The sequence below is a fragment of the Nonomuraea sp. NPDC049129 genome, from assembly GCF_040648495.1.
Taxonomy (GTDB): Bacteria; Actinomycetota; Actinomycetes; order Streptosporangiales; family Streptosporangiaceae; genus Nonomuraea.
Window position 1 is genome coordinate 112,038 of sequence record NZ_JBEZDU010000018.1, and the last position, 113,362, is coordinate 225,399.

Genomic DNA, 113,362 nt, shown 5'->3' on the forward strand with positions numbered 1-113,362 from the left:
CGCCAACCGGCCGAGACCAGCGTCCGGTACGGAAAGCCCGGCGGGATCGCCTACCACCACGTCGCCGACACCTACATCGCCTTGTTCACTCGATTTATCCCCTGTGGGGTGTGGGAGGCGGTCTACATCATCGACGGGCTGTTGCAGAACGCCTCGGAGGTCAAGCCGACCACGATCCATGCCGATACCCAAGGCCAGAGCTTCCCGGTCTTTACTCTGGCGCACCTGCTCGGGTTTGAGCTGATGCCGCGCATCCGCAACTGGAAGGACCTGACCTTCTACCGGCCCGGCCGCGCCACCCGGTACCGGCACATCGACGCGTTGTTCGGCGAGCCGGGCAAGAACGTCATCGATTGGACGCTGATGACCCATTTCCGGGACCTGCTGCGGGTGGCGGTCTCCATCCGGGAGAACGCCATCTCCTCAACGCTGCTGCTGCGCCGGCTGCGCTCCGGCTCGCGCAAGAACGCCCACTACGCCGCCTTCCGCGAGGTGGGGCGGGTGATCAGGACGGTGCAGTTGTTGCGGTACTTGTCGGACGCCCCGTTGCGCCGGCGGGTGACCGCGGCGACCAACAAGGTGGAGGCCTACAACGGCTTCGCCGAGTGGCTGCATTTCGGCCAGCGCGGGGTGATTGCCGACAACGACCCCATTGAGCAGGAGAAGGCGATGAAGTTCAACTCGCTGCTCACTAATTACGTGATCTTCCACAACACGCTCGACATCGCCGACGTGGTGCGGCAGTTGCAGGCCGAGGGGTGGAAGGTCGAGCCCGAGGACCTGGCCGAGGTCTCGCCCTATCTGACCGAGCACATCATGCGGTTCGGCGAGTACTCCACGCATGAGCTCGCCATCACCCCGGAGGCGTACGAGCCCCGCCTGGACATTGACTTCACCAGGTTGCATGACGTGGCTCAACCCGTCGGGCGCCAGGCCGCGCACAGCCCTGGTTGATCCCACGGCCTCCACGATCGCCTCCACAAGTGCGGTGCCAGGGCGCGGCAGGTGGAGGCGATCGGCAACGGGCGGGGTTCGGACGTTCAGCCGAGGTCGGCCGGGTGGATGGCGCCCGCGATGGCTCGATACCCGGCGTCGTTGAGGTGGAGGTGATCGCCTGAGTCGTAGGCGGGGTTGAGCCGGTCGCGGTCGGCGGGTGAGGCGGTGACGCGGTCGAGATCCACCACCGCGTCGAACGGGGCAGAGGTGCGGATCCAGGCGTTGATGGCCTCGCGCTTGGCCTCACTGCGGGCGGTGTAGTAGGCCGATCCCTTGACCGGCATCACCGTCGCGCCGATCACGCGCAGGTGCTTAACGTGGGCCAGCTGGATCAGTTCGCGAAGTCCCGCGATGACCTGGCCGGCGGAGACGTCGGGGTAGGGGGCGAAGATCGGGGAGGGAGGCGCCGCCGCCAGTTCGCCGATGCCGATGTCGTTGATGCCGGCCAGGATGATGACGGTGCGCGCGCCTGGCTGGCCGAGGACGTCTCGGCGAAAGCGGGCGGTGGCCTTGTCGCCGAACCATGCCGAGTCGACGGTAACGCGGTTGCCGGCGATGCCTTGGTTCAGCACGGCGCGGGGCGTGCCGGCGGCGGCCAGGCGTTCGGCAAGTTCATCGGGGTAGCGGTTGTTGGCGTCGGTGCTGCTGCCGGCTCCGTCGGTGAGGGAGTCGCCGAAGGTGACCACGCCGCCGCGACGCGCCGTGGGGATCATGTCCACGCCGGTGAGGTAGTACCAGGACTGCGAGGTGTCGGTGAAGGCGGCGGCGCCGACGTCGGCGGCGTGATCGCCGGCGGCCCGGTAGGTGGTGGCGAGGGCTTGGGCGTGATATGTGGCCGGGCCGGTCGGCTGGGCCGCGAAGAACGTGATGGTGACCGAGTCCAGGGCGGCCAGGTGCAGTGGCGCCGGGTCGGTGACGAGGTCGGTCCCGGCCGGGACGGTGAAGGTGCGCTTGCCGCGGACGGTCAGGTGACGCAGCGATCCCGGCTCGATGGCGGCTCCGCGGTCGGTGCGGGCGATGGTGGCTTGGTCGACGGTGAGCGGGGTGGTGCCGTAGCGGTTGGACAGCCGGATCCGGGCGGCTTTACCGCCGGCGCTGATCCGGACGATCTGGCGCACTGTCTGTCGGGTGAAGCCCTGCTGTGACCAGTTGGGGGCGAAGCTGGTGTTGGGGCGCTGTGGCGCGGCGGTCCAGGTCGCGCTCCAGCCGGGTCCGGTGGCGGCTGAGGGCTGCCGGGCGGTGTCCGGAAAGGCGGCAGCGGCGCCGGTCAGCAGGGCGCAGACGGTGATGGCCGTGACGGTCAACAGCCGTCGGGTGGCGGAGGACATGGTTCTTCCCGGGTGGTGGGGTCAGCTGTTGGTGGCGTCGAAGAAGGCGTACAGGTGGCGGATGCGCCCGTCGGCGAAGACGGCGACGTCGGAGCCGGTCGCGGCGGTGGTGCCGGCTTCGGGATTGCCGAACCGCCAGAAGAAACGGGCCTGACGATGGTGCACGTCGACCGGGGCACTCAGGCCGAAGCGGAAACCAGGCGGGATCCGCTGCTGCAGGTCGACGAACGCCGAATCCAGCGCATCGTGTCCTTCAACGGCGATCTCCGGGTCGGTGTAGGTGCAGTCGGGGGTGAGGATCTCCTCGATGGTGGCGCGCCGGGAGGCGGCGTCGGTGTCGTTGATGGCCTCGATGAACCGGTGGATGAGCTCGGCGTAGTTCATGGGTTTCTCCTGGTCAGTGCCGGACGGTCACGACGATCTTGCCGACCTGGGTGTTGGACTCCATGTAGCGGTGGGCCTCGACGATGTCGGTCAGGTCGAAGGTGCGGTCGATGACCGGGGCGAGCGCTCCGGCGCGCAGGCCATCGGTGATGAAGGTCTCGGCCCGGAGGACCCGCTCCTCATCGGCGAACAGGTGGAAGATGGCGTAGCCGTAGACGTTGATCGGCCACCACATCGGCAGAGGGGTGGGCCGCCCGTCCAGGGAGCCGTAGACGATCAGCATGCCGTCGGGGGCCACGGCCTGCGCCAGGTCGGGCAGGTCGGGCCCGGCGACGCCGTCGAAGATCAGCCGCGCGCCGCGCTCGCCGGTGAGGGCGTGCACCTGCTTGACCACGTTGCCGTCGTCGGCGGCGATCACGTGCTTGGCGCCTGCGGCCAGAAGCCGGTCGGTTTTGGCGCCGGTCCTGGTCACCGCGATGGGCGTGGCGCCCAGGTGGGCGACGATCTGGACGGCGGCCAGGCCGACGCTGCTGGAGGCGGCCGTGACGACCACATCATCGCCGGGCTGCAGTCTGCCGACCTCGACCAGTGCGCCGTAGGAGGTGAACGCGGGCACCCAGATGGCCGCGCCGGTCACCGCGTCCATGTGTTCCGGACGGCGGATCAGCCGCTCGGCCGCCACGATGGCCCGGTCGGCGTAGATGCCGTGGACGGACATTCCCTCGTCGTTCGGCTTGGCCACGATGCTGACCGCTTCTCCGGCGGCGTAGCCGGTCACGCCGGGTCCGACGGCCTCCACCACGCCGGCGGCCTCGGTTCCCAGACGCGAGCCGGGCAGCACCGCGTCGTAGTAGTAGCGGCCGGTGCGCAGGAACACCTCGCCCCGGTTGAGTCCGAAGGCGTCGATGCGCACCCGCACTTGGCCGGGGCCGGGTTCACCGATTTCCACGTCGGCGAGGTAGAGCACCTCGGGACCGCCGAGCTCGTCGAACAGGACTGTCCTGGCTTTCATCACGAACTCTTCTCTCAGTTACACGTCTCCTGTCGCCGTTCAAAGTCAGAACGGCGTTCAAACTTGGTGCGCCGTACTCTAACGTAGCGGTGTAAGCTGTCAAGCGTGCAAGAGCAGACAGTGGGCCGGCGGGCACGGTTGCGGGCGCAGACCACCGCGGAGATCAAAGCCATCGCGCTCAAGCACCTCAGCGAGGGCGGCCCCGACGCGGTCTCGCTTCGGGCGATCGGCCGCGAGATGGGGATGAGCGGCAGCGCCATCTACAGCTACTTCGACACCCGCGACGCGTTGATCACCACGCTGATCAACGACATCTACACCTCGCTGCTGGACCAGGTGGAAACTGCACGCGACGCCGTCGCCCCCGACGACATCGCCGGCCGGATCCTGGCCTGGGGGCAGGCCCTACGCGTCTGGTCGCTGGCCAACCCCGAAGGCTTCCGGCTCATCTACGGCGATCCGGTCGCCGGCTACCACGCGCCGACCGGAGGACCGGCCCCCGAGGCCGCCAAACGTGCCTGCTTGGGACTCACCGAACTGGCCGCCGCCGCCTGGCCGTACGCGAAAGCCACCCAGGCATCCACCGACCACCAGTGGTCGGACTTCTCACCCGGCCTGGCCGACACCATCCGCGAACACTTCCCCGACCTGCCCCCGGCTGCCGTTGCCCTCGCCCTGCGCATGTGGGGCCGCATGCACGGCCTGATCTCCCTGGAGGTCTACGGCCATCTCGGCACGCAGACCGGCGACCCCGCCAAGCTCTACCACGCCGAACTGCTCGACCTGCTCAGATCCCTAGGGCTCGACGTGGAGCATGCGCGCCGCGCGAGGACGCCGCACTCCTCGGCCTGAACCTTTGGACGATGTGCCGCACAACGAGATGTAGCACGCCACAGATAACACTCTATTATCTGTGGCACCGCTGATCACGACCTGCGGTAACGAAAGCGGCTGCTGCGTGAAGCGGCCCTGTTATCTGCGGCAAGGAGGACGCCGTGCCCGCCGTGACGCCGCTGCCAGCCGCCCAGCGCCTGACGGTCCGCGCCGCGGCCGACGCCTTCCTCGACACCGTGCCCAACCCCAACACCGTGCGCGCTTACGCCGCCGACGTCGGCAAGATCGCGCAACGGCTCGGCGAGCACCGCCCCCTCGCGGCGGTGGCCGACGACGAGATCGGCGAGGCCCTGGAAGCGCTGTGGGGCGGTGCGGCCGTCAACACGTGGAACGCCCGCCGCGCCGCCGTACTGTCCTGGCTGGCCTGGTGCCGCGAGCACGGCCACACCGCACCAGCCGTACCCGCCTGGGCCAAGCGGCTGACCGCACCCGACAGCCAGACCCCCGCCCGCTCCAAGACCGCGATCGACCGGCTGATCATCCGCCGCGACGTCGGCGTCCGGGAGAAAACCCTCTACAGGCTCCTGTATGAGACGGCCGCCCGGGCCGAGGAAATCCTCACCCTCAACATCGAGGACCTGGACCTGACGGCCCGCCAGGCACGGGTCAAGGCCAAGGGCGCCCACGCCAAGACCCGCCGCCGCGGTCAGGCCCGCGAGGACTTCGTGCTGGAGACCGTCTACTGGGACGCCGGCGCCGCTCGGCTGCTCCCTCGCCTGCTCAAAGGCCGCACCCGCGGCCCGGTCTTCGTCACCCACCGCCGCCCCGGCCCCGGCAAGGTTGTCAGCCCCCGCGACGTCTGTCCCGATACCAGCCTGGCTCGCCTGTCCTACGGCCAGGCCCGCGCCCTGCTGGACGAGCACACCGCGCTGAACGGCCCCGGCACGGGGTGGGACCTGCACGAATTCCGCCACTCGGCGCTGACCCACCTGGGCGAGGCGGGCACCAGCCTGCTGATGCTGATGGCCAAATCCCGGCACAAGAAACCGGAGAACCTGCGGCGCTACTTCAAGCCCTCACCGGACGCCATCGCCGAGATCACCAGCCTGCTCGCCCCTCGGACCAGCGGCTGACCCGCTCGACTTGCTCAAGCAAGATCGCGATTGTGGGTTTTGGGCTTACCTTGGCTACACCCCAAATAAACACGCAGAAGGCTGAACGACCTGATCAAGCCGGTAACGACGTCAGGTCGTCGCCGTCACTTCTTGGCGTGGCTGCTCCAGGCCCGTCCGGGTTGCTCTTCGGTGGGGAGCCCGGCGGCGGCGAGGATGCGATCGAGGAGGAAGTGGGTCTTCACCGCGTCAGCCCCAGACGTCAAGGGCTCACCGCGGTCCCGTACACGGTCCAGGAAGTGGTGAACCGCTCCGGCGAAGCCGAACGTCTGCGTTGCCGTCGCCCAGCCGAAGGCCTCGGGCGACATCTCGCGCACGGTCGTCCCGTCGGGTCGGCTGATCGAGATCCGGTCGGGCGCGGTGACGTTCGCGCTCGCCCCGTCTCCGTAGGCGTCGAGCTTCTCGCTCCAGCCGCCAGCGTCGCGGGCCCCCACGAGTACGCCGGAGTGACCGTTGTCGAACCGGACGAGCGCGGCCACGCCGTCCTCCTGCCAGCGATCCTCACCGGCCGCGTGCGCGCTGACGTCGACGGGCTCGCCCCCGCAGTACCAGCGCAGCAGGTCGACCATGTGGATCGCGTTCTCGAAGGTGGCGCGGTACTCGGAGCCTGCCCGGTTCTTCTGGGCGACGCAGAAGCTCGCGCCGCTCTCCCCGAAAGCCGCGCGACCGGCCTCGTACACCGGAGCGAAGCGGCGGTTGAACCCGACCATGAGCACCCGTTCTCGTACGGCGGCCAGCTCGGCGAGGGACTGCACGTCGGACGCGCTCGTCGCCAGCGGCTTCTCGCAGAAGACGTCGACGCCGGCCTCCAGCGCGAGTCGCGTCGCGTGGACGTGCTCCGACCGGGGCGTGAGGACGAACAACGCGTCCAGTTCCTCCGCCTCGAGCAACGCCTCGACCGTCGGATAGGCACGGCGGAAGCCCCAGCGCCGCATCAGGGGCTGCGGGTCATCCTTGCGGGTGACCAGGCCCCGCAGCTCCACGTCGTCGCGAGTGACGAGGGTCGGGAGCTGAGCGATGCTCGCGATGTTGCCAGCGCCCGCCACACCGATGCGCAGCACGTCTCCACTCGTCACGCGGGCACCACCGTGGCGAGCATCTTGCGGAGCGCGAGCGCGGAGTCCTTGAAGCCGATCGCGGGGTCGGGCAGGTCCTGAGGATGCCACCGGTACTCGTACTCGAGTGAGAGCACGTCGTCGTAACCGCGGCGCACGAGCTCCTCGAGGATGTCGGGCCACGGCACGACGCCCGTACCGACGACCCGGGACCTGACAGCGCGTTCCTCAGCCTTGACCCGGGCGGTGTCCGAGGCCCGGAAGGGCGCCTCCGGGTCTTTGAAGACCAGGTCCTTCACGTGCACGTGGCCGACGAGCTCGCCCTGGACGGCAAAGGCCTCCTGCCAGGTCTCGTCATGGGTGAAGGTCAGGTTGGCCTGGTCGTACAGGACGCGGACGGAGGGGAAGCCGACTTCGCTGACGAGACGGGCGGTATCGGCCGCGGTCTGCGCCATGGTGCCGAAGTGGTTCTCGACGCAGAGCACGACGCCCGCGTCCGCGGCCTCGGGCGCGAGAACGGTCAGCGCGCTCCGCAGCTGCTCCCAGTGCCGGGCGTAATCGGTGTCCCCCGGGTGCCAGGCGCCGGCGTACACCCGGACGCGGGTCGCACCGACGGTGTGCGCGGCCTGGAGGCATGCGCGGAATTCGTCGATCCCCTGCTGCCAGCTCGCCGCGTCGACGCTGTTGATGGAGGTCGTGTACGGGGTGAGCGCGACGATCGGGACACCTTCGGCGTCGGCGATCGCGGCGGCCTGCTGCGCAGACCGCGGGTCCGACGGGCTGATGGCCGCCGGGTAGTCGTCCTGGTAGATGACTTCGGCGGCGTCGAGACCTGCCGTGCCGAAGAGGCGCAGCGCATCGGCGAGGTCACGGCCCGGGGTTCCCAGCGTGTGTCCGGCGATGATCATGAGAGAGGGGTGCTCCTTCTTGGCGGGCGGTTCCAGTCCGCCGGGCCGACGAGGTTCGGGGGGTTCTGTACTCGGGACCGGTCCACGAGCTCCATCAGCAGGCCCCAGGGGGTGACGAAGTACGTCCACCGGTTGCCGGCCACGAGGGGGCTGTCGGGACCGACTTCCTTGCGGCCGCCGAGGACCCGAACGTTCGGGATCGTGCCGAGGTGCGCGATCGCCGCGTCGACGTCGTCGACGACGAAGCACAGGTGATGACCGCCCCGGTCACTGTGTCGAGGGTGCTGGGTCCGCTGGTCCACGGACTGCCACTCGAACAGCTCGACGTTCAGGTTCGGCGGGAGCCGCAGCATTGCGAGCTCGAGGACAGCGTCCGACGGGACGTCGAAGTGCGCCGGCATGAACGACGGGTCGGGACCGCGCTGGGAGCGGTAGAGTTCCTCCGCCCCGAGGACCTCGACGAAGAAGCGCACCGCCTCGTCCAGGTCGGGGACCGTGTACGCAGCATGGTCCACGTGACGGAGCCCGGGCAGCAGCCGGCCAGTCACCGGACCGGCCTGGTCGAGGAGCGGACGAGTAGCTGCGGCTGGAGCACCACGTGCTCGACCGGGCCGCCGTTCGCCGCCTGCTCGGCGAGACGGATCGCGATGCGGCCCATCTCGGCGATGGGTTGCTGCACTGAGGTCAGCGGCGGGTTGCTGCGGGCGCCGAGCGCCAGACCGTCGAAGCCCACCACCGAGACGTCGCCGGGGACCGACATCCCCCGCGAGCCGAGCGAGCTGATGAGTCCGAAGGCGACCAGGTCGTTGCCCGCGATGACAGCCGTCGGCCGCTCACGCAGGCTCACGAGCTCTTCTGCGGCACGTTCGCCGGCGCCGACGCCGATCCCGCTGCTGTCGAGCTCGATCGGCGTCATCCCGTGCTTCTCCGCCAGCGTCCGGTAAGCCTGGCGTCGATCTGCGGCGGTGTGCGTCCCCGCGATCCCCGAGACGTAGGCGATGGAGGTGTGCCCGAGCTCGAACAAGTGGTCCAACGCGAGCGCGATCCCTGTCGCGCTGTCGATGGTCACCGTGGATGCCTGGTCGCCGGACTCGACCCGGTCGATGACGACCAGCCGCTTTCCGAAGCCCCGGGACTCGAACTCGGCGGGAAAGACCCGGGTGTAGGGCGCGATCACCGCGAAAGGCGCGTACATCGCCTGCATGGCGTCGAGGTACCGGGCCGTGGCGTCCGCGTCATTCTCCGTCACGCACAGCACCAGCTGGTAGCCACGCTCCCCCGCGGCGGCCGTCATGGCCTTCGCGAGCTCGGCGAAGTACGGGTTGGTAATGTCGGGGACGACCAGAGGCACGAGGGTGCTGACCTTGGTGCGGAGCGCCTGGGCGAGCGGGCTCATCCTGTAGCCCATGGAGGCCGCCACCTGGCGGACGTGGTCCAGGGTCTCCCGCTTGACGGCCTCGGGGCGGGAGAACGCCCGCGAGACCGTCGACCTGTGGACCCCGGCTGCCGCCGCTACCTCATCGATGCTGGGTGTGGACACCGGTTCTCTCCTGTCGGCTGTGCGCGTATGCGTCCCAGATGACGGCCATCGTGGTCTCGAGATCGCTGATCCGCGGGAGCTCCACGAAATCACGTCTCAGCTGCTCGGCCACCTGGTCGACGAACAATCCGTACAACGGGTCGCTGTCCACGTCGATGAGTGCGGTCTCCGTGACGCCGTCGACGGAGGTGAACGACGCGTTCCCGTCAGACCAGATGGTCGCGGTCCCCGCGGCGCCGATCCGCATGAAGGAGCAGTGCCGCTTGAGCGGCGACCCGGGGAACGCATATCCCACCTCGATGGTGGCGATCCGTCCGTCGGCCGTGGTCAGCGTCATCGAGGCGTAGTCCTCGACGCTGCGGCGGTGCAGCTTCGACGACAAGGCTGCCGTCACCGCTACTTCCTCCGCACCGGCCGAGCGGAGGAAGAGATCCACGAAGTGCGGGGCGAGGTTGACCATGCACCCGCCGCCGGCGCGCTCGACGTCGACCATCCACGGACTGCCGTTGACGAGGTAGCGGTCGGGCGGGCCTGCGATGAACTGCACGCTCTCGTACACCGAGCGGCCGGCTCTCGCCAGCCAGCGGTCGGTCGGGCCTCCCCGCTGCACGAGAGGCACTGCAATCGGTATCCCGGCAGCGTCCGCGGCCGCCCGGACGTCGACCAGCTCCTGCAACGACACCCCGGCCGGCTTCTCCACGACGAGCGGGATGCGCCGAGCGACGAGAGCGAGGCAGACCTCGCGCATCACGTCGTGCGGGACGAAGACGTACGCCAGCTCGGCGTCCCCGTGGGCCGCAAGCACTTCCTCCCAGGACTGGTAGAGAGGCGCGTCCCAGAGACGCGCAAGGTGCTCCGTACGCGACGTGTCGGGGTCGCTGACCCCCACGACGTCGTGCTGCTCGGCGACCCGGTCTGCGCACAGGTGCACATGCCAGTGCGACGCGCCGAGGATGATCGTCTTGGCTTTTTTCATGTCTGCGGACCACTGCGGCCGAGTATCCCCTCGGCGAGCTCGCCGGCCCGCAGGGCCTGGCGGCGCCCGACCAACGCACGATCACCGGGGCCATCGACGACACCAAGAGCCCGGTCATCAGCGTCTCCGTGCGACGGCCGGAGCAGCGCGTCGCACCGTACGCTGCAGACATGCAGAGCGCTGGGGTCAGCGGTCATGAACTCCCCACTGAGATCGGTTGCTGAGATCGGTTGCAGAAAAGTTAGTGGAGGACCACCCAGGTGTCAACCACGGATCGATCCAACGCGGCGTGTCAGCTCTCGGACCAACTCTGGACCAGCTGACCCGCATCGGCCGGCGTTCAGCAGCAAATGTGGTCAGTCCTGCAGGACGCTGAGAATGCGGGCGAGGCTGTCACGGTCGCCTCGATACAGCACTTCCTTGCCGTCGCGGCGGGAGGCGACTGCGCTGGTGGGCGGCCTGTTCCCGGCACCGCGCCTTCCCGTCCCGGAGTAAGGGGGCCCACGCCGTGCTGGAGGAGTATTACCAGTTGCCCGACACCGCCGACCAAAGCCCCGACGAGATGGAGAAGCGCCTGCCGCCAAGGGCCTGCACTTCCACACCGAACCGGGCGGCGACGTGCACCGCATCGTCCACGATCCCGCCTGACCACGGACCCTCGATCAGGTCGGCGGCCTCGCTTGCCCGACAGGCCGGGCCGTCGGCCGGTTCGGCGCAGGATGGAGATCCGCCCGCCCGCCGAACCCAGGATCCCGCCTTCCCGGCCTTACGCGCCGCCCTCCAGATGTACCTGATAAAGGAATCACGTACATGAGCGATCATGACGGCGCGGCGACCAGCAGAACCCCTCGACCGGGCCGTGCGCGACTCCGGCACGTTATCCGGTACATCACGCCGGGCGGCGCACGGCGGTCAGCGTGAGCGCCGCACCGAAGATCGCCGCGCTGCGCGGTGGAGACGTCAGCCTCACCGCGGCCGCCGACGCCTTCCTCGCCACGGCGCGCACGGCCAACCCCAACACCCACCGCGCTTACGCCTCGGCCATCGACCGCGTCATCACCCGGCTCGGCCGCGACCGGCCGCTGACCGAAGTCGCCGACGCCGAGATCGGCACCGCGCTCACCGAGCTGTGGGGCAAGTCCGCGCCGGCGACCTGGAACCGCAACCGCGCCGCCATCACCTCCTGGCTGACCTGGTGCCAGACCAAGAAGCACTGGGCCGCCCCCTCGGTCCCGGCCGAGGCTGAGCACCGCAAGGAATCCGCCGACGAGACCCGCGCCGTGGCCAAGACCACCCTCCACCGGCTGCTCTCGCGCCGCAACATCCCCCTTCGCGAGCGGACGCTGTGGCGGATGCTCTACGAAACCGCGGCCAGAGCCGCGGAGATCCTGGCTCTGAACGTCGAGGACCTCGATCTGGAGCACCGCCGCGCGCCCGTCCGCTCCAAGGGCGGCGCCATCGAATGGGTCTACTGGGACAGCGGCACCGCCCACCTGCTCCGGCTCCCCGACGGCAGCACCCGCACGCACGGTCCCCTGTTCCTGTCCGAACGCCGCCCCGTCCCGGCCCGCCGCCCTGCGGCCGCCGACATCTGCCCGCACACCGGCCGCGCCCGCCTCGGCTACGACCGCGCCCGCGTCCTGCTGGAGAAGTACGCCGGGCTCGACCTGCACCAGCTGCGCCACAGCGCCGCCACCCACCTCGGCGACGCCGAAGTCCCGCTGCAGCTCATCATGGGCAAGACCCGCCACAAGAACCCCCGCACCGCCATGCGCTACGTCAAACCCGGTGCTGAGGCCATCGCCAAGGTCACCGAGGTCCTGGCACCCCGCCGCCGTACCCACTGACCAGCAGTTTCGTCAGCGCGGAATGGGCCACTGTCCCTTTCTCCCGTACTTGGTCTGCGCCCGAAAGGCCAAACCTCGCGCGTAGGAAAGTCAGACGACCTCAAGGTTGGCCATCATGCCCATGTCCTCGTGTTCGGCGTTGTGGCAGTGAAAGAGGTAACGGCCGCGGTAGCCGTCGAAACGGGTGATGATCTCCACCGATTCGCCCGGCCGAAGTGAGACGGTGTCCTTGAGTCCCGCGTCGTGCGGCAACGGCGGCCGGCCGCCGCGCGAGAGCACCCGGAAGCCGACCAGGTGCAGGTGGACGGGGTGATGGACGTCGGCGACCAGCCGCCACACCTCGACCTCGCCGAGACCGACGGTGACATCGGAGCGGGCGGGGTCGAACGGCAGCCCGCCGATCAGCCAGCCGTGGTCGCCGCCCATTCGCCCGGTGCGGAAGGAGAACTCGCGCGTCCTGACGGCCTGCGAGCGGTGCCAGTCCGGCAGGTCCGTGGAAAGGATGCCGGGGATGCGGCTGTCGTCGGTGGCCTTGCGCGCGACGCGGAAGGCCATCACGTCGCGGGTACGCCCGGTGCCCAGCCGGTTGACGATTCTCACCCGGCTGCCGACCGGCAGGCCCGTGAAGTCGATGATCACGTCGTAGCGTTCGGCGGGCGCGATCGGCAGGAACCGGTGGGTGACCGGCGCCGCGAGCAGTCCCTGGTCGGCGCCGATCTGGACGAGGTCGAGCGGGCGCCCGTCGTCGCTGACCGCTTCGAGCTCGTAGTGGCGGGCGTTGGAGGCGTTGAGGACGCGCAGCCGGTAGCGGGCCGCGTCGACCTCGTGCACGGGCCAGGGCGCGCCGTTGACCAGGATCACGTCACCGAGGACCCCGGCGAGATACGGCTCCTGTACTCCCGGCCGCCCGCGCAGGGCGGGGTAGGCGAGGCCGCCGTCGGCGGCGAACGCCCGGTCGGCGATCATGAGGGGCAGTTCGCGCCGCCCCGAGGGCAGGCCGAGGGCGTCCTCGGCGTCGTCGCGGACGATCTGCAGCCCGGCCAGGCCGCGCCAGATCGCGGGGGCGGTGAAGTCCATCCGGTGGTCGTGGTACCACAGCAGCGTGGGTCGCTGATCCAGCGGGAAGGTGTAGTCGCGCGTCAGCTCGGTCACTGCCGCCCGCGGATCGCGGCCGTGCCCCATGTGCGAGGCTGCCTGCGGCCGGCCGTTGGGCAGGACGAGGTCGGTCGGGTACCCGTCGGAAGCCGCAGGGGTCCGTCCGCCGTGCAGGTGTACGACGGTCGGCACAGGTAGCTCGTTGTGGTGCGTCACGGTGATCGGCCGGCCGCGGCGCGCCTCGATCGTCGGCCCGGGGAAGGTGCCCTCGTACGTCCATAGCGGTGTCCTGACCCCGGGCAGGATCTCCGCGCTCGCTTCACGCTGGGTGATCTCGTACCGGTCGGCTCCGCCCGAGGTGTCGACCGGCGCCAGCACGGCGGGAATCGGCAGCGGCACGTGGAACGGCGGCGGCAGCGGTACGGCACTGCGCAACTCGGCACCGGTGATCGACGGCCGGCGGGCCAGCGCGGCCGACGCCGACAGCCCGGTGGCCGCCATCAGCCCGAGCGCCCCGCCGATGCCCAGAACCCGGCGCCGGGTCACACCCTCACGCATGGTGGACCTCCCGCCGCGGCGCTTTGTCGTCACGTACGTAACCGCCGCCCAGCCAGACGGCGATGAACAGTACGACGAGCGCGGCGACGGTCATCACACCCAACGGGATGTGCAACCACAGCGCGCCGTCCAACCCGGCGAAGTACTGCACGGTCTCGGCCGCCACCACCGCCATCGTGGCCAGGAACGGCCAGACCCGGCGCAGCCGAATCCACACCACGATCGCCACGGCCACCTGTAGGTAGCCGATGGAGGTGACCACGTCGGCGCCGACCGCGTGCCAGCGCAGACTGTCGAAGTCACCGGTCAGGTACGCCCCGGCGAACACCGGCTGGCCGACGACCGCCACCACATGCGCGCTGACGACGGCCCGCAGTGTCCACCCCGTCGGTGTCGTCCGACGCGCGGGCATGGTGAGCATGGGATGTCCCCCTTTCGTTGTTCGGCATCGACGCTATGGCTCGTGGGTTATCTTGTCTAAGATCAATATCGCTATGCTGTTATGTATTGAGGGGCATGATGGAGCTGAACACGCTCAGGCAGTTCCTGGTGGTGGCACGGCTCGAACACCTCAGCCGCGCGGCCGACGAGCTGCGCGTCGCCCAGCCATCGCTGAGCCGTACCATCGCCCGCTTGGAGAGCGAACTGGGCACACCGCTGTTCGATCGCAGCGGCCGGCTCCGGCTGAACGACACGGGCAAGCTCTTCCGCGACTACGTCGAACGCTCTCTCGGCGAGCTCGACGCGGGCCGGCGAGCCGTCGCCGAGGCCACCAGCGAGGGCGTGGGCACGGTGCGGCTGGCGTCGGAGACGTTCCTCACCCTCACTGGGCCGCTGGCGGCCTACAAGCGAGCTCATCCCACCATCGAGGTCGAACTCCGCTGGGCGGCGGCCGAGGACATGGCCCGCCACCTGCGGGCCCAAGAGGTCGATCTGTGTGTCGCCTCGCAGCCGATTCACGCCGAGGGCTTGGAGGCGGTTCAGCTGCTCGATGAGGAGGTGTGGGTGGCCACGTCACTCGACCATCCCTTGGCGGCCCGTACCTCGGTGAGCATCGACGAACTCGCCGACCAGCCCTTCGTCGCCGCCCGCAAGGGGCACTGGCAGCGCCGGCTCCTCGACCGGCTCTTCGCCGCCAGAGGCCGCACACCGAAGGTCGTCTGTGAGGTCGACGAGCCCAGTGCCATCGCCGACCTGATCGGGGCGGGGCTCGGCATCGGCCTCGTCCCCTCCTTCGCCCGGCACACCTCGGTCCGCGTTCCCCTCGCCGCGATCACCGTCGACAGCCCTGACTGCCGTCGCGCGATCACGCTGTACTGGGGCGCCGACAGCCACCTGTCGACCGCCGCCCGCCTGATGCGCACCACGATCACCAGCTGGAACTGGGTCACCGGCGAACCGCGGGGCGGCCACCCCACGCGCGAGATACCAGGCCCCGGATAGCGCGGCATCCGGGCCTTGCCGCGTCACCCGCGCGGCGCCTGCCACCGGGTGTCTAGCAGGCGATCAAGCAGCCTACGGGGGGCTGATGACGGTGAGCATGGCGGAGCAGGCAACGGGTCAGGCCGTCGCCTGCTCCCGCCTCCACTGCTGATCGGCCCAGGCCGGATCCAGCGGAGTGTGGGCGATGTGGTTGGTGTAGTTCGACAGCGTCTTCATGCCGACGCCGAGCACGACGTCCAGCACGTGGCGGCGGGTGTGCCCGGCGGCCAGGAACGTCTCGATCTCGGCCTCGGCCACCCAGCCCCGCTGCGCCACGACCGCTTGGGTGAGGCGGCGCACCGCCTCCAACGCCTGGTCAGCGATCGGCTGGCCGGCGCGCAGGGCCTGAACCACCTCGGCAGGCACCCGGGCACGCAGCGCGAGCGTGGAGTGGGCGGCCACGCAGTACTCGCAGCCGTTCTCCACGCTGGCGGTGATCAGCACCACCTGCTTGGCCGCCAGGGATAGTGACGACTTGCCGAACTGCTCGGCCAGCGCGTTGTAGCCGGCCAGCAGTTCCGGCGACTCGGCCATCACCCCGTTCAGCGTGGTCACAAACCCCATCCGCTTCTTGGCCGCCTCCAACATGGGACGGGCGGCCTCGGGGGCGTCGGTTTCGTCATAGGTGCGAAAACCGTTCATCATCTCTCCTCGGTAGTGGTGAAACCGTCAATTACGGCGTGCACGCCCGCCAGCAGGACGGCCGGCTCGGCGCCGGCTCGCGAACGCAGGTTGACCGCGTAGGCCTGCAGAGTCAGCGCTTCGGCGGCCGCCTCCACATTCAGGTCGGCCCGGAGTTGGCCGTCGGCGCGCGCGGTCTCCAGCGCGGCGCGCATCGCCGCCCGGAGTGCGTCGTGGTGGCGATCCAGAACCTCGCGGATGTCCGGCAGGCCACCGCTCGCCGTGGCGTGGCTGTTGGTGACCAGGCACCCCCAGCGGGCGTGCTCCCCCGCACACCGCGCCGCTACCAGCCGCTCGAAGAACGTGACGATGGCCGGCACGCCCCGGGTGTCGGCGGCCAGAGCCTCGAACACCGGCCGCGACTGCCGCTCCAGATAGCGGTCCAGCGCGGCGGCCTGCAGCTGCGCTTTGCCGCCGAAGGTCGCATACAGGCTGGAGCGGCTGAGCCCGGTCGCCTGGACGACATCGGCGATGCCGGTGCTGTCGGTCCCACGTTGCCAGAACAGATTCACCACCTGGTCCAGAGTCGCGTCGGGATCGAAGTGTTTGATGTCGGGCATCTGACCACCTCCTATCTTGGAACGACTATTCCAAGATAGGAGGTGGTGGCGTCCCGGCGCAACTTATGACCTCCGAGATTGCGCAATCTGGGTCGCTGAGGTCGACATCCACCCCACGCTCCGCGTCGAACCGCGGTGGTCGGAGGTCAGCCGGCCCGCACCACTTGCAGGGCGTTGTTTCCGCCCCCCGCACGGCCTCAGAACCGGTAGCGGAGAATGCGGGCCCCTTGCCGCGACAAGGCCGTGCTGCGGGCGGTGAGACGGGTCAGCGCGCGTAGGGGTTGCGGGAACCGGGCTATTTCCGGTGCGCGGGTGAGGATCTGCTCCTCGATCAGTTCGAGGCCGGCGTCCCAGGACTCTGGTTCGTGTTGGTCGTCGAAGCCCTGGGCGGCTTTGATGCCGAGCGCCTTGATGGTCGGGTGGTACTTCATGGCCCAGGCGGCGAAGCGGGTGTAGCCGTTGAGCGCGAGCTCGCCTGAAGGGAAATGGCCGGCCAGCGCGCGGGTCATCGCCTGGAAGGAGTCGCCGGGCATGAAGGGCAGCAGCCCTTCGGCGACGATCATCGCCGGCCGGTCACCGGGGATGGCTGTGAGCCAGTCGGAGCTGGTGAGGTCGGCTCCGACCAGGTGGGAACGGCCGGGCAGACATTCGGCCCGCAGGTGCACCACTTCCGGGAAGTCGATGTCGTACCAGTCGACGCCGGGCGGAGGATCACAGCGGAACACCCTTGTGTCCAGGCCGCAGCCCAGGTCGAGCACCACGCATCCGGGATGAGCGGCGGTGTAGGCGCGTACGACGTCGTCGAGCTTCTTGGCGCGCAGTGCCGTGGTGAGGACGAGGTTGGGCTTGACCTTCAGCTTGCCGAAGTCGTAATCGATGTCGCCGGCCAGGTCGGCGGAGAGCGTGTCGCCGAGGATCGGGCTGGGCTGCCCGGCGTCCAGGGCTCTGGCATAGAGGGTGAGCAGCAGCGTTTCCTGGATCAGCCCGAGCTTGGGTTGCCAGCGGTGCATGGGGATTCCTTAACGGCGTAGCGGATGACGGGCCGCGAGGTTCTGCAGCCACGTCAGGGAGTCGTGGGCGGCCTTGATGCGCTCGGTGCGGTGCCCCTCGCCGCCCGCGATGTCGAGCCCTTCGTCGGCGATCTCGCCGAACGCGCTCAGGCTTTCGAGCTTGCGCTGGATGACTTTCTGCCAGGCGTCGTCTTCGATGCGGTAGTAGGAGACGCGATCGCCGGGCCTTCTCACCTTCTTGACCAGGCCGATGGCGGTGAGAAACCGCATGTTCGAGGTGAGCGAGGCCCGGCTGGCCTGGATGACCTCCGCGATCTGCCCGGCGGACTGCTCGGCCGGATCGCAGATCATGAGCCAGCCGAGGATGCGTCCGGTGATGGGCGGCAGCCCCCACTCCTCGACGCAAAAGGCGGCCACCCGCTCCACCCAGCGGAGCAGCCGGTCCTGCTGTTCCTCGCCGCTCATCGTCGGATCCTCCTCCGTTGTTGATCGTGTGCCGGTTCACTGTGTCATGGCGGCCACCGACTCGTAGGTGGGTGTCGGGGTGATGTCCGCGAGCCGGGTCCTGCGCAGGTAGAGGTCGAACCAGTCGATCGCGAGGGCCATCGCCTCCTCCAGGCCCGGGCCGGTGTAGAGGCCGAGCACGTCGTAGGGCAGCACCGCGAGCCGCTTGGGCTCGCCCGCCTTGGAGAAGGCGCTTTGCGCCTCCTCGAGCATGTGGTACGGGTCCCAGCCGCCGTTGGCGATCATCAGCAGCGGCGTCGGCGCGAGCCGGTGGATGAGGTTGTCCGGTGCGAAGGTGAGCAGGTGCTCGGCCGAGTCGAGGGTCTTCTCGTTGCGGTAGGCGGGAAACAGGCGGGTCGACATGTCCGGGGTGTCCTTCACGCTGTCGCCCTCCAGCGTCAGGTGCGGCACGCGAGCGCTCTGCCCGCCTTCGTAGCGCCGCTGCCAGTCCTGCTGTAGTTGGTCGCGCAGCGCGTGGACACCGGTACGGCCCAGGAGGCGTTCCAGGTAGCGCCATCCGTTCCACACGCTGGGGCTCTGCACGACGACGCACTTGATGCGCCGATCGAGCACGGCGGCCTGGGCCGCCACCGAGCCGCCGATGCTCACCCCCCACACCCCGATCCGCTCCGGCTGCACTTCGGGGCGGGTCTGCAGGTAGGACACGGCGCTGCGGAAGTCCTCGGCCTGCCGTTCCGGGTAGTCCAGGCCGCGCGGCTCGCCTTCGCTGGAGCCGACCGTGCGGTAGTCGATGGCCAGCACCGCGAAGCCGGCCTTGACGAAGTAGGGCGCGAAGAACGCCAGCGCCTCTTTGACCATCACCCCGCTGTGCCCGAGCACCAGCCCGGGGACCGGGTCGCTCGTCTCGGGCAGGTAGAGATCGCCCGCGCAGCGGGTGCCGAGGCTGTTGAAGGTCACGTGTTCTATGGCTGGCTCCATACTTGCTGCTAGTTATTTCAAACATGACTGAAATATCTAGCAATGTCAATCTGGAAGGCGGTACGGGGAGAAGGTTGCGCACCGCCGCTCGCTCCGGCGCATCGGCGGCATCTACGAGTGACAGGGAATTTCCAGCACCGGCAGCCCGTACTCGGCGGTCCAGCCGGTGATCTGGGCCCGCAAGGTGTCCTTCTCCGCGGCCAGGTATAGCGCCACCGGCTGGTGTTCCATCCGGTCGCGCCGGTACAGCTCGGGCACGTCGGCGAGGATCTCACCGGGGTCGGTGTAGGCGAGCGGGGCGTGGATCGCGCGCACCGCGTCGATCAGGTCCGGGAAAGCGCCGCGCCGACGCGCCTCGGCCAGGTGAGCCGACAGCTTGCGGCAGGCCGCCGCGGTGTTCGGGATGACGCCGGCCACGGCCAGGCGGTAGAAGCACTGCCGCAGCGTCACCCCGCCCTCATAGGCGGCGATCACCACTCGGGCCTGCTCAACGACCTCGGCCCACCGGATCCGGCCCGGGTACATATGTACCCGTTCTTCCCCGCATCGGGGCCGTACGCCGCGGCCCGGCGCCCTTTCCCGTACAGGCGCGCGAGCGGACACCGACGATGAACGCGGACGTTACCTGTGTCGGCAGCAGCACGCGCCCGGGTCGCTGACACCCGTGGGAGCCGGTTCCGGGGTCAGGTCGCCGACGGGTTGATACCTGCTACCCGCCTGTTCAGCGGGGGCGTCGCGCTGCTAGCGGCCCTGCTTCCGGAAGCAGGGCCGGTCACTGCGCGACGGTCAAACTGCTGCCCGGGGTGGGGCATACGCCGATCGTGGAGGATCCGCCGCGAACCGCCGCACTCCTTCTGTCCTTCACCGCGCTCGCGGCAGGACCACGGCGCCCGTAACGGCGGCGAGGGCCGCCACAGTGACGGGATCAGATCGTGCCGGCGCGATAGCGTCCGACGAGGCGCAGGCCGATGAGAGCCAGCGGCGAGAAACCCACCAGCACCGCGGCTGCGGTGGCCAGAGGGAGGTCGGCCGGGATCATGATGAGGCCGGCGACGCCGGCGACATACAGCGGCACCGTCCACCACTGCACGACACCGGCGCGGAGGAGCCCGACGAGGACCAGGACCGGGCCCAGCAGGTTGAACGGAGTGGTGCCGTCCCACAGCGCCAGCAACGACGACTGCTGGAATCCCTGGAACACGGTTGCGGCCTGGTGCGGAGTGAGGTGCGTAGCGGCCGAGAGGTTCCACCAGTCGCTGAGCAGCATGCCGGAAAGGTTGGCGAAGCCGATGGCGGCGAGCACGGATCCGGTGAGTACCGGCCAGAAGCCCCGGCGGCTGCGCACGAGTGCCGGACCGGCGAGGATGCCCAGCCCGAACAGCAGGTTCGCGTAGTGCAGGAACAGCGCGGAGACCTGGGTCTGGGTGGCGTCGCGCCCCAGAGAGGCGATGTACACGACGCCGTCGAGGTTCTCGGCCGCCGGTGTGGTCGCCATGCCGGCGGCGAACAGGACGGGGCCTGCGATGAGAGCGGTCCCGGCGAGGAGATGCAGAGCCCCTCGCCGGCGGGTGCTGAGGGGTGGTTCGGCGGTTTCGATGGCGGCGGTGGACTTCCTGCCGTGGTCCATTCCGGGAACGAACGGGCTGGTGGTCATGGTTTACATCCTTTCGAGGATCGCCCCGTGGCCGTTGGCGGGCCGGTCGGTGATGTGATCGATCGTCACTCACCTCGTTCTCAACGCGCCTCCGCAGTCAAGTGCCTGATCCGCCTCCGCCGGGAGGGGGAAGACGGTGGCCGGTCCCTCCGTCGCAGGGGGGAACCACCAGCGCCCCGTCACGCTTAGCATTTGCAGCATGCGAGGACGGCGACCGGGTGACCTGCGGCTTCTGGCGTGGCTGCTGCCGCCGACGATGGGGGTGCTCGCGGTCGTCGAAGCGCTGTCGAACGAGCGTTTCGACCCGACGCCGGTTCACCTGAGCGTGGTCGCCGCCTGGGTTCCGATGGGCCTGGTGCTGGCCCGATGGCGGCCGGCCATCGGTACCGTCGTCGTCGCCGCCTTCTACCCCGTTGTGATCCTGTTGGACATCCCCGGGCCCGGCGGGGTCGGACTCATCTCCACGCTGCTCGCCGTCGGCTGGGCCGGCTTCGGGGAGCCTGTCCGCCGGTCGCGCTGGGCTCTCATCGCCGCCATGCTGATATACGCGGCCTCCGACACGATGCGTGCCGGGTTCTCCTGGGTGAACGTCTTCTTCCCACTGATCTTCGTTGTGGGCTGGTGGAGCGGCGTCCTGGTGCAGCGCGAGCAGGGACGCAGCCGTGCCTTCGCCGAGATGGCGGCAACCCTGGACGCCCAGCGGGAGGCGGTGGCGCACGCCGCTGTCATAGAGGAACGGACCCGCATAGCCCGGGAGATCCACGATGCGGTCGCCCACTCGGTGAGCATCATGACGCTGCAGATCGGCGGCCTGCGGAGTCAATTGGAGGACGTACTGGAACACCGGCCGGCCGAGCGTGAGGTGATGCTCGGGCTTGAGCGGCTGGGACGCCAGTCCGTCGAGGAACTGCGGTCACTCGTCGGCATCATGCGCAAATCAGGTTCGGAGTCCCCTACAGCGCCGACGCCGTCACTCGCCCTGGCCGAGCAGTTGATCGCCGATGTACGTGCGGCAGGTCTGCCCGCCCAACTGCGGGTGGAAGGCGTGCCGACGCCTCTGCACCAGGCGCTGGACGTCTCGGCATACCGGGTGCTCCAGGAGGCGTTGACCAACGTCCTGCGGCACGCGCCCGGCGGCCACGCCGAGGTGGCCATCCGGTACGCGGCGGACACCGTGACGATCGAGGTGCGCGATGACGGGGCAGGCGAGGCGACAGGCGAGGGGGCGGCGCTCCCCGGAAGCCGGGCCGACCACCCGCCCGGTGCGGACCGCACCGGCGGGCACGGTTTGATCGGTATGCGCGAACGTACCGCGATATTCGGCGGAACCCTTCAGGCGGCCCCCCGCCCCGAGGGCGGGTTCGCGGTGACCGCGTGCTTCCCGATCCGACGGAGGTGGCCATGAGCATCCGGGTCGTGCTCGTCGACGACCAGGCGATGGTCCGCGTTGGTCTGCGGATGATTCTCACCGCCCAACGCGACATCGATGTCGTGGGTGAGGCGGAAGACGGAGCGTCCGCCGTCGAAGTCGTCCAACGGACGCGTCCGGACGTCGTTCTCATGGACATCCGGATGCCGGACGTCGATGGCATCGAAGGCACACGGCGTGTTCTCGCCGCGCACCGGGAGGTCAAGGTAGTGATCTTGACCACCTTTGACGAGGACGGCTACATCGAGGGAGCGCTACGGGCCGGTGCGAGCGGGTTTCTCCTCAAGGTCTCGCCTCCGGAACAACTGGTCGAGGCGGTGCGCACCGTGGCGTCCGGCGGCGGCCTCCTCGACCCCTCCGTCACGCTGCGGGTCATCGAGTCGTTCGCCGCGGCTACGCCCACGCGTACGCCCCGCGCCGAAATACTGTCCACGCTGACGGAGCGCGAGCGAGACGTTCTGAGCCTGATGGCTCGTGGCATGTCGAACGCCGAGATCGCCGGCCGGCTGTACCTGGGCGAGGCCACGATCAAAACACATGTGTCCAATGTGCTCGCCAAGCTGGGCGTACGAGACAGGGTGCAGGCGGTCGTCGCTGCCTATGAGACCGGCCACGTACGACCCGGTGAAGACCCTCACCCTCCGAGGTGATCGTCGAGCACAGCTGTGACGAAGTCGGGTCGCCCCTGGCCGCAGACGGAGGCTCGACGACAGGCGGAGGGGGCGCCGCAACAGCCTCGGGGCTTGAGCAGCAACCGAACCGTCAGTGGCGTTCGCGAGCCGCCGAGGGCTGGCTGGTTATGTCGGTGGAAACGAGAGCCGAATGTCGGCTTTTCCGGGAGCCGTTTCAGATGCTTCCGAGCTGCGCGCCTGTCGTTTAGTTCGGGAGCCGCTCGGCCTGCGTGAGGGGTGGGGGCGGACATGAACACCAGCCCGTGTCTCGGTCGATAGCGAGCGGGTGGGTGTTCAGCGACAGTGATGCTGCGGCGGGCTCAGCGTCGGCGGTCGGTCACGGTTCAGGCGCCCAGTGAAATACAGGTCGGAGGTGATGACGACGTCGTGGCGGGCGACCCAGGTGACCAGGGGCATGAGGTGGTCGACGAGGTCAGCGTCCAGCGGAGTGAGGGCGTATTCGACGCGGGGTCGGCCTGCAGGAACTGGTCCGCCCCTTGCGGAACGGACGCGGCGGTCCTGGGGCGAACCCAGCCGGAAAGGAAGAAACGCGATGACCAACCCCTTCGAGGACCCGGGCGGTCCGCTACCTGGCGCTGGCGAATGACGAGGGCCAGCGCTCGCCCTGGCCGGTGTTCATCGACGTGCCAGACGGCTGGACCGTGGTGCACCCGGAGGGACCTGATCTCTGTCGGCCGTCATCTTTGGTTGACGCGCGCCGGTCGTCAACCTAGGATGACGGTACGGAGCCCGACCGCATCACAGTGCTCGCCCAGGCGGTGAACGCCGGCAACCCGATCGACTCGCTCGCGACCATCGCCGAGCTCCGCCGTGAGATGGCGCGCCTGGAGGCGGTGACGGTCCGCCGAGCCCGTGCCCAGGGCAACAGCAGGACGGAGATCGCCGCCACTTTGGGCATCAGCAAGCAGGCGGTGCACAAGAAGTACGGCGGCCGGGGCCTGTTCCGCAACCAGGAATAGCCGACAGACACCACACCGAACGTCAGCGTCACGGCTCGACGTTCCGATACATGCTGCCCGGAAACGGTTTGGGCGGCCGACGAGGAGGACGACAATGGCGGCACCATCAGTGACACGAGAAGCTCTCGCGGTCGCGGTGACGGCCAATCTGCCGGTCATCGTATGGGGTGCGCCGGGTACCGGCAAGACGTCCGTGGTGACCGCGCTCGGCTCGACCGTCGGCCTGCCGGTCGAGGTGGTGGTCGGCTCGATCCGCGAGCCCAGCGACTTCTCCGGGCTGCCGGTGCTGCGTGACGGCAGCACCTGGTTCGCGCCGCCGCGATGGGCCGAACGGCTCGCCGCCGAGGACGGCGGGCTGCTGTTCCTCGACGAGCTGACCACCGCGCCGCCGGCCGTGCAGGCCGCCATGCTGCGGGTGGTGCTGGAGCGCACGGTCGGTGACCTGGTGCTGCCGGACAAGGTGCGGATCGTGGCCGCCGCCAACCCGCCGGAACAGGCCGCCGACGGCTGGGACCTGTCCGCGCCGCTGGCCAACCGGCTCATCCACTTGAACTGGACGGTCTCGGCCGAGGACATCGCCGAGGGCTTCGTCGGCGGGTTCCCCGTGCCGGAGTTCGACGTGAAGGACACAGCCGGGCCCGCCGAGGTCGCCGGCGCACGGGCGCTGGTCGGGGCGTTCCTGCGGGTACGGCCGGAACTCGTGCTGGCGGTGCCCGACAGTCCCGACCGGGCGGGCCGCGGCTGGCCCAGCCCGCGTAGCTGGGAGATGGCCGCACGGGCGGTCGCCGCGTGCGAGCACATGGGCGCCGGCGAGCTGGTCCTGGCCGAGCTGGTGCTCGGCGCGGTCGGTGAGGCGGCCGGGTTCGAGCTGCTTTCCTGGCGCCGCAACCTTGACCTGCCCGACCCGAAGACCCTGCTGAACGACCCCCAGGCCCGCCTGCCCGAACGCCTCGATCGGCTGCATGCCCTGCTAGCCGCGGTGGTGGCATACGTGCAATCGGACGGCACGGCCGACACGTGGGAGCGGGCGTGGGCGGTGATGGCCCGGGTCGCGCGCACGGCGCCGGACGTGGCGGCGGCCGCGGCCCGGCCGCTGGCCCGCTCCCGGCCCGAGGGCGCGGCCCTGCCCAAGACGATGCTCGAACTCGCGCCGGTACTGCGCTCGGCGGGGCTCATGCCATGAGCGCCGACGGCCCCCGCGCTCCCGCCTACGAAGAGGCGGTGCGCGCCAGCATCGCCGCCGCGCGGCTGTGGGCGGCGCACCAGGCGCCTTACCTCGCCTCGGCCGTCTTCGCCCTCAAACCGGTCATCCTGGAATCGGCCCTGGACGAGGACACCGGCGTGCCCGTCGCCGACCCTGACTTCCGCGCCTTTCCCGCCGACACCCGGTGGAACCTGTACGTGGAACCGGGCACCGCGCTGGCCACCCCGGTCGAGGAGGTCGGCTGGTGGATGCTGCACCAGGTGGGCCATCTGGTGCGCGGCCACGCGGCCCGCTCGCCGGTGCGGCCGGAAGCGGACCACGAGGTGAGCCACGCCGCCGGGGCGGTCCGCGACGAGGAGGCCCACCGCTGGAACCAAGCCGCCGACGCCGAGATCAACGACGACCTGGAGGCCGAGGACCTGCGCGGCCCGGCGGGCGTGGTGTCGCCCACCGAGCTGGGCCTTCCGACCAACTGCACCGCTGAGGAGTACGTGCCGATGCTCGACGTGCTGGCCCAGGCGATGGGCCGCGGCGGGCGGGCACTGGCCGAGGCGATCGACTGCGGCAGCGCCGTGGACGGGCAGGAGCGCACGTACGAGGACAGCGGATCCGGCGACGGGCTCACCCAGCTCGACCGGGAACTGCTCGAACGCTCCATCGCGGCCGGCATCCAGGACAGGATCAGCGCGCGCAGCGAGGTGCCGTCGGGGTGGCGCCGCTGGGCCGAGGAGCGCCTGCGCCCCTCGGTGAACTGGCGGACCCGCCTGGGCGCGATGATCCGGCGCGGGGTGAGCACGGTGGCCGGGCAGGTCGACTTCAGCTATCGCCGCCCGTCGCGCCGCGTCGGCGCGTACACCGACATCGTGCTCCCCTCGATGGTGCGCGCGGTCCCGGACACCGTACTGGTGATCGACACCTCCGGCAGCGTCACCAACGACGTGCTGAACCGGCTGCTCGCCGAGGTGACCGGGATCATCGAGGGCGTGACCGGGCCGAACCGGCGGCTGCGGGCGTTCTGCTGTGACGTCCACCCCCACCCCGTCCAGGTGGTGCGCCGGGCGAGCGACATCGAACTGGCCGGTGGCGGCGGCACCGACATGCGGGCCGGCATCGCCGCGGCGATGGCCCTGCGGCCCCGTCCCGACCTGGTCATCGTGCTGACCGACGGCGAGACGCCGTGGCCCGAGCAGCGCCCTGCGACACATGTGCTGGTCTGCCTGATCGGCGACGGTGGGCACGCGCCCGACTGGGCGTCCGTGGCCCGCCTCCCGGCGGACCTGCCGCGGCGGACGTCGGCGAAAGGAGAGTCATGACAACCGGCTACGCTGACGAGCCGAGCCCCGAGCCGCTGCACGAGTGGCGGCAACACGGTTTCACCGTCGCCGAGGCCCGGCAGTGGATCGAGCACGGCTTCTCGATCAACGACGCGAAGCGGTGGCGCAAGTCCGGCGTCTACACCGCCGCTGACGCGCGGCCGTGGCGCACCGCCGGAGCCACCCCGTACACCGTGGATCTGTGGCTACGGGCCGGCATGACCCCGCGGGAGGCGGTGCAGTGGCGCGAGCTGGGCTACTCCCCCCAGGAGGCGGCCGACCGGCACCTCGCCGGGGAACGCCCGCACCCACGCGGCTGGCTGTGGCGGCTGCTGCGCTGGGGCGAGAAGCCGGGCGATGCGTTCGCCGACGAGGAACGCTCCGGCAGCATGCGTCAGCTGCTGCGGGCCGGCGTCCCGGCCGGCCGGGCCCGCGCTTACGTTGAGGCAGGCTGGACCGGCGCCGCGGTGGAGTGGGCGAAACGCGGCATCGAGGCGGGACAGGCACGGGTCTTCGACGCGCTCGGCCTGTCCGCCCGTGAGGCCGAACGGGTGCTCGTCTCGGGGCAGGACGCTATTTCCCTGATGACTGAGTTCTGGCGCGCCGGGGTGCCGATCGACGAGGTGGCGGCCTGGCGTTCGGCGGGTTTCACCGCCCAGGAGGCGGCCCGGATGCGGGCCGAGGGCACCGACGTCGAGCAGGCCAAGGTGCTGCGGGCCTTGACCGAGGGCGACGATTCCTGACCGAGAGGGGCGAGAAGTATGAGCTGATCCAAAGCCGCGATCCTCGCCGAGGGGCTACGCAAGGGCTATCGCGGGGTGACCGCGCTGGACGGCCTGGATCTCGCGGTGCCGACAGGCACCGTGCAGGCAGCCCGGCGGCAATGCAGAAATTTCCAACGGATACGGGGGTCGAGCAGCGATGGAACGGTCGTGGCGTTAGCGAGGCGTCGGGGCGCGGCTTACCGTCACTCGCCGTTCCGATCCGGGCGGTTGCCGGGGGCCCGGTGCCGGTAGGCCTCCCCCGGGGTGACCGACCTGCCAGCGGACGATGCGACTGCAAGCTATTCATCAGCGTAGGCGAGTGCGCCGTTCGCTGCGCGCGACAAGGGGGTTGTGGAGCCCCGAGGACCGCTCACGCCCAAAGCGGCGGCCTTGTGGTCCCGGTTATCGGGCGTTGCCAAGAGATGTCAAGCGTTGCCAAGCGTTTGTTGTCGCCGGACATAGGTCACCTCGAAAAAGCGCCCACCAAGGTGACGGGAACCTAACCCGGCACGATGGCGGTCGCGGCCGCTCCGGTCATCGCACGCTCGGCGATGAGGGATTACCTACTGCAATCGGTCCCGAGCGGTTCGCCCCGACGCGGGTAGCGCTGGTAATAGGCCCTCCGCTCGCCAACCGAAGATGTCCCCAGCCGCCAGGTAGCGGGTGGGAGATCACGATTGCGGTTCGTGATCGTTTCGGATGGGTGAATGCGGCTGCTTGGTGTGGTTCGGGGCTTGAGCAGCAGTGGAACGGCCCAGCGACGCTAAGGGGATCAAGTACGCCCGATCTCCGCAATGAGGCCGCTGGTGTGAGCCGTCGCCCCGGACGTCGGTGCTTGGCCGAAGTGCTTGACCTCAAACGTGGTTGAAGTCGCAGACTGATGCCATGATCTTCACTGACGGAGAGCGCGCCTACCTGGGGTTTTGGGACTATCCGGCCGGAATTGAACGATAAGCCTCCGCCGCAGGTCAGGGGGTTGCGGGTTGAGGCGTCGCGGTCGGGCTGATCTCGGTTTGGGCGTACCGGGTGGTAGACGGTCATTGATCTCATACCGTCGCGGTTTATGTCGTTTCAGTACTTGTCCGAGGAGCAGAGGGCCCGCTATCGGCGGTTCTTGACTGATCCGTCGCCGGAGGATCTGGAGCGGTTCTTCTATCTGGACGCGGACGCGTTGGTGGAGGTGGCGAAGAAGCGCGGTCCGCACAACCGGCTCGGCTGGGGTCTGAAGTGGGGGACGGTGCGGATGCTCGGCACGTTTCTGGCCGATCCTGGCGATGTCCCGCATGTGGCGGTCGACTACGTCGCCGAGCAGCTCGGGGTGGCGGATCCTTCGTGTATCAAGCACTACGCGGAGCGGCTTCCGACCCAGCATGAGCACGCGCGGGAGATCCGCGAGCTGTTGGAGTTGCGGGAGTTCGCGGAGGCGGAGGCGGAGCTGCGAGTGTTCGTAGCGTCGCGGGCGGAGCAGACGCGGGATTCTCGGCGTGAGCTGTTCGACCGGGCGGTGGTGTGGTTGATCGAGAACCGGGTGTTGCTGCCGGGGATCACGACGCTGGCGGCGCTGGTCACGAGTGTGCGGGCGGAGCGGCTGGCTGCGGTCAACGAGCATCTGGTGGAGCAGACGCCGGTGGAGATGCGGCGGGAACTGCTGGAGACTCTGGTCGTGCCGACAGGGAAGAAGGTGTCGCCGCTGGAGTGGATGCGGACGGCGGTGTCGGTGGTGTCCGGGGCGGGGATGAAGGAGGCGTTGAACCGGTCGGTGGCGGTGTGGGCGTTCGGTGCGGGCGCGGTGGATGCGGGCGGGGTCGCTCCGGTGAAGCTGACGGAGCTGGCCGCCTACGGGATGTCGGCGAAGGCGCCGAAGATCGGGCAGTTGAAGGGGAGCCGGCGGGTCGCGACGTTGCTGGCGACGATGCGGAATCTGGAGGGCGTGTCGGTCGATGACGCGTTACTGCTGTTCGATCTGCTGATGTCGACGAAACTGCTGGCGAGGGCGAGCCGGGATGAGAAGAACGCGAAGCTGAAGTCGCTGCCCAAGTTGCGCAAGGCCGCGCTGCAGGCCGAGTCGGCGCTGCGGGCCGTGCTGGACACCCCGATGACCCAGCAGGAACAGCCTCCGCAGCCCGATGACCAGGCTGAGGAGAGCGCCGAGTCGGGGCCGGTGGTGCGGGAGACGACCGCGTCGGAGATGATCGCACGGATCGCGTCGGTGGTACCGATCGAGCAGTTGGAAGCGGCGCTCGCGGTGATCAAGGAGTTGGTGCCTCCGGCCGGTGAGGATGAGGATCTGGCGTGGCGGGCGGAGCTGACGAACCGGTTCGCCTCGGTGCGCGGGTTCGTCGAGCTGCTGGCCGACACGATCCCCTGGGGCGGCACCGACGCCGGTGCCGGTGTGGTCGCGGCGTTGCGGGGTCTGCCTCGTGTGCTCGCGTACGGCAAGCACGCCGGGGTGCAGCACATCGCGGCGCATAAGGATCTGGTGGCGGGGTCGTGGCGGCGGCTGGTGTATGACAATCCCGAGCTCGGCGAGCGGCTGATCGACCGGCACGCTTACACCTTCTGCGTCCTGGAGGCGCTGTGGTCTGCGCTGCGCAGCAAGGACGTGTACGCCGTCGGCGCGGACAAGTCGGGCGACCCGCGGGCCAAGCTGATCCCGGACGCCTTGTGGAGCGTGCACGCGCCGAGCATCCTGACCGCGCTCGGCCTTCCCGCCGACCCGGCCGAGCATCTGCGGAAACTGTCCGGCGACCTGGACGGGATCTATCGCGAGCTGGCCGACAGCCTGGAGGCCAACCCGGCCATCACGATCAAGGATGGCCGGTTGTCCTGACGACGGATACGGCGTCATATTCCAACATTGTGTTCGGTTTGTTCGCGATCTGCGGCTACCAGTTCGCGCCCCGGATCGCCGACATCGGCGATGCTCAGCAGTGGTGGATCGATCCTGCCGACGTCGGAGCGGCCGACAAGCGCACCACCCCGGCGGCCGCCGGGTACGGACGGTTGACCGAGCTGAACCTGCGCCGTGTCAACATCGCTTTGATCAAGCAGCACTGGCCGCAGATGCTCCAGGTCGCCGGCTCGTTGGTCACCAACAAGGTCCGCGCCTACGACCTGATCAAGATGATGACGGCCAACGGCCGCACCACTGGCCTCGGCCACGCGTTCGCGCACTACGGCCGGATTTTCAAGTCGATGCACCTGCTGCACGTCGCTCACCTGGAGGACTACCGCAGGATGATGGGTGCCCAGTTGAACGTCGGGGAGGGCCGCAACGGACTGGCGCGGGCGGTGTTCTTCGCCCATCACGGCCAGTTGCGCAGGGGTTATGAACGCGGTATCGAGGACCAGCTTGGCGCGCTCGGCCTCGGTTTGAACGCGATCATTTTCTGGAATTCGCTGTATATCGACGCCGCGGTGAAGAAACTCGCCGCCGGCGGCATGAAGATCGGCCCGGAGATCAGGGCTCACTTGTCACCGCTGCAGTGGGAACACATCAACTTTCATGGGACGTACCCGTTCGACCGGCCGGAACTGCCCGGCCGGTTGCGGGACCTGCGCGACCCCACCGCCGACGACGACCCGGAGCTGTGACGATCAGCGCGCCCTGGTAACCGTCGACGTGGAGGCGGAGCTGACCAAACTGGACGGTGGCGGCTGGAGACCGCTGCGCCGGGCGACTGCGGCGGTGATGTGACCCGCCAGGACCAGGAGGAGGCAACTTCCGGGGCGGGAGGCGTGCCGTCATGGCGCAGCTCGTCCATCGCGGTGGCCAGGTCGTGCTCGCCGCGGGCCAGGCGCATGTCGATGGAGCCGCCCTCGGAGACCGGCTTGATGATGACCGGCAGCTCGATAGCGTCGGCCAGGTCCTTGGCGACCACCTCGGCAGGAGCTCTCGTCGTCGATGACGTGGCCGGGCAGGACGAGGACGCTGACGCCGTGCGCGGCGACTATCGTCTTGGCGGCGGTCTTGTGCATCGCCGGGCGTTGGCAAGCACGCCGGACCCGGTGTAGGGGATGGCGAGGTGTTCCAGCAGGCCCTGCAGCTTGCCGGCTGGCTGCCCGTGGTTCAGGACTTGAACGTCAGGGCGCTGGCCGAGCAGGACATCGAGCCGTAGGCGAGGTTGAGCACTGTCGCGATGCCGACCGCGATGCCCCAGGAGGCGGGGTCGCTGTCGTCCGCCAGCACCGGCGACATCATGCCGTTGAGGTTGAAGCAGGTGCCGCCCCAGACGTTCAATTCGTCGACCTTGTCTGCCTCCGAATATGCGAACGCGCCGAGGGTCGGCACGAACCACACGAAGTTCGCGCCGAAGTCCAGGAAGGGAGAGACCGGGCTCCATGCCTTGTCCGCGGCCGATTCTTGCGCGGTCAGCCCGACGCCCATGTCTACGACTGCCTTCACGGTCATGAAATCCGCGATGACCTGGTTGGTGATGGCCCACCACTGCGGGTTCTGCAGGTCGGGGATCTGGCCCATGATGTCGGGAGACACGTAGAGCGGGTACGACAGGCCGTTGAGGATCGGGAAGACCTTGCTCTGCCGGTACTTCTTGGCCAGCGGTTGGAACACGCTCAGCGACACCGCTCCGACCACGGAGCTGACACCACCGGTGAGCACCAGGATGTCGTTGACTGAGGTCTGGATCTGCTCGGCCGCCGCCGGCCTGGCGGATGGGGCGGGCGTGGAGTTGCAGATCCGCCGGATGGTCGCGAAGTCCGGTGCGTCGATCAGCGCGGTCGTGGTGGCGTTGTCGGGGAATGGCGCAGCGTCGGCGATGAGCTTGTAGCCGATCGTGACCGGGATGGCGGCCACCAGGCAGGCCGCGTCGAGCAGGCTCAGGTCGTTGCCGGAGATCTTCTTGTACAGCCACGACAGGACGGGGATCTCGATGGTCGCGTTCAGGATCTCCAGGATGCCCTCGACGAGTTCGGCCAGCACGTTGATCGCCGCGATCAGGACGTTCTCGATGCTCTGCAATAGCGCGTCGGTGATGATCGCGATCGCTTGTTCGACGAGCTGGGTGAACGAGAGCTGGTCGATCTTGTCGATGACGTCGGTCTTGAAGCTGTGGAAGGCGAGCTCGAGGATGTCCTTTTCCCTGCCCAGGGCGTCCGCCAGCGGCTGGAGCGTGGCTGTCACGTCACCCGTGACCCCCTGGTTGGGCTGGGCGGTCGTGGTGCTGTTGGTCGCGTTGCTCTTCAGCTGGTGCAGCCCCCAGTTGCTCTGTGGGCTGTCCTGGCCGGGCACCGGTGTGGCGGCCGCCATGGCGCTGCTCCGGGTGGTGCCGCCCAGGCTCGCCGGAATGTCGTTCGGCAGGTCGGCCCACGTGTTGACGTAGCCCTGCAGCTGGATGAACGTGTTCTGCACCTGGGTCTCGGCGTCGCCGAGCCCGTCGATGCACTTCGCCAGATACCGCGTGAAGATGTTCTTCAGCACGTTGTGCGTGCGCACGATGTCGGACCAGGCGAACAGGAAGCCCAGCCACTTGATCAGGTCCTCGAAGAACACCTTGATCTTGTTGAAGATGAACTCCACGGCGTGCGCCACCGCGGCGACGCAGTCGAGCAACACGTCATAGACCTCGCCGGCGATCGTCGCGACGAAGTGGTAAATGCCCTCGACCTCCTGCACGAGGAAGCTTTCGACATCCTCGAAGCAGTGCTTCAGCCATGAGAAGAAGTCACCCATCGCCACCGAGATGTCCGAACCAATGCCGAGAGGGGCCTCCCCGAACGCCCGCGGGGCGAGGTGCGCGACGGCGTCGGCCCCCTCGTGATAGGTGAGCCCGCCGCCGGCGAACGAGATGCCCCACACCTGCGGTATGGCGCCGGCCCTGGCCGTGGGGATGGCGAAGTCGCCGGAGCCCTGCGAGGAGCCGTCCTGCGGCAGTCCGGCATTGATGTTCATCAACTGCACGACGGCCTTGGCCGCCGCGTCGCTGTCCGCTGTGGCGACGCTGGACGGCACGAGCGGCTGCTGCGTTCCGTCCGCGTTCGTGACCACGACGGCTCGCAGGTCGTCACCGGTCTGTACGGCGTCCAGCGTCGCGGTCGCCTTGCTCATGGGGTTGACCTCGGCCACGACGTCCGGCGTCTCGGTCAGGACGATGTGGAAGCAGACGGCGGCCAGGGACTGGGTCTCCTGGACGACGGTCAGCACCCCGGTCGCGTCGGTGGTCGTGTACACCGGCACGGTCGTCGAGAGCAGGTGGTACACGTCGTTCAGGTAGACGCTCACCGGGCTGGTCGCCGTCACCGCCACCGCGGTGTTCGGCGCCGCGAGACCGCTGTCGTCGGTGACGGTGACGTGAGTGGTGAAGCTGTTGAAGGCGATCACGTCGTCCGGGTCGGTGGCGGGCAACAGGATGGAGCGCTGGAGCCAGTCGGTGGTGACGGGGTCCTGGGTGAGCTGGATGAGGTCCTGGCCGTCCACGTCGGCGAACAGGACGTTGTTGCCGGCGCCGAGGTTCAGGAAGAACGCGAACTGCGCCGCAGTGGGCAGCAACGGCACCGGTGTCGACCACGCGGCCGGGTCCGCCTCGCTGCCCGCGGGGCAGCTCACGTAGCACAGGGTGCCCTGCGGGCCGAGGCCCCAGACCGCGGTGCGGTTGGCGTCGGTCACCGCGGCGAGGGTGTTGGCGCCTGCGATGAGATCGTCGGTCACGATCTGGACCGGCGTCGCCCGGTCGTGCTGGTTGTCCGGCGTGAAGAGGTACAGGCCGTCCGCGGCGGCCACGAACAGGTTGGTCACGCCGGAGCCATTGAGCGCGGATGCGATCGCGCTGGTTCCCGGCGGCGGCGTCAGCCGGGCGGGGGTGGGCGCATTGCCGGGCCGTTCGTAGTTGTACTGCGGCGTGAAGAGCAGTTGCGGCTCGCCGCTGATCGTGCCGAAGGTGTAGATGCCGGGAATGTGAAAGTCAGGACGGGGGTCGTTCGGCCGCTGCCCGAGGCAGTTCACGATGCTGCCGGCGGCGAGGTCGGCGGTGAGCTTGTGCAGGTTCCAGTGGGGCGACGTGCCCGGGGTGATGTAGTAGCGATCGAGCAGCCGCAACGGGTCATTCGGCCAACGCAGGATGTCGACCATGATGTTCTCGGCGGCACCGGAGTCGCCGGGCGTGGGGATGTTCATGATGTTCACGTCGGCGATGACGAGGGGGTCCGGTGCGGTGCCCGCGTCGAACGGGACGGCCGTCCAGGTGACGCCGTCCGCCCAGGCCGCGTCCGTGTTCGCGTTGCCGAGGGAGAGGTACAGGGCGTCCGCGCCGCCAACGGTCACCGCGAGCGCGATGTCGATGGCGAGGGTCTGGGCGTTCTGAGTGACGGCGAACGCCTTGGCCGTCACCGCCGCGCCGCCGTGGTTCGCCGACAGTGCGCTGCTGAGGTCGATCCTGTTCCAGCCCGTCGGGGTCTCGGTCACCTCGCGGGTGAGATAGCAGACGTTGTCGGTTCCGATCGAGAAGAAGAGCGCGTCGCCGTCCTGCGACTGGAGCACCTCGAAAGCCTGGTCGGGGGCCATGACCACGGCGGCCTTGTGGTTCTCCATCAGCTCGGACTCGAAAGAGATCTTCATGGGAATGTCAGCGCTTTCGGCCATGGCGGGCGGCGGCACGCGCCGCCCGCTCGAGGATTGTCCGGAACTACCTCGGAAATCGGGATCAGAAATCCGAGAAAGAAGTCACAGTGTCGGGTCGGCGTACGTGATGTGACCGACGAGGTCCTGGTTGTCCGAGAAAACGGCGTCGTTGAACACGAACGACGATCCGCCCGGGAAGACGAAGTTCTGCAGGAACGAGACCGGGACATCCGCGAAACTTGTCGCCGTGCATCCTCGCACGGCGTCGGTCGCCCAATCGAGGAGATCATTGATGTTCGTGAACCAGTTCAGGAAGCCGTTCACTCCGGGCGTCTTTGAATTGTCGACCGGAGTCGAACTTTGCAGGGCAGTCACGATCTGGCCCGTGTCGTCGACCCCTATCGTGTAGACGTCTGTGATGCTTTTGTCGACGACATTGCCACCATCGCTGCTCCCCTGATATGTGATGTAGGTGTAGCCGACGAGATGTTGGGTGATCGTCATCGTGTTGCCCTGGACGCTCACCGCCATGTCGTAGGTGATGGTGATCTGTATGGACCCGCCGAGGAGGGGGCCTCCACACTTGTCAGAAATGGCGCTCTTGTAGTTGCAGGAGAGGATGACCGGGCCGGACGGGGGACAGGTTATCGTCGGGTCACCGGGGAAGAAATACATATAGAAATATTCAGCCTCCTGACCGCTGCATTGGACGGTCGCCTCAGGCCTCTGGCAATTCCCTTGGATGTATGCGGCCAGTGATTGTCCATTGTTGTCGGTATTGAGGAGATAGTTGGCGAACGCGTTCCGATTCAGAGCGGCCACGCCGTCGTACTGGGATGTCTCGCCGGGCTCGATCCAGTTCCAGCCGAACCCGGCGTGCGTGGTATCCGGCAGCTGGTCGTTGTTGACGGCACACAGGTAGTTCAGCGTGAGCGGTGCGTTGTCCGAGCCGACGGCGTCCGGTGTGAAGAAGTTCAGGTCCGTCACCGCGAGCGAGGTCGGTTGTGTCTGCGCCACCTGCGTCGCGGCGTAGCCGAGCACCTCTTCGCCACCGAGCGCCTTCCAGTAGGTGTTGATGAAGTCGGCTGTCATGAACGCGTTGAGGGCGCTGTTCGTCGGGACGTTGTTGAACTGGAAGCCCTGCTCCAGGTCGGAGCTGTTCAGGTCGTAGTAGAGCTGCTGGACGCTGAACATGTCGGGGTCGCCGATGTCCTTGAGCCGCTTCTGCGCGTCCGAGGGAAGGCTGGTGAAGGAGGTGTCCTGGAAGTCCAGGTCGACGGCGCCGGAGAAAGTCCAGCTCGTGCCGGACGGTTGCGACTGGTTGAACCAGGCCATCGGCCCATGCGGACCGTAGGTGATCTCCGTCGCGACGAACTCGCCGAACATCAGCGTGTACGTCACATTGGACTGCCCCGCCTTCAGGACGACGATCGGCGGCAGCGACGCGGGATCGACACCGGGCGGAATGCCCAGCTTTGCCTTGATCGCGAACGCGAAATTGGCGTTGCTGAGATTCTGCACCCTCGCGTCGGATGGCGCCGTGCCGTCGGGCACGCTGAAAGGATCCGTGTTGCCGGCACCGGCCACAAATGTGGCGAAATCGATCGGAGTCGGCTGGAAACTATTATCGTAGATGTAGCACAGGATGACCTCGGGCAGACTGCTGTAGAGGTATTCCTCCAAGGTGGCGTTGATGCTGTCCTGCGTCACTGCGACGACATAGTCGAATCCGGTCGACGAGAGATTGGAATCCTGAGCACTCATGAAACGCCTTCTCTATAGGACAAGGTGGCCGCGGGAGAAGAGCACTACTTCGATTGGATCGGGTCCACACAAAGCAGCGGACATCGTTGCGTGTCACTTGATCAGCGCCCCCTGGGCAAGAAGCCTCGCCAGGCCCCAGTGGCAAAGACGCCAGATCGCTGATTAACTCTCCGATTCGACTTTATGACGCTGCTGGTTGTCGTTTCCGAAGGTCTGTAAAGGTTAACCCGAAATATGCAAATAAATTGCCAGATCAAGATCACAGCGCCGGTGCTGGCCGCCTACCCGCAGACCGACGTGCTGGCCGACAACGCCGGCGGCCTATTCGGCCACGAGGTCGCCAAGGACGGGTTCGACAGGACCTTCTAGCCTCGTTTTAATGAGGGTCAGCGGGTCGCCGTTGGGCAGACTCGGAACCGGTAGCCACCGGCCGCCGCCTCGTAGGCGACCTCGACCTTGTCGCAGTGTTCGACCAGCCGGTAGCCGGAGGAGTCCTCGCTACCGCGGGGCTCGCCCTCCTCGTCCTGGCCCTTGAATCCGGCCGCGTCCAGGACACACCACACACTTGTCGCGAGGGCCTTGCCGGTGGGGGTGGAGAAGCCCATACCGATCACGGCAGCCGGACGCGATGCATGTGACACAGAATTCGTATTATCTGTCACACCTGCCGCTGGCGAGCCGCGTCCGCCCAGCTCGGCATCCGCCGCCGCGCACGCGACTCGGCTACATTATGTGTCACATCGCCTGCCAGGAGGACGCCCGTGTCCGTCGTGGCCTTCCCCGGCCCACCCACCCCGCCCACGGGTCCCGCCACCGGCTCGACGGCCGCCGTCGAGCGCTTCCTGGAGTCCATCACCGCGGCCACCACCCGCGCCGGCTACGCCCAGACCCTCGCCCGCCTGACCACCGTGGCCGGGCCAGAGCATCCGGTCGTCGACCTGACGCCCGAGCAGTACGCCGCAGTGATGGACCGCTGGACCACCGCGGCCGCCGCCACCTGGAACCGACACCTGTCCGCGCTGGTCTCCTTCACCACCTGGGCCCAGCGCCAGGACCTGCTGGCCACCAACCCCGCCCGGCGGCTGGAACGGCGCAAGCCCGCCCGCCGCGGCGACCGCGCCATCCCCGCCACCCGGCTGGACAAGCTGTTCACCGACCCCGCGCACGCCCTGCGGGAACGGGTGCTGTGGAGACTCCTGTACGACACGGCCGCCCGCGCCGAGGAGATCCTCACCCTGAACGTTGAGGACCTGGACCTGGAGTTCCGCCGTGCCCGGGTCGTCTCCAAGGGCGGCGCCATCGAGTACGTGCACTGGGCGACCGCCACCGCCCGGCTGCTGCCCCGCCTACTGACCGGCCGCACCACCGGGCCGGTGTTCCTGGCCGACCGGCGCGCCCCCACCTCCGGAGCCCGCACGCCTGCCGCCGGCGACATCTGCCCCCTCACCCGGCGCGGTCGGCTGTCCTACCCGCGGGCGGAATACCTGTTCAAGACCGCCACCGCGAAGCTCGACCCGCACCGGCAGGGGTGGACCCTGCATCAGCTTCGCCATTCGGCGCTCCAGCATCTCGCGCAGGCCGGACGCACCGCACCCGAGCTACAGGCCAAGAGCCGCCACCAGCACCTGGCCAGCCTCGGCCGCTACGTCCGCCTGGGCGAGGAGACCTCTGCCCGCATCACCGCCGAAGCCGACCCCACCCAACGCTGCCATCCCCGCTGACCTCCACACCGCCCTGACGGCCACCGCTGGCAAGGCGGCTCACCCCAGCCAGCCCTGACACCGGCAGAGGCCGCGATTGCAGATGTCATGGCGTGGGCGGCCAGTCTCGGACGAACTGGCGCAGCCGCGGGATGTCGGCAGGTGAGACTGTGGCATCTGGCTGACCTTGGCGGGGTCGCCGAGGTGGGTCTCGAAGTTAGAAGGTGTCTCTAATCCCGTTAATGATCGTTTATGGAGATATAAAGACCTTGTTTGCCAGGGATTGTCACCAAACGTGATCAATAGGATGCTTGGTGTTGGTGGTCCGCATCCCGCCGTTGTCCCGTACGTCGCGTGCGAGGGGAGAGCGGACCATGCCGACCATGATCGGTCACGTCAGCCAGGAGCGGTACGAACAAATCATCACTCGTGGCCGGGAGCTGGTTGAACTCCAGACCCGTTCCCAGTTCGAGCTCGGTGACCTGGCGCTAGAAATCGAGCCGATGCAGCCGCACGGCGGCGCGCACCCGGACCGAGGCGAGGCGCTGTTCGGCGTCTTGGAGTCGCTGCAGCTGTTCGCCGACGATCTTTCTATCCCGGTGAAGACACTGGAAACCTACCGCTGGGTGGCCTCCCGCTGGCCGGCCCAGCACCGCCAGCACAGGGTGCCGTACTACATTCACAAGACGCTGTCCTCGCTCCGCGATGATGAGGAGCGATGGGAGCGCATCACCAAGCCGCCGCTGGACAAACACAAAAAGACGCACCGGTGGACCGACACGGCCGCCAAGCAAGCCGTCGATCAGAAATTCGCCGACACGACCTCGGTGCAGCAAAAGGTGGAGCGCATCCACGACCTGGCCCGTGACGAGCAGGTCGCCGCGGCCGTGGCGACCGATCTGCTGCGCCGCCCGGAGGTCGCCTTCAAGGCGATGACCGACACCACCGCCCGGCACCTGGTCAACCGTGCGCAGGTCGACCAGGCCCGGCAGGCCGGCGAGGCGGTCCGGGAGCGCACCCCGGCGCTGCCCCGGATCGAACGCAGCCGCGACTTCATCGAACTGGTCGGCGCGTGCTCGGTGTTCGTGGCCGCGGTGGGCCGGGTGCTGCCGACGCTGCGCGGGCACGCCTTCACCGCCGAGGAGAAGGCCACCGTGGCGCGCAATCTCGGCCGGGTACGCGCGACCGCTGACTGGCTGGAGGCGGCCGTCGAGTCCGGCGACGTGAGCCTGGACGAGGGCCTGGCCCGGCTGCTGCGCGGCGAGTAGCGCCCATGCCCTCCAGAGGCCTGGCCGCCAACGTCTGTGGCGACTAGGTTCGTCTCGCGCTGCTGGAGGCCCGCCCGGCCGGATTGACCGCCCGGCAACTGGTCGGCGCCACCAAACTAAGCCTCTACCAGGTTCGCAAGGGCGTCCTCTATATCCGGGAGGTCTCGGCGATGGCCCACTTGACCCCGCTGATCTGGACGCCGGACGACGGCTATCGCTTCTCCGCCCAACCCGATGACTGGATCGCCTACGAGCGCTCGCGCATGCGCACCGAGCTGACCCGGATCAGTCGCCTGCTGTCGGCGACGGTCGCACCACACGCAGCCGCCCGGCCCGAGGAAGAGTGGGTCAACCTGGTGCTGGGCCAGCTCAACGTGGTGCAGACGGCGCTGAGCCTGCTCAACAAGGCCGGGCGAGCGTGAGCCGATGCGCCCGCGCCGTTATCCGTCCGACACCAGCGATGAGGAGTGGGCGCTGATCGAGCCTCTCCTGCCGGTGCCCGCCTGCCAGACGCGCACAGGCGGGCGGCCGGAGAAGCACCACCGCCGCGACATCATCGACGCGATCAGATACGTGACCGACAACGCCTGCAAGTGGAGGGCCCTGCCAGCGGACTTTCTGTCAGTTACTTGGAATCAGACCTGCCGAACGGTGAGCTTCGGTACGGTCTCGCGGGTAGCTGAGGAGATCCGGTGGGAGCCGTTGTTCTCGAGGAGAAGTGGCCGATCCTGGGGCGGCATGTGCTGGCCGCGGGGTGGCTGCGGATTTGGACCGATCTGGGGCGGGCGCCGCGGACGATCGACGCGTACGCCCGGGGCCTGGCGGAGTACCTGGAGGTCTGCGAGCGCGAGGGCGTCGACCCGGCGACCGCGAACCGGGCGCACGTGGCAGTGTTCGTGCGCGAGCTCACCAGCAGACCAAGCCGTCGCGGGCCGAACGTTGTCGCGATCGACTCCGGCGTGGGGTTGTCCGACGCGACGATCCAGCAGCGGCTGGTCCCGGTCCGGCTCTTTTACGACCACCTCATCGAAGAGGGCCTGCGTGACTCAAACCCGGTGGGGCGCGGAAGGTACACGCCAGGCCGACGATTCGGCGGGCAGGAGCGGGGTCTGGTCCCGCGGTTGATCAAGCTGCCGTGGATCCCGGACGAGCGGCAATGGCTCCAAGTCCTGGCGGTCGCCGCTTCTGAGCCGATCCGCAATCGGGTGATGCTCGCGCTCGCCTACGACGCGGCCCTGCGCCGGGAGGAGTTGTGCTCGCTCCGCACCGAGGACCTTGACCCGGGCCGGCGCACGTTACGGGTCCAGGCGGAGCACACCAAGAATCGTCTGGAGCGGGTGGTTCCCTACTCGGCCGCCACCGGGGTGTTGTTATCGAACTACCTCACCCATCGTTCCCGGATCAGCCGAGCGCGTGGCCCGCTGTTCCTGTCGGAGTCACGCCGCAATCATGGCCAGCCGATTTCGTTGTGGACGTGGTCGAAGGTCGTCCGCAGGATCGCCGACGCGGCCGGCGTCCCGCGGTTCTCCACGCACACCACTCGGCACCTATGCCTGACCGACCTGGCCCGGATGGGCTGGGAGCTGCACGCGATCTCCACCTTCGCTGGCCATCGGTCCACCGAGTCGACACTTCGGTACATCCATCTGTCCGGCCGGGACCTGTCGGCCAAGCTCAACCAGTCGATGGAGCACATTCACGCCTGGCGCGTCGACATGCTGACGCGGCTGAACAACTCGGCGACGGTGGTCACGCCGTGACCGCGTTGGAACCGGCCGCCGCTCACAGGACGGCCGCGGCTGAGGCCTGGCCGTGGCCTATCGACCCCGCTCGCTACGACCGGCGAAGTCGTCTCACCGAGCTCGAGCTGGACGGCATCCGGGAGCTGGGCTCGGAGCTGCTGCACCGCACGCGAGGAGGAGCAAACAATCTGGACTCGGTCCGCCACGCATCGCTCCGACGGCTGCTGCGACCGCTGGACGACGCACAGGCGGCGCTGCACTGGGTGCCAGGCCGACGTGCCAGACAGCGGTTCGCGCGGGATGCGGCCGCGCTCGTCCTGATCCGCTGCGGTGATCTGGGACGCTCGTTCTGGGACTGGTCTGAACAGGACTGGATCGACCTCATCGATCCTGACGGGGAGAACTTCCGGCGAACGTGGCCTGGGCAGATCGGCGCGAACGTCCGCCCGTTCCTCATCGCGTTCGCCTATCTCTTTGGCGAGTTCACTGCGTTCGACCGCATCGGGCGCTTTCACCGGCCGTCCCTGGCCTGGCGGATCTTCGGGCGGGAGCCGGTCGATGGCGCGATCGGGCAGATCCGCGAGGTGTTGACCGGCTGGGGCTACACCGTTCGAGAGGGGTATCTGGCCGCATCGGTCTGCCAGATGCTGCTGCTCAACCGCAGCCCACGGCCGCAGGATCTGTCCACCAGCATGCTGCTGCGGCTGCGGGTCGATCCCGCGATGGGCGGCCAGCAGGACGTGCTGCACGGAGTACATCGGGCCTTGGCCGCTCTCGGCTTCGTCGACCCGGCGCCCGCGCCCGTTCACAGCCCCGGCCCGTTCGCGATCGAAGGGACCTCGCCCGCCTGGGCGGAGTGGGTCGAGCGCTGGTATGCGACCTCAACCCTGACGCCCAAGGTCCGCGCCTCCTACCGCGCCGTGCTCTCCAAGATCGGGCGGTGGCTCGTCGCCGAGCACCCCGACGTCACCGAACCCGCGCAGTGGACTCGGGAGATCTGCGCGTCCTGGGTTGCGGCCGTGGACCGGATGGCGGTTGGAGACCACGTTCAGTGGATCGACGGGATGCGGGCTCGCGCAGGCGAACCGATCAAGGCCGAGACGAAGTCAGGCTATCTGGGCAAGACCCGCACCTTCTTCCGCGACCTGCAGGAATGGGAGTGGATCCCGCGCCGCTTCGATGTCACCACCGCGCTCAAGACCCCGAGAAGCGTCAAGGCGCTGATCGGTCCCGACCCGCGCGTCATCGCCGACGACATCTGGGCCAAGCTGCTTTGGGCAGGGCTCAATCTCGCCGAGGACGACAGGCCAACTGGCGACACCCGCGCCCATCCCATGGAGCTGATCAGAGCGATTACGCTCACCTGGCTGTTCGCCGGCCAGCGCAGCGACGAAATCGCCCGGCTCCGTCTCGGCTGCATCCGGTGGCACCACGATGGGATGCCGATCCCCGGCGACTCAGACGAGGTCCTCGCCCGCGATGCCGTCTGCCTCCTTGACGTTCCCACCCACAAGACCGGCACCGCGTTCACCAAACCCGTCGACCCGCTGCTTGGCCAGGCCATCGAGGCCTGGCAAGCTGCCCGGCCCATCCAGCCGAAGCTCCTGGATCGCAAGACCGGCGAGCAGGTCGACTTCCTGTTCGCCTTCCGCGCCCGCCGCGTCTCCAAGCACTACATCAACGACAGCATCATCCCCATGCTCTGCGCCAAGGCTGGGGTTCCCGCAGTGGATGTCCGCGGCAACATCACCAGTCACCGAGCTCGCTCCACCATCGCCTCGCAGCTCTACAACGCAAAGGAGCCGATGACCCTGTTCGAGCTGCAAGCCTGGCTCGGACACCGCGACCTCAAATCCACCCAGCACTACGCGAAGATCACTCCAAACACTCTGTCCAAGGCATACCGAGACGCTGGCTACTTCGAACGCAACGTCCGCACCATCGAGATACTCATCGACCGCGACGCCGTCACCTCCGGTGCCGCCGCCACCGGAGAGCCCTGGCAGTACTACGACCTCGGCCACGGCTTCTGCACCTACACCTTCTTCGAGCAGTGCGCCCACCGCATGGCCTGCGCCAAGTGCGACTTCTACACCCCTAAGGACAGCTCGAAGGCCCAACTCCTTGAGGCTAAGGACAATCTTCAGCGCATGCTTGCTGCCATCCCCCTCACCGACGACGAACGCGCCGCTGTCGACGACGGGCAGGCCGCGCTCGATCAACTCCTGAGCCGACTGTCCGATGTCCCCACCCCGGCAGGCCCCACACCACACCAACTCGGCATCCCGGTCACGGCCACGCTGCTGCCCATCGTCGACGTCCGCCAAGGCCCGCCCCGGAGTGCCGACTGATGAGATAACGTCCTCGCGTGAGTCTCTACCTGGCCGATCCTCCCGAGGAACTCACGCGTCGAGCTCGATACTTCGTGGGTGCGCACGCCTTGCGAGCAGCCCCATTCGATGTTGATCAGTACCGAGAGCATTGGCTCGGACTCGGTATCCCAACTACAGAGATCGACCGAGTGGCTGCCTACGCAAGACGCTGGGGCGGGCTTGCGCTTCCCCCTGCTCCGCATTATGACGGCGGACCAAGGATCTTGAATCCCGATACCCCAGAAGGGTCGCCGGAGAAAGGATGGTGGTTCGAAGCAGGAGCGCAGCGAACCGCCGTTCCCTACAGCTTCATGATCGGCCCCCATGGAGAGTTCGGCGTCCACGGCGACAGGTGGATGCCCCTGCACTCGACCGTCGACGGCTGGGTGGAGTCTGTGGCGCTGGCCCATCACGCGTCGACCTGGGCAAAGACGATCACCAAGGTCACGGGCCAGGACGTCGATACCCTCCAACTGGACGCCTACGAGGCGGTCGCCGAGGTCGCCGGGCTGGCGGACACCTGGTGGCGCGGCGCCGACTCTCTCGTGGCCATCTACACGGGAGAGGCAGAGTGCATGGCCGCGCCACAGTGCAAGACGGCCTACATCTACTCCGGCTTGGACACGTGGGGTCTGCACGGCTAACGAAGGGGCCTGATACCGCCCGTCTTCGAGGCCTGGTCAGATACGGCTTGACCGCCGAGCTCAAATTCCACATAACGCCTTACCAGACCGTGTTCGGCTTCTTCAGCCGCTGGACCAGGGCCGGGGTCTTCAACCGGATCCGTGATGAGCTTCGCCGCGCCATCCGGTTGCGCGCCGGGCGCTGCCCCAACCCGGTCGCCGGCATCATCGACTCCCAATCGGTGCGCGCCGCAGCCACCGTCACCGGCCGCTCCCGGTCCTACGACGCAGGTAAAAAGGTGCCAGGGAGAAAGCGCCACCTGGTCGTGGACACCTTCGGCCTGCTCATGATGGTCATGGTCACGGCCGCTGGGCAACCCGACCGCGACGCCGCCCGCGAATTACTGGCCCGGCTGCGGATGCTGCACCCGCAACTCACCCTCATCTGGGGCGACAGCGCCTACGCCGGGACGCTGGTCGAGTGGGCCCGCCGCTTCCTGCACCTCACCTTGAAAATCGTGACTAAACGGCCTGGTCAGATCGGGTTCAAGGTGCTCGCGAGAAGGTGGATCGTCGAGAGGTCTCTCTCTTGGCTGATGAACGCCCGCCGCAATGTGATCGATTTTGAGCGCAAGCCTTCGCATAGCGAAGCTCATCTGACCGTCGCGTAGATCACGCTCATGACCAGGCGTTTGACCAGGAAAAAGCCGCAGGCGTGGATCCGCAGGCCGACACATGCGCCACGCGCCGCCTGAGAACGCCTTCCCGGGTCAGGAGGCCCCGCTAGCCCGAAGAAGCGAAAGAACGCTGCCTCCTGGTCGATGAACTTTCGGTCAGGTTCGACGGCTGCGAGCTGGTTCCCTGCCGTCGTAGTCCAGCCGGGCCTGCTCGACCTCACCCAGGTTGACCGACCAGTCGGCGAGTGCCGCGAACAGCGGCGCCAGGCTGCGTCCCAGTTCGCTGATCTCATACTCCACCCGCGGCGGAACCTCGGGGTGGTAGGTGCGCAGCACGAGCCCGTCGCGTTCCAACTGCCGCAGCCGTTCGGTCAGCACCTTAGGCGTGATGGTGGTGATACGGCGTTGCAACTCCACGAACCGGTGCCGCCCATATTCATTGAGCACCCACAGGATCGGCGTGGTCCAGCGGCTGAAGACGATGTCGACCACCGGGGCGATCGGGCACGCCTGCTCCGGGGGGACGTCGACGGGGGCCGCCCAAAGTGTGTCATCGGTCACAATAAGCCTTCCTGCCAATACTTTCGTCTAGGTACCTACTATCCCAGCACTAGTAGCTTCCATCGAGTCCGCAAAGGGACATCGACAACTGGGAGCGAACATGATTGTGGTGACTGGAGCCACGGGCAACGTCGGACAGTCGCTCGTGCAGGCGCTTGTCGCGGCCGGCGAGCAGGTGACGGCGGTGTCACGAAGGATCTCAGAACTGGACGTGCCGGTGGGGGTGCGGCATCAGCGGGCCGACCTGGCCGAGCCGGAGAGCCTCAAGCCCGCCCTCCACGGAGCCGAAGCGCTGTTCCTGTTGACCTCCCCCGACTTCATGGCCAACGGCAATCTCAATGACGTCGTGAACATCGTGCGGGCGGTCGGCGTTCGGCGGGTCGTGTTGCTGTCCTCCCACGGCGTGGGCACGCAACGCCACCCCTCGCATCTGGAAGACGCCGTCAAGCAGTCGAACCTGGAATGGACGATGCTGCGGCCGGGCAACTTCGACTCCAACACGCTCCAATGGGCCGATTCGGTCCGCACACAACGGGTGGTCGCGGCGCCATTCGGCGACGTCGCGGTGCCGGCCATCGACCCGGCCGACATCGCCGAGGTCGCCGCCGTCGCACTGCGCGAGCCGGGCCACGAGGGCAACATCTACACGCTGACCGGACCGGTGCCGATCTCACCCCGGCAGCAGGCCTCGGCGATCGGGGACGCCCTGGGCGAGTCGGTGCAGTTCGTTGAGCTCAGCCGCGCGGAGGCTCGGAACCAGATGCTGGGATACATGCCCGAGCCGGTCGTGGAGGCCACCCTCGGCGCCCTCGGCGCACCGTCCGCCGCCGAGCAGCGCGTCAGCCCCGACGTCGAGCGGCTCCTCGGCCGCCCGCCGCGCACCTTCGCAGAGTGGGCGGAGCGCAACATCGCGGCCTTCAAATAGTCCGCCCGAAGAAGAAGCGGCACCGCTACCGGGCCTCGGCCATGGCCCTCTTAGCTTGTCGTTTAACCTTGGATCTTCGCCTATGGGGCGAAGCTCTCATTGCAGGCGGTTGCGGAGTGTGATTTCTCAGGCTCGGCGGCGGGGTTTGGTGCCCTTCTTGTGGTGGGCTGGGCGTGCGTAGGCTTCGCCGGTGGTGAGGGTGAGGCCGACCTCGTGGCGTGACGCTGGGTGCTTGTTCTTGGAGCCTTGGGGTCGTCCGCGGCCGGGTTTGGAGGGTTTCGGTGCGCGGGCTGGCATGGGGGTCTTCGCGCGGAGGTTCCGGAACCCTCGGCGAACGCGGGCGGGGGTGAGTCGGCCGGGTTCGGCAGGTTTCTCCCAGGGGCGTCGCAGGTCGGTGACGAGGTCGCGGGCCAACCGGAGCTGGGTGTGAGCGGCGATGATGAGCCAGGTCCACCGATCGGCGGCCGCGGGATCGCGGAGCTTAGGACGGTCCAGCCGAGGGTCTGTTTCAGCATCCGGAAGGTGTGCTCAAGGTCGAATCGGCGCAGAAACGCCTGCCAGAGCCGGTCGACGTCGGTCTCTGTGGCGCCGGTGCCAGACCACCACAGCCAGATCGGTTTGGGATCTCCGCCGCTCGGCAGGTGGTCGACCTGCAGGCGCAGGACGGTCCCCTCAATGATCGGAAGCTCGTCGGGGAAGCCGAGCCAAGCAGCCCGGCGGGTCAGACGGGGGTGCAGCCGATCCCAGGCCTGAGCGGTTGCGGTGCCGTAGCGGGTGGTCTCGGTGATGGTCGCGGCGTGGGGCTCAGCCCAGGTGGCCGGATCGCCGAAAACGAACTCGGTGCCATGCTTGGGCGGCCGGCCGCCGTAGGGGTCATAGACGCGCGGCGGGGTCGGCCGGCGCATGACCCGGTCGCTGCGCAGCCGTCCGAGAATCTCGATCGGCAGGTCGGCGAGGAGGAACGCCAGCCGGGTGACGTCGTAGCCGGCGTCGACGACGAGCAAGATGTCAGGGTCTCCGGGCTCGTGCTGACCGGCCGCGATCAGCCGTTCAACCACATCCCGCAACTGCTTGGCGGTGAGCGCCGCGACGTCGGCGCCGGCGGGGAGGCGGACGGCGTCCAGCAGCGCGGTCCAGGAGGTCCGGCCGGTCTCCAAGGCCGCAACGATCGAGTAGGGCCAGCCGGGGATCATGTGGTGCTGATCCTTGCCGCGGCCGTAGGTGTGGCAGAACGCCCGGTCGGGGCTGGTCTCGGCGTCCGGCCGCAGCCACGGGGAGACGTCGGCGGCCAGCACGATCCGGCCGTCCGCAGCGCGGGGCAGTGGCCTCGCGGCCAGCGCGAACCGCAGCCGGGCAACGTCCAGGCGGCCGTGGTTCAGCCCGTCATAGAGCGAGCCGTGGCCACGCCGGTGCTCAGGCGCCAACGCCAGGTCGACCAGCGTCCGGACGGGACCGTCCGTGCAGAGCATCGCCTCGACCAGCTCGAACAGCTCATCAGCTCGTGCGGTCAGGCAGCCGTAGAGCTCGTGCCGGAACGCCGCGAGCACAGCCAGAGCGTCCCGGGCCAGACCGGAAGCGTTCGTTTCCGTTCGCGTAGCCGTCACACCTGCCAGGGTGGGCATCGCGGCCATCGCCTCCTTCCTCGGTCCTTCGACAGTCCGAAGATGAGACGGTGGCCGCCCCACGCCGCGCAGACACACCGTGACGAATAAGCCACAATCTGCTTACACGGCCATGTGTTGAATACTTCTGAGCATGACGGTCGAGACGCGCAAGATCCTGGAGATCAAGCCAGGGCAGACTTGGCTGGTCATCGCCGATGGGCAATGGGCCTACGATGCGCCGCCCAACCACTCCGCGGTGCCGCTCGACCAGGCTTCCATCTGGCTGCTTCCCCTGGTCGAACGCCCACGCCACGAGGTCGAATCCGAGGCCCTCGCACGACTCGGACCCAACGACCCGGACCTGGCCGACCCCGTGCAGTCCGTCATCAACACCGGGTTGAGCGCATGGTCCGACCACTGGATCTCCCACACTCTCCGCTGGGTGACGGCCGATGAGGCCGAGCTGTTCTCCAACCAACTCCACAAGATCGCCACAGCTCAGACCGCCGCCGCCCAACAAACCCAGCACGCAGCGAAGAAACTCCTGAAACAGCAGGGACTCTGGAGACCACTGCCACACGAGTCGAGCTAAGCCCGCTCCGCCCGGAAGCATCCACCGAGCGAAGATCAGAGCTTAAACGACAAGCTTAGACAGTGCGCTCCTCGCCCACTCACCGTGAGAGCTGGGTTAGTTCAGATCTTCGGTGATCGTCCAACGGCGGCTCGCCGATCTTGGCGAGCTGCCGGCGCAGCACCGTAATCCGTTCGCGCGCGTCCGGCCCAGCGATCCCGATCGTGATGCGCTCATCGGTCGCGTGATAGCTGGTCCGCCGATCGCCCGCCGCGACCCGGCAGGCCGCGTTGATGGCGGCTCGCAGCCGGGCCACTTTCCGTGGATCACCTTGCTCGCCGAACCCTTCGATCGTCACGGACGAGAACAGCGGTGCGAGACGCAGGCCGTCCTGCCGCTTGACAGCGTCCAGCTCTTCCTGATCGGCACTCAGATCCTTCAGGATCCTGTCCCGGTCGACCGAGCTGATCGGCCTACGGCCGAGCCAGTCAGGCCAGCCATCAGGCCGAGTTGGCACGACCCGCACCGGCTCGAACGGAGGCGGCGCAGCTGCCTCACCGGCCTTGTCCTCAGCATCGGCGGTCGCGCTGTCGCTCAAACAAGTCTCCTCGTGCCACGCCCGCGTGACAGCTCGTGATCTTCTCCCGATCGTAGCGGTCGTTTCCAGGCCGATGACCTACAGAGAGGACAGGCGTGTCCGCATCGTGGGCGCCCTCCTCCACCCACGCCCATTCGCAATCTGCCTGACCTGCGGCGGAGGCTTATCGTTCAATTCCGGCCGGATGGTCCCAAGACCCCTACCTGTCGGACCAAGGACTCGGCCGCCTGGCGACCCTCGCCCCAGACGGGTCTCCCCACGTTCAGCCGGTCGCGATCTGGTTCGACCCCGAGACCGAGGCCGTCCGGATCGGCGGTCCGGAGCTGACCAAGAGCCGCAAGTACAAGAACGTCCTGGCCGACCCCCGGGTCTCCCTCGTCATCGACGACCAGTCGCCGACGCCCAACACCCTCGGCCAGACCGGCCGCGGCATCGAACTGCGCGGCCACGCCGAGATCCTTTTCCTGGACCCGCCGCTCCATCCGGCCTTCGACCACGAGACCCTGCGCATCCGGCCGCACCGCGTGATCGCTTGGAACCTCGAGCCGATCAGCAATCCGTCCTTCGGAAGCGGCTTCCACCTTCAGGGCTACAACTCCCGCGACGTCTGACCGCCTACCCGGTAGACGATCTGCACCGGAGGTCTTCTGCTGCCGGAAGCAGCAGAGACGAGTCGTCGTCTCAGTCTTGGGGTTATGACGTAGCCGACCATGAGCAGGGGTGCTCTTTCGATCTTCACTCACCTGCGTCCAGGCGTGTTTTGCCTGGTTAGCGTGGTTGCGGTCATGTAAGCGAGGGCGAATACGTCGTTTTGAAGGGTTCCGTGTGGAGCCGGCGGGCTAACCGGGCTCACCCTTCCAGGCCAGACACCTCAGGGTGCTTGACCGGCGATCCGGGCCGGCGACCCACGCAGACGGCAGCCGTCACTGCGGAGGGACACGCCATGGCGAACAGGGTCGGAAACGTCACCGTCCCGGCCGGCCGCCGCAGGCCACGCTCGCGGCGCGGATGCGCCACCTCATCTCGGTCGTCGGCGACGAGTTCGTCGCGCGGGGGTTCTCCGAGGCCGGCGTCTCACGCATCGCCCGGGACACCGGGATGTCGAAGAAGACGATCTACGCACGCTTCCCGAACAAGGACGCTCTGCTCGTCGCCGTGGTCGAGGACCTCGTGGGGGGAGCGCGCGAGGCCGTGCTGAACGGCATGACCGCCATGGCGGATCCGCCCGCGCAGGTGCTGACCCGATTCGGGATGCAGATAGCCCGGGACTGGACCGCACCACGCGTGGTGGCCATCTACCGGCTGATCGTCAGCGAGGTCGGTCGCTTTCCTCAGCTCGCGGAAATCTTCACGACGACGATGGAGATGATGCGCTCGACGCTCACGACGTACCTGCGCGAACAGGCCGACGCCGGCACACTGGCGATCATCGACCCCGATGCTGGTGGCGCTGTTCCTCGACGGCTATGCGGTCGGCGCACCCCGACAATGCTGACCGCGGAATGGTCAAGCGCTAGGCGTGGCTCATGGCGCGGCGCTGCGTTGAACCCATGAACCGGACGACGACGCGCCGCGGCAGGAACTTGCCGGCCAGCGCCAGCGGACGACCGTTGGTGATCACCGACGGCGGGGCGGAGCGGCGGTCGACCGTGTCGAGGGCGATCCTCACGACGTCCTCGGGGGTCGCCCGCTTCGCGCCGTAATCGGCCGACTGGCTGCCGGCGGCGTCGAAGAACTCGGTCTGCATCGCACCCGGGCACACGGCCAGGACGCGCAGACCGGTGCCGCGGGTCTCCTCCCACAGCGATTCGGTGAAGCTGAGGACGAACGCCTTGGTGGCGCCGTAGACGCTCAGGTACGGGGTCGGCTGGAAGCCCAGCAGGCTCGCCACATTGATCAGGACGCCGGAGCCGGCGGAGGTCAGCGGACCGATGTAGGCGCGGCTGAGGTCGACCAGCGCGCCGACATTCAACGCGATCATGCTCTGCAGACGTTCCGGGTCCTCCTCGGTGAAGACGTTGTGGGTGCCGAAGCCCGCGTTGTTGACGAGCCCGGTGGCGTAGATGCCGCGCGATTCGAGCTCGGCACGCAACGTGCGGCCGGCGTCGGGCAGACCGAGGTCGCGGGCGATAGTGGTCACCGTGACGCCGTGGGCGCGGGTCAGTTCGCCGGCCAGGCTCTCGAGCCGGTCCGCCCGGCGGGCGACGAGCACGAGATTCGAGCCGCGGCGGGCCAATTGGCGGGCGAATTCCGCACCGAGACCGGAGCTGGCCCCGGTGACGATCGTGGTCTGGTTCGAGTAGTCAATCTTCGTCATGCACAACACTGTATGCACGACTCTGCACGCAGTGCAAGTTGCTATATCACGTGAACCACTGTACCTTCGGTGCATGTCCCAGAAGCCGGTACCCCTTCGTGAGCAGACCCGCTCGGTGGTGCGTTCGCTGCTCGCCCGCACCGCTGTCGAGCTGTTCACCGTCAAGGGGTTCGATGACACGACGGTCGAGGAGGTCGCCGCCGCGGCGGGTGTCTCCCGGCGGACGCTGTTCAACTACTTCCGTAACAAGGAAGACCTCGCGCTCAGCGGCTTGGACGAACAGGGCGAGCTGATCGCCGCGCGTCTGGCCGAGCGGCCGGCCGACGAGGATGCCTGGGCGTCGCTGCGGGCGGCGTTCCAGGTCCTCGAAGAGATCCAGATGACGGCGGAGCGGCGACTCGAGCTGATCACGTTCCTGTTCGGCAACGACTCGCTACGCGCCGGCCACGCCGAGAAGCAGGCCCGGTGGCAGGACCTGCTCGCACCGCTGATCGAGCCACGACTGCCGACCTCCGACCGCCGCACCCTCGAGGCCCGCGCCATCGCAGCCGCGGCGATCACCTGCCTGCAGGCTGCCAACGAGGAATGGGTGCGCCTCGGCGGGCAGGTGGACCTGTTCGACCTCTACGACACGGCCGTGCGGGCCATCCGCCGCAACGCCTGAAACCCGACCGCACCCGCCCATAGGGCGCACCGCGCGAAACTTCTACACGCCCGCCGGGCTCCGCACGGTCGGCGCGCTCGTCTTCGACCACCACACGCACCTGCGCCACGACATGGCCCCAGCACTCGGCCGGCCCCTGCCGCCCACCGAGGCCGATCGGATGCGGGCGGTCCTGACGTGGATGATCGCCGTGGATGGCGAGATCCTTGATGCCGAACACGATCGTCAAAGGAGTCAGCAGCGACAGGACCACACTGACCGCGTCCAGCCGCCCGGAAGCCGAAGCGCGAGATTCAGGGATCAGGAAAGGGCCGGTGACCAGCAGCAGGGCCATGGCCGGAAAGGCGAGCAGGAACACCGCCCCCACCAGAAGTACTGCAACAGCACACCGCCGACCAGCAGGATCCGGCGGTGCCCGAGACGGTCGCCGAGCGTACCCATCGTGACCAGCGATCCGGCGACCATGAAACCGTAGATGTCGGTGATCTACAGCAGCTGGGGACCGTCGAGCTCCAGCTCGGCGCTCAGGCTTGGCAGCGCCAGATAGAGCACCGACATGTTCATCATGACCAACACGGCGGGAATGCCCAGAACCGCCAGGGCGATCCACTCCCGGACTCCGGCTCTGGCAGAGGGCTTGCGAGATATGTGGGTTCCGATCTCAGCCACGCGCATCGCCGGCGGGAATGAGCAAGGTCTTGCCGGTGGTGGTCCGCGACTCGATCGCTCGATGCGCGGCGGCTGCCGACTCGAGCGGGAAGGTCTGGCCGATGACCGGCCGCAATCTCTCGTCGGCCGCGAGGTTCAGCGCGTCGACGATGAGCGCGCGCGTCTGGGCCGGGCTCGGCGCGGCGGTGCGGCCGATGACGCCGATGACGCCGATGGAGCGTGCCCGGAGCCGGCCTTCGTCGAGTTCGGCGTCGGCGCCGCTGGCCATTCCGTAGATGCTCACGCGTCCGCCTTCACGTAGCGCCCCGATCGCCTCGGTGCCGATCCGGCCGCCGACCCCGTCGAAGACGAGATCGAGTCCGACGCCGCCGGTCGCCTCCATCACCCGATCCAGCCAGTCAGGCCGGGAGTAGTCGACATAGGAGGCCGCGCCCAGCGAGGTGACCAGCTCGGCCTTGCCGGCGCCGCGGGCGGCGCCGATCACGTGGGCATCCGCCGCGGCGGCGAGTTGCACCAGCAGGCTGCCGACACCTCCTCCCGCGGCCTCCACGAGGATCCGATCGGCTGGCTTGATCTCCGCCTGTCGGTGCAGCAGCAGCGCCGTACGCCCATCGGCCAGCAGCGCGACCGCATCTTTCAGCTCCAGACCCGCGGGAACCGGAACCGCATCCTGTGCCCGAGCCAGCGCCAGCTCGGCGTAACCGCCCTCGCCGCCGGTGGTGGTGACCACGACCGTCCCCCTCAGGGCCGGGTCCACGTCCGGTCCGGTAGCGACGATGCGACCGCCCACGCCATTGCCGGGGATGCGGGGTAGCGCGGGCCTGCCGAACGGCCCGTCGCCCGAGCGCACCTGCGTCTCGACGAACGTGATACTCGCGTACGCCACCGCGACGAGCACCTGCCCCGGCCCTGGCAGGGGATCTTCGACCTGCCGGATCCGCAAGACCTCCGGCCCTCCGAACTCTTCCATCACCACAGCTCGCATGACACTCCTTCAAACGGATAAATTCGCTTCGTTTGGGAACGCTATAACGGAGTGAATCGCTCCGCAAGGCGACTACAGTGAGCGCATGGCCCGCAAAGCTCCCCGGCACGCAGAAGCGGAACGCAACGACCACGCCCTTCTGGAGGCCGCCAAGAAGGTCCTGGCCCTGGACGGAGCGCATGCGTCGGTGGCGACGATCGCCGCACGCGCCGGAGTAGGCATCGCCAGCCTCTATCGCCGCTACCGTTCCAAGGACGAGCTCTTCCAGCACCTGTGCGCGTTGTCACTCGACCAGTGGATTTCGGCCGCCGAACGCGGCCTGCAGCATGACGACCCCTGGGCGGGGCTCGCTCACTACATCGGCGCCTGCGTGGAGTTCAGCGGCGGCTCTCTCGGGCCGCTGGCCGGCACGATCGCCGTCACCGACGAGATGGCCGCCAAGTTCACCAGGTCCGATGAGCTGATGCGAGACCTGGTGGCCCGCGCGCACGCTGCTGGAGTGCTCAGACCGGACGCCACGGCCATGGACATCTCGCTACTGATCGAACAACTCGGCAAGTCCCCCCTGATCGAACAGCTCGACCGGCAGGGCCGCGCCGACCTGCTCGAGGCAGCCCACAACGCCCGAAAGCGTACGATCGCCATCGCTCTCGACGGCCTGCGCCCCCGCCACCCCCAACTGCCCGGGATCGCGCCCTCGCCCGCCCTCCTCACCGAACGCTGGGAGCACACCCCCACAGACTCGACGAGGTCGCCAGAACGGTCATAGATCAAGAGGGCCGGTCGACACAAACGCTCGTTTGCGAGAACTGTGTCCCTGGCTTCAAGGGGACTCGGGGTCGGACTCGGTTGAGTTTGGCTAGTGAACGAACTGCTGGGTGAGGTCGTGGTGGCCAAGGACGCGCACGCCAGTCGTGTCCAGCTGGAAGTTGACCTGCCAGATTTCGACTCCCTGGCGCAGGGCCTCTGCGACGTGGGCTGCTACCTGGTCGTGCCGTTTGCTCTTGAGGACGTCGCGGTCACCGAGGCGGCCGACCCCGCGCGGTCACATCTGGCCTGGGCGCATGAGGAGCTTCAGCGCCGTCCCATCACGCCGGTGACCAGACGCGAGCTGCACCAGTTCGGGCTCATGCTGCGGGGAAAGCCGCCGACGAAATTCTTCCACCGGTCACCGACCGGCAACTCATTGACTTCATTGGACCGTCCTGCTGTCCTTCACCACGCTGTCAACGGAATGCCGCACGTCGCTCAACGTCACACTCGGCACTGCTCTTGAAATCACCGCCAAAGGCGCTCTAGGCCGAGGGGGATCATGGAGCCCTCCCCGCGAACGAGTGACGACAGGTCCATCCTCGGCCAAAGAGACCGAGAACGCAGCACCGCACCTTCTGCATTCGTATGTATGATCGCAGGCGAAGTGGAGGGGAGTACTCCTTCGCGGCCACGTCGTCATCCGCCTCGGGGCCCGGCGCGGTCGGTCCGCGACGCCGCGGGCGGAGAAGACCTCCGACGGACGTGTCAACGCCAAGTCGGAGGAGCGCTATGCCCCCACCTATGTCCGTGCCCGCTTGGCTGTGGGCGGCCACCATCGCCGCCCTGCTCGGGCTTATCCTTCTCGACCTGATCATCGCCAACAGGAGACCCCACCAGGTCACGCTCGCCGAGTCGGCCCGGTGGATCGCCTTCTACATCGGCTGTGCCGTCGCTTTCGGCGCAGCCGTGTGGATCTTCGGCGGCGATGACCACGCGGCCTCCTACATCACCGGCTACATCACCGAGTACACGCTGAGCGTCGACAACCTGTTCATCTTCATGCTCATCATGGCGAACTTCGCCGTGCCCGCGATCCACCAGCACCGCGTGCTGCTCATCGGGATCATGATGGCGCTGGTCATGCGCGGGATCTTCATCAGCGTGGGCGCGCAGGCCGTAGAGCACTTCAGCTGGGTGTTCTGGCTCTTCGGCGGCATCCTCATCTACACCGCGTGGAAATTCGCCTTCGACAGCAATGACGACGAGGAGTACGACCCCAACGGCGGCGTCGTACGGCTGGTGCGCAGGCTGTTCCCGGTCACCGACGACTACCACGGCTCACGGCTGACCATCAAACAGGACGGCCGCCGCCTGCTGACCCCGATGTTCATCGTCGTCATCGCCATCGGCGGCGCGGATCTGGTCTTCGCGGTCGACTCGATCCCCGCGATCTTCGGCATCACCCAGGACGCCTACCTGGTCTTCGCGGCCAACGTGTTCGCACTGATGGGGCTGAGACAGTTGTACTTCCTGCTCGGCGGGCTGGTGGAGAAACTCGTCTACCTCACCTACGGCCTGGCGGTCATCCTCGGCTTCATCGGCGTGAAACTCATCCTGCACGCCCTGCACGAGAACGAGCTGCCGTTCATCAACGGCGGCGAGCACGTCACCTGGGTCCCTGAGATCAACAACTGGATCTCGCTGGCCGTCATCGTCACCGTGCTCGCCGTCACGACGGCGGCCAGCCTGCTCAAGTCCAGGCGCGACACACTACAGGCCGCCGAGCCGTCCACGTCCGAGCCCGCCGACCAGGCGCGCGACTAACCCCGAGGCAGGCTCGCCGACCGGCGGTGAAGCATGAGCCAGCCGAGGGTGCGCTCAGCCGCCCAGCGGCGCGGCAGCGGGGTGCGGCCTCTGGTGGCCTGCACGAAGGACAAACGACGGGCCTACGAGCTCGGCTTGACCCCGCACTCATCGGCGACGGGTGTCATCTGAGGTCTTGTGACCGTTGGGGTCGAGCGCCGTCCGTGCCCGGACCGCGTGCCTGAGCACGTGGTCCGGCCTGTGTGGCGTCGCGTCAGGCGGAAGCGTTGTCGGATTGGCCTCCCTGGTCCAGCAGCGCGTTGATCATCTCCTGAACAGTCAGGAGGCGGATCATCACTCACGTGCCGCGCCGCTGGCCGGCGTTGGCGTCACAATCCGAGGAGCTATCTCGTCGGTAGCTACCGAGGCGCCGATTTCATCGCCAGGCGTCCATGACCGCATCATCTCGATCCAAGGAGAAGGCGACATGTCGACAGCTCAGGAAGCACGCAACAAGGAGACGTACCACCGGTTCCACGAGGCCATCAACAGTGGCGATCTGGAGGTTATCTCGAAGGCGGTCGACGAGCTCATTCACCCGGACGGGCAGTTCCACACGGCGGAGCGGACTGACGCGAACGCGGTGCAGGCGCAAAAGCGCATATGGGAGGTCCTCCTGCGCGCGTATCCCGACATCCGCATAACGCTCGAGGACCTGATCGCCGAGGAAGACAAGATCGTCGCTCGGCAGACGGTCACCGGGACCAACTCCGGTGAATACCGGGGCATGCCCCCGACCGGCAAGTCCGTCACCTACCACGAGATCTTCATCATCCGCTTCGCCGACGGCCAGATCACCGACATCTGGGGAGTCGTCGACCTCTATTCACAGCTGCGGCAACTCGGCCATATCCCGGCATAGTGCGCCCACCGCTAGAAAGCCCGGTGACAGCCGCCGAGCCGAGAACCCGGACCGTCCTCAGCTCATGAAGACGACCTGAATGAGTACGGCGACCGCCGCCCCGGCCCCCGTGACGCTGCCCACGACTGCGAAGGGGAATTCTTCGGTTCGCCGGTTCCTGACGTACCCGGACAAGCCACTGGCGAACTGCGCGGCGAACGCGCAAGCGGCGGCCCCCAGAACCCCGAGAACGCTCGTACCGCCCAGTTTGTCGGCGAAGACGGTGTAGTACAGGAGCTCGAAGGTGATCACCACGCCGGCCGCGGGCAGCCCCCAGGTCAACCAGAGGTTGTCGGGGGTCTGGATCCGAGGTCGGCGCGGTGCGTTGGCCGGGTGCGGGGCTCTGCTGTCGCGTCGGCGATCCCGTTTCCGCGGGCGTCTTTTGCTGGCATTGCTCCCCACTCCCCATCAACGAACCCGATGATCGCGAGGTTCCACGAACTGCCCGCCGCCTGAGATTCTAAGCAACCGGCGTTGACTATCGACGGTTAGTCAACTACGGTTGCTTATATGCCGGTCGAAGACGTACCCGTTCCCAAGGATCCCGCCGACTCGCTGGCGGCCGTCGTGGCGCTGCGGCTCTTGGCCGATCGGCTGGAGGACGCCGCCGTGGAGCAGGCCATGCGCGCGGGCTGGAGCTGGCCGGATGTCGCCGAGGCCCTCGGCGTCACCCGCCAGGCGGTTCACAAGAAGCACGTCAAGCGGCTCATCGCCGCCGGAGTCGCGCTGAGGAGACGACAGTGAGTGCGATCGATCACTACATCAACGCGATCATCGAGCAGGGGGCGGCGGAGGCGCAAGAGGATGGGTCCTCGGCGATCGAGGCGCACCATCTTCTGCTGGCGATCGCGGCCGGCGAAGGCACCGCCGCTCACCGCGTCCTGACCGCTGCCGGGCTCGGGCGGCAGGCGATCCGGGACGCGCTCGACCGGGAGTTCGAGCACAGCCTGAGCGCGGTCGGCGTGAGCGTCGCCTCCTTCGACCTCCCCAAGCCCACCGCCGCCCCCGAGCCTCCGAAGCTCGGCGCTTCGGCGCGGCTCGCGATCGAACGCGGCTTCACCGCCGCCACCGGCAAGAAGGACCTGCGTCCGGCGCATCTGCTGCTCGGCATCCTGGACACCGAGATCGGCACAGTCCCCCGCGCGCTCGCCTTGGCCGGTCTGGACCGGGTGGATCTGATGGCACGCGCTCGGGAGGCGCTCGCCGGAAACAGCTGATAGGCCACCGCCTCGCCTACCCGTCTGAACCGTCCCGTTCTGCACCGTCCCGGTCTGCACCGTCCCGGTCTGGCGTTCCTCGACGCCACCTGATTCTCATTGTCCGGCCTGGGCCGCAGCCGCCCGCGCAGCGACGCGGGCCCCTCGGCTCAGGCCGTGATCCGGCATGCCCTCGCAACGCCTCACGCAAGGGCCCTCAATCCACGAGGAAAGGTCATCTCATGACGACGAGCGACAAGGTCGTGCTCGACGTCGGCGGGCTGCGCATGCGCTACGGCTCGGTCGACGTCCTGCACGACGTCACCTTCCACGCCCGCCACGGCGAGGTGCTGGCCCTGCTGGGCCCGAACGGCGCCGGCAAGACCACCACGATCGAGATCCTGGAGGGCTTCCGCACCCGCTCACAGGGCCAGGTCAAGGTGCTCGGCACCGACCCCGCGCACGGCGACGAGCGGTGGCGGGCCCGGCTCGGGGTCGTGCTGCAGTCCTGGCGCGATCACGGCAAATGGCGCGTACGCGAGTTCTTGACTCACCTCGGCGCCTACTACGCCCCGTACACCACCCCGCGGATAAAGCGGCCCTGGCACCCCGACGAGCTGATCGAGGCGGTCGGCCTGACCGAGCACGCCGGCAAGAAGCTCAGGACGCTGTCCGGCGGACAGCGGCGCAGACTGGACGTAGCGATCGGCCTGGTGGGCCGTCCCGAGCTGCTGTTCCTCGACGAGCCCACCGCCTCGTTCGACCCGCAGGCCAGACACGAGTTCCACGATCTGGTACGACGCGTCGTCGGCACCGGCGAGACCACCGTCCTGCTCACCACCCACGATCTGGACGAGGCCGAGAAGCTGGCCGACCGCACCCTCGTACTCAACGGCGGCCGGATCATCGCCGACGGCACGGCCGGCGAACTCGCGCAGCGGATCACCGGCGAGGACGAGGTGCGCTGGCTGCGCGGCGGGCAGCGCTTCACGGAGCGGACCACGGACTCGACCAAGCTCGCCCGCGAGCTGTTCGCCCGATACGGCGACGACATCCACGAGCTCGAAGTCCACCGTGCCTCGCTGGAGCAGACCTATCTCTCCCTTGTCCGCCAGGCCGAATCTCCCCAGGAGGCCACTCGATGAACCCGGCCACGACCGTACTGCGCACCGGCTGGACCCGCGGCCGCATCGAGCTGCGGCAGTCGTTCACCAACGGCGCCGACCTGTTCTCCCACTTCCTCTGGCCCGGACTGATGGTGGCCACCATGTTCTTCATCCGGGACCTGCCCTTCGGATCCAGCGGGCTCCTGCTGGGCACGCTGGCGCTGCCGAGCATCCTGGGCATGAACGCCGCGACCGGCATGATCAGCATGAGCCAGCAACTCACCGCCGACCGCGAGGACGGCACCCTGCTGCGCGCCAAGGCGACCCCGCACGGGATGCCCGCCTATCTCATCGGCAAGGTGATCTCGGTCTCCGGCGGTCTCTTAGCCGATCTGGTCATCTTCCTGGTGCCTGCCATGCTCCTCGTCGAGGGCCTGCGGATCGGCCCCGGCTCCTGGCCCACCCTGGCCTGGACGCTGGCGCTCGGCCTGGTCGCGACCCTGCCGCTCGGCGCGGTCCTGGGCTCGGTGTTCACCAGCGCACGCGCCCAGGGGCTCGTCCAGCTACCGTTCCTGGCCGTGATCGGCATCTCCGGCATCTTCTACCCGATCACCGCGCTGCCCGAGTGGCTGCAATGGATCGCCCAGGCCTTCCCGATCTACTGGATGGGCCTGGGCACGCGGTCAGCCCTGCTGCCGGACTCCGCGGCGGCCATCGAGATCGGGCAATCCTGGCGACACCTGGAGACCGTCGGCGTACTCGGCGCCTGGGCGGTGCTCGGCCTGCTCCTGGCGCCGGTGGTGCTGCGCCGGATGGCGCACGGCGAGTCCGGCTCAACCATGACGGCACGCCGCGAGCGCGCCCTGCAGCGGGTCGGATGACGCCATAATTGGCAACCGACCGAAGCGATAGAACCCCATGTGACCGGGTATGCGGAGCTCATGCGGGAGCACAGCGAAATCGAGCCATTAGGCGACCACGGATAGCCCGCGCGCATCCGCCTCTTCGGAGCGATCCCCTTTAACAGACCCCCACCATCAACGATGTACGACTCCGGGCTGTCATACCGACGCCCGCGATGACGAGCAGGGGGTGGGCCCGTGACTGGGGTGACCAGCAGGGTGGCATTGGTGACCGGGTCCAGCAGCGGAATCGGCGCGGCCACCGCGCGCCTTCTGGCCGCGCGAGGGATGCGCGTGGTGGTCAACTACCTCCGCAGCGGCGCGGCGGCCGAGGAGATCGTGTCCGGCATCGAGGCCGCAGGCGGCCAGGCCATGGCCGTGCAGGCCGACGTACGCGAGGTGGCGGCGGTCGAGAGCCTGACCGAGCGGGTCAGGGCGGCATGGGGCGGCATCGACGTGCTCGTGCACAACGCGCTCACCCCGTACGCGATCAAGCCGTTCCAGGACATGACGTGGGAAGAACTGGGCGGCAAGCTCGACGACGAGATGCGTGCGGCGTACGTGATCACCAAAGCCGTCCTGCCCTCCATGACCGAACAGGGCTGGGGACGCATCGTCTACATCAGTACGGGCCTCAGCCACCGGCCCCGGAAGAACATGATCGCACTGGGCACGGCCAAGGCCGCACTGGTGCAGTTCGCCCGGTACCTCGCCCAGGAGCTGGGCCCGCAGGGCATCACGGTCAACGTCGTCGAGCCCGGCCCGGTGGAGGACACCCGCATTGCGGCGAAGGCGCTCGACGAAGAGCAGAAGAGGCAGCAGGTGGCCGCCACTCCCCTGGGCCGCCTGGCACAGACGGGCGACGTCGCCCAAGTGGTCGCCTTCTACGCCAGCGAGGACAACGGCTTCATGACCGGCACGACGGCCGCGGTCGACGGCGGGATGTCCATGTAGTGAGGCCGTCAGTCTGGCCGGCATCCGGTACACCGTCACGGCACGCGCGGCGACATGATCAAGGAAAGACGTCCATGGACACGATCGATCTCACCTTCGTCGGGCGTGGCCTGCACGAGGAACTGGCCGCCTACATCGCCGACCAGCAGGACTATTACGCCGACGAGGGCGTCCACGTCGCGCTGCGCGACGGCTGCGCCTGGGACAACGAGCGGGTGCGCCACGGCGCCACCATCGGGCTCGGCCGGGCACTGCTGACCCGGCTGGCCGATGGCATCCCCTGGGTCGCACTCAATGTCAACACCCATCGCCCGCTGTTCTGGTTCCTCGCCCGCTCCGGCCTGACCTCACTGGCCGACCTGGCCGGCCGGCGGCTGGCGATCCACGCCCCCCACACCGCACCCGGCTGCTTCGCCCGGATCGTCCTGCGCCAGGCCGGCCTCGACCCGGACCGCGACATCCAGACCATCGTCCGCCCGCCCGGCGACTACGGCATGGACCTGCGCCGGCTGCGCGACGGAAAGATCGACGCCGCCTTGGTCGGCAGCACCATGGCACCGGAAGCGGTGGCCGCCGAGAACGGCTGGCAGGTGCTTGCCTGGATCGGCGACCACTTCCAGATCCCCACCGTAGGCGTGGCCGTCGATCCCACCTACGTCCAGCCGGACGACCCCGCGGTCCAGGCGGTCGTACGAGCCCACCGGCGCGCCCTGGAGACGATCCGCAACGAACCCGACATCACGCTGCGACACATGCAGACGTTCATCGGCCGACACACCGCGGACGAAGTCCGGGCCCACTACGAGACGTTCATCGCACCGTATTTCCACACCGACGGCCAGGCCGACCTCGACGTCGGCGCCGCCGCGATCACCGCGGTCGCCGCCGAACTCGGCATCCCCGCCACCGTCACCGCGGCCGAGTTCTACCGCACCGCACCCTAGGCAAGACCGCCACCCGGCGCTGACCCGCCTGGCCGAAGCCCGCGCGGCCGCGTGGTGGGAATGGTCCGTCCTATAGTTCATGACCGCCGACCCTGCTCAGGCCATCCGCCGTCGCGTCGAATCCGACGAAGAACAACTCGCCGTTGACCCGATCCCGTTCTTCGAGCACGGCGGCCAGGAGCGCTTCCTTCGTCGGAAAGTGATGCGCCAGGCCATCCGTGACACCCCGCAGTCCGCGGCGATCCGCACCATGCTCGCGTCCCAGGTTGACAACGGACGGTCGAATCCAACACCCTTTCACTATTCGAATAGTGAAAGGGTGCTTTCGGTTGATCGAGTTCAACCTGGACCGCGGCTCGGGGGTTTCGACGTACCTGCAGCTCGTTCACCAGGTCAAACAGGCGCTCCGGCTCGGTACGCTGCGGCCCGGCGACCAGTTGCCGACCGCTCGCGAGGTGGTCGAGACCTTGGCCATCAACCCCAACACCGTGCTCAAGGCGTACCGGGAGCTGGAGCGCGAAGGGCTGGTCGAGGGGCGGCCGGGGATGGGGACGTTCGTCCGGCAGGGCATCGCGGGTGCGACGCTCGCCGAGCACACGCGGTTGCGGCGCGGCCTGGAGGCGTGGGTGCGCGAGGCCCGCGGGGCCGGGCTCGATCAGGAGGATCTGCGGGCGCTGTTCAATGTGGTCCTGGCCGACGTCGCGAAGGAGGGCGTGGCATGAGTCCCAGACTGGAGGCCACCGGGCTGGGAGTCCGCTATCGCCGTACGTGGGCGTTGCGCGACTGCTCACTGTCCGTGCCCACGGGACGTGTGGCGGCGCTCGTCGGGCCCAACGGCGCGGGCAAGACCACGCTCATGCACGCGGCCGTCGGCCTGCTGCGACCCGCGCGGGGAAGCGTCCGCGTGGCCGGCGAGGCGGCGTTCGTGGCGCAGGACAAGCCGCTGTACGACAGCTTCACCGTCGCCGAGATGCTCACCTTCGGCCGCCGCATGAACACCCGCTGGGACGACGCCGCCGCGGCCGGCCGGCTCGCCGGGCTGGGCATCCCGTTGGAGCGGAAGGTGAGCGGACTGTCGGGCGGACAGCAGGCGCAGGTGGCGGTCACGCTGGCGCTGGCCTGCCGGCCCGACCTGCTGGTGCTGGACGAACCGCTGGCCAACCTCGACCCTCTCGCCCGCCACGAGGTGATGCGCTCGATCATGGCGGAGGTGGCCGAACGGGAGCTGACCGTACTGCTGTCCTCGCACGTCGTCTCCGACCTGGAGGAGACGTGCGACTGGCTGATCGTGCTGAACGGAGGCCGGCTGCAGGTCAGCGGTGACATCGAGGACCTGCTCGACGGGCATCTCGTGCTCACCGGGCCGGAGGAGGCGTCGGCGGCGGGGACACGGGTGGTGGGCGCGAGCCGTACCGGCAGGCAGGTCAGCATGCTGATCAGGGGCGCGCCCCCGCTCGATCCGCGCTGGCAGGCGCGGCGCCCCGGACTGGAAGAACTCGTCATGGGCTACCTGCGCAGCCCCGAGTCGGCGGCACTGCCGGGCCTGACGGGGGTGGGCGCGTGATCTGGGTGACGTGGCGCCAGCACCGGGCACAGCTCCTCGTGACAGCGGGCTTCCTGGCGCTGCTGGGAGTCCTGCTGCTGGGCTCGGCGCTGGAGGCGAGCCGGTACGTGGCCGAGCACGCCCCGCCCGGCTGTCCGGGGCCCGCCGTGGCGTGCGGAGACCTGGCGGTGGCGCTCGGGCAGCGTTACGACGCGGCCTACTCGGTGTTCGGCTGGATGCCGCTGGTGGCGCCGGCGCTGATCGGGGCGTTCTGGGGCGCGCCGCTGCTCGGCCGCGAGTACGAGCGCGGCACCCACCGCCTGGCCTGGACCCAGTCCGTGCCCGTGTGGCGGTGGCTGGCGGTCAAGCTGTCGATCCTGGGCGGGGCGGTCGTGGCGGGCGGGCTGCTGCTGTCGCTCATGGTCAGCCTGTGGCGGCCGGTGTTCAGGGCGGGCGTCGACTCCACGTTCGGCAACATCGGTGTGTTCAACATGGTCGGCGTGGAGCCGGCGGCGTGGTGGCTGTACGCGTTCGCGCTCGGCACCGCGGCCGGCACCCTGTTCCGGCGTACGCTGCCCGCGATGGCACTGGTCGTGGCCGTGGTGGCGGTCACGATGGTCACGCTGTTCAAGCTGAGCGACTTCTACGCCGAGCCGGCGCGTACCGAGCTGTCCGGCACCGTGCTGCTGGACGATCCCGACGCCCGGCTGGTGAGCGCTGCCTGGGTGGAGCCGTCCGGGAGAGAGGTCGCCGAGCCGGCTGGCAGTGGCTGCCCGCGGCGGGTGGATGCGGGGCAGAGCAACAAGAACGCCGAGGCGTGGCAGGCGTGCCTGTTCGGCAAGGGTTACCGGTACGCCGTCTACTACCATCCGTCGTCCAGATTCTGGCGCTTCCAGTGGACCGAGGCGGCGATCCTGACGCTCGCGTCGGCGGCCTTCGGCGGCCTGGCCGTACGCCGCACCCTCCGCCGCCCCGGCTGACAGGCCTCCTCCGTCAGCGGGGGCGATCCAGCGGCAGTCAGGACGGCTGGACTTGGTCGAAGACAGCGAGGGCTTCGGCGGGGTCCGGGCTCACGAGGCGTTCCAGACCGGCCGTCGTGATCTTCGCCCACTTGCCGGCCCGTACCCACATCTGTTCCTCGAAGGCGCGGACGACCTCGTCCAGGTCGCCGGGGGCGGCGGCGATGGACTCGGCGAGTTCGGCGCCTTCCAGCATCGCGAGGTTCGCGCCCACCCCCAAGGGGGGCATCAGGTGGGCGGCGTCGCCCAGCAGCGTCACCCCGGGGACGTGATCCCAGGTGTGGGAGACGGGCAGGACGTAGAAGGGGCGGTGAACGAAAGCGGTGCCGTGGCGGAGGAGGTCGAGGACGGGAGCGGCCCAGCCGTCGAACAGAGCCAGCAGGCTCGATCGCATGGCCTCGACGTCGGCCGGGTCCAGGCCCGCATGCCAGTCCAGCGGCGCGCGGAACTTGGTGTAGACCTTGACGTGGCCGCCGCTGTTGCGCTGGGCGACGAGGGAGCGGTTCACGCCGTACACGGCCACGGAACCGTCGCCGATCAACCGTGCGAGGTCGGGGTAGCGGGTGTCGACATCGTCCAGGGAGGTCTCGACCGAGCTGACGCCGGTGTAGTGCGGCGTCACCGGCGAGAGCGCCGGGCGGACCCGGGACCAGGCGCCGTCCGCGCCGACCACGAGGTCGAACGCCTCCTGTCGCCCGTCCGCGAAATGGACCAGCACGCCATCCGGGGTCCCCGGCACCACCTCCGTCACGCCCCGCCCCCACTGAACGCCAAGAGGGCCGAGCAGCAGGTCACGGAGCTGCCCGCGGTCGATCTCGGGATTGGCCCGCTCATCCGGACCGGGTCGCCAGTCGCGCAGGACGGTCCCGTCCATGTCCAGGATGCGCATGGCCTGCCCCTCGGGACGGGACAGCGCCTGGTACTCCCCCAGCAGCCCCGCCTTGTCCAGCGCGAGCTGGCCCAGCCCTTCGTGCAGGTCCAGCGTGCCGCCCGGGGGACGGGCGTCGGGCGCGGGATCGCGTTCGAAGACGGTGACGGGGTGATCGCGGCGGTGCAGGACACGGGCGAAGGTAAGGCCGGCGGGGCCTCCCCCAATCACGGCGATACGATGTCTCATGTCGATACACTGTATTTAACAACTACAGTGTATCGCAACAGTACGATGTACCCATGACTGTGTGGGACCGGCCGGAGCCGCCGACACGACCTGTGCCGCTCGACCGGGAGCGAATCGTCGCCGCCGCCATCGCGCTGGCCGACGAGGGCGGGCTGGAGGCGGTGTCGTTGCGCAAGGTCGCCGCCCGGCTGGACGCCGGCCCGATGCGGCTGTACGGATACATCTCCACCAAGGAGGAGCTGTTCGACCTCATGGTGGACGAGGTCCACGCCGAGATCCTCCCCGAGGAGCAACCCGGTGACTGGCGGGAGGCGCTGCGCGTCCGCGCCCACCGCACCAGGCAGGCCACCCGCCGTCACGAATGGCTGGCCGACCTGCTCGGCGGCCGTCCGACCCTGGGCCCGAACGCCCTCGCCGTGACCGAGGCCACGCTGGCCGCCCTCGACGGCCTAGCCGACGTCGACACCGTCAGGCGCGCTGTGGAGACCGTCAGCGCCTACTTCACCGGCGCGATCAGGCGCGAGATCGCGGACGTACGGGCCGAGCGCGCCACGGGCCTGTCCAAGCGCGACTGGCAGCGCGCCTCCGGCCCGCATGTGCGCAGGATGCTGGTCACGGGCCGCTTCCCAACGCTGGCCAAGGCCGTGCGCGACGGCGCCGAGGTGGATGCCGAGGAGTCCTTCGCGACCGGCCTGGAGTGGGTCCTCGACGCCGTGGCCGCCAAACTCGCCCGGCCGCCGGCGTGACGCTCAGGTGCCATCCGTGGCGCCCGCATCGGTGGTCAGTTCGGGGTTCCGTTGCCCTTGCAACCCGTGTCGATCCGGCCCGTCTCGAAGTACTTCACCGCGCTGGCCGATCTGCCGGACCAGAAGCTGTGGCGGGTCCAGGCCGACGCTGACTACGGGGCGCTGAACGCGCTGGCGCGCGGGCGGCTGGACCTGAGCAAGGTCACCCGGTGGTGGCCGGACGTCCTGCGCCTGGTCGGCTCCATCTACGCCAGCGCGGTCAATCCCTACGACGTGGTGCGGATGCTGCAGCGCGACGGCCGGCCGACCGCGATGGGCGAGGCGATCAACACCTACGGCCGGATTTTTAAGAGTCTGCATGTGCTGGCGCTGATCGATGACGAGGGCATGCGGCGCGGCATCAAGGGCATCCGCAACCTTCAGGAAGGCCGCCACGATCTGGCGCAGAAAGTCTTCCACGGCCGCAAAAGCCAGGTGTTCCAGCGGTACTACGAGGGAATGGAGGACCAATTAGGAGCGCTGGGCATTGTTTTGAACTGCCTGGTGCTGTGGAACACCGTCTACATTGACGATGCTTTGCGTCAGCTGCGGGCGCAGGGCTATCCGGTGCTGGATGACGACGTGACCCGGCTCAGTCCCTTTATCAGGCGACACATCAATGTGCACGGCCGCTATTCCTTTCAACGTCCGCAGCTGGGCGGCGGGCGGCGGCGGGCCTTGCGTGATCCTGACGCCGACGACGAGGATTGATGGGGATAGCCCCCTACGCCAGGGGCCCCGGTGACCTTCCTCCTCGATTCCCCGTGGTCTGGAAGGCCGGTCGGCGAGGTTTCCGACACCGCAGGCCACGAACCCGGCCCGGGCCAGCCATTCCAGCCAGCGGCTTGAGGCCGCCCGGCGGCCCGCGGACCTGGCCCCGCTCTTCACCGTCATCACAGCCCTCCAGATGCGGTCGGTCGGTTGGTTAGTCGGTCAGTGCTTTTCGTAGCTGGCTCAGGACGTTGCGCAGGATGCGGGAGATATGCATCTGGGAGGGTCCGAGTTCGGCAGCGATTTCTGCCTGGGTGTGGTTGCCGTGGAAGCGCAGCAGCAGGATGTGTTTCTCGCGGGTGGGCAGGGCGTCGATGAGCGGCTTGACAGACTGCGTGCCGATGAAGGTGTCCAGTGCGTCGTCGTAGCAGGGCAGAACGTCGGCCAAGCTGATGGAGGTGCTTTCGGTGTTGTCGAGGGGGCATCCAGCGACAGGGCGCTGTAGGCGGCCGAGGAGTCCATCGTCAGCAGGACGTCCTCCTGCGACAGGCCCAGTTCGGCCGCCAGTTCGGCGACGGTCGGCGAGTGGCCCAGGGCCTGGCTGAGGTCGGCGGACAGCCGGATCAGCCGCGAGCGGCGCTCCTGGTGGATGCGGGGAACCCGGATGGCCCACGCGCGGTGCCGGAAGTGCCGTTTGACCTCGCCCGCCATGGTGACGGTCGCGTAGCGGCGAAAGTCGTAGCCGAGGCCGGCGTCGAACCCGTTGATGGCCTTGACCATGCCGACGTAGGCGGCCTGCAGAAGGTCTTCCATGGGTTCGCCCCGGTTGCGGTAGCGGCGCGCGAGGGACTTGGCCATCCAGGCGTGCATCTCCACCAGCCGCTCACGCAGCCGTACCTGGTGCGCTGGACGGCCCCGCCACCATCAGGATCATCGACTGGGGCATGTCCCAGCTGCACCAGGCGGGCAAGAGCATCTCCACCGTGTCCCCCGGCGGCACCAAATGGTTCGCCAGCCCCGAGCAACTCGGCGTCACCGACGCAGCCCCCAGCACGCTGTCCGACTTGTACGGCGTCGGCGCCCTGGCCTACTGGCTGCTGACCGGCCTGGCGCCGCTGCGACGCGAGCTCGAAACCGCCGTCGGCACCGACGCCGACCTGCTGCAGGTCCGCCACCTGATGCAAGCCGGCACCCGCCCGAACGCGCCGATCGCCTCACCTCGGACGTGCCCGAACACCTGGGCCGGCTGATCGATCAATGGCTCACCATACCCCTGCCGACCGCATCCCGCCCGGGACGGATCCCGCCGCCGCGCTCGGCTGGGCGCGCACCCGGCTGGGGGGGTGAGGGCGTGACCTCCAGCGGATCGGCGACCGTGACCCACCTGTGTCCGACCTGCCGGGCCACCGGCCCGGTGACCGACGACACGGTGGGCACCCTGTGGATCGAGAACGGGATGACGCGGGCGAGCTCGACCAGCTCAATGGGAGGTTTCCCTCATTCGGCGATCTTCGTGGTGCCGGTCCATCGGAACACCGCCACGTGATATCCGTTCAGCTTCTGGTAGGTGTGGGTGGGAGCGAAGTGCTCGTACCCATTTCCGTGGGGCACTTTCACGTCGTGTATGGCCTGTGATACGTACCGGAGGCGTTCATGGTGCGGAAGGCCGGCCGGACCGCCTTGGAGGATCACGTTCATCTCCTCGGACGCCGTGACGTCCGTTTCGTCGCGGGCCGGGGTCGCCTCTCCGAGGATCTGGTGACCGATCAGGCTGGAGATCCTCGTGACGCGGCCGGCGAGGTCACGGGTCTCGTAGCTCCAAGCCTGCCGCTCTGGCATGTAGCTGGATGAGATGAGGTGGCACAGTGCTCCCTTGCGATCTTCGAGAATGAGCTCGGGGTTCATCAGGATGCGGATGTCGGGCGGATCCATGACGCTGAAGTCTGACGGCATGAGCTGCTCCTTGAAGGCTCTGGTGGTGCCCCCGGGATTCGAGGGGCGGGACGCCCGGCCGGCTCCGGGTTATGGGGTGCTCCGGCGATCGGCGGCCGCCCCTGAAAGGCGGGCACGGAAGGTCGTCTCGTCGACGACCGCCCGTTGGTGGGTGCCGTCGCTCAGCAGCCGGCCGTTCGCGTCGGTGACCTGGAACGACACGGTGATGTTGCGGGTGAGCCGGTCGGTGGTGACCCGGAAGGTGACGTTCTCGCCCAGATTTGTCGGAGCGAGGTGGCGCATCTGTACCCCCGTTCCGACTGTCATGTCGCCGGGGCTCAGGTGTGCGGCGAGGGTGTCGACGCACAGTCGTTCCATGTGCCCGAGAATCGCCGGAGTGGACAGGACGTCCAGCCCGTCGTTCCCCCATTGGGAGGCGCAGTCAGGAGCGGTGACGGTGATGGTGCGGCTGCCGTGGACGGGGAGTTGTGTCGGTGCGGTTTTCACGGGGAGGTCATCCTTTCGTTGGCTTGAGCGGCTTCACGCCTGGCTGGCGGCGGGCACAGCGGGCTTGGCCGGTACCGCGAGCGGGGCGGAGTCCTTCAAGGACTTGAATACGTTCTTCTTCTGCATCTCGGTCGTGCCGCCGGCGATGCGCACGGCGACGGCGTCGCGCAGGTAGCGCTCAATGACGCCGGCGCGGTCGTAGCCAGCGTGGCCGAAGATCTGGATGAGTTCTGTGGCGGCCCGTACCAGCCCTTCCGACGCGGTGAGCTTGGTGCATGAGGCACGGACGCTGAAGCCGGGATCGTGATCGATGAGTGCGGCGGCCGTGGAGTAGGCGAGCCATCGGCTGCTCTCCATGGTCACTTTCATGTCCACGAGCTTGTCCTGTATCAGCTGGTGTTCGCCGATGGGGACGCCGAAGGCCCACCGTGTCTGCACGCGGTGCATAGCGTGCGCGATCATCGCTTCGAGCTGGGTGGCCGCGACGATGCCGTACATGAGCCGGTCGAACGCCAGGAAGGAGTACAGGGTGGTCAGGCCGTCGCCGACGGCTCCGATCACTCGATCGGCTGACACGGTGACGTGGTCCAGGCTGATCGACCCGGTGGGGCTGGTTCGCTGGCCGAGCAGATCCTCGGGCTGTCCCGTGGTCACGCCGTCATCCGCCGCGTCGACGATGAACAGGGTGATGTCGCGCCTACCGAGCTCGGGGATCCGGCCCACGATGAGGATGATGTCGGCGACCGGCGCGTTGGTGATGTGCGCCTTGTGACCGGACAGCAGATAGCCGTCACCGGCCGCGACGGCGCTGGTGGCGATCGCGGCAACATGGGAGCCACCCGCCGGCTCGGTCGCGGCGGTGGCCCCTATCTGGCCGTTCATAAGGCCCGGCAGCAGATCGCCTCGCTGGTCAGGGGTCCCGTGGTCGAGCAGTACCTGGATGAGGCCCGCGTGGGCGACGGCGGACAGAACGAACCCGCAGTCGTCCGCGCCGAGGGCGAGGCCCTCGAACCCGGCGAGGAAGTCCCACATGTCTCCTCCCTCTCCGCCGTAGCGCCGGGGGATGTGACCGGTCCAGAAGTTATCCGCAGCCAGTTCCTTCCAGATCTGGCGGTCGAAGGTGCCCTCGCGGTCGCGGGTCGCGCTGTCGGGGGCGATGGTGGCGGCGGCGAAACGCCGGAAGTGTTCTCGTCGCCGTTCCTGGTGTGGGTTCCATCCGAGTCGCATGGCGTTCCTTCCTGGTTTGTTCGGGTGTGCTTAGATCTGGGCGAGTACGGAGGCGGCGGCGTCGACGAAGTCGTGAATGTCCTGGTCGCGGGTGGCGGTGGAGACGCAGCCCATACCGCGAGGGGCGATGATGAAGCCCTGGTTGAGAAGGCCCAGGAAGAACGCCTGCTGCATCTTGGGGTCGACACGGCGAGTGTCGCGGAAGGTGGTCACGACACCTGCGCCGATGTGGATGTTGAACAGGGACGCGTACCCCGTGACGTGGGCGGGAAGGCCGTCACGGTCGATCCGGCGGGTGAGTTCGTTGCGCAGTCGCGCACCTTTCGCGGCGAGGCCGAGATGGGCGAGCGGCGACAGCCGGCGCATCGTCACCAGGCCGGCGGCCAGGCTGCAGGCGTTGCCGGTGAAGGTTCCTCCCTGATACAGGCGGGGGCCCCCGGCGCGAGCGTCGTAGACGTCGGTGCCGCCTTGGGGTTCAAGCTGCCGCATCAGGTCGTCGCGTCCGCCGTAGGCGCCGATGGGGAGCCCGCCGCCGATCACCTTGCCCATGACGGTCAGGTCGGGGGTGACCTCGTAGTTGGCCTGCGCGCCTCCGGATGCGACGCGCAGCGTGATGACCTCGTCGAAGATCAGCACGATCCCTAGAGCCGTGCATGCCTCCCGCAGCGCCTGCAGGTATTCCTTCGTGGCGGGGATGACGCCGCCGACGCCGAGGATGGGCTCCACGATAACGGCCGCTACGCGCGGGCTGTGGGCTCGCAGCAGTGCGACGGCCGCGTCCCCGTCGTTGAATGGCAGCACCAGGACGCGTTGGTCGCATCCGGCGGGGAGACCGGCCATGTCCGGCATTGCGGTCGGGGCGGTCGACGGCCCCCATGACTCGGGGTGGGGGCGGACGCTGACGAGCGCGTCGTCGTGGGTTCCGTGATAGCCGCCTTCGACCTTGGCGATGAGGTTGCGTCCGGTGTGGGCGCGGGCCAGGCGCATCGCGAACATCGCAGCTTCGGTTCCAGAGCCGGTGAAGCGGAGCCGTTGTAACGAGGGGACCCGCGCCCGCAGGAGCTCCGCCAGCTCGCTCTCCTGCGGTGTGGCGAAGGAGAAGCTGGTCCCGCCCCTGGCCGCACGGCAGACGGCGTCGACGACCTCGGGGTCGGCGTGCCCCAGGACAAGAGCGGTGTAGTTGTTCAGCATGTCGACATACACTCGGCCGTCGACATCGGTCACCTGTGTGCCGCTGCCCCGGACGAGGTACACCGGGTGCGGCGACCAGGAGTTGAGGCTGCGGGTCGCACCGGCGGGGATGGAGGTGACGGCTCGTTCATACTGCCGTCGCGATTTCGGCGTTTGCTCGGCGTAGGAGATGTCGAGGGGGGAGGTCATGACGTGATTCCTTTCGGAACGGGCTGAAACTGGTCGCGGGGGGCCCAGGTCATCAGGGCACTACCCCAGGTCATGCCGCCGCCGAAGGCGAGCAGCAGGACGCTGTCGCCGCCCTGGACACGTCCCGAGCGGACGGCGGCGTCGAGGGTGACGGGGACGGAGGCCGCACCGGTGTTCCCGTAGCGGTCACCGCTGATGGCGAGCTGGTCGGGCAGCAGGCCTGCCTTCTTCGCGCAGTCGTGGAGGAGCCGGACGTTCGCCTGATGGGGTACGACAAGGGCCAGCTCGCTCATGGTCAGCTGAGACCGCTCCAGCACGTTGTTGAGCATCCGCTTGAAGATGGCCTCGACGAAGGTGCGTACGGCTCGGCCGTCCATTTTGAAGAAGTGGTCACCGTCACGCAGGGTCTCGGCGGACGCGGGCCGGCGGCTTCCTCCTGCCGGAATGCGTACGTAGTGGGCCTTGGCGCCGTCGGCGCCCAGTTCGATATCGGTGATGCCCAGCCCGGCCGGAGCCCGTGACAGGACGACCGCGCCCGCCCCGTCGCCGAACAGGCTCGCGGTGCGCGAGTCGGTGTAGTCGAGGATGCGCGAGTAGATGTCCGCCCCGATGACCAGCGCGTGGCGAAGCCGCGGGTTGGTCATCATCATCGAGCGGGCGACCGCCAGGGCGTACACGAACCCCGTGCAGACGGCGTCGACGTCGAATGCCGCACAACCGCCGATACGGAGATTGGCCTGCACGATGCAGGCGGTGGCCGGCATCGGCTTGTCCGGTGTGGAGGTCGCGACGATGATCAGGTCGATGTCGTCCGCCTGTAGCCGTGCGGCGAGCATGGCTCGCCGCGCGGCGGCTGTGGCAAGGTCCGATGTCGCTTCGCTGTCGGCGGCGACGCGCCGTTCACGGACTCCGGTACGCTCCTCGATCCACTCGGGGGCGACATGCATGCGATCCGAGAGCTCGGCGTTGGGCACGACGCTCGCCGGCAGGCAGGCGCCGGTTCCGGCAATGGCGACGCGGTGGTTCGCGGGCGCGGCACGTTCACGATTTCGGTTCATGTTTCTCCCTAGGGATGCCGCCGGCGTTGCGGCGTCACACGCCGATGTGCTTGGGCGGGTCCTCGGCGACAGGGGCCGGGGGGTTCGCGGGTGTGGCGCGTCGCCCGCTGCTCGCGGCCGCCCCGATGACAGAGGCGCAGACGAGCGCGGCACCGATGATCTGCAGCGGCGACAAGTCTTCCGCGAAGACCAGGAACGCCAGCACGCTGGTGACGACCGGCTCGGCGCTGGAGACAGCCGCCGAAGGGGCGGCGCCCAGCAGCCGAAGACCGGCGAAGAACGCGATGATGGCGATGAGCGTTGAGACGATGGCGGTCGCCACGGCCGCGGACCAACCGGCGAGATCGCCGGGGAAGGACGGAGCGTGGGCCAGGCACGCGCCGGCGTAGACCCCGGTCGCGGCCAGGCAGACGGTGGTGGTCGAGGCGAGCGGGCCGGCCGCGCCCGACAAGTGGCTGCCCGCCAGGATGTAGCCCGTGTAGATGACCGCCGCGGCGACCGCGAGTGCGATGCCGAGAAGATCGCCCTCCAGCGTCGGGCTGGCGACCAGCGCGACACCCAGAGTCGCCATGCCGGTGGCCGCGAGTGTGAGCAAGGCAGGCACGCGGCGGGCCAGGACGGCGCCGCAGATGGCCACCAGCACCGGGTAGGTGTAGAAGAGGACCGCTACCAGACCTGCTGGTATCCGCGTCAACGCGGTGAAATAGGTCAATGACTGCCCGACGTAGCCGACCGCGCCCATCAGCACCAGGAGGCGCAGGTCCCGCCTGCGCGGCCATGGGGTCGATGTGATCGCCATCAGCGCCGTGAGGGCGATCGCCGCGACGCTGAAGCGGATCAGCAGCACACCGTGAACGTCGGCGCCGCTGTCATAGGCGATCCTCGCGAAGATCGCCATGGCGCCGAAGGACACGGCGGAGCCGAGGATGAGAAGCACTCCGGTCGCGGTACGCCGGGGCAGGACCGGGGCGGTCATCGCGCTTCCCCGCCCGGCTGCGCCATCCGGCGTGATGAGCAGGCGCCTCGCGCCGCCTCAGGCCACGTGCTTCAAGGATCGATACGGCCGTCGGGGCGGCTCTGATTGCGCTGGGTCTTGCGCTCTTCGGCTCTGATGCCGGTGGGGCTGAGCTTCATGGTGGAACCACATCCCGTCTCCTTGATCTTCCCTCACATCGGAGTAACCTGTCAAGTAGTGAGAACGGTGACGGTGTAGATGGGGTGTCCTAATGACGAGCGAGCAGAGGGGCAAGCCCGACGTGGCTCCGGACGGCTTGGAGACGCTCCGGCTCTTTCTCAATACGCGAGATCTGGAAGCCGGCCTCGACGAGTTCGACGAGGCCGGCTCTCTGACGCGGTGGCTCCGCGAACACGAACTTCTCGGCCAGGACGAGACGGTGGCTCATGACGACGTCCGGCGGGCCCGCGAGCTGCGTGAGGCGATCCGCTCCCTGCTGAGCGAGCGCTCCGAGCCTAGCCGCGCCTCCCGCGCCGCGCAGTCCTTCAACGCGGCCGCCCAGTCGACCGCCCCGCTGCAGGTCGAGATCTCACCGGACGCGACCGTCACGTTGGTTGCGACCCGCTCCGGGGCGCCTCGCGCGCTGGGCCGCATCGTCGCCGCCGTTGCCGGGCACGCGGGAACCCCTGCCTGGGAACGCCTCAAGATCTGTGGCAACCGTGCCTGCCAATGGGCGTTCTACGATCACGCCAGAAACAAGACCGGCCGCTGGTGCGACATGGCCACCTGCGGAAACAAGGCCAAGGCGAGGAGCTATCGGCGGCGGCGATCCGACACGGTGACGGTCGGCGTCGCCTTCGATCCGGGTGTCCGCCCGGTTCAGCCCAGACCGGCTGACCGGCCTGCCGGTGACCGGCAGGAGCCGAGGTAGTGTCCGCCGGGTATGACCGAGGAGCATCCGTCTCCCAAACAAGCCTGTTGTGGGCGCTGGCCCCACGCCCGCGACTGGAACGAGGCCGAAACGGTCCTCCTGTGCGATGTGCCGCCCCGCCGGGGCCAGGCGGTCTCAGCACGTGCCGAACGCCTGCTCATGACTGCCGCCCGCCTCCTGGATGACGCTCGCGGGCGGCCAAGCCTGCGCCAGGCCGCCCGCGAGCTCACCATCAGTCCACGAGCGGTCACGACCGCGGGCCGAGGACGCGGAAGGTGTTTCATAAGCGACCACCTATGAAACACCGCCCGCGACCGACCACGTCCAGGGCGGATTCTGTTTCATAGGTCGGTGCAAATGAGTAGCCGTGTGAAACGCTCCTATGAAACACTTCCGGTGTGCGCGACGACGACTACCTCCGCGTGGAGGCCCACGCCTGCCCGATGACCTCTTGCGCCGCCCCAGCCGGCTCGCCCTGCCGGACCGGCAAGGGCAAGGTGGCCGTCCAGTACCACACCGCCCGCTTCCGACTCGTGCCCTCGCTCGCCAAGGCGCTCACCGTGGCCACCCCGCCCGTTCGCAAACCGGGCACGCTGTGGATCGAGCTGCCCCGCCCCGCCGCGGCCGATACCGAACCGGCGGGGCATGTGCGCATCGGCTACGCCCGCGCCTCCACCGTCCGCCAGTCCCTCAACACCCAGCTCGACGCGCTCCAGGCCGCCGGCGTCACGCGTGTCTTCTCTGAGAAGATCTCCACCCGCGCCACCACCCGCCCCGAACTCGACAAGGCCGTCACCCTGGCCCGCGAACTCCGCTCGGCGGGGGTGGCGGTCACGCTCGTGGTGCACGAGCACAAGCGGCTCGGCCGCGGCCTCGACCTGGCCGCACTGGCTGAGCAGTTGCGCGTCGCCAGCATCGGCCTGGAATTCCTCACCGGCGAACTGCAGGGCTCCCACGACCCGTCCGGCGTCGTGTTCACCGTGCTCGCCGCCCTCTCAGGCATGGAACGCGAATACATCCGCGATCGCACCCTGGAAGGCCACGAATCCGCCCGCAGCCGCGGCAAGACCATCGGCGGTGCCGCCGTCACCGACGACGCCATGCTGTCCATGGCCCTGCACCTGCGCGGCCAGGACCTCAGCCTGCGCGACATCGCCGCCCGGCTCGTCATCACCAAGGGCAAGAAGAAGGGCCGGCACCCGTCCGCGGCCACCGTCCTGCGCATGCTCCGCGAACACGACGCCGCCGCAGACCTGGTATCCGCCACGGATTGACGGCTCGCGCGGGCCGTCGCCTCCTGCGCTACACGCCGGTGGATGTTCCTCGTCAGCGATAGAGCCAGGAGTCCTCGTGCCGCGCCTCCAGTCAGATCTGAGTCTGGTGAGGACGACCGGCCGGCTCAGGGCGCTGTGAAAGGGTGCTTGGCGAGCAGGGCTTCAAAGAAGTCCTGGAGCATCGCGGTGACCGCGGCCTCGTTCCTGGTCAGCTCGTGGCCGCCAAACCGGTACACCTCATACCCCTTGAGCCGCAGCGCTCGGTCTTCGGCGGCCATCTTGGAGTACCGGTGGGGGGAGGCGGCTGCGCCTACGTGCAGGCCGTTGGCGTAGTGCTGCTGGCCGTCGACTTCCAGGACGACACGAGTACTGTGCGGCAGGAGCAGCAAGAAGTCCATGCGCTCGCGTCCCAGCACGCTGTCGTGGCCGCCTCGCTGCCTGCGGGTCTGCGGGTCGTAGTGCAAGTACACCTGCGGGATGAGGGCGGGGCAGCGCATGGTGTCCTTGCGCAGGAGATAGGCCTGGGCGTAGGTGTGGAAAAGGACCCGCTCGGGCTCGCTGGCCAGTGACCTCCACAGCCGACTGCACAGAGCTCGTCCGGCATCAAGATCGGACAGCTCGGTGGGGAGGGACTGGCGGTCGCGCCACCAGGACAACAGGTCGGCCCAGGTGAGCCCCTCGGGGTTCAGGGGCCTGTCGTAGACCAGGCAGTTCTCGGCATTGCGCACGATCCTGATGTCGTTGTTCACAGCGTCCCCGAGCACGATCTCGGGTTTGGGCCCATCCGCGGCGAAGATGATGTTCTTCATCGTCCCGGAGACACCACCACCGATCCTGCGGCCGGCGAAGATCGGCGCCCCGCTGATCTGGGCGACTTGAACGAGCTCGTACCCGTCATGGGCAAGGACGGAGTTGTAGAAGGCGTGCAGATGCCGGACCTCGACCTGCTCAGGACGTACCACGGGGTGGAGGGTCTCGGCCAGGAACCGTAAGAGCCGCCCATCCTGCGCGCCGATGCCGAACCGCTCGTCCCGGTAGATCCAGTCGGCGGGGAAGTCGTCGTTGTTGATGCAGTGCTGGATGAGGTCCAAGCGGGCGGTGGCGTAGCGGGGGTCGCGGCTCGGCATCTGGTCCAGGTTGTACAAGCGGTCGAGAAAGGCGACCTCGTCGAGCGTGCCCCACCAGAACAGATCCGGGCGATCGACCGGGGCGCCCGTCTCCGCCAGCTCATTCATGATCTTCATACGCACCGCGTCGAGACCGTCGATGAGCCTGCGGCGGGTGACCTCCGTGATTTGCTCGGCAGCGTCATCGCGGTCGGCTTGCTGCCCGGTTTGTAGGTCTTCGATGGTTTCCAGCTGTGCGAGCACCGGCTCGAACAGGTCGGTGAGATAGGCCCGCCGCTTCGCCCAGCCTCCCGCATCCGACATTCCCCGGCTCTTCCAGTACTGATGGAAACCGGACTGGTCGCGAAACGGCGGGTCGAACACGATCCGAAGACGTCCCAGGACAGCACGCAGAGCCCTCAACGCGACGGCGATCTCGGCGTTGTCCAGCCGGAGGTTCTTCTGCTCGGTGCCGTAGTCCAGCAGCTCATCCCAGGTCAGCCGAGCCAGCGCTGACGCGGCATCCACGTCAGCGAGGTCCACTAATCGCCCCTTGCGCAGATGCTCCACCCGCGCCGAATCAAAGCTCGTCCCGTGGCCACTTCACCACTTGCGAGCGCTCTCGAGCGGAATGTCACGCGAGCCATCCACGTGCGGAGCTGGTCGCAGTACCGAGCCGAGCGTACCCCCGGGAGTGATCGTCCCGTCTGCGGCCAGTTGCACCGCGGTGGCCGCCGCGTGCAGCATCGCTTCCTGACGCGGCGGACTGAGCCGCTCGTACGGCCGCCAGAAGGCCAGCCCCGCCCTGAACGGCAGGCCGGCGGTGTCCCAGATCTGGTGCAGGACGGCGGCCGCGCTGGGGCCGGCCCGGGAGTCGACCATGCTGACCTCGTCCAGCAGCGTGCGCAGCAGCCGCAGCCACTCTCCGACGTGCACGGTCTGCGCGGGCAGGGTGACGGTCGTGGTGGTGATGCCTTCGAAGGTGAGCCGGTCCAGCGCGGCGACGGCGTCCGGAACCGGGCGCGGGGGCCGCCAGCGATTGATCACGTGGTATCCGGCCTGGCCCGGTGGCAGCAGCACCGACTCCTTCCGGACGTAGGCGGCGAAGGCCTGCGGGCCCTCGGCGGGGTTCAGGGTGTCGGCCAGCCACGGCACGCACCCGGCGATTGTCATCCGGCGCACCTGGTCCACCTCGACGCCGGTTCGTGCGGCGAGCGCGTGCACGATGATCGTGGGCACCTGGTAGTCCAGGTCCGCGCCGCAGTCGAACTCGGCCGACGCCGCGCCGAGGTTGTGCGTCAACAACTGCTCGACCGACAGCCGGTACAGCCCGGCGAGACGGCCGAGCCAGGAGGTGAGCGCCTCGCCGGGGCCGGGCTCGGGGTGGACGGGCCAGCGGCGCAGACCCTCCGGCAGGTCCCCGTCAGTCATATCAGCTCGCGTTCGAACTTGCGGCGCCGCTCGGTCGGGCCCGTGTAGGCGGCCAGCAGCAGGGTGCGCTGGGTGATGGCCTCCTCGCCGGACTCGATCGCCGCGACGGCGGCCTCGGTGAGCAGCGCGGCCAACTCCCCGATGGTGCCCTCGCTGCGGGTCAGCAGGTACGCGGTCATCTCCGGGGTGGCCAGCTGGGAGGGGCGGCGCAGTGGGAAGGCGGCGGCGAAGCTGGCCAGCAGCGTGCTCGCCTCCCGGCCAGGCTCCCAACGCGGCAGCACGAACGGGGCGAAGCGGTTCTCCAGCTGGTCATCAGAGCGGATCACCAGGTAGGCGTCCCGGGTACCGACGCCGACCAGCGGAATCTTCAGCTCGTTGCCCAGGAAGCGCAGCAGGTTGAGGAATTCGCGGCGCGCCCCGTCGCGCCCGGCCAGCACGTTGTGCAGTTCGTCGATCACCAGCATCCGCACGCCGGCCTGCCGCAGCAGCCGCACCGCGAGCTGCTCCAGCTCGGCCAGCCGCTGCCGGGGACGCAGCGGCGCGCCGAGCGCGCTCAGCAGCGCGGTGTAGAAACGAGCCACGTGCGGATCGGAGGGCATCTGCACGACCAGCACCGGGATCTCCTCGCGATCCGGGCGCGAGATCGGCGGATGCAGGCGCCGGAACTTCTCCACGATCATCGACTTGCCGTTGTTGGTCGGCCCGATCACCAGCAGGTTCGGCATCCGCTGCTTGGCCGGCCAGTCCAGCAGCGTATGTAACTGATCCAGCGCCTGCCCGGCGCGGGTGTAGCCGATCCACCGATCCGCCCGGACCCGGGCCAGCCGCTCGGCGGCGGGCAGCCGGGCCACCGGCCGGGCGCTTTCATGCAGGTGCGACAGATCCTCCACCGGCCCCGGCTCCAGCTCGATCTCGAACTCCGGCGCCATGCCCGGCTTGGCGTCCGGCTCGTGGCTCACCACTGCTCGATCACCTCGAACGGCCGCACCGGCTCCTCGTCCGCGCACCCCTCGGCCGACGGCGAAGGCGGTGGCCCTGCCGCCTGCGGCGCGGGGGTCGCCGAGCGGCGCTCCATCTCCCGGCGGGCCCGGCGGGTCTTGGCCGCCGCGTCCTCGGTAACCTGCCGCATCTGCTCCACCATGGCGAACAGGGCGTTCTCATCGACCTGGGCGCGGCCCTGCTCGCGCAGCCGGGCGATCGCGGCGCGCTGCTCCCACACGCTGATCGGCGGGCGCGACAGCGTCCGGTACGGCACCGGCAGGTAGGCATGCCCGTCGGGGTCCAGCACCCAGATCCGCGAGATGTCGCGCGGGTCGCGGCGCAGCACGAACTTCTCCAACCCGTCGCGGCGGGCGATCCACGGCTTGAGTGCGTCGTTGTAGTACTGCACGTGGTCGATGGTGAAGCCGGTCCGCCTCAGCGTCCGCCGGATCACCGGCAGGAAGTCGATCAGGAACGCCGTCTCGCTGGTCACCGTCGCGGGGCGGCCTCCGGCCGCGACGCCCTCGGCCCACCGGGCGGCCGGCGTCTGACCCAGCGTGGCGTGCACCTGGCCGTGGTAGGCGGCCACCGCCAGGGCCAGCCACCGGTTCAACTCGGCGACGGTCAGCACCGCGCTGGCCTGGCTGTCGTAGCTGCCGCGCTCGGCCGGATTGGAGAAGGTGGTGCCGGGTAGTTCGTGCACCATCTGCATCATCGTGCCGATCAGCCGCTCGATGACGCCGCCGAAGTGCGGCATGCCCTTCGGCCGGTACGCCAGCGTGATCCCGTGCTGCGCGCAGCCCCGGCGCAGCGCCTCGCTGCGGAACTCGGCGGCGTTGTCCACGTAGATCTCGCGCGGCTTGCCACTCATCGGCCAGGCCACCCTCTCCAGCCCGAGCCGTTCCAGCCACGGCCGCTTGTCGCACACCGTGTGCGCCAGGCACAGCCCGGCCGACAGCGCCGAGGGCGCCTCCAGCGTGACCACCAGGCCGACCACGCAGCGGCTGGCCACATCGATCGCCGCAGTGACGTAGGGGCGGCCGATCGGCAGCCGATGCCGCTCATCGACCACCTCCAGATCGACCGGCGTGTGGTCGATCTGGACCTGCTGCAGCAGACCCTCGATCTTCGGCGGTTCGCCGCCCGCCGCCCGCAGGCGGCGCGCCCCGTCCACACCCTCCCGCGCGGCAGCGGCTGCCGCAGGATCCAGCGCCGCGATCCGCTGCGCCAGCGTGTTGCGGACAGGGACCGGCAGCCCGGCGGCGCGGCACCGGCGCACGACCTCCCGGTAGACCGCCGCCACCGAGCGCCGCTGCCGGGTCAGATACCGCGAACAGATCACCTCGGTCATCACCGTCTCGACCGCCGCCGGCAAGCGACGTCGTCCCCGGCCGCCGCTGGAGCGCTGGGGAAGCAAGTCTGAGACCACGCCTTCGCCCGCGCGCCATCGGGCCAGCAGCACGTACACCTGCCGCCGTGAGATCCCCAGCTCGTCTGCCGCCGCGTCCGCGGCCGCCAATCCCACCCGCGGGCTGGCGGCCAGCGGGCCGATCACCTCCGCCTGGCGTACCGCCACGTCCCATGCTTCATCCGGGGCGGTCAGCACGCCCCGTTCGATGATCTGCGCCTGGCCGCCGTCCATGCCGGGACCTCACCGTCGCGCACGCGAGTACGGAACAAACGCACCGTAGCGCAGAGGGCTGCTGACAATCCGGTGCTTCACAGTCCTCTGCACGGAGCCGCGAATGCCCAGGCTGTCCGTGCACGCCACTTCAGAAAGTGACAACGGGTTTCGGGACGATCGTTCCTGCGGAAACGCGATCACGGCGTGGCCTACGGCGGCCGTCCCGTAAACGACCGGTTCGGGGCGGCGAGACGACAGGTAACGCGTTCGTCGCTTTACGTCCGCTCACGCCGGTACGGGAGCACTCTGGAGGCATGTCGAAAACGGCAGCAGGATCAGGATGCGCCCCACGGGGGCGGGGCCGACGTTGGCCGGTGATCATCGCACTCGTGGCGATGACAGCGTTCCTGGCCGTGGGGTTGATCGGGTTCTTCGCCGACCCACTGCACCTGCCAGCCGAGGTGCTCGGGGTACTGGATCAGCGGGCCAGCGTGATCAGCATGTTCATCGGCGCGGCCGGGCTGGTGATCGCCGTGGCGGCGTTGCTCTTGCAACTGCGCGCGGAGCGCCCCCGGTCAGACGCCGTTCCTGCGCCCGGCCCGAGCAGTACCAAGCCGCAGACGCCGCTGCAAGTGTCAGCCTCTGGCGAGCGGTCGATCGCCATCGGCAGCGACAATACCGGCATCGTCTCCACAGGCGACGGCACGCGGAACGTGCAGATGCGGGCGCAGGCCTCAGACCAGGGCCGGGTGTATCAGGCTGGCGGCGACCAGACCATCAACGAACGATGACCCCCACCCCGTCGGCTGATTCACCAGCCTCGCTCCCGAACGGGATGGACGGCGTCGCTCGTGAACAGGGCCGGTTGTACCAGGCGGCTCGCGATCAGACCATCAACCAGGTCACCCACCAGGCCCCGCGGCGGCCACTGCCCGAATCCGGTATTGTGCAGGTCCCCGCCGGGCTGGCCGGCCTGCCACGCCGTCCGGCCGCGACCTTCGTCGGCCGCAATGCGGCCCTGACCGCCATACGCCAGGCACTGCAGGACGGGACAGGGCCCGGAGTGATCAGTCAGGCCGTACTCGGGTTGGGCGGCGTCGGCAAGAGCGAACTGGCCCTGCAATACGCCCACCGCCACCGCGGCCAGTACCGGCTGGTGTGGTGGATCGACGCCGACGGCCCGGACCTGATCCGCGCCGGGCTGGCCGCTTTCGCCCGCGCGCTGGCCTGCGGCATCGACTCGGTGGCCGCCGAGCAGGCCACCGTGGAAGAAGCCGCCGCCTGGGCGCTGAGCTGGCTGGCCGCCCATCCGGACTGGCTGGTCATCTTCGACAACATCGAGGAAGCCGCCGACATCGAGCCGTACCTAGCCGGTCTAGCCCACGGCCACGTACTCATCACCACTCGTCGCGACATCGGCTGGCACTACCTGGGTATCACCCCCGTCCCTTTGGAGCTGCTGCCGCGCTCGGCCTCCGTCGCCCTGTTGGCCGGCCTGGTCGGCCCCTCGGACTCCGCCAACGTCTCCAAGTTGGAGGAACTAGCCGAACAGTTGGGGGATCTGCCCTTGGCCCTGACTCAGGCTGGCGCCTACATCAACCGCACACCGCGCACGACCGTGGCCAAGTACCTGCGGTTGCTGAAGGAGGCTCCCGGGCGGATGCACGCGGCCACGCCGGTCGGCGGGGACAGCGAGCGCGTGGTGGCCAAGGTTCTGGCGCTCAGTCACGACCGTATCCAGTCCGTCAACCCTCTGGCCATCCAGGTCTTGAACCTGCTGGCCTGCATGGGGCCCGACAACATGCCCTGCAGCATCCTGAACGCGATCCCCGGCGCCGACGAGCCGGCGGTGGACGAGGCGCTGGCGCTGCTGGCCTCCTACAGTCTCATTACTTCGACCACCAAACCTGGCGACGGAATCCTCGGCAGCGAGGAAGACTTGGTCAGCGTCCACCGGCTGATCCAGGCGGTCACTTTGGCTCGGCTCGAGCCCGAGCGCCGCGACAGCATCAGCGCCGGGGCCGCCGCCCTCATATCGGCCGCATTGCCGGAGGACCCACGACGACCAGAGGCCTGGCCCGTCTGCCGCGCCCTGCTTCCACACGCCCGCGCAGTTCTTGCACCCACCTCACCTACGCTCTGGGCCATAGCTCGATCCCTTGGTCACAGTGGGGACTACCGCACTGCTAGAGACCTGTTCCTAGAGATCCACAATCGGGTCAACAGCAGCCTGGGCGCCGACCACCCGGATACTCTGGCCACCCGACATGAACACGCCCTCTGGATGGGGGAGGCTGGGGACCCGGCGGCCGCCCGCGACCAACTCGCCGACCTGCTCCCCATCCGCGAACGGATCCTCGGCGCCGACCACCCCGACACCCTGGACACCCGGCACAACCTTGCCCGCTGGACAGGAAGGGCGGGGGACGCGGCCGCCGCCCGCGACCAGTTCACCGATCTGCTCCCCATCCGCGAACGGGTCCTGGGCATCGACCACCCCGACACCCTGGACACCCGGCACGACGTCGCCCGCTGGACAGGGGAGGCGGGAGACGCGGCGGCCGCCCGCGACCAACTCGCCAACCTGATCCCCCAGTACGTGCGCGTCCTGGGCGCCGACCACCAGGAGACTCTGATCACCCGGCACAACCTTGCCTACTGGACAGGGGAGGCGGGAGACGCGGCGGCCGCCCGCGACCAGCTCGCCGACCTGCTCCCCCTCATCGATCGCGTCCTGGGCGCCGACCACCCGGAGACTCTCAGCACCCGGCATGAGCTTGCCAGTTGGACGGGCGAGGCGGGAGACGCGGCGGCCGCCCGTGACCAACTCGCCGACCTACTCCCCATCCGCGAACGGATCCTCGGCACCGACCACCCCTACACCCTGCTCACCCGGCACAACCTTGCCTGCTGGACAGGGGAGGCGGGAGACGCGGCGGCCGCCCGCGACCAACTCGCCGACCTACTCCCCATCCGCGAACGGATCCTCGGCACCGACCACCACTACACCCTGAGCACGCGGCACGACGCCGCCCGCTGGACAGGGGAGGCAGGGGATCCGGCGGCCGCCCGCGACCAGCTCGATGTCCTAATCCCCCTGTACGCGCGCGTCCTGGGCGCCGACCACCCCGACACCCTGACCACCCGGCACAACCTCGCCTACTGGACGGGGGAGGCCGGGGACGCGGCCGCCGCCCGCGACCAGTACGCCGCGCTGCTCCCCATCTGCGAACGTGTTCTGGGCGCCGACCACCCAGACCCCCTGGCCGTCCGGTACAACTTGGCCGACTGGACGGGGGAGGCAGGGGACCCAGCAGCCGCCCGCGACCTGCTCGCCGCGCTGCTCCCCATCTGCGAACGTGTTCTGGGCGCCGACCACCCCGACACCCTAATCACCCGAGACAGCCTCACCTACTGGACGGAGGAAGCGGGAGGGCAGAGCCGAGCGGTGGGTGATGGCTTCATTTAACGATCGTTTTTCGAAGATCTTGAAGCGGCCGCTCCAGAGCCCCGAATTCCCTTCAAAAACTCCTTCAACAACCCCGGCGGTTCAACAACCTCAGAACACCGTTTGTTGAGAAGGTGACGGGCGTGACCGACGCCCTGCAACCACCCGCCGACCCGCTGGCTGCCTTCCCCGCCCACCGCAGCGAGATCGGCGCTGTGGGGCTGCCGCCAGCGGCGGGCGGGCGGGTCCTGGTAGCGCAGGTGCGCGGTGAGGATGCGCTGGGCGGTCAGGCGGACCTGGCGCTCCTCGTGCGGATCTCGGCCCGCCGGCGCGGAGACGCCGCCGTCGGCGGATCTCGGCCCGGCGGGCTCGGCCCGGCCGGTCTCGTCCGGGGGCGGGGTGTACGGCATCCTCAGATACGCGCAGATCACGTCCACGATGGTCTGCCGGAACTCTGGGGCGGGGTTGTCCTGGGCGAGCTGTTCGAGGGCGTGCAGGCCGCCCAGGCGGATCGGGGCTTGGGCGCTGCCGAGCTGTTCGACGGCCTTGCCGTAGCGGTCGGTCACATGGCCGCGCTCGCCGAGCCGGAAGGTGCGCCGGGCGGTGTCGGCGTTGCGCGCGGTGTAGTAGACCGCGACCAGCGCGGCCAACCCGGTCGCCACGGCCAGCACCCGGCCGCGGACCGCGTCCAGGGCCGCCGCCAGATCCTTACCGCCCAGACCTGCCGGCCCGCCGATCGCCACCCCGTCCATGTGCTCCAGCACCCAGCGCGCCCCCGGGCCCAGCACCCAGACGATCCCCGCCACGAACACCACGCCGACCGCAGCCACCACCATCGAGACAGGCTTCACGTCCTCCACCGTGACCCGAATCGGGGTCTGCAGCTAGAGCCAGCGGTACACCCCGCCGCCCCTTCCAGGCGTACTTGGTCTGCGGGCACAGCAGGTCCGCAGGCAGCAGCTTGCCCTGGTTGAGCGCGCGGTAGTGGGCGCTGACGTCGTGCGCGGTGGAGATCGCACCCTCGGCGCCGATGGTGGCGTTGAGCCGGTCGACGTCGCGTGGCCTGCCCTTGGCGTCGGGGTGGTAGCCGGGTCCGTGCGGGCTCTTGATCTGGTCGGAGACCTTGGTGGCCAGATAGGTGTGCTTCATGCCGAGCGGGGCGAACAGGCGCCGCTTGAACTCGCCGGCCCGGTCGTGGCCGGTCGGCTTCTCGATGATCATGCCGAGGAGGACGTAGTTGGTGGTGGAGTAGAGGTACTGTCCCGGCTTGCCCTTGCGGGGCACGGTCCGTGCGGCTTTGACCAGGTCGATCAGCTTGTAGGGGGTGGTGAAGTCGAAGACGTCGAACTTCCCGCTTTCCATGAAGTCGGGAATGCCCGAGGTGTGGCGGACCAGCTGCTCGCGGCGTGGGTGACGACGTCCATGTGGCGGAGTGTGCCCACGTCAGGCACCTATCCGATCAGGTCGCATTCTTCGCGTAAATCTATTTTGCCCGATATAAGGGACGATTCTGGGCTGTCGCGGGGAAAGGCGTGACAGGGGCACTCGGGGTGCCTCGCTGGAAGGGGATCCTGATGTCACCTGGCAAGAGGAAGCCGGATATAGCAGGTCCGATGTTCGCCGAGCAGGCCGATGGAAGCTATGTCTCGTCGCTGCGCGGCCTCGCGGTGCTGCGCGAGCCGCTGCTGAACAAGGGCACGGCCTTCTCGCCGCAGGAGCGGGCCGACCTGGGCCTGGAGGGTCTGCTGCCGCCGGTGGTCGAGACATTGGACGAGCAGGTGAGCCGGTCGTACGCGCAGTATCGTGCGCAACCGACCGACCTGCTCAAGAACGTCTTCCTGGAGGGCCTCCGCGACCGGAACGAGGTGCTGTACTACCGGCTGCTGGGCGACCACCTGCGCGAGATGCTGCCCATCGTGTACGACCCCACCGTCGCCGAGGCGATCCGTACCTACAGCCATGAGTACCGGCGCCCGCGGGGAGTGTATCTGTCCGTCGATGACCCGGATGGGATCGATCGGGCGTTCCAGAACCTGCAGCTGGGGCCGGACGACGTCGATCTGATCGTGGCCTCCGACGCCGAGGAGATCCTGGGCATCGGCGACTGGGGCGTGGGCGGTGGGGCCGGCATCGCGGCCGGCAAGCTGGCCGTCTACACCGCCGCCGCGGGGATCGACCCCGGCCGGGTCGTACCCGTCGCCCTGGACGTGGGCACCGACAACGAGGCGCTGCTGAACGACCCGGGCTATGTCGGCAACCGGCACGCCCGGGTGCGGGGCAAGCGCTACGACGACTTCATCGACGCCTACGTGAAGACGGCGTCGCGGATGTTCCCCGGCGCGATGCTGCACTGGGAGGACTTCGGCCCGTCGAACGCCCGCCGCATCCTGGAGAGGTACACCGATCGCCTCTCGACCTTCAACGACGACATGCAGGGCACCGGAGCGATCGTGCTGGCCGCCATGCTCAACGCCGTCCGGGCCTCCGCGACCCCCATGGACGAGCAGCGGATCGTCGTCTTCGGCGCCGGCACCGCCGGCATCGGCATCGCCGACCAACTGCGTGACGCGATGGTCCGCGCCGGTCTGGACGAGGAGAGCGCGACCCGGCGGATCTGGCCGGTCGACAAGCAGGGCCTGCTCATCGACGGCATGAAGGACCTGCGTGACTTCCAGCGGCCCTATGCCCGCTCACGGGCCGAGGTGCGCGGCTGGTCCAAGGACGCCGCAGGCATCTCGCTGGCCGGGGTCGTCAAGCGGGTCAAGCCGACCATGCTGCTCGGCACCTCCACCGTGCATGGCGCGTTCACTGAGCAGATCGTGCGCACGATGGCCGCGGGGGTCGAGCGGCCGATCATCTTCCCGATCTCCAACCCGACCGAGCGGATCGAGGCGATGCCCGCCGATCTGATCCGCTGGAGCGACGGCCGGGCGCTGATCGCCACCGGCATCCCGGTCGAGCCGATCACCTACAACGGCGTCACCTACGTCATCGCCCAGGCCAACAACGCCATGCTCTATCCCGGGCTTGGGCTGGGCGTCGTCGTCGCCCGGGCCCGCCGGGTCAGTCCCGGCATGTTGCAGGCCGCCGCCGAGGCGGTGGGCGGCATGGTGGACATCTCGTCCCCCGGCGCGTCGCTGCTGCCGCAGGTGGACAACCTGCGCGAGGTCTCCGCCTCGGTCGCCGTGGCCGTCGCCGACAAGGCGGCCGAGGAGCACCTGGCCCGCACCGACCTGCGCAACACGATCCAGCAGGTCCAGGACACCATGTGGCAGCCCACCTACCGGCCGGTCCACGCGAACGGGAATGGGCACGGGCGGTGAGCGCGCCCCGCGTCCAGGACGTGCCGATCGGACTCGCGGACACCGGCACCCGGACGGAGAGCGACTCTCTCGGTGAGGTGGAGGTGCCGGCCGAGCACTACTGGGGCGCCCAGACCCAGCGATCCCTGATCCACTTCGACATCGGCGACGATCGCATGCCCAAGGCCGTCTACCACGCCTACGGCTACATCAAGAAGGCGGCGGCGATCGTCAACGCCCGCGCGGGCCGCCTGCCCCACTGGCAGGCCGACCTCATCAGCCGGGTCGCCGACGAGGTCATCCGCGGCGAGCTGGACGGCGAGTTCCCGCTATACGTCTGGCAGACCGGCTCGGGCACCCAGTCCAACATGAACGTCAACGAGGTGATGTCCAACCGGGCGATCCAGCTCGTCAGCGGCCGACTCGGCAGCAAGGATCCGATCCATCCCAACGACCACGTGAACATGGGCCAGTCGTCCAACGACACCTTCGTCACCGCCATGCACCTCGCCGCCGCCGAGGCCATCGACGAACACGTGCTCCCCGCCGCCGACCGGCTGCGTGACAGCGCCGAGGCCAAGAGCCGCGAGTGGGAGCACATCGTCAAGATCGGGCGTACCCACCTGGAGGACGCCACCCCGCTGACTGTCGGCCAGGAGTGGTCCGGCTACGCCGCCCAGCTCGGCGCGGCCATCGACCACCTCGAACGCACCCGTACCGGGCTGTACCGGCTGGCGATCGGCGGCACCGCGGTCGGAACCGGGCTGAATGCGCCGCCGGGTTTCGGCGAGGAGATGGCCCGGCAGATCGCCGAGCTCACCGGGCGGCCCTTCACCGGCGCGCCGAACAAGTTCGCCGCCCAGGCCTCGTGCGACGATCTCGTCCGGGTCTCGGCGGCGCTGCGCGCCCTGGCCGTGCCGCTGTTCAAGTTCGCGAACGACCTACGCTGGCTCGCCTCCGGGCCGCGTACGGGGCTGCGTGAGCTGATCCTGCCGGCCAACGAACCGGGTTCGTCGATCATGCCGGGCAAGGTCAACCCGACACAGGCCGAGGCCATGCTGATGGTCGCCATTCAGGTGACCGGCAACGACACCGCCGTCTCCATGGCGGGCGCCGAGGGCAACTTCGAGCTGAACGCCTTCCGCCCGGTCATCATCAAGAACGTCCTGCATTCGGCGCGCATTCTGGCCGACATGATGGATCACTTCCGCACGTATCTGGTCGAAGGAGCCCGGCTGAACACCGAGACCCTGCGCCACAACATCGACCGCTCGATCATGATGGTGACCGCCCTCAGCCCCGTCGTCGGGTACGACCAGGCCGCCCGCATCGCGCACCACGCCCTCGACAAGGGGCTGGCGCTCAAGGACGCCGCACTCGAATGCGGCGTCGCGGAGGACCTGTACGACAAGATCGTCGACCCCGAACGCCTCACCAGACCAGGGGTGCCCAGCCCGAACGGCGGCAACCGACGCTGAAACAAGGCCCACAACCCTCGACCCGGTGGCGGGCGGGCGGCGAGGCTGTAGCGGCCCAGGCAGTTGAGGTTGGCGTGTTTGAGCGGGGAGAGCCGGGTCACATCCTCCTCCAGGACGTCGTGCTCCCGCAGGTGCTCGCCGGCGGCGTCCAGGTAGCGGGTCGTCCAGAACACGGCGGCTGAATAGATCGCGATGCGCGGTCACCCTTCGGCGAAGGTCTACGCGGGACCGCTGAGGGTCTTCTCCACCTGATCCCGCGCAGGATGGCCCTTCTCGGGTCAGTTCTTCGGTGCGGCCGGACGTGGTTGTGCAGGCGCCTGCAGATTCAGCGCCGCTGCGAGTTCGCGCAGATATGGCCGCAGGTCGGTCACATCTGTGTCTCCCAGGATCTGCACCACGACATGATCTGCACCGGCGTACAGGTGCGCCGTGACCGCTGCGGCCGCGTCCTCGGCAGAACCCATGCCGACCAGCGCGCGCACCAGCCGGTCCGAGCCGCCGGGCACGAAGTCGGTCTCATCGAAGCCTTGCCGCAGCCATGAGTTGCGGTAGTTGGGCGCCTGCAGATACATGCCGATGTGGGCATGCGCGCGCCGTAGTTGATCTTCACGGTCCCCGCCGATCGCCACCGCCTGCTCGCTCACGATCCATGGATCGGCGCCGCTGCCGGACAGCTCGATCATCTTCGGGCCCACCGCGGCCAGCAGGCGGGCCGGCCTGGCGGCGCCTGGCTCTATCGCCGGCGAGACGGCGTCCATACGCTCCAGGTAGCTGCGCATCATGCTCAGCTGCTTCACATAGGTTCCGCCGGTCGCGTGCTTCATGAATCCGGCGTGGCTGATACCCAGGCCGAGCACGGACCGTCCTGGATGGAGCGCGCTGAGGATTCGGCCTCCGGTCTCGGCCGCCGAGGGGATCCGCGCGTGGATGTTGGCGATCCCAGTGGCGACCACCAGTCGCTCGGTCGCGGCCAGAACAGTGGGATGGCGCGCATAAGGTTGCGGCCGATCGTCTGTAGGCCGGTTGGTCGTCCTCGCGCCAGACGGTGTCGCGAGTCACGCCCTCCTTGCTGACGGGCCGACCGGCGGAAGGCCGGCCGGACAGGCGTCGGTGCCAGTGGCTGCTCAGCGGCTGATGACGACCTTGCCGAAGTGAGCACAGCTGGCCAGGTAGGACGCGGCGTTGAGCGCCTGTTCGAAGGGGAAGACGCGGTCGATCAGCGGCCGCAGCTTGTGCGCCGCGATCACCCTGTTCATGTCTTCCAGGTCGCTCTGGCGGTGGCGGCGGGCATCGACGTGGTGACCGCCAACTCGCGCGGCCCGCAGAGCCTGGCAGGTTTCGTCCTGGCCCAGCAGCTGCTCGCCGCCCTGCTGGTCAAGGCCTTCAACAACATCCTGGCCCACCACATCCCCTTGCTCGCCCGGCCCGCAGCGTCCTGCCCATCGCCGGCGATGACGCCAACGCCAAGGCCCGGGCCGCCGAGCTGATCGACCGGCCCGGGTTCGACACCGTCCACGCCGGAACTCTGACCGAGAGCCGGCGCTTCGAGCCCGAGTCCGGCGCCTACCCCCAGATCTACCTCGCCGACCCCGACGTACCGGTCGAGCGCATACTCCAAGCCCCCGCCGCGCCGCTACCGGCCGACAAGCTGCGCGCCGCCTTGCAGGCGAGCCAGCAAGTCAAGGTCGCCGAGCGCACCTTCTAACGCTCGCACCGAGGCCTGCGGCCGTCAGGCGCGGGCCGTGGCGAAGGCGGCGGCGCCATCGCGGTCGAGCCAGGTGGCGAAGTCCATCAGGCCCGGGTGCTCCTTACGTAGCGCGTCGATGTCGGCGTGCCAGCCGCCGCCGTGGTTGGCGAAGTCGTAGCCGGCCACGGCGTCGGCGCCGCGGTCGGCCAGTGCCTCGCGCGGGATGTTCCGGTAGGTGATGGGCTGCCGCAGCGCCCGCTCCATGGCTCGGGCGATCTGCGGCATGGTCAGCTCGTCACCGGCCAGTTCGATCGTCCGGCCGGTGTATTCGGCCGGACGGGTGAAGGCTAGCGTGGCGAACGCGCCGATGTCGGTGGCCGCGATGAGCTGGACCGGCACGTCCGGCAGGACGACGTCGGCCAGGACGCCATCGCGCACGCCCATCTGCGGGTGGACCTGGTTGTCCATGAAACGGACCGGCCGCAGCGCGGTCAGGGGCAGACCCAGGTCGCGGGCGTACCGCTCCAGGGTGTCCTTGGTCTGCCAGCGCGCGATGCCGTGCGAGGCGTCGGCTGCGCCGACGGAGGCGTACACGAAGCTGCGGATGCCGGCCGCCGCGGCGGCGTCGGCGACGTTGCGGCCGTAGCGGAGCTCGTCGTCGATGGTGAAGCCGGGCGGCGTGCCAGGGTAGCCGAGGGTGGGCTGGACGCTGAAGACGCCGTCGACGCCGCGGGTGGCCGCGTCGAGCGAGACGCGGTCGCCCATGTCGCCGCGGACCAGCTCGGCGCCGGCGGCGGCCAGCGCCCGCGCGGCGGGAGTGCCGGGGTCGCGGACGAGAGCGCGGACCCGCTGCCCGGCGGCCAGCAGGCCGCGGGCCGTGGCGCCGCCCTGGGTGCCGGTGGCGCCGGTCACGAGAACGGTGATCATGTTTCCTCCTGATGGCGGGGTGTTCGAGAACGGGGTCAGGTGTTGAGCAGATGGTGAGTACGGCCGAAGGCCAGGTCGTCGACCAGGCGGCGCTGCCATGGGCGCTGGACAATGGCGTGGGTGAGCCGGCGGGTGGCGCGCGGCGCGGCCATGATCTCGGCGGCCAGCTCCCAGGCGCGCGGCAGCAGCCGCTCGTCCGGCACGACCTCGTTGACCAAGCCCAGCTCCAGCGCCTCGGCGGCGCCGACGCCGGCCCCGGTGTAGAGCATCCGCGCGGCCCGCTTGAGGCCGAGCAGCTCCTGGTAGACCAGGTGCTGACCATCGCCGGGTACGGCGCCGGAGCGGAAGTGGGTGTCGTCGAAGACGGTGCCGGGGGTGCACAGCGTCAGGTCGCAGGCCAGGGCCAGCTCCTGGTGGTAGCCGGGCCCGTTGAGCGCGCCGATCGTCGGCACGTCCACGGAGAAGACGAGGCTGCGTAGCAGCGCGATGCCATCGCGGTAGAGGTCGTAGCGGTCCTCGCCCCGCTGCGCCGGCGGCCGGTCGAGCAGGGCGGGGTCGAGCCCGCCGGTCCACGCTTCGCCGGTGCCGGTGAGGATCAGCACCTCGTTGTCCAGGTCTGCGCCCGCTTCCCGCAGCACCTCGCCCCAGGCGTGGTGCAGCGCGAGTGACATGACGGCTGGGCCGCCGCCGGTGTGCATGCGCAGCAGGAGCACTCCGTCGCGGCGCTCCATCGCGAAATGCTCGGCGTGCCGGGCGGCGTACTTCGGTGGCTGGGAGCTCATGGCACCTCCTAACCGGGGACTCTCCCCGGTTTCTGTTCGAGTACGATACGGGGATAGTCCCCGCTTAGGCAAACCCGGGAGGCGACGATGCGGGCCGACGCCCGGCGCAACTACGACCGACTGGTGGCCTGTGCGCGGGCGGCCTTTGCCGAACTAGGGGCCGATGCGCCGCTGGACGACATTGCACAGCGCGCGGGAGTCGGCAACGCCACGCTCTACCGCCACTTCCCCACCCGGCAGGCACTGCTGGAGGCGGTTTTCCGCGACCACATCGACGCCCTGTGCCGCCGGGCCGAGGAGCTGATGTCCGCGCCGTCGCCGGGCGCGGCGCTGAGGGAGTGGCTGGGCGCGGTGATCGCGCAGGGCAGCACGGAGCGCGGGCTAGCCGCGTCGCTGCTGGTGGCGCTGGGCGAGGATGGCTCGTCGTGTCGCGCGGCGGTGTTCGGGGCGGCGCAGGGGCTGCTGGCGCGGGCACAGGAGGCGGGCGAGGTCCGGACGGGCATACCGGTCGAGCAGCTGTTCAGGTTGGTGAACGCCATTGCGCTGGTCACCGAGACGGAACCGGATGCGGCCGGGCATGCGGCCTCCCTGCTCGACCTGATCTTCCACGGCCTGACTCCATCATGGGCATCATGTTGATGTCGTCGGCCCGGACCAACACGATGTCAGCCTCCTTGCCCGGTGATCATGACTGGCGTGAGAATGACGCAATTCCGTACGTAATCGGGCACGTTGATCATCTGGCCTGACCGCTGCTGATATCCGAGGGCGCCCCCGCCGTGGTGTGCGAGGCGGGGGCGCCTTCTTCCACCTGGATGCCGACGACCGGCGCCAGACGATGGCCGCCAACGGCGCCCGCAACCAGCTCGGCTGGGCCCTGCAACTCGGCACCACACGGCTCTTGAACTGCTTCCTGGACAGTTCCCGCCGCGGTGGTCGACTACGTCGCCGAGCAGCTCGGCCTGCAGGCCGCCGACCTGAAGGGGCATGGCGAGAAGGAGGCCCGCTGGGATCATCAGGAGCAGATCCGCAGCAGCTATGGCTACACCGCCTTCGCCGGCGAACAGTGGTTCGCGCTGGCCTGCTGGCTCTACAAACGGGCCTGGACCACCGGCGAGCGCCCGATCGTGCTGTTCGACCTGGCCACCCACCGCCCGGTGGAGGCCAACATCCTGCTGCCCGGCGTCACCACCCTGGAGCGGCTGATCGCCGCGCTGCGCGAGCGCGTCGCCTCCCGCCAGTACGCGCTGCTGGCCGCCGCCCCCAGCCCCAACCAGGCCGCCGTGCTGGAAGAGCTGGTCAAGGTCGAATCCGGGCGGCGGGTCTCCCGGCTGGACTGGCTGCGCAAAAGCCCCACCGACGTCAGCAGCACCGGCCTGGTCAAGGCCCTGGATCGGCACATGGAACTGCGCGACCTGGGTGCCGCCGGCGCCGTTCGTGGCGATCAGGTCGAGTGCCGGCCGTCGAGAAGGGCCCGTTCCTGATCGGATGGTGCAGCTCCGGGACGCCGGCCAGACATCAGCCTGCGCGTAGCTCCGCCGCGACCGCCCGCTCCCGCAATTGGGTGGCCTCCGCCCGAGCCGCCTCCAGCTGAGCACGGGCGTCCTCCAGCCGAGCCCGCTCCAGCTGTAGCTCCCCCCGCAACCGATCCCGCTCCTCCACCGCACCCTCCGCCGTCGCGCGCGCCTGGGCGATCTCCGCGGCGGCCAGTTCCCGAGCCTTCGCCGCATCGTTCAGGGCGACGGCGCGGTCCCGTTGCGCCTCGGCCGCGGCACGTTCGGCGGTCTCCGCCCGGGCGACGGCCCGTTCCCGCTCCTGTCCGGCCGCCTCCGCCCTGGCCTCGGCCGCGGCCAGGTCCCGCTCTGCCAGCTGCCTGGCCCGCTTGGCTTCCGCCGCCTCCTCACGGGCGCGATCACTCTCCGCCCGCGCCGCCACCGCCTCTTTCCGGGCCTGTTCGGCTCGCGCCTCCCCATCCTTTTCCGCCCGTACGGCGCGGGCTTCGGCGTCCTTCCGCACCTGTACGACCTGCGCCTGCGCCTCCTTCTCGGCGCGTACCACCCGAGCTTCCGCCGCTGTCTCAGCCCGTACGGCCTGCGCCTCCGCCTCAGCGGCCCGCCCATCGGCGGCCTCGACCCGCTCCGCCAGCTCCTGGAGCGCCTGATCCCTGGCCCGCTCGGTCAGCTCCGCCCGCCGTACCGCCTCATCGGCCTGCCGCTCGGCCAGATCGGCCCGGCGCCCGGCCTCCTCGGCGGACTGCAGGGCCTGCCGTTCGGTGCTGGCCGCCTCCCGCAACGCGGCCAGCGCCTGCTCGCGAGCCCGCTCACCGTCAGCCTGCGCCGTATCCCGCTCGGCCTCGGCCTCCTCCACACGCAGCCGCATCACGCCGGCCTCCCTGCGCGCGTGCTCGGCGGCCTCCCGCGACAGCCGTACCTGCTCGAATGCCTGCTCCCGCTCGGCACGCGCGATGGCGACCCGCGTGTGCGCCTCAGCCTGTACGGCGCTCAGCTTCGCCTCGACCCCGGCCGGACTCAGTTCCTGGGCCAGCGCCCTGGCCAGTGGCTCGATGGCGGCGGCCAGCCCGTTCTCCATCCGGTCGTACAGCTGCTCGGCCCGCGCCAGCGCCCCCTCCAGCCCGGGCGTCGCGCGCCGCATCTCCCGCTCACGCTTGGCGGCGGCCTGGCAGTCGCCTTCCGGGCAGTACGCCTTGGGCCGCCCCCTCCCCCGCCGCTGCTCGATCGGGGCACCACAGTGCAAACACGGCGTAACCACTGTGGCTTCTGTGCCGATCTGTCGAGCGCTGCCCTGCGGCTCGCCCTGTGTATCCGGGATGGTCACTGGTCTTGCCTTCTCAGGTGAAGTGGCGGATTTCGCGGAACGGGACGCCGGCTGCGGCCTTGCGCGCAGGATCCCGCGCTTTCACGACGCGCCGCCGGAATGCCGCACGTCATCTGGCCCATGGGGCGCGTCTGGCGCGCCTGGCGCAAGGCGCTCGCGCCAGGGATGTGTGGTGTGCTCGGTCTCCAGCGCCTCGTGCAGCCAGCGCCGCTCCCCCTCGCTCAACAGCGGCAGGACCGCCTCGAAATCGACCTCGTCCTTCGGCCGCAGACCCTTGGACTTGTAGAGCAACTGCACCTCCGGGACAATCCTCCGGAAACCATCCTGCTCGACGGTCAACCCGGCCAGCGGGCGGCGGATCCGAGGGTCACGCCGGTAGATCCACTCCTCGTCGTCGGCCTCGTCCAGCATGAGCTGGAACCGCCAGGGGCCGTCCGGATGCTCGCGTACCCAGATGTCGTGCGCCTGCTCGGGCAGGACCTCGCCAACCGCCCATGGCCGTAGCGTCTGGGGCACGACCGCGGCGTGTACGTCCCAGCCGTCCAGCAGCCGCCGCGCCGCGAGTTGGTCCCGGCGCAGCAGCGCGATATCGACGTCCCCGTGCTCGCGGTACGCACGGCCCACGGCCAGCTCGATGGCGTAGCCGCCGGCCACCCACCACGGCGCCGCCAGCCCGCGCATCAGCGCAACGACTTCACCAAGCGGCGCGGCCTCCCAGGGACCCCACGGTGTCTCGATCCTCATCATCGGCAAATCATGCGCTATCACAGCCTCCGTCGTCAGCGCTCGTGGCGCAGCGCCACGCCAGGCTCCACTCGGCGTGCGCGGCTTCCAGAGAGACCGGACATCACGCGGTCATCGTCTCCACTTCGGATGCGAGCCCCTGCAAAGTCGCTACGTCCGCCCATCTCAGCCGTCACGCTCAGACTCTAGCATTTTCGATTTTCTAGAAAATCAAATTCAATAATTAAGATCCGTTGCGTCGCGACGGGTCTCGACAACTTGCGAGAAGGCAGATTTCCCGCAAGTTTCGGCTGAGCTGGATCTCCCCGGGGTGACCATGCGCGTGTCCTGGCTCAGCTTGGGACCAGCCACGTGTGACTTGTCATCGGACTGTCCTGCGGGTTCGTCATTGCCTGTCGCAGCGTTGGTCACCTCTTGTCGCTCTCGCCGCGCCTTTGACGGCCAGTTCCTCCACTTTTGACGCATTCGACCTAATTTCGCTACGGCGACTTTCCGGTTCTTGATCGGGGGCGAGGAGCCGGCTGACAGCCGTTGGCGCTGAGAACGATCAAGACGCACTCACGGGTGAAACATCCTCACTTGTAACGCGTCGATCACTATGAGTTGATCCCCGCCGATATGGTCCTACCGTGCGGGCTATGCCTGCGGAATTTCTGTCTGCCGAGCACAGGGCTGCCTATGTCTCGTTCATCGAGGTGCCGTCGCTGTCAGACCTGGAGAAGTTCTTCTTCCTGGACAGCTTCGACCGGAATGTGATCGCGCAGTCGAGAGCCGATTCTCACCGGCTGGGCGTCGCCGTCCAGATCGGGACCGTCCGGTACAAGGGGCTGTTCCTGGAGGATCCGCTCGCGGTGCCCTGGCCGGTGGTGGACTACCTGGCCGAGCAGCTGGGAATCGGCGACGCGTCGCAGGTCAAGAAGTACGCCGAGCGGCCCAAGACGACGTACGAGCACGCGTGGATGATCCGGGACGCCTACGGTTACCACACCTTCGATGACACCAACAGCTGGAGCGAGCGGCAGCTGACGCGCCAGTTCCGGACTTTCCTGCACGGCAGGGCGTGGACGCACGCCGAGGGGCCGGTGGCGTTGTTCGAGCAGTCGGTGGCGTGGCTGCGGCGGCATCGGGTGTTGCTGCCCGGGGTGACCGTGCTGGAGCGGCTGGTTGGCAGCGTGCGGGAACGGGCCGATGTCCGCATGTACACGGTGGTGACCAAGCAGGTCCGCCGTGCCGATCCGCACCTGCCGACCGCGTTGTCGGATCTGCTGGTAGTGCCCGAGGGATCGCGCATCTCGGAGCTGGAGAAGCTGCGGCAGGCGCCCAAGCGCACGTCAGGGACGGAGATGGTGCGGGCGCTGCAGCGGGTGGACAACCTGGCCGCCTTCGGGTTGAGCCGGGTCGCGGTGTCGAAGGTTCCGGTGCGGCGGATGAAGACCCTGGCCAAGTACGGGGCGGGCAGCAAGGCGCCGGCGCTGGACCGGCTGGTCGAGCCGCGCCGAACGGCGACGCTGCTGGCGGTCACGCGAAGTCTAGAGGCCGAGGCGATCGACGACGCTTTGGATCTGTTCGCGCTGTTGATGGCGACCCGGTTGATCAGCCCGGCCCGCCGCAAGTCCGCCGACGAACGGCTGCGGATGCTGCCCCGGCTGGAGCGGGCCTTCAAGCTGGTGGCCAAGGCCGGCCGCGTGCTGGTCGACCAGCTCGACTTGGTCGACCAGGAGGGTGCCGACCTCGATGTGGCGGCGATGCGGGCCGCGCTGGTGGAGAAGTACCACACGGTGCGCCCGTTCCTGCGGCTGCTGGGCGAGTTGAAGGCACTGTCGGCGGCGCAGGGCGGGCGGCGCGTGCTGGCCGCGGTGCGCCGCTTGCCGGAGCTGTCGCGTCGGCAGGTGAGCAAGAAGCCGCTGTTGCCCAGGGAGATCGACGCCGCGCTGGTGACCGCGTCGTGGAAGCGGGCGGTGTATGCCAACCCGGACCTGCCGCAGGGCGCGGTCGATCGTGACGCGTACGTGGTGTGCGTGCTGGAGCACCTGCTACGGGCCCTGACGATCAGGGACGTGTTCGCCACGCCGTCGCTGCGCTGGGCCGACCCGCGCGCGCACCTGCTGGCCGGGGCGCGGTGGGAGTCGATCGCCGAGGATGTGCTGGCATCCTTGTCGCTCACCGACCCAGTCCAGGAGCACCTGAACGGCAAAGTCCTGGCCCTGGACGCGGCCTGGAAGCAGATGGACGCCCGGCTGGAGGAGGCGGGCGAGGACGCGCTGGTCTCGGTGGTAACCCCGGCCGGGGGCGGGCGGGCCCGGCTGTCGGTGGAGAAACTCGGCGCGCTCGGCGAGAGCGAGTCCCTGGCGTGGCTGAGGGCCGCCTGCCAGGCCATGCTGCCCCGCATCGACCTGCCAGAACTGCTGCTGGAGGTGCACGCCTGGACCGGGTTTCTGGACGCCTACGTGCACCTGGCCGACATCTCCACCCGCATGAACCACCTGCCGACATCGCTGGTGGCGCTGCTGATCAGCGAGGCCTGCAACGTCGGACTGACCCCTGTGATCAAGGCGGGGGAAGAGGCGCTGACCCGTGGCCGGCTGTCCCACGTGGATCAGAATTACGTGCGCGCCGAGACGCACGCCGCGGCCAACGCGATCCTGATCGCACACCAGGGCAAGGTGCCGATCGTCGCCTCGTGGGGCGGCGGCTTGCTGGCCTCGGTAGACGGGCTGCGGTTCGTCGTCCCGGTCAAGACGATCAACGCCGGACCTTCACCCAAGTACTACGGCTACAAGCGCGGTATCACCTGGCTCAACGCAGTAAATGATCAGGTGGCGGGGATCGGGCAGATGGTGGTGCCGGGCACTCCCCGCGATTCGCTCTACATCCTGGACTGCCTGATCAACCTGGACGCCGGGCCGAAACCCGAGCTGGTCACGACGGACCAGGCCAGCGACAGCGACATGGTGTTCGGGATCTTCTCCATGCTCGGCTACCGGTTCGCGCCCCGCTTCGCCGACCTGGGCGACCAGCGGTTCTGGCGCGTCGAGCTGCCCGACGGCACCACCAGCGCATACGGGGTGCTGGAGGCGATCGCCCGGAACAAGCTGAACACCAAGAAGGTGATCGCCCAGTGGCCGGACATGCTCCGCGTCGCCGGATCGCTGGTGACCAACCAGGTGCGCGCCTACGATCTGCTGCGCATGTTCGCCCGCCAGGGTTCTCCGACGCCGCTGGGGCAGGCGTTCGCCGAGTACGGCCGTATCGACAAGACGATGCACCTGCTGAGCATGCTGGACCCGATGGATTCCAGCTACCGTCGGAGCCTGGGTAAGCAGTTGTCGGTCCAGGAGTCCCGGCACCGCCTGGCCCGCAAGATCTGCCACGGCAACTCGGGCCGGATCCGACAGGCATATCGGGAAGGCCAGGAGGATCAACTCGCGGCTCTTGGACTTGTCATCAATGCCGTCGTGTTGTGGAACTCACGGTATCTGTCGGCGATCGTGGACCAGTTGCGCGCCCAGGGTGTGCCGGTCAAGGACGAGTTCGTGGCACGGTTGTCCCCGCTGGGCCACGCCCACCTCAACTGCCTGGGCCGCTACGCGATTGCTTCCTCGGCCCCGGACAAGGGCCTGCGGCCGCTCGGCGCGGCGGCGCTGCCCGAGGTCGGTGCCGCCAGTGCCGCTGTCGTGGACGATGACGGTGTCTGAACCGCTGACCGATGGCCGTCTGAATGACGGCTCAGCTCATGGGCTGGAGCTGTTTCACTTGCGTGTGTCCCAAAAGCGGCAGTGGTGTTCGGTGGAGCCGTCGCCATTGCTTCGGGCCGAGGAAAGGGAGCGGACGCGGTTCGCGCTCTTGCTGGTCAGGGGCTTCCATCGGGGCAGGCTCGGGTCGTTGGGATTGCCGGTGGCGGCGAAGCGGGTCCAGTAGGCGATCATCTGGTCGGCCAGCCGGCGTTGGCTTGTCGAGAGGGGCTGGGCGGTGGCGGCGCCGGGGCCGTCGAAGAGGTAGGGCAGTTCTCCGCCGTGGTAGGCGCCCAGAGGGAAGGCGGCGGGGATGGGAAACCCGGATGGTCTGGGGGCGGGATCGTCGGCGAATTCGTATTGGTAGACGGGGGTCTTGCGGGCGAGCAGGCGGTTGCCCGCCTGGGTGGGGCAGGTCCAGCCGCGGTCGGTGGCGATGGCGGCCCATGCCAGGGAGGGGGAGCCGTGTGCGCTGAGGGGATACCTGGCCGCGACCCGCCGGGCGTCGGTGCCGAAGGCGGTGCGCAGGAACTGCTGATAGGTCTGCCGGGTCAGAGGCTGGCCGGGACCGTCGAAGTACATGGCCACGAAGTATCGGGCCTCGTGCGCGGTGGTGCCGGCCATGAGCGGCACCGGGTGGAGGCGTCCCTCGGCCACCGCCCGGCGCGGGTCGAGCGGCAGCGTGTCGCTTCCGTACGAGGGCGCCCAGGTGGCGGGCATCTTCTGCTGCGCGGCGAGCAGGGCCGGGACCGGGGCCTGGCGCAGGCAGGCCATCGTCTGGGCGGCGTCGGTGCATCCGATCTGTTCGGCGGCGGCTGCGGCGATCTGTTCGCCGGACTGCCGTGATGGCCACACGGTGTCGCCGCCGGCGGGGTCGATGCCCATCTGGCGCATCGAGCATGTGCCGCTTTGGATGATCGCCTTGTCGAACAGCCCCGCCGCCGTGGGGGATGTCAGCTGGGCGCAGGTGCTGAACGCGCCCGCGGACTCGCCGAGCAGGGTGATGTTGCGCGGGTCGCCGCCGAAGGCCGCCGCGTTGTGCCGTATCCAGCGCAGCGCGGCCTGCTGGTCGAGCAGGCCGAATGCGCCCGAGCCGGGCAGGGCGGGGTGGCCGAGGAAGCCGAAGATGCCCAGCCGGTAGTTGACGGTCACGACGACCACGCCCGCCTTCGCCAGCCGCTGGGTGTCGTAGTCGCCGCCGGCGCCCTGGGTGAAGCCGCCGCCGTGCAGCCAGACCATCACAGGCAGCCGTTGTCCGGCGGGCACGGTCCGGGGGGCGGTGACGTTCAGGTACAGGCAGTCCTCGGTGGTGCTGGCCGGGTTGGAGTCGGCGGGATTGGCGTTCTGCGGGCAGCGCGGGGCCGTGCGGGTGCCGTCCTTGACGCCTTTCCACGCTTGGACGGGCTGGGGCGGCTGCCAGCGCAGCGTTCCGGTCGGTGGCGCGGCATAGGGGATGGCGTTGAACCGCTGCACGTCCCGGCCGATGTGAGCGCCGGTGACGGCGCCGGACGAGGTGTGCGCGACAGACTGGCGCGAGCTCGATGCGGGGCCGGTGGCGCTCGCGCAGGCCGCGACGACGGACAGACCGGCCACCGCCGTGACCAGCCGCACGCGCGCCGTCCTGCGCGCCGTTCCTCGGGGTCTCATCGGCGCACCGCCCGATACGTCGCGATGAGCAGGAACGCGGCTCCGAGGGTGCCCAGGGCGAGATCGGCCCAGCCGGGGACGCCGACGGCGCGCAGGATGCCGGCGATTCCGAAGCTGGTGTCCCACTGCGCCTCGGTGATCGCCGAGCCGAACCCCTGCACGGTGAACAGAGCTCCGGCCAGCCACAGCGCCTTATCGGCTGTGCGGTTGCGTGTTTGCGAACGACTCATGGCGTCCTCCCTGTTCCGATGCGTACGCATCAAATAAACCGGAAAAGTTGATACGATGCAACCGCATCGAAATGCTGTCGGAAGGAACCCCATGCCCAAGCAGGTCGACTACGAGACGCGACGCCGCCACATCGCCGAAGCGGTCTGCGACCTGATCGACCGGCACGGCCCCGAAGGCGCGACCCTCCGGGACGTGGCGCAGCAGGCTGGGGTGTCCATGGGAGCAGTGCAGCGATGCTTCGCCACCAAGGACGAGATGCTCGCCTTCGCACTGCACCACATCACCGAACGCATCACCGCGCAGGGCCAGGAGGAGATCGACGCCTCCGCCGCCAAGGAGTCGGCGGTGACCCTGCTCACCGCCACCCTGCGTACGCTCACCCTGATCGAGCCGCACCAGCGACGCGACGCCAGGATCCTGGCGGCCTTCACCGCCCACGCCACGGCCATCCCGTCCCTGGCGGAAATCCTGCGCCAGGCCCACGCCAAAACGCGCGACCTGCTGGTCTGGCTGATCCGCTATGGCCAGCGAACCGGCGAGTTCCGCGACGACCTCGACGCCGACCTGGAGGCCGAGACCCTCCTGCCACTCGTCGAAGGGCTGACCTCACTCGCCCTGCTCGGACACCGCCCCACCGTGCCCGCCCACGACACGCTGACTCGTCGTATCGACGGCCTGCTCATGCAGCCATCCCGGCCAAGCCGACCGGCCTCATCGACCGCAATCACCTGAGGGTGCCTTGCGAGCGCGGCACCAGCGCTGCGTCCGTCACACCACGTACGCCAAGACGCCTTCCAGAGGCGCCAGACGTTCACCGTCACGCTTGGCGTGTGATGTTCTTCACCGCCGGCGTCCGCAGCGACCCTCAGCCGGTTGCTCTATGCGAGCGGGCCTTGCGGTGCGAATCAGCAGGATGGAGACCAATGATTGCGGGATAACCTTTGTTATCTGGCAAGATAGCGATCACAGACCAGGCGCGAGCTGGGCGGAGCGCTTCCGGCACTCAGGCTTCGTTTCCCGGTTATCTGGCAACTACACAGGCGATGGAGGACGACGGCGTGAACGAGGTGATCGCCGAGCAGCTCGGCCGCGGCCATCCACTCGCCACGCACCTGGACGACTTCCTCACCGACAAGCGCAACGCCGGCGCCTCCGGCCAGACGATCCGCGCCTACCGCGGCGACCTCCTGCAGTTCACCGCCTACTGCGATGGCGAGCTCGGCGAGCTGAGCGCCGCGCCCATCCGGGCCTTCCTCGCCGACCTCGGCCAGTTGTCGGCCGCCACCCGCAAGCGCAAGCGGGCCGCGATCGCCTCCTTCTGCCGCTGGGCCGTCAGGCACGACCTGCTCGACGCCAACCCCATGGACCGCATCGACACCATCAAGGTGCCCAAGACGCTGCCCCGCCCGGCCGCGGCCGCCGACGTCGCCAAGGTCCTGGCCGCGATCTGCTCGCGGCGGCCGCGCAAGGACCTGCCACTGGACCGGCTGCGCGACCGGGCGCTGTTCGAGACCGCCTACGTCTGCGGCGCCCGCGCCGCCGAAGTGTGCGGCCTGTACGTCGAAGACCTCGACCTGCGTATGGACGACGAACACGTCCGCATCCACGGCAAAGGCGGCAGCGTGCGCACCGTCCTGTTGGACGACCGCGGCTACGTCGCCCTGCTCAAGTTCTACCTAGCCCGCGCCGACTACACCGCCGGGCCGCTGTTTCGCGCCTCCATCAACGGCTACGGCGGGCCCCTGTCCTACGACGCCGCCCACCACCGCTGGCAGGGCTACTGCACCGCCGCACGCGTCGAGATCGACATCCACCAGCTGCGCCACGCCCACGCCACCGAACTCATCAACGCCGGGGTGTCCATCGAGGCCGTCCGCCGCCGCCTCGGCCACGCCTCCACCGAAACCACCCAGCTGTACGCGTTGCTCGACGATAAGGTCGCCGACGCCGAGATCCGCGCCGCCCGCCGACGCCGCGACCGGGCAACGCGCTGAAGAACCTTCACGACCAAGAGCGACCTCACTCGCTGCGACCAAGATCCTTCTCAGCGCCAACGGCTGTCCGCCGGTTCCTCACCCCCGTTGATGGCAGCCCAAGAACCTGTAGGACCTGCAGATGGTTCCCTCTCTGTTGCATTCCGGCCGCTCGCGACTTGGGAGCGGTATTAGCGTTTTCCTCTTTCCCTCCACTTATCTCCCTCCCGTAGGGCCCCTTGCCCGACTGCTCCTCGAAGTTGGTGTCTTCGGTTGAGGGTCGCAGCGATAGCCACTCTGGCCTGCGAGTATGTGGAACCGCCTCCCCGCGGCGAGATAGTGTCGGTGGCGCTCGCCCGGGGCGCCTGGCGCACCCTTCATCAAACTGCCGGATCGTGCGCTGACGCCGTGCCGATCACCCGTAGACGTACCGCAGATCACGGGGCGGCCGACAATGCGACGACACCCTGATGACTAATCTCGCGACAGCTTGGTGACCAATGAGCGGCTGACCTGCACGTTGGTCATGACCTGTCGCTGTTGCTGGTCACCATGGGAGGCGCAGGCTGCCGTGGCTGTTAGCGTGGACGGCATGAGCCCCGGGATCGCCTCTGGCTTCACGCGTCCCGGGGCACCGCTGTTCTGGTCCGCTACGGTTGACCTGGTGACCGATCGTGTGGAGCCTGAGGGCGGCAAGCAGGACTTCCTGGGGGACGGCTCGATCGTGCACGCCTGGCGCACCGCCTCGGCCGGGTCCGGAGGAGTTCCTGGCCGTGTCCGGGCTGTCGGATCGTGAACAGCAACTGCTACGCGGGCGCTATCGCTGGGGCGACGACCAGGTCGGGCGTGCGGTGGCCTGATGGCTGTGGCGAAACGGGAGCTCCGCCGGGGCGTGGCGCAGGTGGAGCCGCATGACCGTCAGGTGACACGGGCGGCTTTCGTCACGGCTCTCATCCAGTTGTGCCCCGATCTATTGCGGGCAAGGCGGTCGTATCACGGGGCGTTTGCCGTCCGGCTGGGGCCTCTGCCGTTGGGCGGCTCGCCGGGCGAGCGCCTCCTCCAGCGGGACGCCGGGGACGTCCTCGCGGTTGTCGATCTGGCGTCGGATGTCGTCGGTCGTGTCCCAGAGTCGCTGCCGGTCCGCGGGGTTCTGCCTGCCGGCGTAGGCGATGATCCGCTACAGATGGGTGAATTCCTCAACCTCGCGCCAGTCGCCCGCGGCTCGGGCCTTCTCCACGACCACCGGCAGCCCCGCGTCGAACCTCTCCCGGTCGCGTGGATGAGACAGCGCCTGGCGGATCGCCGACAGTGACTTGTCCGGCCGCGGTTCCGGGGTGATGATCACTGCTGGCGTCTCCTCGCGTGTCGGTTCAGGGCAGCCTAACGCCCGGTCAGCTGACTTCCCGGTGGTCGCCTCGGCCGCGCGGGCATGCGACAGGGGGTGCGTCCACCGGTGGGTGGCAGACGAGGGTGACAGGGGCTTGCGCGCCTGCCGCTCTTCGCGTTTTTGCTGTGTAAGATCTCACGGCTCGCTACATGTTGATCTTCTGTGGCCGGCGGGACGCCGAGCTGTCTCACCTGTGTGGCGGGACTGTTGTCTCACGATCATGGCGGTTTCCTAGCCATTGCGGGCTGACTAAGTGGCCTGATGCTCGGGCCGGCGTCACCCGGGGCAAGGCAGAAGGTCGCCATGGGTGTGACCACCCTCCACGTGGGCCCCGCCTGGCCGGGTTGAGCACCGCCGTTTTCCTCGTCATCGACCTGCCGTCGTCCTGTTGACCGGCTGTGCCACCGTCTTCTTCGACGTCGGCCCCCAGAGCGTGCTGCCGCAGGTGGTCGGCTTCCCCGGTCGCCTCACGCTGCTCGCCTGGCACCCTAGGCTGGTCAAGAAGATGTGGACCTACCCCGCTAGGCAGGGCCGGCCCCCGCTTCCGAACAGAGCGGGCAACATCATCTCGCGATCGCGGGGTCGACCAGGCCCACCACCCAGTCGGCCGGGTAGAGCGCGGTCTGCGACAGAGCCTCCTGAGCCGTCTCCGGCTCAATCGAGCCCGCGGTCAGAGAGGAAATGGGCACCAGGACGGCGACGACCTTGTTGGCTCCGTCTCCCGGCTGGATCACCGGCGACTCTCCGACCCAGCCCGGAGGCTTCCTGAGGCCGGCCCCGCAGCGCTCGCTGACCACGAGCTTGTCGTTGAGCCAGATGAACACGTGGTTGCCAGCCGGGCAGTCCACCGCGAAAGCCACCGACTTGATGGGAGACTCGAACGTGAAACTCACCGCCTCGCCCCCCTGCCTGAAGTGGTTGTAGGAGAACATCTGAGGATACTTTCGGGTCGAAGTCGAGCTGGTGCCGTCCTTGCTCGGCGTGGGCGGGACCTGCGCCGACGGGCGACCGGTCGGCGGCGGGACGGTAGGCTCGGCCAAGGTGCCGGTCCAGACGTCGCCCGGTGCCGGAGCCGCCGTAATGCGCGGCAAGCCGACCACCGCCACTACGGCGATTGCCAACGCGGCGAGCGAGCCCGCCACCCGGCTGCGCCGCCTGCGGATGCCCCGGGCCCTGGTCTCTATGTCTTCGATCGTCACGCCCATGAAGGGGCCGTCGGCACTGTCGTGTTCGAGCAGCTCGCGCAATTCCTGGTCGTTCATGGTCAGCTCCCGGTCTCTGTGGCGGCGGCCTTGGTCGTGGGCTCGAGGCGTAGCTTGGCCAGCGCGCGGCTGGCCTGGCTACGTACGGTGGACACTGAGCAGCCGACGATCGCGGCGATCTCCTCGTCGGTCAGGTCCTCGAAGTACCGCAGCACGATCACCGTCCGCTGTTTGGCGGGCAGCGTGGCCAGCGCGACTCTGAGCGCGTCCCGGGTGCCGATCTTCGCTGACGCATCCGGCGTATGGGCAGTGTCCGGCAGGTCACCCGTGGCGACCTCACCCCGCCAGCGCCGCCGCCACCAGGAGGCGTGGGTGTTGGCCAGGATGCGGTAGACGTACGGGTCGGGGGCGTGGCCCACCCGACGCCATGCCAGCCAGGCCTTGGCCAGCGCCGTCTGCAGCAGATCCTCTGCGGTGGCCCAGTCGCGGCACAGCAGGTACGCCGTCCTGAGCAGCCGCACCGAGCGCTGCTCGACGTAACGTTCGAAGTCGGCTCGATCCCGCATCGAAGGTCCTCACTGTCCGGTGATGGTCACCGATGATTACGTCCTGGACCCAGTGAGATGTTGCATCGACGCCTGAAATGTTTGCCGACACCCTGTAGGGCGCCGACCCTATAGGTATGGCCTGAGCGGGGCATCTTCGCTGGTGGGTGAGTGTCCCCGTCAAAGGTGCGCCATCGATTCCCACTCGAATCTCATGCACACGGCGGATCCGCCAATGGGCCGCCAAGATCAGAGAGAATCCGCCATGAAAACTGAGACCCTACATGCTTGTAGGATCTCAGCCTTCGTGACATCTTGATCTTGTGTGACCTGCAGGTTTTCAGAATGTCTCATGCTCCTGGCGCGAGATCTGTCTCACCGGCATGGCGGTTTCCTCGCCTGCGGGGACTGCTGGTCAAGCCGGGATCAGGGACTGCTCGTCGCCTCGGATGCGGGCGTGTAGGTGCATGTCGTGCCGGCCGTCGGAGTGGACGGCGTCGCTGCGCTTGGTGCCTTCCACAAGGAAACCGCATTTGACGGCGACCCGGCAGGAGGCGTGGTTGCGGGTCGAGTGGTCCAGATGCAGACGGTGGAAACCAGCCTCGCCCAGTGCCCAGACGCTCAAGGCCGTCAGTGCGCGGGAGGCCACCCCTGCTCGGCGGGCGTGCGGGAGCACCCAATACGCGCACCCCGCGACACCGTCATCGAGATTCACTGAGCCCATGGCGATGCGCCCCAGCACCTCATCGTCGCCACGGGTCACCGCCCAGCTCGCGCCCGTCTCCTGCGTCCAGGCCTGGCGATACTGCTCGAACCACTCGCGGACCTGATCTTCAGCGGCAGGTTGACGAGTGTGCCAATGCCGGATCTCGGGGTCCTGGTAAGCGGCGAGGAAGACGGCTGCGTCAGAAGGCTCCCAGGGTCGCAAGAGCAGGCCGCCTGGGGCGGAAAGCGTCGGCTGCGGGCTGGCGGCAAGGGTTCCGGCGGGGATGGCAGGCGGCGTCGAAAGAGTTGATCTCACGCCGTATCCTCTTCCGGCCGCGAGGACCTGTGTCAAGTTGCCGCCACCTCCGCATCGGTAGCCCGTGCATGTCAACCTCAACGCCTGCTCGTCATGATCGATGTACTCGTCCGCCCCGGGAACTGATGGTCAGGATTGGTCTGTCGATGGGGTGCTCGTCCAGGATGTAGCGGATGTGTTCGCTCGTGGTTCCGCAGGCTGTGGCGATTTGCTTGGCGCTTGGATACTTGTCCTGGAGGAATGCCTGGTGGACGGTGGCGATGTCGATATCGTCGGGATCTCGTCCGGGTAGCGCGGCCAGTTGGTCTGGGGAGAATCGGAAGGTGGGCTGCCAAGTCAGTGGCTCGTCAATGCCGTTGATGTGGAGCAAGTCGGCGCCGGCTTCCTGCAGCAGCTTGGTCTCGGAGGGCAGCAGCCGCATGCGGAAGGTGCTGTAGGCGGTGCGGCTGCGGAAGTCGTTGGCGGCGATCTGGCTGGGAGCGATTTCGGCGGGGTTGCCGGTCAGCGCCTCATAGAGCCATCGCTGTGCGTGAATGTGCGCCTGGGCGAGGTCGCTTTGTCGCCGCGTTCGTAGTGATGACCAGTGGTGAAGGGTGATGAACTCTTCCTGGTTGGCGAACACTGCCCGGCGGCGGGCGTAGTCGATCGGCGATGGGTGCTGGTTGAGGTGTTCGGCGAGTTCGGACAAGGCATCCAGGATGGCAATGCAGGCCGGGTGAGTGTTGATCTTTGCGTGGGTGTAGAAGAGTGCGCCGCGGTGGTGAGCGGGGAAACCAAGAAGGTCGACAGCTCGTTGGCAAGTCGTCTGGCCTCCGGTGAGCAGGAGGCATGCCGGCAGGGCCAGGCGCCACCGGCGAGCGCCGCGGTCAGGTTCGGGAATCAACGGGATGGATAGCCGGGGCCAGAGCAGTGCGGGCAGGCGTGCCGCGCGCTCGTCCGGAGTGGTGAGCGAGCGATCCGCTCGGCGTTTGTAGAGGGTGCTGGTGGTGTACTTCAACCGACGAGCAACCGAAAAGTGTGATTTCCGGGCGCGAAGCACTGCGGCTGCGAGAGGTGCGGACAGACGGGAGGTCAGGAGTGGAGCCCGCAGAGCCAGCGGCCGGAAAGCGCTCAGCCGGTCGACGATCCACCCAAGCCGACGTGCAGCCGTGACGAGGTCGGGAGCAGAGACGATGTCGAGAGCTGTGGTGAGCACCTGGGCGGTGACGGCGGCGTCAACGGGGACCATATGCAGGGGTCGAGTGAGAGGGCGGATGTGTCCGGAGCTGCCGTGGGGGATGTTGCGTTGAACTTCTGCCCTGTGACGAGCTAATAGCTGGTCCGGTGCCCAATGTTCCAGGTCGTCCACTGGCAGCCGGAGGATCAGGCTGGCGACGATGCGGAGGTCATGGAGGACCTCGGCGGGCTGGGTCGGAGAGTGACGATAGATACCGTCCCGGAAGGACGGTCCCCCGCAACTGTCGATGAGGGCGCTGATCAGTTGCTGGCTGGTGAGAAACGGCTGGACATCGATGTCGCTGGGGTTCTCGTCGCAGCCGGCCAGCGGGAAACCGCAGGGCGTGCGGTGGCTCGCTTAGCGACATCAAGGCGTGGAAGGGAGCATCTGCCGGGAACGGGAACGGAACTTAGGGCATGACCGAGTTCGCGGGGCATGCGACCACAGTCGCCGCAACGCGCCTGGAGCAGGACGCCATGGTCCAAGCAGGCGAAGTGCCAGGTCAATCGCCAGGTAAGTTGCCAGCGGCCGCCGGTTTCGGCCAGGCAGAGCGGACAGTAGCGCGACCCTCGCGCCCGGGTCCATGACGAGCGGACATTCACGGTTCTGGCGGTGGGGTCCAGGGTGAGGAAATGGCCGGCCCATCGCGACAAGGTCATGCCGCGCAGGGTCTGGGGACTGACTCCGGTCGCAGCGCCGAGGTGTGCGGCCTCGTGCTGGGTGAGATGAATGGTCCAGTTGGGCGGTGGGCCGGCGCGGGATGCTCGGTCGTGCCGACTGAGGCCGAGCGCGTCAAGCATGTGCGTGAGTGGCGTGTCCAGGCGGGTGGCCAGCGCTTCCAGCCAGCTGTCCAGGGCTTCGCCCGGCATCGGCGGCACCCTGATGGGCAGCGTGCGGACCGGGACGTTCACGAGATAGTGGTCAACCGGCCCCGAGACAGGGCGAGTTCCAGTTCGTGGCGAGCGGCTTCAGCCGCCGCGTCGTTCTTCACCTGGTCGAGCAGGTCGGTGGTGAGCGTCTCGACGCCGATGCGGACAGCACGCTGGCAGCCCCGGTTGATGATCGTCATGAGGGAGCCGATGTGTCCGGTACTGCGCGCGAACAGGTAGTCCGACAGGTCGTCGGCGAGGAATCCGGGGTGTTTGGCCGCCAGGACCAGGCGTTGTTCCAGGGCCAGCAGCATGGTCCGCCACTCCTGCCGACCTTGTGGTGCCTCGATGGTGAAGGGGCGCATGCCCAGGCGGGTGGTGCGCCGGGCGGTCTGGGCGAGTACGGCGTCGCTGTAGGAGGTGCCCTCGGAGAACAGCCCGCGGGCTTCCAGGCCGACGCCGATGAACAGCAGGGTGACGGGGAACTCGTTGGCGATGTACTTGAAGTGGTTGCTGATTTCGATGCCGCTCTTGGCCTGCCAGCGGAGAAAGTGCAGCTCGTCGACGATGAGCAGCCGGGTGGAGCAGGACAGCACGCAGTCCAGGGCGCGGTGGGCGAATTGGGCGGCGGTGCCCTTGCTGGTGGCCGGGTGGCCGTAGAACTCCAGCATGGCTCGGTTGAAGTCCTTCATCCCGGTGTTGCCCGTCATCCCGATCCGGCAGACCGGCCACCTCTCGTGGCCATCGCCGGTGAAGGCACCCTTCTCGACGATTTCCCGCTGGTGAAACAGGCGGGCGAACGCCAGCGCCGCGGTGGTCTTGCCCAGCCCGGGAAAGGCGTCGATCGCGATCGCGCCCTTGACCTTGTCGCCGTCCTGCTCGTTGCTGTCGACGATGTCCCACAGGTCCTCGTGCAGCTCTGCCAGCTGAGGGGTCTTGATCGGCCCGAGGTTGGCGTGCCAGATACGGCGTTGCCGGTCGTAACCAGCCTTCGCTTCAGGACCGAGCCGCCGAAGCTGGGCGACGGTGAGCGGTTCGGGCTGGAGACGGCGGGGCGCGTCGACGTAGTGCTGCCAGCCTTCCTTGCGGGCCAGCGTGAGATTGTCCAGGTTGGCGTGCGTCGCGACCGGCGGGCTGTCAGTGACGGTCACACGTCCTCCAGCGCCTCGGCGTAGAAGTCGAGCTCGTCCTCGTCGTCGTCATCGCCCTGCGGCAGGTCAGGCTCCTGCGCTGGAACCTCGTCATCGACGGGAGAGTCGACCGCCGGGACTGACTTCTCCAGGGCATGACGCACGGACGGCAGCCGGGAGATGGCATCCGCAGCAGTGGCGGGCAGTTCGATCGCGGCCTGCTCGCGGGAGATGCGCAGCGCCATGCGCCGTTCGGCGACCGACGTCCCCAGCCCGATCTTCCAGCGTTCCAGCAGGTCGGCGACCGCGAGCCGGTCGTCGGGGTAGGTGTATTTGGCCGCGGCCAGCTTGCGGGCGAACTGCGGGGCCTCCTCGCTCAGCGGCATGTCCAGGGCCGGGGCATGTTCCCAGTCCAGGACGTGCCACCGCCGCTCGGCAGGCCCGCGAGGGGTGTCGGGGTCGCGGAAGTAGACCTTGGTGATGTCATCGGGATCGACGTAGATGGGCCACTTGCCAGTGTTCGGACCGGCATAGGTGCTGGTCTGGCCTCGGAAGGGATTCAACCCTGGGCCGTTGTAGCGGCGCCCGACCTCCACGCCGTAGTGCTGGATGGTGCGCCACTTCACCTGCAGAAACTCAAAGGCCAGATCCGGATCGCGAGGCACCTCGATGTAGCCGGCGCGGTAGATGCCATGCTCGAACATCTGCGCCGGCGACATGCGCAGTCCCGGGACATGCGGGTCGACCAGGCTGTCATGCGGCCGCAAGTGGTAATCCACCGCGACCCACTCCCGGATGATCGCCTCCAGCTCGTCGAGGAAGTAGAACGCATCGCCTTCCGGATTCACGCCCCGGGAGTGCAGGTCAGGGCCCTTGTAGCCGGGCAGCGCCTGCAGCAGATCCTCGCGCAGCGTGCGGAAGAAGCGCTCCACGGGCCCCTTGTCGCGGCCGGTCCGCAGCCGGGCGGGCTGGATAGAGATGCCCAGCCGCTGGCAGACACTGGTCAGATGCTCCGAGACGTAGATCTTCCCGTGATCGACGACGATCGTCTCGGGCACCAGCGACGGACCCGCAGCACCCCGCCCACCAGTGGACACCTCGGCCAGCGGGCCCTCGACCGCCTCGACGTCCAGCAGCACCGAGCGGGGAATCCCATGCTCGGGCCAGACCGCGTGCGCCGGCCAGTTCTTGCCCGGCGGCCGTGGCCGATAGACCTGGTAGAGGACCGAGCCGGCGTCGATGGACTTCGTGGAGACCGGCGTCACCCGGACGCCGACGATGCACCGGGTGTACCAGTCCATCGCGACCGTGAGCTCGGCTTGCAGCCACCGCAGCGTCACCGGATCCAAGGCGAAGACGTCCAGCCGCGTGGTGTCCATCAGCACGTACTCGCCCGGCCGAGTTGGCCGCAACCTGCCGTAGACGCCGTCCGGACGTTCAGCGATGTCCCGGTTCCGCTTGGTGCTCAACCGGAACGTCGGCTGGCGCTTCTCCA

General features: G+C 68.6%; 110 protein-coding genes and 6 pseudogenes (2 of these 116 only partly in view). 57 read left to right on the top strand and 59 right to left on the bottom strand.

All coding sequences use genetic code 11. The features are described 5' to 3' along the window. A pseudogene (locus tag AB0B64_RS41725) lies at nt 1-954 on the top strand (Tn3 family transposase) (it extends 2,021 nt beyond the left edge of the window). A gap of 86 nt (nt 955-1,040) precedes the next feature. On the opposite strand, the gene AB0B64_RS41730 reads toward AB0B64_RS41725, so the two are convergent. From AB0B64_RS41730 to AB0B64_RS41740, 3 genes are read right to left on the bottom strand one after another with little or no spacing between them, the layout of a single operon-like run. Next, nucleotides 1,041-2,324 (bottom strand): SGNH/GDSL hydrolase family protein, encoded by a 1,284-nt coding sequence (locus tag AB0B64_RS41730; protein ID WP_357955236.1) that lies wholly within the window; start codon nt 2,322-2,324, stop codon nt 1,041-1,043. 21 nt (nt 2,325-2,345) lie between these two features. Next, nucleotides 2,346-2,708 (bottom strand): nuclear transport factor 2 family protein, encoded by a 363-nt coding sequence (locus AB0B64_RS41735; protein ID WP_358185065.1) that lies wholly within the window; start codon nt 2,706-2,708, stop codon nt 2,346-2,348. 13 nt (nt 2,709-2,721) lie between these two features. Next, a complete protein-coding gene (locus AB0B64_RS41740) occupies nt 2,722-3,720 on the bottom strand; it encodes a zinc-dependent alcohol dehydrogenase family protein (protein ID WP_357955239.1) in 999 nt (332 codons plus the stop codon). Between the two features lie 105 nt (nt 3,721-3,825). On the opposite strand from AB0B64_RS41740, the gene AB0B64_RS41745 reads away from it, so the two are divergent. Together AB0B64_RS41745 and AB0B64_RS41750 are read left to right on the top strand one after the other, a co-directional pair. Further along, on the top strand, nt 3,826-4,572 hold the full coding sequence (locus AB0B64_RS41745) for a TetR/AcrR family transcriptional regulator (protein ID WP_225302104.1): 747 nt from the start codon (nt 3,826-3,828) through the stop codon (nt 4,570-4,572). A gap of 143 nt (nt 4,573-4,715) precedes the next feature. Continuing rightward, complete coding sequence (locus AB0B64_RS41750) at nt 4,716-5,687, top strand: site-specific integrase (RefSeq protein WP_358185068.1); 972 nt, start codon at nt 4,716-4,718, stop codon at nt 5,685-5,687. Between the two features lie 125 nt (nt 5,688-5,812). Here the strand turns inward: AB0B64_RS41750 and AB0B64_RS41755 are convergent, their stop codons facing one another. From AB0B64_RS41755 to AB0B64_RS41775, 5 genes are read right to left on the bottom strand one after another with little or no spacing between them, the layout of a single operon-like run. Beyond that, nucleotides 5,813-6,802, bottom strand: coding sequence for a Gfo/Idh/MocA family oxidoreductase (locus AB0B64_RS41755; RefSeq protein WP_358185071.1), 990 nt, complete (start codon nt 6,800-6,802; stop codon nt 5,813-5,815). Next, nucleotides 6,799-7,689, bottom strand: coding sequence for a sugar phosphate isomerase/epimerase family protein (locus AB0B64_RS41760; RefSeq protein ID WP_357955245.1), 891 nt, complete (start codon nt 7,687-7,689; stop codon nt 6,799-6,801). Before AB0B64_RS41760 ends, AB0B64_RS41755 begins: the two co-directional genes overlap by 4 nt. Then, nucleotides 7,686-8,204 (bottom strand): VOC family protein, encoded by a 519-nt coding sequence (locus AB0B64_RS41765; RefSeq protein WP_357955247.1) that lies wholly within the window; start codon nt 8,202-8,204, stop codon nt 7,686-7,688. The genes AB0B64_RS41760 and AB0B64_RS41765 overlap by 4 nt, the downstream gene beginning before the upstream one ends. Nucleotides 8,205-8,233: 29 nt before the next feature. Then, complete coding sequence (locus tag AB0B64_RS41770; protein WP_357955249.1) at nt 8,234-9,229, bottom strand: LacI family DNA-binding transcriptional regulator; 996 nt, start codon at nt 9,227-9,229, stop codon at nt 8,234-8,236. Next, nucleotides 9,207-10,205 carry a Gfo/Idh/MocA family oxidoreductase gene (locus tag AB0B64_RS41775; RefSeq protein ID WP_357955251.1) on the bottom strand — a complete coding sequence of 333 codons (999 nt, stop codon included), beginning with the start codon at nt 10,203-10,205 and terminating at the stop codon, nt 9,207-9,209. Before AB0B64_RS41775 ends, AB0B64_RS41770 begins: the two co-directional genes overlap by 23 nt. A gap of 917 nt (nt 10,206-11,122) precedes the next feature. On the opposite strand from AB0B64_RS41775, the gene AB0B64_RS41780 reads away from it, so the two are divergent. Then, nucleotides 11,123-12,052 carry a site-specific integrase gene (locus AB0B64_RS41780; RefSeq protein ID WP_358185074.1) on the top strand — a complete coding sequence of 310 codons (930 nt, stop codon included), beginning with the start codon at nt 11,123-11,125 and terminating at the stop codon, nt 12,050-12,052. A 90-nt stretch (nt 12,053-12,142) separates the two neighbouring features. On the opposite strand, the gene AB0B64_RS41785 is transcribed toward AB0B64_RS41780, so the two are convergent. After that, nucleotides 12,143-13,705, bottom strand: a complete 1,563-nt coding sequence (locus tag AB0B64_RS41785; protein WP_358185077.1) for a multicopper oxidase domain-containing protein — start codon at nt 13,703-13,705, stop codon at nt 12,143-12,145. Further along, nucleotides 13,698-14,117 (bottom strand): hypothetical protein, encoded by a 420-nt coding sequence (locus AB0B64_RS41790; protein ID WP_358185080.1) that lies wholly within the window; start codon nt 14,115-14,117, stop codon nt 13,698-13,700. The genes AB0B64_RS41785 and AB0B64_RS41790 overlap by 8 nt, the downstream gene beginning before the upstream one ends. A gap of 104 nt (nt 14,118-14,221) precedes the next feature. Here AB0B64_RS41790 and AB0B64_RS41795 point away from each other — a divergent pair, with 104 nt between their 5' ends. Beyond that, a complete protein-coding gene (locus AB0B64_RS41795) occupies nt 14,222-15,148 on the top strand; it encodes a LysR substrate-binding domain-containing protein (protein WP_358185083.1) in 927 nt (308 codons plus the stop codon). Nucleotides 15,149-15,265: 117 nt separating this feature from the next. On the opposite strand, the gene AB0B64_RS41800 is transcribed toward AB0B64_RS41795, so the two are convergent. From AB0B64_RS41800 to AB0B64_RS41830, 7 genes are all read right to left on the bottom strand, one after another. Continuing rightward, on the bottom strand, nt 15,266-15,832 hold the full coding sequence (locus AB0B64_RS41800) for a carboxymuconolactone decarboxylase family protein (protein ID WP_358185086.1): 567 nt from the start codon (nt 15,830-15,832) through the stop codon (nt 15,266-15,268). Continuing rightward, nucleotides 15,829-16,428, bottom strand: coding sequence for a helix-turn-helix domain-containing protein (locus AB0B64_RS41805; RefSeq protein ID WP_358185088.1), 600 nt, complete (start codon nt 16,426-16,428; stop codon nt 15,829-15,831). Before AB0B64_RS41805 ends, AB0B64_RS41800 begins: the two co-directional genes overlap by 4 nt. A gap of 197 nt (nt 16,429-16,625) precedes the next feature. After that, entirely contained in the window at nt 16,626-17,438 is an 813-nt protein-coding gene (locus AB0B64_RS41810; RefSeq protein WP_357955265.1) for a class I SAM-dependent methyltransferase, read from the bottom strand. Between the two features lie 9 nt (nt 17,439-17,447). Continuing rightward, the gene (locus AB0B64_RS41815) at nt 17,448-17,903 is read right to left on the bottom strand and encodes a transcriptional regulator (protein WP_357955267.1); all 456 of its coding nucleotides are present in this window, start codon (nt 17,901-17,903) and stop codon (nt 17,448-17,450) included. A 36-nt stretch (nt 17,904-17,939) separates the two neighbouring features. After that, entirely contained in the window at nt 17,940-18,881 is a 942-nt protein-coding gene (locus tag AB0B64_RS41820; protein ID WP_358185091.1) for an alpha/beta fold hydrolase, read from the bottom strand. A 111-nt stretch (nt 18,882-18,992) separates the two neighbouring features. After that, entirely contained in the window at nt 18,993-19,406 is a 414-nt protein-coding gene (locus AB0B64_RS41825) for a hypothetical protein (RefSeq protein WP_358185094.1), read from the bottom strand. Nucleotides 19,407-19,806: 400 nt separating this feature from the next. Next, the gene (locus AB0B64_RS41830) at nt 19,807-20,535 is read right to left on the bottom strand and encodes a hypothetical protein (RefSeq protein WP_358185096.1); all 729 of its coding nucleotides are present in this window, start codon (nt 20,533-20,535) and stop codon (nt 19,807-19,809) included. A 199-nt stretch (nt 20,536-20,734) separates the two neighbouring features. Between AB0B64_RS41830 and AB0B64_RS41835 the strand changes: the two genes are divergently transcribed. The 10 genes from AB0B64_RS41835 to AB0B64_RS41880 all read left to right on the top strand — a co-directional run bounded on the left by AB0B64_RS41835 (nt 20,735) and on the right by AB0B64_RS41880 (nt 30,910). Then, entirely contained in the window at nt 20,735-21,940 is a 1,206-nt protein-coding gene (locus AB0B64_RS41835; RefSeq protein ID WP_358185099.1) for a histidine kinase, read from the top strand. Further along, nucleotides 21,937-22,614, top strand: a complete 678-nt coding sequence (locus AB0B64_RS41840) for a response regulator transcription factor (RefSeq protein ID WP_357955277.1) — start codon at nt 21,937-21,939, stop codon at nt 22,612-22,614. The genes AB0B64_RS41835 and AB0B64_RS41840 overlap by 4 nt, the downstream gene beginning before the upstream one ends. A 617-nt stretch (nt 22,615-23,231) precedes the next feature. Beyond that, nucleotides 23,232-23,369 (top strand): MbtH family NRPS accessory protein, encoded by a 138-nt coding sequence (locus AB0B64_RS41845; protein WP_358185255.1) that lies wholly within the window; start codon nt 23,232-23,234, stop codon nt 23,367-23,369. Between the two features lie 45 nt (nt 23,370-23,414). Then, nucleotides 23,415-23,615, top strand: a complete 201-nt coding sequence (locus AB0B64_RS41850) for a hypothetical protein (protein ID WP_358185102.1) — start codon at nt 23,415-23,417, stop codon at nt 23,613-23,615. 109 nt (nt 23,616-23,724) lie between these two features. Beyond that, on the top strand, nt 23,725-24,798 hold the full coding sequence (locus AB0B64_RS41855; RefSeq protein ID WP_358185105.1) for a MoxR family ATPase: 1,074 nt from the start codon (nt 23,725-23,727) through the stop codon (nt 24,796-24,798). Continuing rightward, the gene (locus AB0B64_RS41860) at nt 24,795-26,132 is read left to right on the top strand and encodes a VWA-like domain-containing protein (RefSeq protein WP_358185108.1); all 1,338 of its coding nucleotides are present in this window, start codon (nt 24,795-24,797) and stop codon (nt 26,130-26,132) included. The genes AB0B64_RS41855 and AB0B64_RS41860 overlap by 4 nt, the downstream gene beginning before the upstream one ends. Next, nucleotides 26,129-26,875, top strand: coding sequence for a hypothetical protein (locus AB0B64_RS41865; protein WP_357955285.1), 747 nt, complete (start codon nt 26,129-26,131; stop codon nt 26,873-26,875). The genes AB0B64_RS41860 and AB0B64_RS41865 overlap by 4 nt, the downstream gene beginning before the upstream one ends. Before the next feature lie 1,084 nt (nt 26,876-27,959). Continuing rightward, on the top strand, nt 27,960-29,726 hold the full coding sequence (locus tag AB0B64_RS41870) for a DUF4158 domain-containing protein (RefSeq protein WP_358185111.1): 1,767 nt from the start codon (nt 27,960-27,962) through the stop codon (nt 29,724-29,726). 29 nt (nt 29,727-29,755) lie between these two features. Next, entirely contained in the window at nt 29,756-30,490 is a 735-nt protein-coding gene (locus tag AB0B64_RS41875) for a Tn3 family transposase (protein ID WP_358185115.1), read from the top strand. A 99-nt stretch (nt 30,491-30,589) separates the two neighbouring features. Further along, on the top strand, nt 30,590-30,910 hold the full coding sequence (locus tag AB0B64_RS41880; protein ID WP_358185119.1) for a hypothetical protein: 321 nt from the start codon (nt 30,590-30,592) through the stop codon (nt 30,908-30,910). Between the two features lie 55 nt (nt 30,911-30,965). Here the strand turns inward: AB0B64_RS41880 and AB0B64_RS41885 are convergent, their stop codons facing one another. Both AB0B64_RS41885 and AB0B64_RS41890 read right to left on the bottom strand, forming a co-directional pair. Continuing rightward, a complete protein-coding gene (locus AB0B64_RS41885; RefSeq protein WP_358185122.1) occupies nt 30,966-34,469 on the bottom strand; it encodes a hypothetical protein in 3,504 nt (1,167 codons plus the stop codon). Nucleotides 34,470-34,574: 105 nt separating this feature from the next. Continuing rightward, nucleotides 34,575-36,236 (bottom strand): hypothetical protein, encoded by a 1,662-nt coding sequence (locus AB0B64_RS41890; RefSeq protein ID WP_358185125.1) that lies wholly within the window; start codon nt 36,234-36,236, stop codon nt 34,575-34,577. A gap of 234 nt (nt 36,237-36,470) precedes the next feature. Between AB0B64_RS41890 and AB0B64_RS41895 the strand changes: the two genes are divergently transcribed. After that, nucleotides 36,471-36,605 (top strand): hypothetical protein, encoded by a 135-nt coding sequence (locus tag AB0B64_RS41895; protein ID WP_358185128.1) that lies wholly within the window; start codon nt 36,471-36,473, stop codon nt 36,603-36,605. 17 nt (nt 36,606-36,622) lie between these two features. Here AB0B64_RS41895 and AB0B64_RS41900 read toward each other — a convergent pair whose 3' ends face one another. Then, nucleotides 36,623-36,841: a hypothetical protein gene (locus tag AB0B64_RS41900; RefSeq protein WP_358185131.1), complete on the bottom strand. Its 219-nt coding sequence runs from the start codon at nt 36,839-36,841 to the stop codon at nt 36,623-36,625. A gap of 156 nt (nt 36,842-36,997) precedes the next feature. Between AB0B64_RS41900 and AB0B64_RS41905 the strand changes: the two genes are divergently transcribed. The 8 genes and pseudogenes from AB0B64_RS41905 to AB0B64_RS41940 all read left to right on the top strand — a co-directional run bounded on the left by AB0B64_RS41905 (nt 36,998) and on the right by AB0B64_RS41940 (nt 44,612). Next, nucleotides 36,998-37,957 (top strand): site-specific integrase, encoded by a 960-nt coding sequence (locus tag AB0B64_RS41905; protein WP_357955300.1) that lies wholly within the window; start codon nt 36,998-37,000, stop codon nt 37,955-37,957. 353 nt (nt 37,958-38,310) lie between these two features. After that, complete coding sequence (locus AB0B64_RS41910) at nt 38,311-39,204, top strand: DUF6192 family protein (protein WP_357955302.1); 894 nt, start codon at nt 38,311-38,313, stop codon at nt 39,202-39,204. 83 nt (nt 39,205-39,287) lie between these two features. Next, nucleotides 39,288-39,626 (top strand): hypothetical protein, encoded by a 339-nt coding sequence (locus AB0B64_RS41915; protein WP_357955304.1) that lies wholly within the window; start codon nt 39,288-39,290, stop codon nt 39,624-39,626. Between the two features lie 4 nt (nt 39,627-39,630). Next, nucleotides 39,631-39,822: pseudogene (locus AB0B64_RS41920) on the top strand (transposase); the annotation flags it as partial. 74 nt (nt 39,823-39,896) lie between these two features. After that, nucleotides 39,897-40,964: a site-specific integrase gene (locus AB0B64_RS41925; RefSeq protein ID WP_358185134.1), complete on the top strand. Its 1,068-nt coding sequence runs from the start codon at nt 39,897-39,899 to the stop codon at nt 40,962-40,964. Beyond that, the gene (locus AB0B64_RS41930; protein WP_358185137.1) at nt 40,961-43,297 is read left to right on the top strand and encodes a tyrosine-type recombinase/integrase; all 2,337 of its coding nucleotides are present in this window, start codon (nt 40,961-40,963) and stop codon (nt 43,295-43,297) included. Before AB0B64_RS41925 ends, AB0B64_RS41930 begins: the two co-directional genes overlap by 4 nt. 332 nt (nt 43,298-43,629) lie before the next feature. Further along, nucleotides 43,630-43,962, top strand: a complete 333-nt coding sequence (locus tag AB0B64_RS41935) for a hypothetical protein (protein ID WP_357955310.1) — start codon at nt 43,630-43,632, stop codon at nt 43,960-43,962. Between the two features lie 47 nt (nt 43,963-44,009). Beyond that, complete coding sequence (locus AB0B64_RS41940) at nt 44,010-44,612, top strand: IS5 family transposase (RefSeq protein WP_358185140.1); 603 nt, start codon at nt 44,010-44,012, stop codon at nt 44,610-44,612. Between the two features lie 162 nt (nt 44,613-44,774). On the opposite strand, the gene AB0B64_RS41945 is transcribed toward AB0B64_RS41940, so the two are convergent. Beyond that, nucleotides 44,775-45,179, bottom strand: a complete 405-nt coding sequence (locus AB0B64_RS41945) for a helix-turn-helix domain-containing protein (RefSeq protein WP_357955314.1) — start codon at nt 45,177-45,179, stop codon at nt 44,775-44,777. 100 nt (nt 45,180-45,279) lie between these two features. Here AB0B64_RS41945 and AB0B64_RS41950 point away from each other — a divergent pair, with 100 nt between their 5' ends. After that, nucleotides 45,280-46,104 carry an NAD(P)H-binding protein gene (locus AB0B64_RS41950; RefSeq protein WP_357955316.1) on the top strand — a complete coding sequence of 275 codons (825 nt, stop codon included), beginning with the start codon at nt 45,280-45,282 and terminating at the stop codon, nt 46,102-46,104. Nucleotides 46,105-46,184: 80 nt separating this feature from the next. Here AB0B64_RS41950 and AB0B64_RS41955 read toward each other — a convergent pair whose 3' ends face one another. Next, nucleotides 46,185-47,708, bottom strand: a complete 1,524-nt coding sequence (locus AB0B64_RS41955; RefSeq protein WP_358185143.1) for an NF041680 family putative transposase — start codon at nt 47,706-47,708, stop codon at nt 46,185-46,187. Nucleotides 47,709-47,859: 151 nt separating this feature from the next. On the opposite strand from AB0B64_RS41955, the gene AB0B64_RS41960 reads away from it, so the two are divergent. After that, nucleotides 47,860-48,300, top strand: a complete 441-nt coding sequence (locus tag AB0B64_RS41960; RefSeq protein WP_358185146.1) for a hypothetical protein — start codon at nt 47,860-47,862, stop codon at nt 48,298-48,300. A gap of 79 nt (nt 48,301-48,379) precedes the next feature. Here AB0B64_RS41960 and AB0B64_RS41965 read toward each other — a convergent pair whose 3' ends face one another. Continuing rightward, nucleotides 48,380-48,877: a hypothetical protein gene (locus AB0B64_RS41965; RefSeq protein ID WP_358185149.1), complete on the bottom strand. Its 498-nt coding sequence runs from the start codon at nt 48,875-48,877 to the stop codon at nt 48,380-48,382. A gap of 227 nt (nt 48,878-49,104) precedes the next feature. On the opposite strand from AB0B64_RS41965, the gene AB0B64_RS41970 reads away from it, so the two are divergent. Both AB0B64_RS41970 and AB0B64_RS41975 read left to right on the top strand, forming a co-directional pair. Then, on the top strand, nt 49,105-49,488 hold the full coding sequence (locus AB0B64_RS41970) for a pyridoxamine 5'-phosphate oxidase family protein (protein ID WP_358185258.1): 384 nt from the start codon (nt 49,105-49,107) through the stop codon (nt 49,486-49,488). A 397-nt stretch (nt 49,489-49,885) separates the two neighbouring features. Beyond that, nucleotides 49,886-50,431 (top strand): TetR/AcrR family transcriptional regulator, encoded by a 546-nt coding sequence (locus AB0B64_RS41975; protein WP_358185152.1) that lies wholly within the window; start codon nt 49,886-49,888, stop codon nt 50,429-50,431. On the opposite strand, the gene AB0B64_RS41980 is transcribed toward AB0B64_RS41975, so the two are convergent. Then, entirely contained in the window at nt 50,391-51,194 is an 804-nt protein-coding gene (locus AB0B64_RS41980; protein WP_358185155.1) for an SDR family oxidoreductase, read from the bottom strand. The genes AB0B64_RS41975 and AB0B64_RS41980 overlap by 41 nt on opposite strands. Nucleotides 51,195-51,267: 73 nt before the next feature. Between AB0B64_RS41980 and AB0B64_RS41985 the strand changes: the two genes are divergently transcribed. Beyond that, on the top strand, nt 51,268-51,858 hold the full coding sequence (locus AB0B64_RS41985; protein WP_357955324.1) for a TetR family transcriptional regulator: 591 nt from the start codon (nt 51,268-51,270) through the stop codon (nt 51,856-51,858). Between the two features lie 486 nt (nt 51,859-52,344). Here AB0B64_RS41985 and AB0B64_RS41990 read toward each other — a convergent pair whose 3' ends face one another. Further along, nucleotides 52,345-52,527: a hypothetical protein gene (locus AB0B64_RS41990; protein ID WP_358185159.1), complete on the bottom strand. Its 183-nt coding sequence runs from the start codon at nt 52,525-52,527 to the stop codon at nt 52,345-52,347. Continuing rightward, the gene (locus tag AB0B64_RS41995) at nt 52,520-53,512 is read right to left on the bottom strand and encodes a zinc-binding dehydrogenase (protein ID WP_358185162.1); all 993 of its coding nucleotides are present in this window, start codon (nt 53,510-53,512) and stop codon (nt 52,520-52,522) included. The genes AB0B64_RS41990 and AB0B64_RS41995 overlap by 8 nt, the downstream gene beginning before the upstream one ends. A gap of 85 nt (nt 53,513-53,597) precedes the next feature. Between AB0B64_RS41995 and AB0B64_RS42000 the strand changes: the two genes are divergently transcribed. The 4 genes from AB0B64_RS42000 (at nt 53,598) to AB0B64_RS42015 (ending at nt 56,990) form a co-directional block, all read left to right on the top strand. Next, nucleotides 53,598-54,281 carry a helix-turn-helix domain-containing protein gene (locus AB0B64_RS42000; RefSeq protein ID WP_357955330.1) on the top strand — a complete coding sequence of 228 codons (684 nt, stop codon included), beginning with the start codon at nt 53,598-53,600 and terminating at the stop codon, nt 54,279-54,281. Nucleotides 54,282-54,374: 93 nt separating this feature from the next. Continuing rightward, nucleotides 54,375-54,788: a hypothetical protein gene (locus AB0B64_RS42005; RefSeq protein ID WP_357955332.1), complete on the top strand. Its 414-nt coding sequence runs from the start codon at nt 54,375-54,377 to the stop codon at nt 54,786-54,788. A gap of 278 nt (nt 54,789-55,066) precedes the next feature. Then, entirely contained in the window at nt 55,067-56,089 is a 1,023-nt protein-coding gene (locus AB0B64_RS42010; RefSeq protein WP_358185167.1) for a TerC family protein, read from the top strand. Between the two features lie 274 nt (nt 56,090-56,363). Further along, nucleotides 56,364-56,990 (top strand): ester cyclase, encoded by a 627-nt coding sequence (locus tag AB0B64_RS42015; protein WP_358185170.1) that lies wholly within the window; start codon nt 56,364-56,366, stop codon nt 56,988-56,990. Nucleotides 56,991-57,047: 57 nt separating this feature from the next. Here AB0B64_RS42015 and AB0B64_RS42020 read toward each other — a convergent pair whose 3' ends face one another. Further along, a complete protein-coding gene (locus AB0B64_RS42020) occupies nt 57,048-57,311 on the bottom strand; it encodes a hypothetical protein (protein WP_357955338.1) in 264 nt (87 codons plus the stop codon). A gap of 228 nt (nt 57,312-57,539) precedes the next feature. Here AB0B64_RS42020 and AB0B64_RS42025 point away from each other — a divergent pair, with 228 nt between their 5' ends. The 9 genes from AB0B64_RS42025 (at nt 57,540) to AB0B64_RS42065 (ending at nt 64,654) form a co-directional block, all read left to right on the top strand. Continuing rightward, on the top strand, nt 57,540-57,773 hold the full coding sequence (locus tag AB0B64_RS42025; protein WP_357955340.1) for a winged helix-turn-helix domain-containing protein: 234 nt from the start codon (nt 57,540-57,542) through the stop codon (nt 57,771-57,773). Continuing rightward, nucleotides 57,770-58,246, top strand: a complete 477-nt coding sequence (locus tag AB0B64_RS42030) for a Clp protease N-terminal domain-containing protein (protein ID WP_358185175.1) — start codon at nt 57,770-57,772, stop codon at nt 58,244-58,246. Before AB0B64_RS42025 ends, AB0B64_RS42030 begins: the two co-directional genes overlap by 4 nt. A 221-nt stretch (nt 58,247-58,467) precedes the next feature. Continuing rightward, nucleotides 58,468-59,370, top strand: coding sequence for an ABC transporter ATP-binding protein (locus AB0B64_RS42035; protein ID WP_358185178.1), 903 nt, complete (start codon nt 58,468-58,470; stop codon nt 59,368-59,370). Further along, the gene (locus AB0B64_RS42040; RefSeq protein WP_358185180.1) at nt 59,367-60,212 is read left to right on the top strand and encodes an ABC transporter permease; all 846 of its coding nucleotides are present in this window, start codon (nt 59,367-59,369) and stop codon (nt 60,210-60,212) included. Before AB0B64_RS42035 ends, AB0B64_RS42040 begins: the two co-directional genes overlap by 4 nt. Before the next feature lie 219 nt (nt 60,213-60,431). Further along, complete coding sequence (locus tag AB0B64_RS42045) at nt 60,432-61,187, top strand: SDR family oxidoreductase (protein WP_358185183.1); 756 nt, start codon at nt 60,432-60,434, stop codon at nt 61,185-61,187. A gap of 74 nt (nt 61,188-61,261) precedes the next feature. Next, nucleotides 61,262-62,131, top strand: coding sequence for an ABC transporter substrate-binding protein (locus tag AB0B64_RS42050; RefSeq protein ID WP_357955350.1), 870 nt, complete (start codon nt 61,262-61,264; stop codon nt 62,129-62,131). Nucleotides 62,132-62,460: 329 nt separating this feature from the next. Continuing rightward, complete coding sequence (locus AB0B64_RS42055) at nt 62,461-62,853, top strand: GntR family transcriptional regulator (RefSeq protein ID WP_357955352.1); 393 nt, start codon at nt 62,461-62,463, stop codon at nt 62,851-62,853. Then, nucleotides 62,850-63,695, top strand: a complete 846-nt coding sequence (locus AB0B64_RS42060; RefSeq protein ID WP_357955354.1) for an ABC transporter ATP-binding protein — start codon at nt 62,850-62,852, stop codon at nt 63,693-63,695. The genes AB0B64_RS42055 and AB0B64_RS42060 overlap by 4 nt, the downstream gene beginning before the upstream one ends. Continuing rightward, complete coding sequence (locus AB0B64_RS42065) at nt 63,692-64,654, top strand: hypothetical protein (RefSeq protein WP_358185186.1); 963 nt, start codon at nt 63,692-63,694, stop codon at nt 64,652-64,654. The genes AB0B64_RS42060 and AB0B64_RS42065 overlap by 4 nt, the downstream gene beginning before the upstream one ends. A 37-nt stretch (nt 64,655-64,691) precedes the next feature. Here AB0B64_RS42065 and AB0B64_RS42070 read toward each other — a convergent pair whose 3' ends face one another. After that, nucleotides 64,692-65,810 carry an NAD(P)/FAD-dependent oxidoreductase gene (locus AB0B64_RS42070; protein ID WP_358185189.1) on the bottom strand — a complete coding sequence of 373 codons (1,119 nt, stop codon included), beginning with the start codon at nt 65,808-65,810 and terminating at the stop codon, nt 64,692-64,694. 53 nt (nt 65,811-65,863) lie between these two features. On the opposite strand from AB0B64_RS42070, the gene AB0B64_RS42075 reads away from it, so the two are divergent. Together AB0B64_RS42075 and AB0B64_RS42080 are read left to right on the top strand one after the other, a co-directional pair. Then, nucleotides 65,864-66,556 (top strand): TetR/AcrR family transcriptional regulator C-terminal domain-containing protein, encoded by a 693-nt coding sequence (locus AB0B64_RS42075; protein ID WP_358185192.1) that lies wholly within the window; start codon nt 65,864-65,866, stop codon nt 66,554-66,556. Nucleotides 66,557-66,622: 66 nt separating this feature from the next. Next, nucleotides 66,623-67,306 carry a Tn3 family transposase gene (locus tag AB0B64_RS42080; RefSeq protein WP_357955362.1) on the top strand — a complete coding sequence of 228 codons (684 nt, stop codon included), beginning with the start codon at nt 66,623-66,625 and terminating at the stop codon, nt 67,304-67,306. A gap of 214 nt (nt 67,307-67,520) precedes the next feature. On the opposite strand, the gene AB0B64_RS42085 is transcribed toward AB0B64_RS42080, so the two are convergent. Continuing rightward, nucleotides 67,521-67,754, bottom strand: coding sequence for a sigma-70 family RNA polymerase sigma factor (locus AB0B64_RS42085; RefSeq protein WP_357955364.1), 234 nt, complete (start codon nt 67,752-67,754; stop codon nt 67,521-67,523). A gap of 86 nt (nt 67,755-67,840) precedes the next feature. After that, a pseudogene (locus tag AB0B64_RS42090) lies at nt 67,841-68,176 on the bottom strand (sigma-70 family RNA polymerase sigma factor); the annotation flags it as partial. 59 nt (nt 68,177-68,235) lie between these two features. Here AB0B64_RS42090 and AB0B64_RS42095 point away from each other — a divergent pair. After that, entirely contained in the window at nt 68,236-68,556 is a 321-nt protein-coding gene (locus tag AB0B64_RS42095; RefSeq protein WP_358185261.1) for a hypothetical protein, read from the top strand. Between the two features lie 247 nt (nt 68,557-68,803). On the opposite strand, the gene AB0B64_RS42100 is transcribed toward AB0B64_RS42095, so the two are convergent. The 6 genes from AB0B64_RS42100 to AB0B64_RS42125 form a co-directional block, all read right to left on the bottom strand. Further along, entirely contained in the window at nt 68,804-69,211 is a 408-nt protein-coding gene (locus tag AB0B64_RS42100; protein ID WP_357955368.1) for a DUF5988 family protein, read from the bottom strand. Nucleotides 69,212-69,328: 117 nt separating this feature from the next. Further along, nucleotides 69,329-69,745: a hypothetical protein gene (locus tag AB0B64_RS42105; RefSeq protein WP_358185195.1), complete on the bottom strand. Its 417-nt coding sequence runs from the start codon at nt 69,743-69,745 to the stop codon at nt 69,329-69,331. A gap of 33 nt (nt 69,746-69,778) precedes the next feature. Further along, the gene (locus AB0B64_RS42110) at nt 69,779-70,972 is read right to left on the bottom strand and encodes an acyl-CoA dehydrogenase family protein (protein ID WP_358185198.1); all 1,194 of its coding nucleotides are present in this window, start codon (nt 70,970-70,972) and stop codon (nt 69,779-69,781) included. A 30-nt stretch (nt 70,973-71,002) separates the two neighbouring features. Next, entirely contained in the window at nt 71,003-72,352 is a 1,350-nt protein-coding gene (locus AB0B64_RS42115; RefSeq protein WP_358185201.1) for an aspartate aminotransferase family protein, read from the bottom strand. Then, on the bottom strand, nt 72,349-73,410 hold the full coding sequence (locus AB0B64_RS42120) for a beta-ketoacyl-ACP synthase III (RefSeq protein ID WP_357955376.1): 1,062 nt from the start codon (nt 73,408-73,410) through the stop codon (nt 72,349-72,351). Before AB0B64_RS42120 ends, AB0B64_RS42115 begins: the two co-directional genes overlap by 4 nt. A gap of 34 nt (nt 73,411-73,444) precedes the next feature. After that, nucleotides 73,445-74,386: a DMT family transporter gene (locus AB0B64_RS42125; protein ID WP_357955378.1), complete on the bottom strand. Its 942-nt coding sequence runs from the start codon at nt 74,384-74,386 to the stop codon at nt 73,445-73,447. A gap of 250 nt (nt 74,387-74,636) precedes the next feature. Here AB0B64_RS42125 and AB0B64_RS42130 point away from each other — a divergent pair, with 250 nt between their 5' ends. After that, on the top strand, nt 74,637-75,296 hold the full coding sequence (locus tag AB0B64_RS42130; RefSeq protein ID WP_357955381.1) for a CGNR zinc finger domain-containing protein: 660 nt from the start codon (nt 74,637-74,639) through the stop codon (nt 75,294-75,296). Nucleotides 75,297-75,694: 398 nt separating this feature from the next. Next, nucleotides 75,695-76,570 (top strand): recombinase family protein, encoded by an 876-nt coding sequence (locus tag AB0B64_RS42135; protein WP_358185206.1) that lies wholly within the window; start codon nt 75,695-75,697, stop codon nt 76,568-76,570. A gap of 125 nt (nt 76,571-76,695) precedes the next feature. On the opposite strand, the gene AB0B64_RS42140 is transcribed toward AB0B64_RS42135, so the two are convergent. From AB0B64_RS42140 to AB0B64_RS42155, 4 genes are read right to left on the bottom strand one after another with little or no spacing between them, the layout of a single operon-like run. Further along, a complete protein-coding gene (locus AB0B64_RS42140; RefSeq protein ID WP_358185210.1) occupies nt 76,696-78,219 on the bottom strand; it encodes a hypothetical protein in 1,524 nt (507 codons plus the stop codon). 60 nt (nt 78,220-78,279) lie between these two features. Further along, entirely contained in the window at nt 78,280-79,107 is an 828-nt protein-coding gene (locus AB0B64_RS42145) for a TniQ family protein (RefSeq protein WP_357955385.1), read from the bottom strand. Then, nucleotides 79,104-80,012, bottom strand: coding sequence for a TniB family NTP-binding protein (locus AB0B64_RS42150; RefSeq protein WP_358185264.1), 909 nt, complete (start codon nt 80,010-80,012; stop codon nt 79,104-79,106). Before AB0B64_RS42150 ends, AB0B64_RS42145 begins: the two co-directional genes overlap by 4 nt. Before the next feature lie 50 nt (nt 80,013-80,062). Continuing rightward, nucleotides 80,063-81,730 carry a Mu transposase C-terminal domain-containing protein gene (locus tag AB0B64_RS42155; protein ID WP_358185213.1) on the bottom strand — a complete coding sequence of 556 codons (1,668 nt, stop codon included), beginning with the start codon at nt 81,728-81,730 and terminating at the stop codon, nt 80,063-80,065. Between the two features lie 356 nt (nt 81,731-82,086). On the opposite strand from AB0B64_RS42155, the gene AB0B64_RS42160 reads away from it, so the two are divergent. After that, nucleotides 82,087-82,503: a hypothetical protein gene (locus AB0B64_RS42160; RefSeq protein ID WP_357955387.1), complete on the top strand. Its 417-nt coding sequence runs from the start codon at nt 82,087-82,089 to the stop codon at nt 82,501-82,503. After that, the gene (locus tag AB0B64_RS42165) at nt 82,500-85,181 is read left to right on the top strand and encodes a tetratricopeptide repeat protein (RefSeq protein ID WP_358185216.1); all 2,682 of its coding nucleotides are present in this window, start codon (nt 82,500-82,502) and stop codon (nt 85,179-85,181) included. The genes AB0B64_RS42160 and AB0B64_RS42165 overlap by 4 nt, the downstream gene beginning before the upstream one ends. Here AB0B64_RS42165 and AB0B64_RS42170 read toward each other — a convergent pair. Beyond that, nucleotides 85,178-85,975 carry a hypothetical protein gene (locus AB0B64_RS42170; protein WP_358185267.1) on the bottom strand — a complete coding sequence of 266 codons (798 nt, stop codon included), beginning with the start codon at nt 85,973-85,975 and terminating at the stop codon, nt 85,178-85,180. The genes AB0B64_RS42165 and AB0B64_RS42170 overlap by 4 nt on opposite strands. Then, nucleotides 85,869-86,570, bottom strand: a pseudogene (locus tag AB0B64_RS42175) (serine hydrolase domain-containing protein); the annotation flags it as partial. The pseudogene AB0B64_RS42175 and the gene AB0B64_RS42170, both read right to left, overlap by 107 nt. A gap of 164 nt (nt 86,571-86,734) precedes the next feature. Here AB0B64_RS42175 and AB0B64_RS42180 point away from each other — a divergent pair. Beyond that, a complete protein-coding gene (locus AB0B64_RS42180) occupies nt 86,735-88,483 on the top strand; it encodes an NAD-dependent malic enzyme (protein ID WP_358185219.1) in 1,749 nt (582 codons plus the stop codon). Next, nucleotides 88,480-89,940, top strand: a complete 1,461-nt coding sequence (locus tag AB0B64_RS42185; protein WP_357955392.1) for a class II fumarate hydratase — start codon at nt 88,480-88,482, stop codon at nt 89,938-89,940. The genes AB0B64_RS42180 and AB0B64_RS42185 overlap by 4 nt, the downstream gene beginning before the upstream one ends. Nucleotides 89,941-89,999: 59 nt before the next feature. Here the strand turns inward: AB0B64_RS42185 and AB0B64_RS42190 are convergent. The 5 genes and pseudogenes from AB0B64_RS42190 to AB0B64_RS42210 all read right to left on the bottom strand — a co-directional run. Beyond that, a pseudogene (locus AB0B64_RS42190) lies at nt 90,000-90,113 on the bottom strand (hypothetical protein); the annotation flags it as partial. Nucleotides 90,114-90,218: 105 nt separating this feature from the next. Next, nucleotides 90,219-90,914 carry an LLM class F420-dependent oxidoreductase gene (locus AB0B64_RS42195; RefSeq protein WP_358185269.1) on the bottom strand — a complete coding sequence of 232 codons (696 nt, stop codon included), beginning with the start codon at nt 90,912-90,914 and terminating at the stop codon, nt 90,219-90,221. A gap of 150 nt (nt 90,915-91,064) precedes the next feature. Further along, nucleotides 91,065-91,346 carry a zinc-binding dehydrogenase gene (locus AB0B64_RS42200; protein ID WP_358185222.1) on the bottom strand — a complete coding sequence of 94 codons (282 nt, stop codon included), beginning with the start codon at nt 91,344-91,346 and terminating at the stop codon, nt 91,065-91,067. Between the two features lie 323 nt (nt 91,347-91,669). Next, a complete protein-coding gene (locus AB0B64_RS42205; RefSeq protein ID WP_357955399.1) occupies nt 91,670-92,554 on the bottom strand; it encodes an NmrA/HSCARG family protein in 885 nt (294 codons plus the stop codon). 35 nt (nt 92,555-92,589) lie between these two features. After that, the gene (locus tag AB0B64_RS42210) at nt 92,590-93,336 is read right to left on the bottom strand and encodes an enoyl-CoA hydratase/isomerase family protein (RefSeq protein WP_357955401.1); all 747 of its coding nucleotides are present in this window, start codon (nt 93,334-93,336) and stop codon (nt 92,590-92,592) included. 87 nt (nt 93,337-93,423) lie between these two features. Between AB0B64_RS42210 and AB0B64_RS42215 the strand changes: the two genes are divergently transcribed. Together AB0B64_RS42215 and AB0B64_RS42220 are read left to right on the top strand one after the other, a co-directional pair. Next, on the top strand, nt 93,424-93,975 hold the full coding sequence (locus AB0B64_RS42215) for a TetR/AcrR family transcriptional regulator (RefSeq protein ID WP_357955404.1): 552 nt from the start codon (nt 93,424-93,426) through the stop codon (nt 93,973-93,975). 199 nt (nt 93,976-94,174) lie between these two features. Continuing rightward, a pseudogene (locus AB0B64_RS42220) lies at nt 94,175-94,820 on the top strand (DUF4158 domain-containing protein). A 34-nt stretch (nt 94,821-94,854) separates the two neighbouring features. Here AB0B64_RS42220 and AB0B64_RS42225 read toward each other — a convergent pair. Together AB0B64_RS42225 and AB0B64_RS42230 are read right to left on the bottom strand one after the other, a co-directional pair. After that, a complete protein-coding gene (locus tag AB0B64_RS42225; RefSeq protein WP_358185227.1) occupies nt 94,855-96,090 on the bottom strand; it encodes a hypothetical protein in 1,236 nt (411 codons plus the stop codon). A 162-nt stretch (nt 96,091-96,252) separates the two neighbouring features. Further along, entirely contained in the window at nt 96,253-96,918 is a 666-nt protein-coding gene (locus AB0B64_RS42230) for an amino acid transporter (protein WP_357955407.1), read from the bottom strand. Between the two features lie 635 nt (nt 96,919-97,553). Between AB0B64_RS42230 and AB0B64_RS42235 the strand changes: the two genes are divergently transcribed. Continuing rightward, complete coding sequence (locus AB0B64_RS42235) at nt 97,554-100,610, top strand: Tn3 family transposase (RefSeq protein ID WP_358185230.1); 3,057 nt, start codon at nt 97,554-97,556, stop codon at nt 100,608-100,610. 54 nt (nt 100,611-100,664) lie between these two features. Here the strand turns inward: AB0B64_RS42235 and AB0B64_RS42240 are convergent, their stop codons facing one another. Further along, complete coding sequence (locus AB0B64_RS42240; RefSeq protein WP_357955411.1) at nt 100,665-102,293, bottom strand: carboxylesterase family protein; 1,629 nt, start codon at nt 102,291-102,293, stop codon at nt 100,665-100,667. After that, a complete protein-coding gene (locus tag AB0B64_RS42245) occupies nt 102,290-102,523 on the bottom strand; it encodes a hypothetical protein (protein WP_225302423.1) in 234 nt (77 codons plus the stop codon). The genes AB0B64_RS42240 and AB0B64_RS42245 overlap by 4 nt, the downstream gene beginning before the upstream one ends. Before the next feature lie 91 nt (nt 102,524-102,614). On the opposite strand from AB0B64_RS42245, the gene AB0B64_RS42250 reads away from it, so the two are divergent. From AB0B64_RS42250 to AB0B64_RS42260, 3 genes are all read left to right on the top strand, one after another. After that, nucleotides 102,615-103,256 (top strand): TetR/AcrR family transcriptional regulator, encoded by a 642-nt coding sequence (locus AB0B64_RS42250; protein WP_357955414.1) that lies wholly within the window; start codon nt 102,615-102,617, stop codon nt 103,254-103,256. A gap of 326 nt (nt 103,257-103,582) precedes the next feature. Further along, entirely contained in the window at nt 103,583-104,518 is a 936-nt protein-coding gene (locus AB0B64_RS42255; RefSeq protein WP_357955416.1) for a tyrosine-type recombinase/integrase, read from the top strand. Between the two features lie 643 nt (nt 104,519-105,161). Further along, on the top strand, nt 105,162-105,293 hold the full coding sequence (locus AB0B64_RS42260) for a hypothetical protein (RefSeq protein WP_357955417.1): 132 nt from the start codon (nt 105,162-105,164) through the stop codon (nt 105,291-105,293). A 381-nt stretch (nt 105,294-105,674) separates the two neighbouring features. Here the strand turns inward: AB0B64_RS42260 and AB0B64_RS42265 are convergent, their stop codons facing one another. From AB0B64_RS42265 to AB0B64_RS42300, 8 genes are all read right to left on the bottom strand, one after another. Beyond that, nucleotides 105,675-105,842, bottom strand: coding sequence for a hypothetical protein (locus AB0B64_RS42265; RefSeq protein ID WP_357955420.1), 168 nt, complete (start codon nt 105,840-105,842; stop codon nt 105,675-105,677). Between the two features lie 605 nt (nt 105,843-106,447). Beyond that, nucleotides 106,448-107,146 (bottom strand): hypothetical protein, encoded by a 699-nt coding sequence (locus AB0B64_RS42270; protein WP_357955421.1) that lies wholly within the window; start codon nt 107,144-107,146, stop codon nt 106,448-106,450. A 2-nt stretch (nt 107,147-107,148) separates the two neighbouring features. Beyond that, nucleotides 107,149-107,652 carry a SigE family RNA polymerase sigma factor gene (locus tag AB0B64_RS42275; protein WP_357955423.1) on the bottom strand — a complete coding sequence of 168 codons (504 nt, stop codon included), beginning with the start codon at nt 107,650-107,652 and terminating at the stop codon, nt 107,149-107,151. A gap of 394 nt (nt 107,653-108,046) precedes the next feature. Beyond that, on the bottom strand, nt 108,047-108,688 hold the full coding sequence (locus AB0B64_RS42280) for a GNAT family N-acetyltransferase (RefSeq protein ID WP_357955425.1): 642 nt from the start codon (nt 108,686-108,688) through the stop codon (nt 108,047-108,049). Nucleotides 108,689-108,743: 55 nt separating this feature from the next. Further along, entirely contained in the window at nt 108,744-110,000 is a 1,257-nt protein-coding gene (locus AB0B64_RS42285; RefSeq protein ID WP_358185236.1) for a hypothetical protein, read from the bottom strand. Between the two features lie 128 nt (nt 110,001-110,128). Then, on the bottom strand, nt 110,129-110,779 hold the full coding sequence (locus AB0B64_RS42290; RefSeq protein ID WP_357955429.1) for a TniQ family protein: 651 nt from the start codon (nt 110,777-110,779) through the stop codon (nt 110,129-110,131). Next, nucleotides 110,776-111,888 (bottom strand): ATP-binding protein, encoded by a 1,113-nt coding sequence (locus AB0B64_RS42295; RefSeq protein WP_357955431.1) that lies wholly within the window; start codon nt 111,886-111,888, stop codon nt 110,776-110,778. Before AB0B64_RS42295 ends, AB0B64_RS42290 begins: the two co-directional genes overlap by 4 nt. Beyond that, a protein-coding gene (locus AB0B64_RS42300) for a hypothetical protein (RefSeq protein WP_357955433.1) crosses the window boundary here: on the bottom strand, nt 111,885-113,362 show its 3' portion. The gene runs 694 nt beyond the window's last position; 1,478 of the gene's 2,172 nt are visible here — the last part of the coding sequence; its start codon lies off the right edge, out of view — the gene reads right to left on this strand; it ends in the stop codon at nt 111,885-111,887. The genes AB0B64_RS42295 and AB0B64_RS42300 overlap by 4 nt, the downstream gene beginning before the upstream one ends.

Bases quoted from the DNA above. Each gene is read 5' to 3' on its own strand.
- AB0B64_RS41730 (WP_357955236.1), bottom strand. From the start codon at position 2,324: ATGTCCTCCGCCACCCGACGGCTGTTGACCGTCACGGCCATCACCGTC.
- AB0B64_RS41735 (WP_358185065.1), bottom strand. From the start codon at position 2,708: ATGAACTACGCCGAGCTCATCCACCGGTTCATCGAGGCCATCAACGAC.
- AB0B64_RS41740 (WP_357955239.1), bottom strand. From the start codon at position 3,720: ATGAAAGCCAGGACAGTCCTGTTCGACGAGCTCGGCGGTCCCGAGGTG.
- AB0B64_RS41760 (WP_357955245.1), bottom strand. From the start codon at position 7,689: ATGATCATCGCCGGACACACGCTGGGAACCCCGGGCCGTGACCTCGCC.
- AB0B64_RS41775 (WP_357955251.1), bottom strand. From the start codon at position 10,205: ATGAAAAAAGCCAAGACGATCATCCTCGGCGCGTCGCACTGGCATGTG.
- AB0B64_RS41785 (WP_358185077.1), bottom strand. From the start codon at position 13,705: ATGCGTGAGGGTGTGACCCGGCGCCGGGTTCTGGGCATCGGCGGGGCG.
- AB0B64_RS41790 (WP_358185080.1), bottom strand. From the start codon at position 14,117: ATGCCCGCGCGTCGGACGACACCGACGGGGTGGACACTGCGGGCCGTC.
- AB0B64_RS41795 (WP_358185083.1), top strand. From the start codon at position 14,222: ATGATGGAGCTGAACACGCTCAGGCAGTTCCTGGTGGTGGCACGGCTC.
- AB0B64_RS41800 (WP_358185086.1), bottom strand. From the start codon at position 15,832: ATGATGAACGGTTTTCGCACCTATGACGAAACCGACGCCCCCGAGGCC.
- AB0B64_RS41805 (WP_358185088.1), bottom strand. From the start codon at position 16,428: ATGCCCGACATCAAACACTTCGATCCCGACGCGACTCTGGACCAGGTG.
- AB0B64_RS41810 (WP_357955265.1), bottom strand. From the start codon at position 17,438: ATGCACCGCTGGCAACCCAAGCTCGGGCTGATCCAGGAAACGCTGCTG.
- AB0B64_RS41815 (WP_357955267.1), bottom strand. From the start codon at position 17,903: ATGAGCGGCGAGGAACAGCAGGACCGGCTGCTCCGCTGGGTGGAGCGG.
- AB0B64_RS41820 (WP_358185091.1), bottom strand. From the start codon at position 18,881: ATGGAGCCAGCCATAGAACACGTGACCTTCAACAGCCTCGGCACCCGC.
- AB0B64_RS41825 (WP_358185094.1), bottom strand. From the start codon at position 19,406: ATGTACCCGGGCCGGATCCGGTGGGCCGAGGTCGTTGAGCAGGCCCGA.
- AB0B64_RS41830 (WP_358185096.1), bottom strand. From the start codon at position 20,535: ATGACCACCAGCCCGTTCGTTCCCGGAATGGACCACGGCAGGAAGTCC.
- AB0B64_RS41835 (WP_358185099.1), top strand. From the start codon at position 20,735: ATGCGAGGACGGCGACCGGGTGACCTGCGGCTTCTGGCGTGGCTGCTG.
- AB0B64_RS41840 (WP_357955277.1), top strand. From the start codon at position 21,937: ATGAGCATCCGGGTCGTGCTCGTCGACGACCAGGCGATGGTCCGCGTT.
- AB0B64_RS41860 (WP_358185108.1), top strand. From the start codon at position 24,795: ATGAGCGCCGACGGCCCCCGCGCTCCCGCCTACGAAGAGGCGGTGCGC.
- AB0B64_RS41865 (WP_357955285.1), top strand. From the start codon at position 26,129: ATGACAACCGGCTACGCTGACGAGCCGAGCCCCGAGCCGCTGCACGAG.
- AB0B64_RS41870 (WP_358185111.1), top strand. From the start codon at position 27,960: ATGTCGTTTCAGTACTTGTCCGAGGAGCAGAGGGCCCGCTATCGGCGG.
- AB0B64_RS41885 (WP_358185122.1), bottom strand. From the start codon at position 34,469: ATGAAGATCTCTTTCGAGTCCGAGCTGATGGAGAACCACAAGGCCGCC.
- AB0B64_RS41890 (WP_358185125.1), bottom strand. From the start codon at position 36,236: ATGAGTGCTCAGGATTCCAATCTCTCGTCGACCGGATTCGACTATGTC.
- AB0B64_RS41895 (WP_358185128.1), top strand. From the start codon at position 36,471: ATGCAAATAAATTGCCAGATCAAGATCACAGCGCCGGTGCTGGCCGCC.
- AB0B64_RS41900 (WP_358185131.1), bottom strand. From the start codon at position 36,841: ATGGGCTTCTCCACCCCCACCGGCAAGGCCCTCGCGACAAGTGTGTGG.
- AB0B64_RS41910 (WP_357955302.1), top strand. From the start codon at position 38,311: ATGCCGACCATGATCGGTCACGTCAGCCAGGAGCGGTACGAACAAATC.
- AB0B64_RS41935 (WP_357955310.1), top strand. From the start codon at position 43,630: ATGATCGGCCCCCATGGAGAGTTCGGCGTCCACGGCGACAGGTGGATG.
- AB0B64_RS41950 (WP_357955316.1), top strand. From the start codon at position 45,280: ATGATTGTGGTGACTGGAGCCACGGGCAACGTCGGACAGTCGCTCGTG.
- AB0B64_RS41960 (WP_358185146.1), top strand. From the start codon at position 47,860: ATGACGGTCGAGACGCGCAAGATCCTGGAGATCAAGCCAGGGCAGACT.
- AB0B64_RS41975 (WP_358185152.1), top strand. From the start codon at position 49,886: ATGCGCCACCTCATCTCGGTCGTCGGCGACGAGTTCGTCGCGCGGGGG.
- AB0B64_RS41980 (WP_358185155.1), bottom strand. From the start codon at position 51,194: ATGACGAAGATTGACTACTCGAACCAGACCACGATCGTCACCGGGGCC.
- AB0B64_RS41985 (WP_357955324.1), top strand. From the start codon at position 51,268: ATGTCCCAGAAGCCGGTACCCCTTCGTGAGCAGACCCGCTCGGTGGTG.
- AB0B64_RS41995 (WP_358185162.1), bottom strand. From the start codon at position 53,512: ATGCGAGCTGTGGTGATGGAAGAGTTCGGAGGGCCGGAGGTCTTGCGG.
- AB0B64_RS42000 (WP_357955330.1), top strand. From the start codon at position 53,598: ATGGCCCGCAAAGCTCCCCGGCACGCAGAAGCGGAACGCAACGACCAC.
- AB0B64_RS42010 (WP_358185167.1), top strand. From the start codon at position 55,067: ATGTCCGTGCCCGCTTGGCTGTGGGCGGCCACCATCGCCGCCCTGCTC.
- AB0B64_RS42025 (WP_357955340.1), top strand. From the start codon at position 57,540: ATGCCGGTCGAAGACGTACCCGTTCCCAAGGATCCCGCCGACTCGCTG.
- AB0B64_RS42035 (WP_358185178.1), top strand. From the start codon at position 58,468: ATGACGACGAGCGACAAGGTCGTGCTCGACGTCGGCGGGCTGCGCATG.
- AB0B64_RS42040 (WP_358185180.1), top strand. From the start codon at position 59,367: ATGAACCCGGCCACGACCGTACTGCGCACCGGCTGGACCCGCGGCCGC.
- AB0B64_RS42050 (WP_357955350.1), top strand. From the start codon at position 61,262: ATGGACACGATCGATCTCACCTTCGTCGGGCGTGGCCTGCACGAGGAA.
- AB0B64_RS42060 (WP_357955354.1), top strand. From the start codon at position 62,850: ATGAGTCCCAGACTGGAGGCCACCGGGCTGGGAGTCCGCTATCGCCGT.
- AB0B64_RS42070 (WP_358185189.1), bottom strand. From the start codon at position 65,810: ATGAGACATCGTATCGCCGTGATTGGGGGAGGCCCCGCCGGCCTTACC.
- AB0B64_RS42075 (WP_358185192.1), top strand. From the start codon at position 65,864: ATGACTGTGTGGGACCGGCCGGAGCCGCCGACACGACCTGTGCCGCTC.
- AB0B64_RS42100 (WP_357955368.1), bottom strand. From the start codon at position 69,211: ATGAACCCCGAGCTCATTCTCGAAGATCGCAAGGGAGCACTGTGCCAC.
- AB0B64_RS42110 (WP_358185198.1), bottom strand. From the start codon at position 70,972: ATGCGACTCGGATGGAACCCACACCAGGAACGGCGACGAGAACACTTC.
- AB0B64_RS42115 (WP_358185201.1), bottom strand. From the start codon at position 72,352: ATGACCTCCCCCCTCGACATCTCCTACGCCGAGCAAACGCCGAAATCG.
- AB0B64_RS42120 (WP_357955376.1), bottom strand. From the start codon at position 73,410: ATGAACCGAAATCGTGAACGTGCCGCGCCCGCGAACCACCGCGTCGCC.
- AB0B64_RS42125 (WP_357955378.1), bottom strand. From the start codon at position 74,386: ATGACCGCCCCGGTCCTGCCCCGGCGTACCGCGACCGGAGTGCTTCTC.
- AB0B64_RS42130 (WP_357955381.1), top strand. From the start codon at position 74,637: ATGACGAGCGAGCAGAGGGGCAAGCCCGACGTGGCTCCGGACGGCTTG.
- AB0B64_RS42145 (WP_357955385.1), bottom strand. From the start codon at position 79,107: ATGACTGACGGGGACCTGCCGGAGGGTCTGCGCCGCTGGCCCGTCCAC.
- AB0B64_RS42155 (WP_358185213.1), bottom strand. From the start codon at position 81,730: ATGGACGGCGGCCAGGCGCAGATCATCGAACGGGGCGTGCTGACCGCC.
- AB0B64_RS42165 (WP_358185216.1), top strand. From the start codon at position 82,500: ATGACCCCCACCCCGTCGGCTGATTCACCAGCCTCGCTCCCGAACGGG.
- AB0B64_RS42180 (WP_358185219.1), top strand. From the start codon at position 86,735: ATGTCACCTGGCAAGAGGAAGCCGGATATAGCAGGTCCGATGTTCGCC.
- AB0B64_RS42205 (WP_357955399.1), bottom strand. From the start codon at position 92,554: ATGATCACCGTTCTCGTGACCGGCGCCACCGGCACCCAGGGCGGCGCC.
- AB0B64_RS42210 (WP_357955401.1), bottom strand. From the start codon at position 93,336: ATGAGCTCCCAGCCACCGAAGTACGCCGCCCGGCACGCCGAGCATTTC.
- AB0B64_RS42215 (WP_357955404.1), top strand. From the start codon at position 93,424: ATGCGGGCCGACGCCCGGCGCAACTACGACCGACTGGTGGCCTGTGCG.
- AB0B64_RS42230 (WP_357955407.1), bottom strand. From the start codon at position 96,918: ATGATGAGGATCGAGACACCGTGGGGTCCCTGGGAGGCCGCGCCGCTT.
- AB0B64_RS42235 (WP_358185230.1), top strand. From the start codon at position 97,554: ATGCCTGCGGAATTTCTGTCTGCCGAGCACAGGGCTGCCTATGTCTCG.
- AB0B64_RS42240 (WP_357955411.1), bottom strand. From the start codon at position 102,293: ATGAGACCCCGAGGAACGGCGCGCAGGACGGCGCGCGTGCGGCTGGTC.
- AB0B64_RS42245 (WP_225302423.1), bottom strand. From the start codon at position 102,523: ATGAGTCGTTCGCAAACACGCAACCGCACAGCCGATAAGGCGCTGTGG.
- AB0B64_RS42250 (WP_357955414.1), top strand. From the start codon at position 102,615: ATGCCCAAGCAGGTCGACTACGAGACGCGACGCCGCCACATCGCCGAA.
- AB0B64_RS42270 (WP_357955421.1), bottom strand. From the start codon at position 107,146: ATGAACGACCAGGAATTGCGCGAGCTGCTCGAACACGACAGTGCCGAC.
- AB0B64_RS42275 (WP_357955423.1), bottom strand. From the start codon at position 107,652: ATGCGGGATCGAGCCGACTTCGAACGTTACGTCGAGCAGCGCTCGGTG.